The organism is Myxococcales bacterium, from assembly GCA_023898405.1.
GTDB lineage: Bacteria > Myxococcota > UBA727 > UBA727 > JABDBI01.
Genome location: CP060221.1, coordinates 1,317,501 through 1,432,843, shown reverse-complemented (window position 1 = coordinate 1,432,843; position 115,343 = coordinate 1,317,501). Strand labels below are relative to the sequence as shown.

Here is a 115,343-nt window from a genome sequence, read left to right as displayed (position 1 = left end):
AGATTTCTTCTGATCCTTACGCCAAACGATCATTGAAGCCAAAAGCTTCTACGGATCTTTGCGGCATTGTTTATGTAGAAGGAAAAACAAAATACATCACCAAAACTTATAAAAACTCTGAAGATCTTGATAAAGATCACGCTTATCTTACCCACCTTGGTAAATGCGGTACCTGCTCATCATTGCAGGATCTAGCCAGCTATATGACGCTGAAAGATATGACCACCCCATCAAGAAGATGTGCATTTCTCTCTTTCAGTGAAGTCTTAGGTGTTGATTGCTTTTTGAACTTTGGTTTTAGTCTTCCATGCGCAAAGACTTGGTATTACAACTCAAAAAATACGGCAAAAAAATGCCTTGGGGTTTGTCTACGAAGTCTGTTTAAAAGTGAGAACTACAACTTAAGCAATGGAAAACTTAATCCTTGTCTAGAATGTGACGAAAAAATATCGGGCCCTATTTTTAAAGAAATTGCAGGCCGAACTCGGAGAAACTCTGGCCTTGTATCAGCTATAGGTAGATCTCCTTGGGAAATCGCAAAAATACGTCACGACTATTATTAGAAAATTTCAATTCAATAATTCACAATAACCAGCTCTAAAGCTATGGATCTATCGTGCTTGTTTTATTGATGGAGATAAAAATACTGTTTTAAGATTTGACCAAAGAGTGGCTTCAATAACCAAAAAAATTAAAAACAACTCTGATTATCAATGATTTTCTACTATAAATTTTAAATTTATTTTTAACCAATTGCTAAGCCATATCGCTATTTTTCCCTACCGAGGGAAAATATGCGAAAAGTTTTTTTTATCTTTTATTTTTTTATTTTTGGTACAGCTTTTGCTCATGCCCAAAATGAATCTGATTTTGTACGTATTCAGTTAATAGGCATAAATGATTTTCACGGAAACCTTGAACCTCCCACCGGAAGTTTGGGTACTATTAACGGAATATCTGCAGGAGGTATCGAATACCTTGCAACTCATATTAAAAATCTCAAAGAGAATCAAAGGCATTCTTTAATCCTTTCAGCCGGAGACCTGTTCGGTGCCAGTCCACTTCTTTCAGCATTATTCGATGATAAACCAACAATAGAAGCGATGAATCTGCTTGGTCTTGATATCAATGCAATCGGAAATCACGAATTTGATAAGGGTTGGGAGAAGATGCAAAAATTAATTTTGGGTGAATGTAGTGGAAAAATGTGTGGGGAAAAAGACAAATTTGGCGGCGCTCAATTTGAAATGCTGGCATCAAATGTGATTATCGATAAAACAGGTAAAACACTGTTTCCCTCATACAGCGTTCGTCAATTTGGAGCTGTCAAAATTGCCATTGTCGGAGTTGTTTTAAAAGATGCTCCTAACGTTATAGCAAAGGATTCAATCGAGGGACTTACATTTAAAGATGAAGCGCAAACAGTTAATGCTTTAATTCCTGAGCTCAAGTCTCAAGGAGTAAGCACAATAATTCTTTTGATTCACGAAGGTGGATTTAATGCTGGAGATTATAATGGATGTAAAGGAATTTCTGGTCCAATCGTGAATATCGTTCAAAAGCTAGATGACGAAGTAGGAGTTGTTCTTAGTGGCCACACACATCAAGCCTATAATTGTAATATCAATGATAAAATTGTCACCAGCGCGGCATCTTACGGACGCCTTGTCACTGAAATTTTTATTGATGTCGATGTTGAAAGTGGACAATTAATACGCTCTGCAGCAGACAATATAGTTGTAACACGTACCGTCAAAAAAGATATTGAACAGTCAGCGCTGATTAAAAAATATCAATCGATGGCTGCTCCTATTACTCAAAAAATCGTCGGCACAATTCAAGAAAGCTTCACCAAACAAGTAAACAGAGCAGGTGAATCGACACTAGGAAAAATGATTGCCGATGCGCAACTCGAAACTACCAATAAATTATCAAAGCAAGAATCAAGCGTTGCCTTCGTAAATCCAGGAGGAATTCGTACCGATATCGTCTATGCTAGCAGCAGTAATAATGAAGGTGACGGAAAAGTAAACTTTGGTGAAGTCTATGCTGTTCAGCCTTTCGGAAATTCAATTATTAGCATGATGCTTAGTGGGCAGCAAATAGTCGATATTTTAGAACAACAATTTGTTGGCTGTGGCGCAAGCAAAAAACGTGTTCTACAAGTTTCAAAAGGATTTAGCTATCAATACGATGAACGAGGCCCTGCATGTCATAAGGTTATTCCTTCAAGTATTTTCATCAACCAAAAAGCGCTTGTTCTCGAAGAAAATTATAGAGTTTGTGCCAACAGTTTTCTTGCTGATGGTGGTGATGGATTCAGCGGATTCAATAAGGGATGGGATAAAACTATCGGTGTACTCGATATCGATGCATTAGCTAACTACCTTGAGTCTCATCCAAATTTATCGACGCAACAACAAGGATCAAGAGTTAGCGTTGTTGAACATTAAATAAGAGTTAACCTAAAGAATAGTTTAGACCGAATTTTAACTTGACAATCGGTCTAAATAAAATTTTTTAAATCAGCACCAAAAGTATTGCACTGAATTCTTTTCGCTATTCTCTAGACATGTGGCAATAAGATAATTTTCAAAGCTATGAAAAACAACTTTATGAGAATAATCTTTTATTCCAATAAGAAACTCCTTTGCCTGATTATCAACTTTTATTTTCTTCATTGACACCATCAATCCATTGCCATTTATTTTTACAAAAGATTCTCTAGCCGTCCATGAGCGATAAAAATCCATCAGACTCACTATGGGCTCAATAAAATATTTATCGCTGATCCGTTTAATAAATTCTCGTTCTTTGACAAACTCAACATCTACCCCAATAGGCTCTGCAAAGCTCAAGGCAACAACTAAAACATCATATGAGTGAGATATGCTAATATAGAGTTCTCTATCGTGACTGCTTTTTATATAGGGTTTACCATTTGTTTTTTTTTCTAAACTGAAATCATAACTCGTCAAATATTTTTTTATTATAGAAAGTATTTTTTTATTTTTATTTACTGATTTTTCACTGCAATTAATTATCCAAACGTGAATTTGCTTAGTATTGATAAATTGATTTTTAATTTCATCGGTTAACGACAAAGATATTTTTTTCATTTAAATTATTTTAACTTTCAGATAACTTTGGTCTTTTGATAATGATTTCAATATGCTTTTTAAATCTACATTATCTATTTTTATTTTCGTTAATTCTTCTAAAGATAAGGGATGTATTTGTTTTTCAATTCGACTTTGTAACTTTTCAGACCACCAGGGTTTTGTAATGGTTTTTATTTCTTCATTTAAATTTACCTCTATCGAAGTTGAGATATTTTTTTGAGTAAAAAATAGATTAGCCGATTTTTTTTTGGGGAAAAATTTATCGGCTTTTGTTCTAGGAGCAAAAAAATTTTTTTTTGTTGCTGGCGACAACACACTTGTATTAAAAATATGTGTTTGCGTATTAGTCTTCACTCTTACCTCTTACAGATATTAGTATGTTTTATTTTTTTATCCTTACTATATCGCCATGAGTTATTTGTTCTTGGTCATCAAATTTTATCCAATAAATAAAATTAATTTCATTTTTAGTTGATCGGGAAGAAAACAATTGAGCATGGAAATATTTTAGCCCCACTTCAATACCAGGTTTACTTTGCCACGATTTATTTTTTAGGCGATTAGCACAGAAAAGATAGCCCTTATCGACGATCATTTTTTTTCCAGCCTGAGTAGGGATAATAAATTGTTTGGCTGGATTTTCTTTAAAGTGAGTGAAAATGTAATTATGAAGATCTCTTGCGCTCAAATTTTGGTCAGGGAAAATACTAATAATTTTATTATCAATCTGATCGCTCTGAGTTGCGTCAAAGCTCAGCATACATTTTTGGTAGGTCGGATCCAGCAAACTAGAGTGAGCCTTCTTATCTGGCGTCACAGCTTTCAACTGCCAGCTATCATTTTTATGTAGAGCAACTCTTACATTGGGGTTGGCAACATCTGCGGCAAGTTTAAAAAAATTTCTCGATTCAATAAGAGCACAATCCTTTTTTAAAGTTCTTCTTACACGGCTGCCGGATTCTTTTAGAGATTTTGACATCGCCTCTTCCCACAAAAGCTGAAGTATTCAAGCCTTGAAACCAGCCAAAGACAAGTAATCATCCATTGGCATCTCAAATTGGGAAAAAAATTTTCAAGCCGTGTATAAAAAATTTTGCCCTACAACCTCTAATTTATGTTTTTTTAGCTCTTTAAAAAACTAATCCAATGTAGGTTTGCAGGGTTTGAGCAACCTTAGCCTCACCGAAAATTTTCATATCTTTTGGTGTAATTTCTGCTGAATTTTTATGATTGAGCCCCTTGAGGGGGAACAATATTCCATAGGCTAAAGAAAAGTAAAAACCACTTTCTGTTCTAATAAAAGCTGACGTATCAGACTCGATTCCTAAAAAATGCGAATCTCCACTGGTATTGGCCTTGTTATAAGCGAATGAGCTAATGATATCGCTACGAATGCCAAAGTTACGATTAAAAAAGTATGCCAAATGAGGTTTCACATAAAAAGTTCCTGAAACTGTACCAAGAACTTCACGATACAAGAGTAAATCTAGGGTATAGCCTGGATTAAAAGTAAAATCGGTTTTGAAGTCAGTTGATGTATGCGGTTTTTTTCCTCTCACACCAAAACCTAAACCAGGACCTGATGAAGCCCAACCGGCATCAAGACCCAACTGAAGTCGATCACTGATAAAACCATACTTCGATTCAATGGCTGCTCCTCCGCTCAACATCCATACATCCGATTTGCTAACGTTATTTCCCGCGCTATCCTTTGCCAGTAAATCAGTATCTTTTTCTCCAATTTGGTACTTACCCCAAACACCTGCAAACTCCATTTCCAAATGAAAGGTTCCAACTGACAAGGCTGACCATAAGGATAAAAGTCCAACATTTGCATCACGTTCAACTACAAGCGATTGAGCATTATTGCCATCAACTTTTGGATTCTGATATTGAGAGTCAAGTTTTTGCTTGCGGTAAGATGCAAAAATTCCATAGTTAAAAATAGTGCTGCCCTCTTCAAGCTTTTGATGGACAACAAAATCGGAGTGTCTCTTTAAAAGACTCAGACTAAAAACATGAGTTGTACTATTGGACTCAAGAGGATAACGAGCTCCAAGCTCTGGCATCAAGAAATAATTGGGATGATTTAAAGCCGTCTGTCCTAATCCACCACCACGCGCATTAGGGCCTGTATATGCAAAGAAATATCCAGGGCTTAGGTAATGATCAAAAACTTTGGTGCTAAATAAAAATCCATCCACCTGATCGCCGTAGTCAGAATCAATACCATTACCACCGTGGTACAAAAGTCCTAAACCCCAATGAAAAGGCATACGCCCAAAACGAAACTCCCCTATAGGAAAGCTTGCCTCTCCCCACACACGCTTAACTCTTATGGCATCATCGAGAGTATTGACTCCTAGCATAGGAGTGCTTTGCGACATAGACATCATGGCGATAGGATTGCTTGGATTAAAAGACATGCCAGCCATATAAGAAGGCGTTGAACCCATGACCATATTATCTAAAATATCCAATGTAGCCTTAACTCTGATTGTTTCTGAAATATTAATAGTTGGAACAAGTCGCAGTCTCATATTGGCGCTAAAATTATTTTGAGCAGGATTTGCCTCTGAATCGCTTGAGGAATCGTAGCCCCTTAGATTTGGCAAAAACATTGAAGTTCCTCTGCCAAGACTAGTGATATAAGTGCCTAAATGAGGATTTCTAAAATAATTAAGCCTGGTTCTTAAATAGCCAGATAATTCAAGAGCGTTTAAAAATCGAGAAAAACCCCTGTTGGCTGCTGTATCACTAAAAAAATCTGCCCTGATATTTTGATTTTCAAAATTAATAACCTTTGAAGGTTCCTCATTAACTTTAGACTCTTCATAAGCTTGCTCTTCAGGTGGCAATTCGGGCACAGGAATATTTTCATCAGAATATAAAGAGACATTCACAAAACTTAGGAAAAAAAATAATTTTAGAATGTGTGCGCGAAAAAAAGCCATGTTGAGTCCTTACCGCAAATTTACTGTCGCGTTTTTCCTCCTATCCGCAAAACACTCACCCGTAAAGAATTAATTGAGATAAATTTATGAAAAAGAGTATGCCTAAAAGCTATTAGCAACAACTTTTGATGCTTAAAGTCGAACAGTAATTCAACGAATAAACACTGCAAATTTACTCCAAAGGATTAGATAAATATGATCAACAATCCACAATTGCTAGCTTCATATAAAAAAGGTGAAAAATCGGCATTTCTTATTCTATATAAAAACCACTCCTCTCCCTTAAAAAAATTTCTTCATGGAGGTTTTAGTTTTTCCTCCCAGGGGCGTTTGTACCGTTTTCGTGGCGTTGATCCATCAATGGATATTGATGCTATTGTGCAAGAAACTTTTACCCGGGCTTTTATGCCATCTACACGGATCAATTATGATGGTATCCGCCCATTTCAAACCTATCTTTTCTCCATCGCAAAAAATTTAGTATTGCGTGAGTGCCACCATAGAGATCGACTGATCAATGTTGAAAGAGTTGAAGATACCCCTGAACCTGTAGGGAACTACCCATTTTGTTCCCGAGAAAATTATGGTGAAAGCCCTGAAACACACATGCAAAATTTGCAACTTAAGGAATTGACCGACAGATTTATCGGCCGTCTCAACAGTGAGGAAAAGCAATTTTTCTCCTTGCGTTTTTCTCAAGGAAACACCCAAGAGGGGAGTGCAAAATTAATGAATACCACCAGAGCGCGAATTAAATTGCTTGAGAAAAATCTGCGTAAGCAATTTTTGGATCTACTTAAAAAAAATGGCTATCTGGTAGATCACAAATTAAATCCGCGCTGGAAAAGAAAACTCAACGAACAAAGCAAAGCAGCCTAAGCATTTAGACTGTTTTGAAGGTATTTTTAAGATTTTTTTTGGGTGATGAACAAAAAATTTGCAGTTCATATCCTGCATATTGGCAAAAATTTCGTTGCTCATCTGGGATAAATAAACTAAAAAGTTTACTTAATTACTTTTAAAACAGTCGCTTAGATCGTTTAAAACTTTCAGCCATTCAGGAAATACCTGAGCTACGTCTTGAGCGATATCTCTGGGAACCACGGCATGAGTTAAACCATGGTTTGACATGTAGGCAATAACCCCTAAAACGCCATTTTTTATTTGTTCGACTACTTCTTTCTTTAGTGTAAGCCAGGTTATTTGACCATCTTTAGCTGGAATAAAAAATTTTTCACAATCAAGAGAAATATCACTGGCTCGGTCACAGCGATTTAAATCTACCCACTTTCTAATAATCGCATACTGCTGGTTTTTATCAGATGATTTTAGCTGCATTAGGGTTTTTCTGCGCTCTTTTTCATCAAAATCTACTTCAGCAACATTTTTATTCTCTTTGCCATGATTTTTTTTTGGTTTCTCTTGGTCAATTTTTTGTATTTGTTCTTTAGTGACCAAACCTTTTTCAAGTAGTTTAGCTTTTAAATCAAACATAACTCATTCTTTACATTTAGGTTTTAGCTCTATTTAACGGTTTAAAATTTGATGTCAACGGCACTACAGCCTACTATTACATAGTTCATATCAGCAAAGATTTTAATAAGAATATTGTTTCCCAATTGACCTAAGCCCTTTATATAATCATCTAATAGTATGTAGATGGGACAAATCCTTGCTATAACGTCTTTACCAGTAACCAAGTAAAAATATGACCACAGTAAAAAAATCACTCTATCTGCCTTTTCTTGCCTTGGCCGCCTTATCGATAATGCTTACTCATTATTTTTTGAAAAATAGATTTAATGAGACTAAAGCTGAAACTCAAGAACTGATCTTAGCAACCACCATTTATCCGCTTTTCGATATGACACGCAGTGTCGCTGGATCTAATGCCCAGGTTATCAATATCTTACCTCCTGGATCTTCGCCTCATCTTTTTGAATTTTCTCCAAGCAAAATAAAGGAGATGCAAAACGTAAAATTAATCTTTGCTTTGGGGCATGGACTCGATACATGGGCTTCTCGGATATCACAAACGATCGGTAACATTGATGTAGTGCTCGTGGACAAAGATGTTGATTTACGAAAATATCCTAATGGAGCAGTGGACCCACATTATTGGCTAAGCATGCAGGCTGCCCAAAAAATGGTTGATAACATCGCTCATACCTTGGCGCAAAGAGATCCTGAACATGCTGATGGCTATATAGAAAATGCTCACCTGTACAAAATAAAGCTTGAAAAAGCTCAAGAGAGATTTGTTGTATCATTAAAAGATGTTAAAGATGCGGCATTTTTAACCCTACACGATGCATGGTTTTACTTTGCCCGTGATTTACACCTTTCATTGGCGGGGAGCTTTGAAACAGCTGGAGGAGAGGAGCCTACCATACGCTACTTAAATGATCTGGGAAAAAAAATTCATGACCAACGCATTCACGTTATTTTCACAGAGCCACAACTATCTTTAGCTGCGCTCAAGAGTTTTGCAAAAGATCATCATTTAACAATAGCTGAGCTTGACCCTATCGGAGGAAGTGTTGGTCGAATGACCTACCTAGATCTTATGGAATACAATGTACTCACTTTAAAAAACACCTTGTTGAATACTAAACATGAATAAAATAGACGCAGTTTGTGCCAAAAATTTATGGGTGTCATTTGGCAGCAACGATGTCCTCCATGATTTAAGTTTTTCCATTAATCAGGGTGATATTGCAGCCATCATTGGGCCAAATGGTTCAGGAAAGACCACACTTCTAAAGGCTATTTTAGGCTTAATCCCTATAAAAAAAGGCTCCATAAAAATTTTGGGAAAAGCAATTAAAGATGCTCGTAAAGAAATCGCTTACGTGCCCCAACGTTTTAATTTTGATCGTAGCTTCCCGCTCACAGTCCTAGAGTTTTTGCAACTCTCTCATCCCAACTGCTCGAAAGAAAAAATTATTCGTTACCTCGATCATCTCGGCAGCGCCAATACTATTCACAAAAAACTAGGGGACCTCTCAGGAGGACAACTTCAACGTGTACTGATCGAAAGAGCGATGCTCTCTGACCCAAAAATTCTTTTTTTAGATGAGCCATCCGCGGGTATTGATGTTGGCGGCGAGCATAGTTTTTATGAGCTTATTCTTCATCTTCATAAAGAGCACAAGAGTACTGTCATCATGGTCTCTCATGAGCTGGATGTAGTGGCTAGTTTTGCTAACTTTGTTTTATGTCTGAAGGGTAATCTTATTTGCACAGGAAAACCGCAGCATGTTCTCACTGAGCAGACCATTAAAAGTCTTTTCGGAAAAGAGACTGTACTCTACCATCACCGGAATCAGTAACTATGGAATTACTAGCTATTTTTGAACTTCCCTTCATGCAAAGAGCATTAATGGCTGGAGTAGCATTGGGATTTATTTTGCCCTTCTTTGGTGTTTTTGTCACGCTGAGACGAATGTCCTTTTTTGGTGATGGCATCGCCCATGCGACTCTTTCAGGTGTTGCTATCGCGGTGGTTTTAGAGCTCAGTCCATTTCCAGTGGCACTTATTATCGGGGCTCTGTTCGGCATACTCATCTACGTGCTTGAAAAAAAAACCAATATCTCCTCGGATGCACTGGTAGGAGTACTTTTTACTGGGGCTTTAGCCTTTGGCATTGCCTTAATGAGTCGCCAACAAGGCTATCAACCAGAACTTATCAGTTTTATGTTTGGCAGCATACTTTCCATTCAAAGCACAGACTTAACTATCATTCTTGTCTTTTCACTGATCATTGTTGCAAGCCTGATTATTCTTTACCGGGGGCTTACGCTCATTTCCATCGATAAAGAAAGCGCATGGGTTTTGGGAGTTCCCACTGAAGTTTTTGATTTTCTTTTTTATGTTTTGCTCAGCGTCACTATTGTGCTTGGAGTAAAACTTCTCGGCATTATTTTAGTAAGCGCTCTTTTGATTATCCCTCCCACTTTATCCAAAATGCTCGCGTCTTCATTCAAGTCGCTGATCGTTCTAAGCATTATCGCTGGTGAATTCTTTGTAGTATCAGGCCTCTTTCTTTCTTATTTCTTTGATCTTCCTTCTGGAGCAACTATCATCTTAGTCGGAGTCATGAGTTTCTTAATAACTGCACTATGGCGTATGTTTGTTAAATAATTTTAGACAATAGAAAGCAAAATTATTTAAATTGAAAATACATCTTAAAAAAACAGGAAAACGTCATGATCAAAGTTTTAGAAAGTCCTTCTCCAGATATTCTGGCATTTGAAGGTGTGGGAAAAATAACCAAAGATGATTACCAGCAAGTGATTAATCCTGCCATAGAAAAAGCCTATCAAGAAGGAAAAAAAATACGTTTTCTTTATTATCTTGGGGAAGATTTCGAAGAATTTTCTCTGGCTGGTGCTTGGGAAGATTTTAAAATTGGCGCTCGTTATTTAAGCCTCTTTGAGCGTTGTGCGATCGTGAGTGATAAATCTTGGATTCGAAATGTCAGCAAATTTGTGGGATCGTTTTTTTCATGCGAAGTAAAAGTATTTAAAAGCAAAGAACTTAACTCTGCCATGGCATGGCTCAACTCTGGAGCAATAGCGCTAGAACATCATTTGGATTACAATAAAAAAATTCTTTTGGTAAGTATTTCAGGCCCGTTACGCGCCGATAGTTTTGATATATTGTCCCAGACTGTAGACCCCTGGCTACAAGAAGGTAACCAACTTAATGGAATTGTAATTCACGCTCACAAATTTCCTGGGTGGGAGAACTTAGGAGCACTTTTTCGCCACATCAAATTTATCAAAAATCATCACAAAAAAGTTCATCGCATTGCCATCTGTGCTGACGGAGCTATGTCTTCTCTAGTGCCCAACATCGCCAAACATTTTGTCAAAGCACAAGTAAAACATTTTGAATCAAAGGAGCTCGAGCAAGCTAAAAAATGGGCTGCACAACTGACATGAAACTGCCTTTATTTAAATTATTTTGCTTTCATGAGTGCTTTTTCTAAACCCGCCTTATCTAAAGGACGGTAAAAATAAAAACCCTGGGCGAGACTCAGCCCTAAATTTAAAACTTCGAGCCATTCTTGTTCGGTCTCGACATTTTCTACCACAGCCTGAATTGCAAATGATTGAGCAAGAGCATGAACATTTTTGATAATCTTTTGCTTAATCTCACTGTTTTGCGCTCCTTTAATGAAGCGACCAGATATTTTTAAAATATCTGGCTTGGTAATTTCCAAAAGACTCAGGTTCGAAATACCAGAACCAAAATCATCAAGCGCTATTTTAACGCCCATATTTTTAAGTATTTGACATTGCTGCTCAATTTCGTATTCAGAAATTGTGCAATGCTGTTCGGTTATTTCCACAACTACGCGATTGGGATCTAGGTTATTCTTTTTCAACTCTTCTTTGAGCCACGGATAAAAATTAGTGCTCGTAAGAGTCTGCGGACGAACATTGACAAATATCAAAAGACTATCGATTTTAGGAGCAAGGCTTAAGGCTTGGGATAGACAAATTCGATCGTATTTTGTCAACTCTTGCTTTTCTTGAGCGTAGTTAAATAAAAAATCTGGCGCAAATTGATGATTGTTAAAACGAACACGCGTCAAACACTCGTAGCCGATAATTTTATGATCTTTTTGAGTGCCCATTACGATAGGCTGAAAAAAATTCTGTAGCTCCCCATTCTTGAACATGGTTTTGAGCAAAGGAAAGTAGTGATGTGAGCTTGAGCGTGTGCCCATCAAGAGCTCTGGCTTAACTATTTCAAACTTGATGTGAGGGTGCATCTCACTTATGAGTTTTTGATATTTTGGAGCAAAAGAGCGAGTATCAGCGACAACACTGTGATCTAAGAACACGATATCAAGTGAATCTCCTAACAAAAAAGCGTAGAGCGCTTCGATTTCATGAAACCAATAAATAGCAGCGCCATTAAACTTTTTTGGGCTAGGAAGCTCCTTAGTGACATAAGCTATTTTGCAGTCCACCGGTTTTTCTCCCTTGAGCTTTTATTATCCACTATGCGCAGTTATCAGCGAAAAGAAAGACTTATAAAGCAATTTATAACCCAAGTGGACTTTTTAATTACTTTTTAAGCTCAACTTAATTGGGACATTTTTTTACGCTCCCCTACTTCCATAAAGCTCAAGAAGCATATCCATCAGTAATATTTTTTATCGATCATGAAAAATAATTACCGTCATTTGAGAAAAATCATAGCGAGAAAAGTTTCGAGATTCTTTTTCGAGTAAGTCATGAGAATTAAAAATTAATTTTGTAAACTGCATTGAGAAAAAGGAATCAGACTATAAAATGGCCCGGTAACTTATTTATCATTATAAATCAGCAATGAAACATATTTCCCTAAAATCAACTTATGAAAATTTTTATACGAGCCAAAAAAAAATCTCTGATCAACTGCCCAGTGTACTCAAAAAATACCAAGTAAATTCTTTCTTAAAGCCAATCCCCTTGCATCAACAAGCTCCCTTGGCTCTTATTAAATCCTTTATCGCCAAAAAAAATCGCCCGCTTATCCTTGATTCTTGCTGTGGTACAGGGCTGAGTACAAAAAATCTTGCTCACCTTTACTCCGACCACATTGTTATCGGCATTGATAAATCTCAAGCCCGCTTAAGCAGGGCACCTTCTCTTCCCAGTAACTGCCTGCTTGTACGAGCAGATATAGTCGATATGTGGCGTCTTTTGCTTGCTGAAAGAATTATTTTTGATAAGCATTTTATGTTTTATCCTAATCCCTGGCCCAAAAGCGGGCATCTCAAACGAAGGTTTTATGCTCATCCAAGCTTTTTGCACATGCTTAAACTGGCACCTTATTTTGAGCTGCGCAGCAATTGGAAAATTTTTATCGATGAAGCTAAACTTGCCTTTGAATTCCATGGCTTGAAAGTTTGTGAACAAGAGTATGAAATTAGCACTCCCATCAGCCTTTTCGAAAAAAAATATCAAGAATCTCAATGTTGCGTCTATCAGCTGAAGGCTCAGAATCCCTTACAACAAAAAAATTAGGCAAAGCGCTTTGTTGTACGAGCTTGATTTAAAGATCAAAAACTTCTCCAAGCTTGGGCATTTCTAAGGTGGTGGAATTCAATTTTAGCGCCAACTCTTTCATTGCATCTTCGTCACCGTGAACCAAAAAAGTTTTTTTGGCCGAAGTGCTCCTATGCCAGTTGATAAGTTCTTCTTGATCAGCATGGGCAGAAAACCCGCTGATTGTATGAATTTGGGCCTCAATACTAAGCTCATCACCAAATAATTTTACCGACTTGTGACCATCAATAATATAACGAGCGAGTGTTCCTATGGCTGCATATCCCACAAATAAAATGCTGCATTCTTTTCGTGCGATATTATTTCTCAAGTGGTGTCGTATACGACCTCCAGTGCACATGCCCGATCCTGCCATAATTATGGCGCCATTTTTAATTTCATTGATGGCAATAGAGTCTGCTGTTTCTCTCGTAAAATTAAGATCTGGAAGCAAAAACGGATCGATTCCTTGATGAAATAATTGTTTTATTTTTTGATTAAAACACTCCGGATGATGTTCAAAAATCTGTGTTGCAGAAATAGCCATAGGAGAGTCAAGAAACACTTTTGGATGAACCGCCAATTTCTTCGTTTCTAATCCTTCTCTAAGAAAATAAAGAAGCTCTTGTGCGCGTTCTAGAGCAAAAGTGGGAATGATAACATTACCACCTCTTTTAAAGGTATCGCTCACGATCTTGTACAAGTCATCTATTGAGTCGTCTAAGCACTTATGATTTCTGTTGCCATATGTGCTTTCCATCACAACAATATCCACTTGAGCGGTCTGGGGATTTTTTAGTAAAGGTCTATCTTTGTTACCAATGTCACCAGAAAATAGTATGCGGCGTTTTTTTTCTTTTTCTTTGAGCTCTAACAAAATGCTGGCAGCACCCAAAATATGTCCTGCATCCAAAAAGAAAGCTTTGATTCCATCGGCCAAAGCAAGAGCTTCGTTAAAGTGTGCATGTCGCCCAAAATATTCAAGTGAATTCAACGCATCAAGAGTAGTGTAAAGAGGAACTGCATCGGCTGACTCACCACGGGAGTTGGCTTTTTTATTTCTGTAATATGCGTCTTCTTCATGAAGATGTGCAGCATCAAGTAACACAATGCGAGCGAGTTCCTTAGATGCCCACGTGGCAATAATCTCTCCCTTAAAACCTTGTTTTACAAGCAGAGGAATACGGCCACAATGATCCAAGTGAGCATGGGTCAGCAGTAAAAAATCTATTGTAGCGGGATCAAAGCCCAAAGGTGTTGAATTTTCTTGATCGAGTTCTTTGCTTCCTTGATAAAGTCCACAATCTATCAGTATGCGCTTACTACCACATTCAATAAGATGACAAGATCCAGTAACACTTCTATCTGCACCGTGAAAAGAAAGCTTCATTAATCTTCCTCGCTCGTGTTTCTTTTATTGAGGAATTGGAAACCGTGTCCCATATTTTTTGAAACAAAATTAATCTCTCAATAGTAGATATATTAACAAGCTGTGTCGCAAGTAAAAATTTTTGACTTCATTAGTTTAAATTGAGTGCTGACCTATACTAGTGAAGTCAAAGATTCTTACGGCAAGCTAAGGAGATACAACCATTGCACAATTAACTGCATATATTTTACAGCGTGTTCTTCATGTACAAATGCGCTTAAAAAATCTGGCATTCTATTTAGCCAGACGTCCCGTTTTGCAAGTTGTTCCCTATTGGCTTGCTGCTACCTTGGTCGGGCTCTTGGCTGTTTTATACGCAAATGTATTTGATCTTTGTTGCTCAATTGTTTTAGAAATTTTTTCGAGCAATCAATATCTGCTGCTTGCCTTATCACCAGTGTGTTTTTTTCTGGCTTGGTTTTTGGTTAAAAAATTTGCTCCTCATGCTGCAGGAAGCGGAATTCCACAGGTGATGGCTGCCATAGAATGCGGCTCTACGCATCAAAACCGTTTTGTAAAAAAAGTTTTAGGCCTGAAAACTGCTCTCATAAAAATTGCAAGTTCTCTTCTTTGTATCTTAGGAGGCGGTGCCATTGGTCGAGAAGGACCAACAATTCAGATATCGGCTACAATTTTTTATTTTTTAGGTACAAAGGCCAATAAGATATGGCCAGGACTCAGCCATCGTCCTTTCATAGTAGCTGGAGGTGCTGCAGGGGTAGCTGCAGCATTCAATACTCCGCTTGGCGGAATTATTTTTGCTATCGAAGAGCTCATGACCGCTCACTTTCACAATATTAAAACAGTGTTGATTTTTGCCGTTCTTGTGGCAGGACTCATAGCCCAATGGATTATGGGTCCTTATTTATATTTTGGTTTTCCAAGCGTGGCACCAGTGACTTTTTCTGCTGTACCTTTAGCGCTTTTGGTCGGCGCTCTCGGCGGATTTTTTGGAGCACTGTTTGGACATTTGCTTTTAGTTATCACACATAAAAAATCACAAAAATTAAAAAAGAGTTCTTCTGCGGCGCTTTTCGCTCTGGCATCTGGGGTGGTCATTGCTATTATCGCTATCGTTTTTGGATCTACATGCATTGGTCCTGGCAAGCAAATCATCACTGGTTTTCTTTTTCATGAACAAACAGCCACGTGGGGAATGATAATCGGACGTTTTATTTCGAGTATTGTGTCCTACATTTCAGGTTGTGCTGGTGGAATTTTTGCGCCTTCCCTCGCTATAGGTGGAGCTCTTGGCTCCAAACTTGCCCAGCTTGCGCATTCACCCGACACCAATCTGATGGTGCTTCTCGGCATGATCGCTTTTTTAACAGGCGTCACTCGAGCACCTTTTACAGCTTTTGTACTGGTTCTAGAGATGACCGACCGTCACTCAGCTATCACGCTCATGATGCTCTCTGCAGTGTGCGCTTATGGATCTTCGCGAATATTTGGAGCGCACTCATTTTATGATCACGCTAAAGCTTGGCTCTTGGAAGAAACTTCAGAAAGAGGACCAAAACTTCTCCCTCAAAAGGATCAAAAAAGCCCAGCCATGCTCATCAAAAAAAATTCCTAGACTAGCTTTTATTTAAGAGATTGAAACGAGCGGTTAAGAGGGACTTCACTGAGCCTGCTAAGCATCTTAGCAAAAATTTTTATTTTTTTCTCATCGCTTAAATCAGAGTCAACTTTTACTTCAAAACAAAAAATATCTAAGACATCAAGTTGATTTTCAAATCCACCAAATTTTTTCAATCATATTTTCCACATAAAATTATTAAATATAAAAAACAAAATACACTCTTTTTTTAATTTTAAAACAAACCATAAAACAATTTATTTCCAAACAATAATCTTAGAGAATTTTTAAAAAGAATATAAAGTTTCAAAAAATAAGTAACACTCACTCAACAACTGGAATAATAATCATTTTTCATACGCTTAGAGTTTCATTGCAAGCAAAAATTCTTTTGTGGAAGGGATAAGTATCACTTTCAAAATAATCTATGGATGGTTATGAAAAAAAAATTTTTCATCACAACGCTTGGGCTGTTGCTTGGTTTTTTACTCATCTATGCTTATAAAAATTCTTCTCCCAATAAAAAAGAAAGCATAGTCCTGGCCGGTCAAACATGGGCAGGCTCAATCGTGATCGAAGAAATCATGAAACAAAGCGTAGAGAATCATCTAAAAATTCCTGTGGAAATTAAGCAGGTAAGTTCGGGTGCATTGTGGCCTGCTCTAGAAAAAGGCTCTGCCCATGTATTGGCCGATTTATGGATGCCCAATCAAAAACAGCGTTTTGATAAATATGTAAACAAAAGAAAAACCGTCTCTGCATCGATCTCTTATGATCACGCTCCCCAAGGTTTTTATCTGCCCACAGCAATCGCAAAAGAATTTTCCATTAAAAGCATTCAAGATATCAAAGGCAAAGAATACTTATTTGACAGCGATGGTGATGGTAAAGGAGAAATTTGGATTGGGCCATTCAGTTGGACAGCATCCGAAATAAATACTTCTAAAATAAAGCAATATGGCCTTGATTTAGAAGCGATTACTATCGAACAACCATTTTTTCTTACCACCTTAAAAAAAGCCATGAAGCTAAAAAAACCAATTTTGTTTTATTATTGGGAGCCAGAATGGCCAACAGCAAAATATGATCTCACAAGAATTGAGGAGCCTCCATGCAAAGAGGGACACTGGCTCTATGTACCTGATCACCCGGAAAAAAACCGAGTAGACTGTGCTTATCCTGACGCCACAGTCTATGTGGGAGTTTCAAATAAACTCAAAGAAATATATCCTCAAGCATTTAATTTCTTCATGAATTTTAGCATTCCCATAGAAGATGTAAGTTCGCTTATTATTCAGCTAGAAGATTTACCAGGCAATCCACCAAAAACTCCACAAGAGGTCGCTCGCGCTTGGATAGAAAATAATCCACAGCACATTCAGAAGTGGCTTTCTAAAGCAAAAGCTTAAAAGCTCTAAAAATTAAGAAAAAATCAGATTGATGATTAAAATCGATTCAGATGTTAGAGATCTTTTACGCCACAAATTTTTGTTTTTGTACCAGTGCACGCAAGAGCCGATCCAATAAAATTGCAATAGCTAAAACGCAAAGACCTGCCTTGGCGCCTAAGCCCACATCTACACGCTGAATAGCGATCAAAACAGGTTTTCCCAAACCATCAGCTCCGATCATAGAAGCTGTCACCACCATCGATAATGTCATCATCACCGTCTGAGTGATGGCAGTAATAAATGTAGGTAGTGCAACAGGCAACTCTACTTTTAAAAGAATTTGCCATGGGCTCGCTCCAAAGGCTTGAGCTGCTTCAACGACCGGTTTGGGAACTTGTCTGATGGCCAAATTGCTCAGACGAATCATGGTGGGCATGGCAAATACGACAGTCGCCATTATTCCTGGGACATTTCCTATTCCAAAAAACATAACGGCAGGGATCAAATAAACAAAAGTTGGTATAGTTTGCATAGCATCGAGTATGGGTCTCAAAATTTTATCAAAGCCATCGCTTTTTGCTGCAAAAATTCCCAAAGGTAAACCAAACATAATCGATATACTGACCGCTATGATGATCATGGAAAGAGTAGCAATTCCTTCCAGCCAAAAATTGAGTGTTTGAACAAACACAAGCATTAATCCGCTCACAATAGCGAGCTGCACTCCTTTCAAAAAGTAGGCACATAGAGCAACCAAAGCGACAACGCCATACCAAGGAACCACAAGCAATATGCCATTTACGGTCTCAAAAATACTATCGGTGAGACTAGTAATAGAATTAAAAAAACTCGAAAGATTTCTAGTCAGCCAAAAAATACCTGCCTCAATGGCACTTTCAAATGTAAGTTGTTCCATAAAAGTTCCTATTTATCGATTCAATTAAGAGCTCAATACTTTTTCCTTAGGCAGCAGTTCGGACAACCATTTATTTTCCAAGGTTTGCACAAAGGATGAGACATAATCGTCTGCAGGCTTATGCAAGATATCCTTAGGGCTTCCACTTTGGACTATTTCTCCACCTTTCATAATTGCTAATCTATCGCTTAGCCTAAGCGCTTCCAAAAGATCGTGGGTGATGAAAACAATAGTCTTGTTGAGCTCTTTTTGAATATTGATCAGCTCATCTTGTAACTGTTTACGAATAATTGGATCGAGAGCGCTGAAAGGTTCGTCCATCAGCAAAACCTCAGGCTCTACCGCCAAAGCACGAGCTATTCCCACTCGCTGCTTCATTCCTCCACTCAATTGATGTGGGTAGAGATTAAAATAAGGAGCAAGCCCCATAATATCTAAATATTCTTTGGCTATTTTTATTCTTTTATCTTTGCTAACTTTTTTTATTTCTAGGCCAAATGCTGCGTTATCAAGAATTGTTCTATGGGGGAGCAAAGCAAAATGCTGAAATACCATGGCAATTTTTTTCCCTAAAATTTCTTGCATCTGGGCGGGCTTAAGTTGAGCAAGATCTAATCCTTGAAAATATATACGGCCAAAAGTTGGTTGATAAAGTGCGTTTAAACAGCGAAGCAGAGTTGACTTTCCGCTGCCAGATAATCCGATAACAACAAAAAATTCACCAGAGTTGATTGAAAGATTTATATTTTTTAAAGCTATCACCGATTTTTTTCTAGCAATAAAATCTACACCTTCTTTTTGCCAAGGGGGACTCTTTGGTGATGGACCAAAAATTTTCCAAACCTTCTGCAAAGCCAGTTTTGGTTGAGACATGAAATTTTTTTCCTATATTTATAGGCCAACAAAGAGCAAAAACGACTATCAATCAACAAATTAAATTTTTCTAAACTTCCACAAATTGTCTAAGGATAATTTATTCTTGAAATGTCTTGGCTGCTTATTGGATATGGATATGAACTATATTGAAACAAATGGAACAATAATTGCTGTAAGAAACGGAGTGGTAGATGTTCATTTTGAAAACAACTTGCCTCCCGTTTATTCCTTGCTTAGTTCCGGTAGCAAAGACCAAGTTTTAATTGAAGTTCTTTCACAACAAAATGAACATTATGTTCGCGGTATTTCTCTTACCTCCACAGCTGGACTAGCTCGAGGAATGAAGGTCAAGAATATAAATACGACCTTAACTGTTCCGGTTGGTCCCCAAGTTCTTTCCCGTATGTTTGATGTCTTTGGAAATACTATCGATAAAAAAGAAAAGCTAAACCAACTAAAAAGGCGTTCAGTTCATAGAGCTCCACCAGATTTAATTCAACGTTCTACACATTCCGAAGTTTTTCAAACCGGCATTAAAATTATAGACGTGCTGATGCCATTAGAACGAGGAGGAAAAGCTGGGCTATTTGGCGGGGCGGGCGTTGGGAAAACTGTGCTTCTTACTGAAATGATTCACAATATGATCAGCCATCAGAACGGTATAAGCATATTTTGTGGAATCGGTGAGCGATGTCGAGAAGGAGCAGAGCTCTACCAAGATATGAAAACCGCTGGTGTTTTAGACAAGATGGTGATGTTTTTTGGGCAAATGAATGAGCCCCCGGGAAATCGCTTTCGCATTGGACATGCAGCACTAACCATGGCTGAATATTTCCGTGACGATGAACACCAAGATGTACTCTTACTTATCGATAATATTTTTCGATTTATTCAGGCTGGCATGGAAGTTTCTGGATTGATGGGACAAATGCCTTCACGCTTGGGATACCAACCTACCATGAACACGGAATTATCTCAGCTTGAAGAACGAATTGCCAACACATCAACAGGAGCAATCACATCTATTCAGGCTGTTTATGTGCCCGCCGATGACTTTACCGATCCTGCTGCAGTGCATACTTTTTCTCATCTTTCTGCATCGATCGTGCTGTCAAGAAAAAGAGCTGGTGAAGGTTTCTATCCTGCTATTGATCCACTACGTTCGAGTTCAAAAATGTGCACGGCTGCCATTGTGGGCGATCGTCATTATCAACTCGCTCAAAAAATTCGCCACACGCTCGCTGAATACCAGGATCTAAAGGACATAATCGCCATGCTCGGCCTTGAACAATTATCCAATGAAGAACGAAAAATAGTGGACCGCGCTCGAAAACTTGAACGTTTTTTTACCCAACCATTTTTTGTTAGCGAAGCATTCAACGGAATCAAAGGGAAATTGGTCAGCCTAAACGATGCTCTCGATGGGTGCGAAAGAATTTTAAATGACGAATATAAAGATTACCCAGAAAGTGCTCTTTATATGATCGGAACTATAAGTGAAGCCCCAAATCCACACGAATCAAACAAGGAAAATAACAACCATGCTTGATTCTTCGTTAATCACACTTTCAATACTCTTGCCTTTCGGAGTTTTTCTAAAAAAAAACGAAGTACTATGCATTACTGCTGTATCTCAGCAAGGGTCACTTGGAATTTTACCTCACAGACTTGATTGTACTACAGCGTTGGTACCGAGTATTATCACTTTTCAAGCAAAAAATGAAAAAGAAAGCTTTGTTGCAATTGATGAGGGCATTTTCATTAAGACCGGATCAAATGTGCTCATCTGCGTGAGAAATGCCATAGTCGGAGCAAGTCTTAGTCAACTAAAAGATACAATAGAAAAAGAATTTTTAAGCCTGAACGAAAACGAAAGACAGTTACGTTCAGTAATATCAAAAATGGAGTCGAGCCTCATACATCGATTCACAGAGCTAAGACATGAATAAATTATCCGACAAAGACAACAAAGGAGAGAGTGAATTTAGCAAAAAAATACAGGCTTCTTCCAAGCGCAAATTGCGTGCAAAAAAGCATTCCAAAAATGTCGTATGGTTTGGTCTCGGTATGATGGGAATAATAGGATGGTCTATAGCCATTCCAACTTTAATCGGGGCTTTCATCGGAATCTGGCTCGATAATAAATATCCGACAAAGCATTCATGGACACTGACTCTTTTGGTCGTAGGCCTGGTCTTTGGATGCTTTAATGCGTGGCACTGGGTAAAAAGAGAGGAAAAAGAAATCACCAAGGAAGAAAAAGATGATGAAGATTGAAATCAGCTCATTAATTTTGAGCTTAAGCGCAGGTTTCTTTATCGGAGTATTTTTTTTTGGGGGATTATGGTGGACTCTCAAAAAAATAATTTCATCTAAGCGTGCTTTTTTTTGGCATTTGGGAAGCTCTCTTTTACGCTTGGGTTTGGCTTTAACTGGGTTTTACTTTGTTGGTCAGGGGAATTGGATCAATCTGATTCTATGTCTAATAGGATTTATAGGCGCGCGCTTTGCTGTAACGCAGTGTCTCAAGGAGAGCATCAATGCGCATTAGCCCTGATCAGTGGACAGTGTGTCAGTATGAGTTTATAAAAATTAATTCCACTATTATTTTTTCATGGTTAATAATGTTTTTTTTAACCATCGGATCTATAGCAATAACTCGCAAGCTTTCTACTTCGTTACATCGTTCTCGTTGGCAAAATTTGCTAGAAATAATTGTTCTTGCCATGAAAAAACAGATTTATGAGGTGGGACTATCTCCTTCGCTCAACTACTTAAGCTTTATCGGAACATTATTTTTATTTATCGTAACTTCAGCTCTTTTGACTATTTTCCCGGGCTACGAACCTCCCACAGCTTCTCTTTCCACCACAGCAGCGCTCGCTTTATGCGTGTTTATCGCTGTTCCATTTTTCGGCATCAGAGAGCAAGGTCTCTTTGGCTACCTAAAATCTTACCTAAAACCAACCTTCCTGATGATGCCTTTCAATATCATCAGTGAATTTTCTCGCACTTTAGCTTTGGCCGTACGTCTATTCGGAAATATGATGAGCGGAACAGTAATAATTGCTATTTTACTTTCAATAACACCATTATTCTTTCCCATAATTATGGAGCTACTAGGACTTCTTACCGGCATGGTTCAGGCATATATTTTTAGCATTTTGGCTACTGTCTACATTGCAGCAGCAGTTCGTTCAAAAAATTCTAACGAGGATATTTAAAGGAGAAAAAATGGATAGCACAACAGTTATTGCGATTGTATCCATTACCATAGCAGGACTCACAACAAGCTTCGGGGCAATTGGACCTGCATTAGCTGAGGGAAAAGCTGTGTACGCTGCTCTTACCTCACTAGCCCAACAACCAGATGCATCGAGTACGATCACTCGTACATTATTTGTTGGATTAGCCATGATTGAGTCTACAGCTATCTATTGTTTTGTGATTTCAATGATTCTTATTTTTGCTAATCCATTTTGGAATCATATACTTTCACAAGCTTCAGGAAATTAAGCTATGCTCATCGACTGGTTTACGGTGACTGCCCAAATATTTAATTTCTTGTTTTTAGTGTGGCTTTTAAAACACTTTCTCTATAAGCCCATACTTTCAGCTATTGATCAAAGAGAGAAAAAAATTTCTGAAACAATTTCCGATGCACAGAATAAAAAAATTGCCGCACAAAAAGAAATTGATAATTATCAGAACAAAAATAAAGCTCTCAATCAAAGGAGCAAGGAACTCCTTCAACAAGCTTCAGATGATGCCCAAGAAAAAGCTACCAAAATAATCGATGCAGCTCACCAAAAAGCACATGAGTTGGAACAAAAACAGGAAGAAAAACTAAGAAATATTGTCTTAAGTTTTAATTCGGAAATGTATCGAAAAACTACAGAAGAAATATTTTTGACCACACAAAAAGTTTTACACGACATGTCAAGCATTACAATGGAACATGCCATGCTTGATGCTTTCCTAACATTTACAAAAAAAATGAAACCAAGCGATAAGAATGAATTTAAAAGCACATTAAATACATCCAAAGCTACTCTTCGCAGTGCTTTACCAATGTCTGATCAGAAAATTTCTGAACTTAAAAAAGTATTAGAAGAAATTTTCGCTATAAAATTTGAAATGCTCTACGAAGTTAAACCAGAACTCATATGCGGCATAGAATTACTTAGCAATGGACAAAAAATTTCATGGAATATTTCTGATTATCTTTCATCAATGGAACAAAACTTGAATACAATTGTGCAAAAAAATATAGAGGACAGCACATCTCCTGTCATCATACCCCAGATACAAAGTTGACACATATGCTACCCATTAATCTATCTTCCCTTTTAAAAAATGTACTCGACGATTTAAATGAAGTCCGCAAAGAGACAGTTCCTCAGCTCAAATTGAACGAGATTGGTATTGTTACGAGCACAGCCTTTGGAATAGCAAAAGTTTCAGGACTTTTGGGAATCGGAGTGGATGAACTCATTCAATTCCCAGGTGGCCTTTTGGGAATAGCTTTCGATATAACAAGCCAAGAGATCGGAGTGGTTTTACTGGGAGACTATGAACACATCCAGGCTGGATCAGAGGTTTTTCGAACTGGAAGAGTGATGGATATTGGCGTTGGTGATGAACTTTTGGGACGTATTATTAATCCCATCGGTCAAGCTATTGATGGAAAGGGTAAAATAAAAGTTAATAAACGCTCCCCCATTGAACGCTCTGCTCCTTCGATCATGGATCGAGCTGCAGTTTCTGAGCCGTTGCAGACAGGTATAAAAGTAATCGATGCGCTGATTCCTATTGGCAGAGGACAGCGTGAGCTCATCTTGGGTGATAGACAAACAGGAAAAACAGCAATCGCCATTGATACCATCATTAATCAGCGTGATCAAAACGTCATCTGTATTTACTGCGCCATCGGACAAAGAGCTTCAGCAGTCGCAAAATCTATTCATGCCTTAAAAGAAAACAATGCTATGAAGTATACTGTTGTCATGGTTGCAGAAGGCAATGAAGCTCCAGGTCTTTCATACATCGCTCCCTATGCAGCAACTAGTATTGCTGAGTTTTTCATGGAAAAAGGTGAAGACGTATTAATTATCTATGATGATTTAACCCATCATGCTCGTGCCTATCGAGAAATTTCTTTACTTCTTCGCAGGCCCCCTGGAAGAGAAGCTTTCCCAGGGGATATTTTTTATATTCATTCACGTTTGCTTGAGCGCGCTACTCATTTATCAGAAAAGCTAGGAGGTGGTTCTCTTTCAGCTATTCCTATTATTGAAACCGAAGCTCAGAATATTTCCGCGTATATTCCCACCAACTTAATCTCAATCACCGATGGTCAAATCTATCTCTCGCCACAATTATTTGACTTAGGAGTTTTGCCCGCCGTTGATGTAGAAAAATCCGTTTCCCGCGTTGGAGGAAAATCTCAGCGAGCTTCTTACCGTTCAGTTGTAGGGGATCTCAAACTCTCCTATGCCCAATTTGAAGAACTCGAAACATTTTCTCGTTTGGGTTCTCGTATGGATGATTACACTAAAGGAGTCATTGAGCATGGTAAACGAATTCGCTCTTGCCTGATACAAGCCCAATACAGCCCAGTTTCAGTACCAGTTCAAATTATTACACTGCTATCATTGCGCGAACGACTTTTGGATGATGTCCCTTTAGAGAGCATGCTCATGGCTCAAAATTCGCTTGCTACTGCAGCACTTAGTATTCCTGATGAGATTAAAGAACAATTCTCTTCCAGGGAAAAATTAAGCGATGAACAGCAAAATGTAATTATAAAAATAGCCAACAGCGCACTTAAGCCCTTTTGCAAGGACAAAACATGAGCATTAGTCTGAGCAGCTTGAGAAATAAAATTAGCAAAGCTCATGAGCTACAATCAGTTGTGCGGGCCATGAAAACCATAGCAGCGGCTCATATCACTCAATATGAAAAATCAACTCAGGCTCTAAGCGACTATTACCGAAGCATCGAACTCAGCCTTGGATTGTTGATGAGAAAGAACATCAAATATCATGCCAAAAAGTCATCTCTAAAAAATAAAAAAGCAGGTGCTGGAGTTATAATTTTTGGCTCAGATCAGGGACTTGTTGGTTCATTCAATGAAGTCATCAGCAATTTTACGATAGAAAATATAAATAATTTCAAAAGCAATGCAAAAATTTGGGTGGTCGGTGAGCATGTGCAAACTCATCTAAAGGACATGAGCATAGCTATTGTAAAATCCTTTGCCCTACCTTCTTCTATCCAATTTATCACATCGCTTGTGGCAAATATTATCGATGAAACGCGTAGATATCTTGATCAAGGTGAAATCGATGAACTCTTTTTATTTAATAATTGGGCCGATTCGGATACCACTTTTACTCCCAAGAAGCTGAGACTTTTTCCTTTTGACTCTAAATGGTTATCCGAAAGAAAAAAAATTGCTTGGCCAACTAAAAATTATGCAGAAATAGTTGGCAATACGGATGAGTTTTTTAAGGCATTGCTAAGAGAATATCTTTTTGTCTCAATATTTAAAGCCTGCGTTGAATCACTCCACAGCGAAAATAGAAATCGTATCATCGCTATGCAACGTGCAGATAAAAATATCGATGATATGCTCAAAAATCTTAAGAATGATTTTAACCACCTAAGACAAAGCAGCATTGATGAAGAACTTTTCGATGTTATCGCTGGCTTCGAAGCTCAAAGAAAATTATAAACTCAATTATTTTTGCGAATGATCACAAGCTGTTACTTAATACCAATAAATATATCCAAAACCGTCTTTTGAGGGTCGCAGCTTCGCTCATCATAGATTTCAAAATCAGCATAATAAGATCTTTCTCCTCCCAAAGCTTTGCTATCCATCTGCCATATTTTCATCCACATATCGATCACAACTTCAGGCATTTGCCCTGTATCTGAAGTAAATTTAATATAATCCTGTGCTTCGATGATCAATTTTTCAAATTCGAGTGGAATATCATCGAATGAGTCTACTTCTACACCAACAAAATACGTGTAGTCACCGTGCTCATCACTTTCATAATCGGTATAGACACAAAACATTTTTGAGCTTTTTTGGGAAGCAATGCCTAAAACAGATTTTTGCGACAGAAATTTCTCGATAGTTTTTCCAATCTGAGCAGTCTTTGGATCCATTTCGGAGGTGTTGTTGGTACGAACTTTGATGCCCACCAAATTGAGAGCACCCAAATGGGTTTTGAGAGATTTCATGGTTCACCTATAAAGATGTCTCTTTAGTACTTACATATGCCAGGCAAGTAAAGAAGGCTGCTTAATTCTTGGAGACCATTTAAAAAGCTCATGTTTATATTAGAAGTTCTCAAAAAATCTAAGGAAACATGATGAAGCATATTACTTTTCGATATTATTGGGGCTTATAAGTTTTAATCTTTTCTCCAGTGATAATGAGGTTTTTGAACAGCTTATTAAACTAAAAACACTGCTTAATGTGGTTAATAAAACCCTGGTCGCTGAACTTAACTATTTTAATGCCTATAACATCACCCAATCACTTGGAAAAGAAACTGCAAGCGTTGCGTTCTTTGGGGTTACACTTTGGCTTACTGCTCAAGGCATGGGATTTTTCGTGCAAGTGATACAACCTCTAACTTGCCAAAATGAAAGTTGTACCAATACCAATGATTTTTATGAAGAATTTTGTGGTGTGTGCCACCCTTCTCAATTGGATAGCGAGTGCGCTAATTTTTATTACAAAAACACCCAACTTAAGCAATGAACAGCTTGCTCCAAGACTAAATCTTTTTCAAAAAAAATTATATGAAATCAAAAATAGAAGCTGGTGGGAATCTTTTAAATTAAGATTTGGTTGGGATTCTGAAAACATAACTGAAACAGAAGAAGATGTGGATTCTGACGGTGACTCAGAATCTGATACAAATATAGAACTTTCTATCTAGACACCCTATTTCAAGAGAAAAAAATGATTGATTCACCTCTTTATTGCCCTCCAAGTTTTGATCTGTGGCAAGGAAGAAAAGACAGCCACGATTCCTATCAGTATCTCTATCAAATAGTTAAAATGCTCGATCTTACCCAAAAGATTGAATCTACCCCAAAGTCCGTAGCACTTTTGGGTTTTGCTTGTGATGAGGGAGTTGTACGAAATCAAGGACGCCCTGGAGCCAAATATGGGCCCTCGGCTATCAAAAGAATTCTTGCACGCTTAGCTAATCACAGCAGCAGGAACATCTACGATGCTGGTGAAATTAAAGTTGATGGTGATCTGCTGGCTGCTCAAAAATTACTGGCAAAAGCTACAGAAATTTTATTAAACCTAGGCATGTTTCCCATTATCCTAGGTGGTGGCCACGAAACCGCATGGGGCCATTACTTAGGGATAGAAAAATATCTTAAAAAATCTCCTTTGGATATTATTAATTTTGATGCTCACTTTGATCTGCGCGAAATAGCTTCTGATAAACTCGGCTCCTCTGGCACACCGTTTAGGCAAATAGCCCAACAACGAATGCAAAATAAACTCCAATTTGATTACCACTGTGTGGGAATACAGAAATTTTCAAATACACAGGTCTTATTTGATAGCGCTAAAAATCTCGGTGTGAATTATATACTCGCATCTGAAATTCACTTACATGGATCAAGCGTTGTTGAACAATTTATTAATGAAGTTATTAAAAAAAACACTCCCATTTATCTATCGATTTGTCTTGATGCTCTAAGCAGTTGTTATTGCCCCGGTGTAAGCGCTCCCCAAGTATTTGGCCTTACACCCATGCAAATTCTTCCCGTGCTGCTAAAACTCGCAGCTTGTCCAAATTTGGTGAGCGTAGATATTGTGGAACTTAATCCCAATTTTGATGTCGATAATCGCACCGCTCAACTGGCTGTTCAAATTTTGGCTTTATTTTTATAAAATAATAAAACACCATCTAAATTTGATTACAGAGTAATATATTGACAACTCGCACTCATTAATTATTTTATTTTTAACATATATAGGAAACCAAAAATGCGTAATATTTTATTTTTTTCTGTGTTGATTTTATCATCAGTATCAAGCATCGCTATGAATTATAAGCTCAACTCCGCTGAAGCTCAAAGAGCTTCTTCTTCAGTGAAAGTACTTGTCTACTCCACCCAGTCTAGAAACAGTTATGGCGATATTAATAGTTTTAACTTTGAAGTTGATTCAAATACCAAAGTAAAAAATCTATATGAGAGACTAGAGTCTGAATTCGGATACTTGGGGCCCATAGTTATTGATGGAGTAGAGCCAATAACTTTAGGTCGTTTAGAAAAAAATGATGAAAAAACGCTCAAAGATCGTAGAATTAAAAATATTATCATACTTAAAGTGAGCAGTATGCCTCGATATTAACCAGGCTGAGTACTAGCCTAAAGTCCAACATATAATCGCGCATTTCGAAAAATAACGAGAAAGATTTTTTGTAAAATCGCCAAGCTAAGAAAAGCAACCATTCGTTGTTTGTTGGACATTAAAATATATTTTAACTAGTAAACGTCGTCTAATATATGGTCTACAGTTCTGGTTATCAGCTTCACTGCTTTAAAAGAACAAAAATAACTTAAGGATGCGCCCCATAGTGTTTGTTGTGCGCATGTCAGGTCGCCAAAAACTTCTTTTTTCGCTTGCCCAGGCACCAGATTGTTTTCAGGTGCTTGGAATGCATCAAAGGCTTCTTTAGCTGGATCACCATCAATTTTAAAAGAAATTGAGTTCATACCGCACTCATAGCTTATTTCGTCTTGCTGTTGTTTTTTAAGACAATAAAAATAGCCCTGATTTTTTTTGCTGCTGTGATGTTCTTTGTCAAAATCAATTTCTACAGCTAAGCCTTGATAGAACGACTCCGCACTTGAGCCTTCTAATTCTAGAATATTACCGATGTTGCTTGCCATTAAAAACAACAGCAAAGAATTCATAAAAACTCCAAAATCGATTTTTATTTGAACCACTTCAACATAAAAATATTCCTTTGAGCTATTTAATTACTCGACTAATAGAGTCTCAAGTTTGATCATTTTTCAAGTAAATTGCCCAATAACTCTAAAGATCATCCCATTTTAATCTAAAACTGTTAGTCGGCCGACAGAAAACAAGTAGAAATAGAATACAGAATGACCATCCTGCGCGTTGTGAAAATAATTAAAAGACCGTTCTATTATTAGTGCCAATCCTAATTTAACCGATAATTAGGCACACTCCTCTGTTCAATACCGTTTAAAAGCCTGAAATTTTAAAAATTTTTGCTGCAAATCCCAACGCTCAAAGCAACAATGGTGACACCCCTGCCCAACCCATAAAGTTGGAAATAATGCAGGCCAGACGGTTTTTGATTTCACTCAATAAAATTAGTAAATACAACTAAAGCTATTCATCCGCCGAACAGCCCCCTTCTGCTAGGTTTAAATCTGATATTCATCAAAGTCCAATCGGTTATGTAAATTCTATCTGTTAGCTTTTAGCATTATCGCTTTTATAGCTTTCAAGCTTGAAGTATGGTCTTCCAAAAATTCCTCTTATCGAAAAACCTACTTTTCCGTCTCCCTGCTGCGCGGTACGCAGCTCTGGAATCAAATCGAACAACATCTTAAAGGTTTCATTGGATGCAACAAATTCTTTTTTCAGGCTAAACCAACCACTTCCATCTAAGCGAGATAATTGCGGAACACGACCAAGCTCCACGGCCAGTTTCATTTCGCCTTCCAAGTCACCACCTTTAAGAGAAAACACTTTAGAATCTAGCTTTCCTTTGGCTAAGTTCATTTCAATATTGAGTTTTCCTAAATTGATGAGCGGTACAGACAGATTACTGACGAAACCACCCATGGGAACATTTAAACTTCCTGGACCGTATGCCGCATTGTCAAGAATCAATTTAATCAACCCTGTACCATCTTTGCTTAACTGGGATTGCGATTCTACATCTACTTGGATGTCAAGTACTCCTCTTAGTTGACTTCCCAAAGCCGCTTCTAATAAATCAATTTTTGCGAGATTAAGCTTGGTAAGTGAAAGTTCTACACCCAAAAGGGTATTTGGTTGACGGATTTTAAAGTGTGAATCAAGCTTTCCGCCATAAAACTGCCCCAAGATAGATATTTTTTTTGTACTAGAGAGCAAGGAACTTAGAGCTACACGACCTTTCAAAGAATCAATTTGTACATTGATGGGATTCATCTTATTTGGTGTAGGCCACGATAATTTTAACCCAGAAACACTAACCCCTGAACCACGCCATAAAGATGCTTTTTCCATTTTTACGTCGGGAAATCCATGATTTTTTGGCCCTACCGCCATAGCAGCATTGAATATTGTGTAATCCACAAACCTACGAACTACTTCTTCAGGAAAGGTACAATAAGAAGCAAATAAAAATACAAAAATTATTACACTTGGATAAAAAAACCATCTGAGTTTGCGTAAAATTTCCATTTAAAACTTCCCTATGCGGACTTCCAAGTGGAAACCGTCATTTGCACATCGAGTAGATCTGGCTCGTCAAATCGAGTATTAATTTTAAGGCGCGTAACCTTAACAATGCCTTGATTTTCATCTTCAATTTGTTCGATCAAAGCTGATACTTTGTCCATCGATAGCTTTGTTAAATTAACTTTAACAGAAACCTCAACGTTATCTGTCTTACCCAAAGGACGTCTTTGTTCAGTCAATTCTTTAACCGTAAGACCTAAACGCGAAGCTACTTTAGGAATCATGCTCAGCAAGGAAATGTCATTACTTCTGATGCTCTCTACCATGCTTTCATTTTTCTCTTTGGCACTACGATACTCACCTTCAAGCGCTATGATTTGAGCAAGCTGGGACTGATTTTTCACTAAATTTGCTTTTTTGTCGGAAATTTTGCTGGTAGCGATATAAAGCGTCAAAAAGATTAGCAGCACTATGAATGCAGAAAATAATAAAGCAAGTAATTTTTTTTCGCGAGCACTCAAGGTCTCAAACCATGAAGACCACCTATCACTGATCTGTTCAAATATTTTCGCCATGTTTTTTTATCCTGCCTTGGTTGGGGAGCTCGAAGAGCAGTCTAAGTCAAACGATATATTGTATTTTACGCCTTTCTCTGTTTTTTCAGTTCTTCCTGTTTCTAATTTTATAAAACATGGAGCCTTACGCAAAACCGAAGTGACTTTATCTATGTCTTCATAGGAAGGTGATTGGGCTGACAATCTTACTCGTTTTTCCAAAATATCCATTTCATTTATCACGATTTTAACTTCCGGCGAAAGAGATTCCGCAAGCTTAATATAAACATCAGAAGCAGAAAATTCAGGAATACCAAAATCAACGTGAGAAGAAATTTGTTCCTTCATCGCTGAAAGGCACTGCTTTGAATTCACATTTGGTTTGCCCAAAATAGCAGAGCATGTTTGTTTTAATTTGTTTGTAAGCGTCTTGTTTTCTTTATCAAGAACAAGAGACATAGCTGACCACATGATGGTCAACAAACATATGATCGACAGGCCCCATAGAGTCAGTGGTACTGATTTTGTGCGTAAAAAATCAAGCTCACCACGCCATACAAATTCATCTTTACGAAAATTAAATCGACTATCTTTTACAGAAGGACTCAACAAACTTAATGAATAAGCAAAAGCTAAAATCATTGTGTTTGGTTCAACTTTGCTAGGAAAAAACGCAGAAAGACGGGCAATTGTTATTCCAGACTCAACCAAAGACTTACACAGATTTTCTAGGCCTGGACATTTTGCACCACCACCAGCAAAGGCTAATGCCTTAACTGCAGCCGTTCCACTCGATTGGTGGGTAATTATTACTCGCTGGATTTGACTAAAGAGCTCACGATAGTGAAGCGCAGCTATATCATTAACTTTTTTTGCTATGGCATCATCACTATCTTTTGAAAAATCTAATTTTTCATGTTTGAGCAATTCCGCCTCTGCAAAAGAAATTTCCATTGCCTTAGCAATATCTTGGGTTAATTTTTTTCCGCCTCGGTAAAAAGTATGTATGGCAGAAATTCCTTGGTGATCAAATATACAAAGATTAGTTGCACGATGACCAAAATCAACGATTGCACCACAGTCGCTCGGCAACTCTTCAGCTTGACTTGGAACAATTGAGTGTATACCAAACTCGCGAATGATTTCATAAGGAGCAACTGAAGAAAGATGAATTTGTCTCGGATCAATATTATTGCTCTGAAGTAATTGTAAACTCGTTGCAATACTTGACTTTTTGCAAACTCCTAAGCGAATTTTATTCTCGCCTGGCTGTTTTTTTTCTTGAGAGGCAGATTCGATACGATGCCAGGAAATAATCATTTCGCTTATATCAAAAGGAACCTCTGACTCCAAAATCCCCGGTAAAACAGCTTCTATTTTTCTTGCTTCAGCAAAAGGAACACCAAGCCAACGAATTTGACCATCAATAGAATTTATACCACTCGCATAAGCTTCAGCCTCTAATATACCGGCATTATGTAATTTTAATAATGCTTCTTTCTGTCGCTCCATCAGCCCTGGGCCGTCTTCTTCTTCGGGAATTAAAACCTCTTCCGCAACATTGATAATTTCATACTTTGCAGACTGTTTCCCTGTTTCCATACGCAACAGTTTGACGCTGTAAGCACCGAGGTCTAATCCAATTATTCGCCTAGCCATTATCCGCTCCTGTTTTTAACGGCTCTTGGTAAATACACTCACTCACCCATAACAATTATTAATAAATGGATTTATCCAACTTAAATAATACATCATTAAAAATATCCTACAAATACTGATACTGATAAATGCTGGTAATTCCTCCAGCAGATCGAAGCCTCATTAAAATAGTTTTTGTTACATTGCCTACAGTAGCAGTACTTCTGACTGTAAATGTCTTTGACTCAGTGCCAATATTCTCTTCACATTCTTTTTTGTCTACTTCAACTCCATTTCTTTCCAAAAAAGCTATAACTCCATCTGCACTAATCTCTAGTTTTCCTTCATCTCTATCTCTATGCCACTGAGTAAGCAAATTTTCAGTAAAACCAGGTTGAACTAATGGGCCAGTATTTTTGTTTTTAGAACATAAATAAAAAACAGTATCGAGAATAGAATCAGAAGCAGATAGGATGTTTATTTTATCACTTTCGCCATAGATAGTTATATGTTTTGACAACACCTGATATATGGCATCTGTCACCCCAGGAATTAAACGCAATTCGGCGGGTGAATCGAGAGATGCTCTTTTCGGCACAATTCCTGGACTGTTCACATAGATAGTTTTTTTGTCACCAGACAGGATCCTTCCCCAATCAGAAGCCTGAGCATTTACATCGACCGCTAACTCATCTTCAGATATGTAATCATAAATATTGCCTATCAACTGAGCAGGCGTAAGATTACGGTTATTATCCAGTGTTCCGTCAAATAATACAGAATACTCTGCTTTATTTAATACTCGAGCAATTTGATCGGCTATTATTCTTCTTCGTGGAGGAGCTAACTTTGCCCACCTTCTTATTGAAATTTTTCTTTCTTCATCTTCAATTTCGCTGGAAAATCTTCCTTTGAAGCCCCCATAACCACCTTCTGGAATTACATAGGGACCAGCAAGAGGCACTGATTTAGCAGTTGTCTCATTTTCTGGTTGACGTTTTGGTGACTCCTCTTTTTTAGCACCTAGACCAAAATCTGGCAGAAAATCCCCGCTCACAATACCTTTAAGCAAATCACTATCTATAGGCATCAACTCCCATACTGTGAAAGCTGGCAATTGTATTCCAAGCTTTGCAAGATTAGCCAACATTCCTTGCAGTGGTTCTTGTACAGCCAAAATTATTTTAGAAAAATTTGCACCACTTTGTGCTAAGGCCTCTGCTTGCAGTGCATCGCGTTCATTAATGGCAAGCTTGTAACGAATTATTTCTTTATTACTCAGCTCGCTTACAATAGCCAGCATGAGAGCTAAAAACACTAAAACAGTGAGAATTGCGATTCCGCGAGAGGAGCGATTTTTGAATCTAAGCTTCACAAATTCCTCCCTTAATCGAGCTCTAAAGGATCTTGAACAGGTATCTCAGTCTGCATTATCCATTTTATTAAATTACCCTCACTCATCTCCACCGTCATAGATATCTTAACAAAGGCAGGAAGTTGCCAAGGCTTCAGGCTATCATTTTGTTCATTGCTGTTCTGTTTCGTACCGCTATTCTGCCCTAGAAGTAACATAGAAGATGGATCTGAAACCCAAGAATCCTGCCATTTTTTAAATCGACTGTCGTAATAAGAAAATTCAAGTTCGCTAACATTGGGACATAATATTTGGGAGCGCCCCCCCCTGGTGACATCTAAATTAAGATGCGAGTTGTTTCTGCGCATGAGAGACTTTTTTCCATTTTTATCTGTAGCGAGATAAAAGCCCAAGACCTGCTGGTCACTTTCCTTAGCATCTTTTTGCGTAACTACGTGACCAAATGCACTAAAAAATAATTTATTTTTTTCACCCTTAAATTGAGTCAAATATGCAGGCTCTGTTAAATTAATATTCTTACTCAAATATGCTGCCGAAATCTCATGAGACATTCGCGATAAAGCTTGACGAACTTCCTGATACCTCTGAGAAATATGCTCCACATTATCTTTTGCCTGTACGGATGTATTGAGAGACGTCATTAGCAATAATCCCATCATAGCCATAAGAACAGTTGCCACCATGATTTCAATCAGTGTGAAACCCGAAAAATATTTTTTTTGGTGTGTATTAGGGAGCATTTGGAGCACCTCCCCTAAACCTGGGCGGGAAAGAAGGCTGACCAGCCGGCTGCTGTTGAGTGTTTACTGTGTTCGAATTGTTAGGACCACTACTAAAATTACCAGTGGTTTGTTTAAGCATATTCGCCAAGGCACCCATGGCATTAAGATCTACAACGTGTGTAACCACCCGAACTTCATCATCAATGCCATTATTCTTCCATCTGATTACGACAACTAACTCACGAACAGAATTTCCGAGTGACTCGGTAATCAGAGATATCATTGGAGACATGGCTGATGATGTTGTACTCATTTCATCTTTGAGGCCTTTGGGGGCATTTGCTTTAGCTCGACTTTCAACCTGACTTGCAGAAGGAGGCCTCATATTAAAGCGCGGTGCATGACACTCCCATTTGTATTCATCAAACCCCTGTTCCTGATAATCACCTTCCTGCTTAAAATCGGAAGCCGATGAAATAATTTTTTCAACTTCTCTCTTGCACTCCATCAATTGAAAACGAGCAAGCTGCGTTGCGGTAGAAATGTAGCGTGACTGCACAGCAAGATTAGTTGCCCTGCTTTGAACCAGCACAAGGGAAGTAAACGAAAGAGCCAATAAAGCGAGGGCGACCATCACTTCCATTAAACTAAAGCCATTTTTGGATCTTTTACCCCTCATCGAATCCTACTGCTTTTTTTTCTTCATCAAGAAGTTGCTTGGGCTCAGGTTCACCATAATTAATTTCAACTGCACCGGTCAAAGGACTTAGAGCGACATACATAGCGTTATCTACATCATCATCTTTTCGGGCAATGGATACGAAAGCTGACTGGGTATATCCCCCTGAAAAGAAATAAATTGATACAGTTCCTTGTCGAATTACCTGTTCGCTTTGTTCTGCCTGTTCTGTCCAAGCACCATAGATAATAAAATCTTTTATTTTATATTTTTCCCCCAAATTATCCTCGACGGCTTTAAAATTTGGAAGAAAAGTCCCGATCTTTTCTTTTTCTTCATCAGAAAGCAGCATTTTTTGCCTTTCTTTCATTATCTCTTCATAGCCTAAAACAGGAGTAATAGTTCCAGCTTCCCCTTCTTTTTTCTCAACCCAATATGTTTGGGTATCTAAATCGAATACAATTCTATGTGTTGTGCCTGATATAGCAGCACGTCCGTAGACTTCACTAAAAAGACCTGAAATACGCATTATCTCATTTTTGAGGTCGGTATTACTCAAAGAATTAATAGTGGGAATTGCAATGGCAATGAGAAAACCAAGCAATACAATCACTACCATCAGTTCAAGCAGGGTAAAACCCAACTTGACATTACGATACTGACAGAACTTGGTTTTTTTCATAAATATTAAAGATCACTCTGGCTGCCAGTTTCCTATTCCTAACTCTGCATTTTCTGCGTTGCCCTCTGGACCATCCGACCAAACGTCGAAAGATCTAGGGTTATGAGTTCCCGGAATAGCATAATTGTAAGGATTTCCCCATGGATCCATAGGTACTTTTTCCATCAAAGGCTGGCCACGTGGAGGATTAGCTAGTACATCTAAACCTTCACTAGCATTTGGATATGATCCTGTCTGCAGTTTATATAAATCCAAAGCCTTAGCTATTTCGTATGCTTGTGTACGCGCAGTGGTAATTTTGCCCTCAGCCAAACGGCCCATAACATAAACCGTTCCGATACCAACCAAAATGGCCATAAGAGTAACTACAACCATGAGCTCTATAAGCGAAAATCCTCGCCCAGCATTTTTTATGGCATTTTTTTTAAAAAATAAATTTTGATTCTTCATTAACACTCTAGACTCCTACTTTACTAAAGATGACATTTGCATAATCGGCACCATTACAGCACCTACAATCCCACCAATAGTAACACCCATAAACAATATCATTAATGGCTCAAGCAAGCTTGTTAGCATAGAAACTCTGGTTTCAACTCGAGCTTCGTAAGCGGTGGCGACTCGCGAGAGCATGGTTTCCAATTGCCCAGATTTCTCCCCCACAGCAATCATATGAGTTACCATAGGTGGAAATTGACCACTTCTTCGTAGCGGTCCTGCAATATCCTCTCCTTCTCGAACAGCTTCGCGCACACTGTCAATAGCTTTTTCCAAAGCGTCATTCGATACTACATTACGAACTATCTGCAAGGTGTTAAGCAGCGGAACGCCACCAGAAAGTAAAGTAGAAAGAGTTCGTGAAAATCGGGCTATAGACACCATCTGCATAATCGATCCAAAAATTGGCATTTTTAGTTTTGCTCTATCCCAATATGCTCTTCCTTTGGGGGTTTTTACCAGCTTCATCAATCCATATGCCAAAGCAACTACTACGATCAGAAGCAGCCACCAATATGAACTAATAATAGAGCTCGTTGCTATCAGAGCACGAGTCATTAAGGGTAGTTGCACTTTTGCGCTCGCAAACATCGCCGTAATTTTTGGAACAACTGTCGTCATAAGAATAATAACAACCAAAATTGCTACTACCATCATGACAATAGGATAAGTTAATGCCCCCATTACTTTCGACTGTAACTTTGACTGTCCCTCGGTAAAATCAGCCAAACGCTCAAGAACAAGCTCCAACGCTCCTGAACTTTCACCAGCTCTCACCATGTTGACGTAAACTGATGAAAAACATTTATGCTTAGCCATAGCATCAGCAAGGGAAAAACCCTCATTCACGTCTGCGCGAACTTGTGAAAGAACGCGCTTAAGGGTCTGATTATCTACTTGCTCTATGAGTGCTTTCAATGATTCAAGCATAGGTACACCCGACTGAAGCAGGGTAGCCAATTGCCTCGTTGCTAATGCAAGCGTCTCAACATTTACTCTTTCAAAAAATTTTTTGAAGTTTACTTCACTTTGAAGATTGATTCGGGATGAGCCGCTGGAATTTACATCATTCGACTCTTTTATTTTTGTTACAAAAACTCCCTGCGCTTTAAGGGAAATTCTTAAAGCTCTGACACTATCAGCCTCTTTTGCGCCCTTTACGCTTTTTCCCGTTTTATCAATACCTGCATATTCATAAATTGCCATTAATTTAACCTATGCAGCGCTTATCGCGTCCATCGAAGTCTCATCCTCTCTCGTAACTCGTGTTACCTCGGCAACAGTCGTCAGACCCGCGATAACCTTAAGTGCCCCATCCTCACGCAAAGTTTTCATTCCATGCTCTCGAGCAATTGTTTTGATGGTTGATGCATCATTATTATTCATAATAGCCGCTCTAACATCATCATTAATTTCCATCAATTCAAAGATACCTAAGCGACCACGATATCCAGTATGCTGGCATAACTGGCAACCTTTGCCCCTGTAAAGTGTTTTCACATCATTTAGGCTAAGCCCAATCTCATTTAACTCTTCTTCATTAGCAGCATAAGGTTCTCTACAATTGGAACAAATAGTTCGAACAAGTCGCTGAGCCAACACAGCAAGCAGGGAACTGGCTACCAAAAAAGGTTCCACTTGCATATCAACCAAGCGTGTTACAGCGCCCGGCGCATCATTGGTATGAATCGTAGAAAATACTAAGTGACCTGTAAGAGAAGCCTGAATAGCTATTTCAGCTGTTTCTCGATCGCGAATTTCTCCCACCATAATAACGTCCGGATCCTGCCTTAAAAATGAGCGCAAACCAGATGCAAAACTAAGGTCAATTTTTGAATTGACCTGGACCTGTCCAATACCTTTAAGTTGGTATTCCACAGGATCCTCTATAGTTAAAATATTTAAATCAGGTCGGTTAATTTTGGCCAAACAGGCATAAAGGGTGGAGGTTTTTCCTGACCCTGTTGGTCCGGTTACCAGTAAAATACCGTGGGCAGCCCGTATCAAAGCATCCATCTTCTTCAGGTTGTAATCAGAAAAACCAATTTGAGCGAGATCTCGCATCACGGATGAACGATCAAGCAATCGCATCACAATACGCTCACCATGCGTAGTAGGCACACTCGATACGCGAATATCAAAATCTCGGCCAGCTACTTTTAATCTTATGCGTCCATCCTGAGGCAAGCGCTTTTCCGCGATATTGAGACCGCCCATAATTTTTACACGGCTGATAATGGAATTTTGAAAGCGTTTAGGAGGGCGGATAATTTCGTGCAGAACCCCATCTACTCTAAAACGAACCAGCAGTTCCCTCTCATAGGGTTCTATATGAATATCACTCGCTCCATCCTTCACCGCTTGACTCATCAATGAGTTTACCAATCGAATAATGGGTGCTTCATCGTCACTTTCTAAATCGAGAAGATCTACTACCTCGTCTTCAAGTCCGCCCTTAAGATCTCCTCCATCTTCGCCTTCTAACTCAGCAACAGCAGTTTCAGCCTGACGCATGGAACGGTCATAGGCACTATTAATAGCAGTCAAAACACCTTCAAATGAAGATACTACCCATTTAATGTCGCGCTCAAATGTAATACGAAGTTCTTCCTCTACTTCAAGGACTAAGGGGTTGCAGCACACCACAATAACTTGTTCATTTTCGGTAATAGCTATAGGTAGTAAACGATTATGCTTTGCAAATGCTATGGGAATAGCACCTAAAAGCTCGTCAGGAATTTCATCAACTTCTATAGCATCGATAACATCAAGTCCTAAATGAGATGCTAGAAGTTGGGCAACTTGTGTGCTCGTCAAAATTCTTTTCTCAACAAGCACTTCTGCTATACTCGACAATTTTTCTTTTGCTTCACTAATCGCGTCTGAAACTAGACTTGCAGGCACTTGAAAAAGTTCGCTTGCAATTTGTGGCAGCGGTACCCCTATTAAGTCAGCACGCATTCTTACAAGTGCTTTTATTTTGTTATTGTCAGACATCTGATGGCTTAGTCCTCAAAAAATATTTGCGCAGTTATTCAACTACCAAAGAGCTATTATCAGTTACTAGCACATGCTGCTCATCGCTTATCGATGCCGAGTTATGGTCAAATTTAGTGTCATTTTTTTGCCCGTCAGCTTGCTCGTCATCTACAGCTTCTTGCTCAATGATAATATCTGGGCCACCACCACTGCTAGAAGTCGTACCAGAAGAAGGCGAAACAATTTTCTCATGCCCATCACCGGCACCGCCATTTTCAGTCTTTCTCATTTCAGCATCTAGCGCCAAAATCATACTTGATAACGGCCCTGATTTTTTATCATAGTCGATAGTCTTGTTATAATTTTGTATCTTACCACCGTAATAAAGATTAGCGAATTCTTCACGTTCCTTAAGCTTACGCTCCACAATTTTCTCATAGTCATAATCCGACCTGATAATGTAAGGAGTGAGAATCAAGGTTAAACTCTTACGCTCGGTTTCACTGCTTCGATTTTTGAAAAGCCAACCTAAAATCGGGATATCCCCCAAAAATGGTGTTTTATTATCAATAGTAGTTGAGCGATTATGAATTAACCCCCCAATTACTCCAGTCTGCTGGTCTTTCAAAACGATAGTTGTCTTTGCTGATTTGGTACTGATTCGGTATTGATCAGCATTCAGCAACTTTTCTTTTTGTCCCAATTCATTAACTTCTTGCTCTATATCAAGCCTAACATTGTTATCAGCTCCAACATGAGGAGTAACTTTGAAGGTGAGTTTAACGTCTTCGTAATTGATAGTCTGCAAAGGAACGCCGCCTAAACCTGCATTTCCTCCAACAGAAGAGGCTCCCTTAATAACGGGTACTTTTTGCCCAACCGACATTACAGCTTCTTGGTTATCTGTTGTAAGCAAATACGGTGTAGAAAGAACATCGATATTTGAATTCGTTGCTATTGCCTGCAATACTGCTCCAAAACTTGGAATAGCCGTATTGCCTACACTAGGGCCAATAATACCTGCGACACCACCTGAAAGAAAATTACCCAAAACAGCCAAAGCGCCAATGCTCTGTTTTCCTAAGCCACCTACTTCGCTTGCAGCCTTTCCAGCTGTAGTCAAAGCTGTGCTAATACCTGAGGCAATGCCTTGACCACCAGGGTTGGCAAGAATACCAACCGAGCCACCCAGGCCAGGAATTATGCCTTGATCAACCCCGTTAAAGAGACTCACGCCAAATTTATTAGTATCACTAACGTTGATATCCATTATCACCGCTTCTACATAAACTTGTTCCTTTCGAATATCGAGTTTTTCAATTGTCGAAAGTAAAGAGCGATAGTCATTCGAAGAGGCGACCGTAACCAAAGTATTCGTATCTTCATGCGCTGTAATTTTTACCTCGCCCTCAAATAATTCATTGGTATTCTCTTCTCTCCGGCCAAATCTACTTCGAAGGCTTTTATTTTGCTGAAGCACAGAATTAAGTGTATCAGCTATCTTTTTTGCATCAGCGTATCGAAGCCTCTTCACATGAATAGTACCTTTATTGGTATTTACATCTTTGGTATCCAATAAATTAATGACCTGCTGAACTTTATCAAAACTTTCCTTGTCGCCTACTAAAATCAGGCTATTGGTACGGTCATCAGCGATAATTTTATCCAAATTTGCTGTAATCTTATTAGCACTATCTACCTTAGACCTTCGTCTGGTTCTGGTAGAAGCTGGTGAGACATCAAATAACTCACGCAATTGTTTTTCAACAACTTTTGCATCAGCGTTCATCAACTTAACTACGTGAATTCTATTTTGAGCATCTTCTAAGTCGACCTGAGAAAAAATATAACCCAATCGACGAATGTTGCTATTGCTGTCAATTACTATGACAAATTGATCACCAACAGTTTCGACCATTCCATCTTTAGAAATAAGCATTCTACCGATGTTTTTTAAGGTGTCTTGTGATGTGTGTACCGCTTTATAAAACAGGGTGCCAATTTCCTCATTATTCTTAGCATCGCGCCCCTTTGTATAAAAAGGTGTCGAATAATTTTTTGAATCCGCCCTTCTTACCACAGTCCAAGTGTGTCTTTCTCCTTGCTGTACCAGGGCAAGACCTTTCTGAGCCAAAGCAGCCACCAAAACATCCCAAGCATCCTTGGCCGTCAGCAAAGATTTTCCAATAATCGTCATTTTCATTGACGGGCTGATAGAATCATGAATTACAAATGAACGACACAGAAGATCGCTTACCTGTTTAAGCACTTTTAGAAGATCTTCATTTTCAAAATTCCATGCAAACTGGCCCTTTGCTGGAACGCAGGCCTGAGGAGCCACACTGCGAATTCCAGAATCAGCTGCAGACATTTGCATCTTGGGACGAGCCATAGCTGACTGATTTTTTGGAGCCCCAGGAGGAGCCGCCATCCCTTTATTTGATGGTTGTATAACATCCACTTTCGCAAGCAATGAAGTCGCGAATAGCATAGCTATGCTACCTAAAAACAAATTGGCAACAAGGCCACCTTTTTTAATATCTAAAAATCGCATGGTGATTTTTCACCTTAGTCTCTCGGTTTATCTAACCACGGAGTAATCGAGCGTTATAGATCGACCACCCCTCTTTAAATCAATCGTAAACTTACTGGCTGACCTGAGCTTACTAAACAATTGCAAAGCTTTTTCTGGGGTATTGAGCTCAAAACCATTGATTCTGGTCAACACGTCCATTTTCTCAATTCCTATTTTTTCGAACAAAGACCCTTCTTTTAGGTACACAAGTTTAAAGCCGGTATTTGCACCACCTGCATCAAGCTCCGGTACAGCACGAGCTTCAGTCATAAGCCGGGCAACATTTGATAGGGCCGTGTCAAATTCTTTTTGGTCAATTTCATAAGAAGTCGGACCGACTTTCCTTATTCCCTTACCCTCTTCTTCAGTGACCATTCCTAATCGGGGTCTTCGTATAATCCCTTTATCACCCTCTAATAAAGAAAGATACTCGTACTTCCCATTATTCAGTATATAGACGCGATCTTCTTCAATTCGAACAAGCTCCGCCCTCCCAAAAATAGAATTACAAGGGCGCGTAAGCTCCCAGTCCTTGCTAGGAAGAACCGTTTCTATTTCAGGATTATTTTTCTTGACATAAGCTTCACACTCATTGATCCCAAAAACCTCAGCGTTACCAGAGGAAAGATCCATTATCACAGCTCGTGAGTCCAAAGGATCAAAAAATACCATCGTACTTATTAACTTAAACGGCAAAGTAGAAGGACCTGCATCCTGCCAGTTGCCAGAAAATACTTCTTCTTCCTCACTTTCATCAGGGAGCAAAACCTGCTCTCTACGTGCTTCAAAAAGATTTCTTTCGTTAGCTATAGCAAAATTTTTTGCTTCGACAGCTTCAGAATTAAATCTCGCAAATTCGAAAGAAGGCTTTTCTGGGATTGACTTCGATACCCAGTATCCCATCAAAGTAGTGAAAGTTTTGGCTACAATAGCAGACATGATGCCCAAAAACACCAAATGTACAATCCAAAAATGTCGGCGAAAAAGCCAATTCACCGTACGACTCCCTGCAGTAGTGTAACCCTAAACAAACCAATGGGTACGATTCAATCTTTCCAAAAAAATCATAACTGTTATTTAAACAATTTGCCTCAAAATTGAAATGCTTTCAGCTAAAACCTAAAATTAAAATGAGGGTTTTGCCAAAAAGTTAACCTTAATTTATTTAATTTAATTAAAAAAAGCCCGGCATCACTCAATTTCAAGTTTTTGAGTTTTTATTTTTGCTCGGGCAGATTTAAGGAAATTTCAAAGCGAATTAATAAAGCTCTGCTATTTCTCTGTGATATTTTTGATTAATAAATTTTCTTTTTACCTTTAATGTAGGTGTATATTCCCCAGAATCGATACTAAATTCATGAGGCAATAATTTATATTTTTTTATTTGCTCTACAGAGGCTAATTTTTGATTAATGCCCAGCAAAGCACTGTTGATTTCTGAATAAATCGAATCTAGATTTTCAGCGGACATAAAATCATCTATACTTAGCCCTTTTTCAGAAGCCATTTTTTTTATATGTTCAAAATCTGGTGATAATAAGGCTGTAAGATATTTTTTATTATCACCAATAACAACTGCAGACTGGACATAAGGAAGATGCTTAAGCATTGATTCTATATTTTGCGGTGAAATATTTTTTCCACCAGCAGTTATTAAAATATCTTTCTTCCGATCTGTAATGGTCAAAAAACCATCTTTGTCTAAACTGCCAACATCTCCAGTATACAGCCACCCTTCTTTAACTACTTCCGCTGTTGCTGCAGGATCTTTATAGTAGCCCAAGAAAATATGCGGACCCTTTAAAAGAATTTCTCCATCAGATGCAATTTTCACCTCTGCCCCCGGCATAACCTTGCCGACCGATCCAATTTTTGTACTATTGGGAAGACTTAAAGTAGTTGGGCCACAGTTTTCAGACTGCCCATAGAGCTCATAGATAGGGATATCTATGCTAGAAAAAAAATTAAGTATGTCTTTTGATATTGGCGCGGCACCTACCGCACAGATTCTCACTTTACCCAAACCAATTTGTTCTTTTATTTTTGGAAATATTTTTTGGCGCGCAAGCAAATATCGCAGACTTGTCCATAGAGAAGGCATTTTTCCTTCATAGCGGGCGCTAAAATATTCGGATGCAGACTCTCTAAAGTACATCAATACTTTTTGACTCAAGGCATCTTTTTCGCTGATGGCACCTTTAATACCTTCGTAAATCTTTTCATAAACGCGGGGTACCCCAAAAAACACAGTTGGTTCTACCTCTTTTAAATTACTCTTAAACTTTTCCGGTGACTCCACAAAATAACAACTTATTCCACAGTCTATCGGAGCATAAATGGTAAGCATTTGCTCGGCTATATGCGCAAGCGGAAGATAAGAAATTTCTTTATCCTTTGCACTACATCCCCACACTTGAACCATTGTCTGAACCGTCCAGGCTATAGAAGCATGGGACAACATGACCGATTTGGGATTGCCCGTGGTTCCTGAGGTATAGATCATGGTGGCAATACTATTTGGATCCACTGCCGAAAATTTTTCATCCACTACCGAAGCTTTTATTGTTTTTCCTGCTTGTAGAAATTCGCTCCACTTTAAGACATTTTCGTCTTCTGTTTTTTCTTCCGACATTAAAACAATGAGCTTAATTTTTTTGAATTGATCAACTTTTGGTTTTATCTGTTTTCTGTATCGTTCCAAATTTTCAACAATCAATACTTCTGCATCGGAATGATCAACAACATAAAATACTTCATCAGCTGAGCTTGAAGTATAAACTCCAACAGAAGTAGCGCCTATGTATTGAGATCCAACAGCAGCTATGAGCCACTCCAGACGATTGAAACCCAGAATAGCGATTTTTCCACCGCTATCGACTCCAGCATTAATAAGAGATTTGGCAAAGCTAACAACCCGATCGTGATAAACTTCCCAGTTAACTCCCTGCCATGAATTCTTTTGTTTAAAAAAGTAAGCTGCTTCATCTTTATGATGAAGGGCACGCTTCTTCAGACGATCGATACAGATGTCTCTTTGCATTGCTCTAACCTTTGTCCGTGGTTATCAGAAGGTATATGAGACAACTGTTAATATTGGTTATTTATTTAATTATTTTTAAAAAACATTGCCCACCACTAAATAAAAACGAGGGGTAAAATTTTCTGCAGGACTCATCGCAAGATCTGCCCGAATCACAAATGTTTTATTCCAATGTATGCGCAAACCTGTTCCAAATCCAAAGTGTATATCACTCAAATCTTTTGCTAAATTTTTATAATCCAAAGCTGTCACACCAATATCACCCAAAGCAACGCCAGTTAAATCAAAATCTTGCTTAAATAAGTTGAATGACAAAAAAGTATAACGAAACTCAATTTGCTCTATAGCCTTAAGGCGACCTACATAGAGTTGCTCACGAATACCTCGCCCAAGATACTGACCTCCTATAGCATTATAATCACTGATGGATTGACTACCTCCGACTCGGGACAATGCTTCAAAGGGAAGTGTTCCATAAAAGATGGAATCAAAAATTGTTTGTGATGCAAAAACAAAGCGGCGCTCATCATCAAATGGAAAATAAAATCTCGCAGATAGATTGGCAGCTACATAATCCCAATCGCTCCCAATAAATGACGCTCCTCCTCTAATACTTGACTCAAGCCAATACCCTGAGGTTGGGGCTGGCTCATTATCACGGCTATCCAACATAAGTCCAAGCTCAAGCGTGCTGAGGTAACCGTCTATTTTTTTATTTTTAAAATCTCTATCGAAAAGCGAATTGGGATAAGGACCTTTTTCACTAAAATCTCTATTGAGAAAATAGTTTCCGCGGTAACTTGTCATCAGCTCAAGCTTTGCATCACCTTGCCACAGTATCCACCGAGAAAATATTTCGCCAAAAAAAGACATGAAGCGATTTTCATAATATCGTCTGATGAATTCTTCTTTCTTTTCCTCTGAAAGAGATAGTTTATTGGCTTCTATCTTTGCTCGTTCTTCATCACAATTGGCCTGATTTCCAAGTCCGCAATAATTTTGAGCAGGTGTAGAATAAAACCCTAATCTTCCAGTTAAACGCCATGGCAAACCAAAAGCCTTTAGTCTGTCAAAAGTGAGAGCATGTGAATTTACCCATTTTGTAGTTAAATAAATTTTTAAGCCAATACTGGTTTGATAAGGCTTGTACCCCTCTTCATCGATGTACATATTACCAATGACACCGCTCCCCAAACCTGTATCCGCTCCAAAACCAAAGGCAGGAATTCCAGAAAACCTGATTTTCTTTTCATTTTCTTGAGCAAAAGCAGTGGTCGTTACTAAAATACTAACCATCAGACATAACGCTTGAATAAATAATTTTTTTTTCATTTCTATCACCACCTTGTCAGCCCACAATTTGTTCGATTATTTTTTGATAGTTACTCAATTCCGATTGAAGTGACAATTTTTGATCCTCAAGTTCAATTTTATTCACATCAAAATTCATCAGTTCTAAATAAAATTTTATTTTTGGTTCCGTTCCACTAGGACGAATTATCAATCTGCCTAAATTTGTTATTTCAAAAATTATTATATCAGCAATAACTTTCTCATAAGGGCCTTTATTTTGAGGTTGGGAAAGGTCATGCTTTACCCAGCAATTTCCGTGATATGGTATAATTTCGTTTTCGGACAGCAGACGTAATTTTTTCATAACTCTATTCATTTCATCGTGAGCATGAATTCCCTTAAAACGCTTCGACCACTGAACATTTAAATGAAGTCCAAATTGAAGATAGAGTTGATTCAAAAAATTCCATACCGAAATTTTTTCTTTGGATAAGTATGCCGCTATTTCCATAAAATGTACCGCTGCATTAATTCCATCTTTATCCAAAACAATTTTTCCCACTAAAAAGCCAATTGCTTCTTCATAAGCAAAGACAAATTTTGCATTTGTTTTTTTCTCTTGCTCAATAGCCGCATGAGCAATATTACTAAAGCCAGTGAGACCATCTACATAAAATGCTCCCAAAGACTTTGCTATGTTTTTTAGCATTCTCGAAGAGACAATACTGCTGGCTACCAAAGGGTTTACGCCTTCTTTAATGCCTTTATCAAGACTGAAATAACCTAATAGACAGCCCATCTCATTTCCAGAAAGCTTCTTAAATTTTCCATCATCATCACGACAGGCCACTTGCAGTCGATCTGCATCAGGGTCATTGGCAAACACCCATGAAATTTTTGACTCATCAGCCTTAACATAAGCCAAATCCAAAGCATTCTTTTCTTCTGGATTGGGAAAATCAAGAGTTGGAAAATCGCCATCTGGTTCCGACTGTTTTTTTACAATTTCAATCTGATAAAACCCGCTTTCATTAAGGGCACGCAAAAAATATTTTTTTCCCACTCCATGAAATGCTGTATAGACAATAGCTAATGATTTATCGAGATCATCTTCATCAAAAAATCTACTGCTTTTTATTTTCCGGAAATATTCATCGATCACACTTTGATCAATTGATTTTGATAATGTGGGAACTTTCTCGTGCGAATTTAAAAAATCATTTCTCATAGGTGCAGTTATCATATTATTTTCGATGCGCTTTAGGCTTTCACCATAGAGTTGACGGCTTTTTGAATCATAAAGCTTAATGCCATTATCACTTCCAGGATTATGGCTAGCAGTGATCATCACTCCGAAAGTTGCATTTAAATTTCTAGTTGCAAAAGCACATAGAGGAGTTGGTACACACTCAGAAAACATAAGTGATGGGATGTTGCATCTATCGAGCACACTCACAACTTCGCAAGCAAATTTATAGCTGTTATGTCGAGCATCATAGCCAACTACAACAAGCGCTGTTCGATGATTTTGTGCCTTTACTTCTAAAGATAGGGCATAAGCTAAGCGATACACGGAAACAAGATTCATACGCTTGTAACCTGCTTCCATTTTTGCCCGTAACCCTGCAGTTCCAAATTTCAAAAAACTACTCAGCCTATCCTCGAGTTCAGCATGTTTTTCTTTTTTTCCTTTGAGCGCAATCAATTCATCTTTATTTTTTTTTTCTGGATCCTCTAAGAGATAATCACTCAATTTTTTTTGCAGAAATTCATTCATCAATGTCATCCATTAGGCCCGATAAAAGTGATGGTCACGATTGCATGTTAGACATTATCAGAGAAGGAGTAAACCAAGCATGACACTAATAGCAATATCTCTAAACAGCTAAATTTGGTGAAGGAATTTTTTATTTGAAACATCGTACAGCTGCCAAAGGTTTAGTTAAGACCATTTAAAAAAAAGCGATCATAAAACCATGAACTGTTCACACGAAAAAATAAAATCACTAGCAAAACCATTTTTTTTTCAAAATGAATCACTATTCAGTCAACGACTAAACAGCACACCACTTTTTTGTTTACATGGTCGAGTACTAGAATTTACTTCACTGGTTATTCGCGCTTCGGTTCCCTTAGTAAGTGTGGGTGAAATGGTTCACATCACTCGTTCAAATTCAAAAAGCTTACTTCCAGCTCAGGTGGTTGGTTTTAGAGAAAATGATGTTTTTCTCATGCCTTTGGATGACACTACAGGATTAAGTCCTAACTCACAAGTAATCCCGAGCACAAAACCATTCATGCTAAAAGTTGGTTATCAACTTTTGGGTCGAGTACTCAATGGCTTAGGAAATCCCATCGATAATAAAGGAAATGTACAAGACATTTCTTTACTGCAAGATTGGCCTCTCAATCGTCAGGCTCCAGATCCCTATACAAGAAAACCTATTTGCGAACCTCTTTCCTTGGGAGTTCGTGCCATCGATAGTTTACTTACGATAGGCAAAGGACAGCGAGTAGGTTTGTTTGCTGGATCAGGAGTAGGAAAATCATCACTCATGGGACAAATTGTTCGGAATACCGAAGCAAAAATAGTGATTGTCTGTTTAGTTGGTGAACGTGGAAGAGAAGTGATGGAATTTATCAATGATACATTAAAGGATTCACTCAATAAATGTATCGTCATTGTTGCAACTTCAGATCAACCAAGTTTGGTTCGCTACCTTAGTTGCTATGTCGCAACTGCCATCGCTGAATGGTTTCGTGATCAAGGTGAAGATGTTTTATTTCTTATGGATAGCGCAACACGTTTTGCCAGAGCACAAAGGGAAATAGGGTTAGCCCTTGGAGAGCCTCCAGCACGACAAGGTTATCCTCCGAGTGTATTTGCTGAAATTCCAAAGCTCATGGAACGAACGGGCACCAATCATATTGGATCTATCACTGCACTTTACACCGTTTTGGTTCAGGGAAGCGATTTTGATGAACCCATTGCTGACGAAGTAAGAGGGATACTCGATGGTCATATTATTTTAAATCGCTCTTTAGCCGAACGAGGTCATTGGCCAGCAATTGATGTTTTGCCTTCGTTGAGTCGAGTTATGAATTCAATTGTCGATGATAGACAAAAAAATGCTGCATCTCGTTTACGATCTTTGCTATCTGTTTACGAAAAAAATAAAGATTTAATTTTATTGGGTGCATATAAATCTGGATCGGATTCGGAGGTTGATATGGCGATAAGAAAACTTCCTCAAATAAACTCATTCCTAAAACAGCCAATCAGTGATTTCACTGACTATCACCAAACAAGAAACGAACTTCTAAGACTCGTGTGAAACTATGAAGTATTCGCTCGTTACGCTCCTTAAAGTGAGAGAGCACAATAAAAATTGTGCCGAAAAAAAGCTATCACAAGCTCATTTTGAACTTCAATCCGAGCAAAAAAAGCTAACACAGATTAAAAGAAATCTCGTACAAACCATCAACGGACGCTCAGCATTACAAGAGAATTTTTTTGTACGCGCGCAAAATGGTCCAATCAACAAGAGCCAAACCATGCTTATGGCATCAATTTTACAGAAAAATTTGTCATCTGAGCAAAGCATTAAAAAATCTCTTGACCAGCAGGAAGAAGCAGTTAAACAAGCATACGAGCGAAAAAACTCGGCTATGACGGATGCGGTCGAAGCACAGCGTGAACTAAAAATTATCAATAAGCATCACAGCCTTTGGCAACTTAATCATAAAAAATACGAAAATTTAAAAGCTGAATATGAAAATGATGATCAAAACGGAATGCGTTTTTGGTCGAGGCGCCAACGTGTCTAAAAATTTAAGAGCTGAACAAATATGCAAATCAAAAAAAGCTGTTCCAGCGAAAAAAATTTTTATCACACATGGCAAGAAAAGTAATTTCTGTAATCAGCTTCTCCATAAAATATCAAATAAAAAAATTTCAGAAAAAATTCACTCACATCATAAAAATAAAAACCTATTCGACAATGAAATAAACATCGATCAATCTAATAGTCCAATAAATGATTTTTCACTCAATGAATTTCATCATATTAAAAGTGAAAATCTATCTATCCATTCAATTAAAAATTCGGAAAATTTTCATATTGAAAAAACTACTGTTCCAAATCTAACTCTCATCGAACTGCACAATTTAATTAAAAAAATAAGTCTAAGTTTCAACGAAAATAAAATGAACAGTAGTTTTTATGTTTCCCAAGGTTTATTTAAAAATGCTCATTTCAGTCTTTGTTGCAATAAAAATGATTTGGATATTGTTCTGCTCAATGCTCGCCCAGAGGCTGTAGATGTTCTCAAACAACATCAAAATTATCTGAGCAAAAAATTGGCGGCTAAAGAAATAAATTTGCAAAATCTCGTGTTTAAGTAGGAGGGATTTTTTTCAACCTCAGCGGAGATTGCGCGAGCAATGGCTTTTGAGAATTCACAGGTAATTGGCCAAGTTGCTGAAATGATTGATGAACGTAAGGCTCGCTTAATAAATTTTAGCTTAAAGCATTCAACTCTAGCGAACTTTCTTTCTCCTGTCATTGATTGCATTGCGCATAGCATAGAGACCTTTTACCGAAGTCCTACCACAATCGAATTTGGTAGCACAACCTTCCTACCTCACAATGGCGTCGAAGATACTAACCAATTTGACGATCTTTTTGTTAAATTACTACATGTGAAAAGCGGCCATATATTTTATGTAGCACTCGATTCAAATTTGAGCAGAACATTTCTAGCTCGACTGCTGGCTTCTTCATTAATAGACGAGAAACCCGGTCTTTTATTTTCATCAACGGAAAAGGGTTTATTTTCATTTATTGTTGCTCGTCTTATCATTGAGCTTTCTAAATCCTTAGGCGATAAAATGCCACTTTTAAAAATACTTGGAGTATTTCACACCAACGAAGATAAAATTAAAAATAATTTTGATGACGACTTTTTGATCCATAATTTTATTCTCAATTCAATGGAAAACAAATACATCTTAAATTTATTTATTCCTCTCTCCATGAGTAACTTAGTCCCTCAAAACAATGTGAATATTAATCGAGCACTGGAAAGATGCAGACATATTAACCGAAATTTTTCGATTATTGCTCATCGTTTTTTAGTTGATTTAAATACAGTTAAAAATATGTCGTGTGGCGATATGATAATTTTTAATGATTCAACATTGTCTTGGTCTCAAAAAATACTGCAAGGATCAATCAACGCCCAATGGGACCAACTATTTTTCAAGGGCTTTATCTTTGTAAAAGATTCTTGTTATTTTTTTCGTTTTGATCACTTACAGGAAGAAGAAAGAATGCCAGTGAAAGCTATCGAAATTTCTAATGAAAACGCATTTGGAGCAAGTGCTCATGAAAAAAAACAAAATGTTAGCGAGCTTGTACAAAACATGCGCGTTGCTATGAGTATAGAGGTTTCTAGACTTCCCATGACACTCAAAGAAATTGGGCAACTGCAATCCGGACAAATTATCGACCTACAGCAAAAGATCGGTGACCCTTTAGAAATGGTTATAGAAAACAAAGTCATCGGCTATTGTACTCCTATTCAGATCAACGGCCGATTAGGTATTAAGATTCTCGATCTCAATGATGATAGTGAGTGATTGTGGAATCGTTTTTATTGATTAAAATTTTGATCGGCATAAGTACCTTTTTGGCTGCCATCTACTTGATAGTCATTCTCATTAAAAGACGATTTTTATCATCACATGGAAGCCCTCCTAATTCTATTAAAATAATTTCATATCGTCGTATTGATCAAAAAACTGCGCTTAGTTTAGTGGAAATTGAAGGCAGGAAATTTTTGCTCGCATCAAACGGCACAGCATTAGCTCTTGAACAAATAAAAAATACCCGAATAAAGCTGAGTGATTCAGACGTTTAAGCAGGCTATGCTACGTAAAAAATTTTCCACTCCCTATTTATCTGCAACGAATTTTTTTATCGTTTCTGCTCTTTGCGTGCTCGTATTCCCTCTGTGGGCTCACGAAAAATATATTGGATCCGATACAGGATTTTTGAGCGATCCATTTTATTTATTATTTTTTCTTATCGGCATAAGCTTACTTCCATTTATCGCCATCATGGTGACAAGCTTTGCTAAAATTATTGTCGTTTTATCCATTACCAGACAGGCTTTAGGAACTGCGCAAGCTCCGCCCAACATCGTGATCGTCAGCCTTAGTATGATTTTAACAATTTTTTCTATGTATCCTGTGTTGAGCAGTATCTACCAGGAGCTTGAAGCAAAAAATTTTTTCCAAAAGCCTCAAAAAGAATCTCTTGAATTATTGATAGAAACAGCCAAAGAGCCCTTTAGAGCATTCATGAATGAACGAACAAAAGATAAGGACAAGGAATTATTTTTATCTATCTTGAAAAAAAACGATGTTCACAGCGAAGTGAATGAAAGCGATTTTATTATTTTAGCACCAGCATATTTGATCAGTGAGTTGAGCCACGCGTTTCAAATCGGTTTTTTGGTTTATCTGCCCTTTTTGGTAGTTGACATGACCATAGCAAATCTGCTTATGGCTTTAGGAATGCAGATGCTTTCTCCCACCACTATAAGTTTGCCGTTTAAAATTCTTTTGTTTGTTTTGGTTGATGGTTGGCATCTCCTCGCTCAAGGATTGTTGAAGGTCTAAAATGGAACAGCTAATTGCACTTAGCAAAGAAGCAATATTTGTCATTATCATCGCGTCGATGCCGGCCATAGCGGCAAGCCTTATCGTTGGAATTTTGGTAGCTCTTTTTAGTGCTACAACCCAAATTCAAGAGCAAACCTTAAGTTTTGCCCCAAAGATGATCGCTGTATACCTGGCCCTCATCGCTTTTGCAGCGCCTTTAGGAAAGATGATTCTTGAGTTTAGCAGATCGTGCTTTCTAAATTTTACGTTGCTTCCATGAATGTAGATCATTTTTCTCATTTTCTTGATGATCCAAAACTTCATCACTATCTGCTTATTTTTTTACTTATATTCACACGCTGGCTTTCCTTAAGCTTGATTACTCCTATTTTTGGAGCAGCTCTATTACCTGCAATTGTTCGTATTGGTCTCGCTTTCTCCATGAGTACCCTAAGTTTTTTGACTATCTATAATGAAAACCTTGTGTTCGAAAAAAACATAATTTTTATCTCTGCCTTATTTATAAAAGAAGGGTTAATAGGATTTATCTTAGGTTTTTTTATTAGCCTGATATTTTTTGCCTATGAAATGGCTGGCCAGTTTATCGATAATGCTCGAGCAGCAAGTATGGCAAAAATGCTCGTCCCTGAATTACGTGTGCATTCATCACCTATGGGAACCATGTTTTTTCAATTATCTTTGGCGCTCTTTGTGGTGCTTGGACTTCACCGAAGCATTATATTGACAGCCTATAAAAGTTTTGAAGAGTTCCAGGTCACAAGCCTTAATATCAATGTAAGCTACGAATATATTTTAGCCTTATCACTCAAGTTATTGAGCTCGCTTTTTGTTTTTGCCACTAAACTTGCTTTACCAGTGATAATTATTTGCTTTTTGATCGATTGCGCCTTTGGCCTTATGAATCGCGTGGCCCCACAGATCAATGCATACTTTTTATCGCTCCCTGCTAAAATTGTATCAGGACTTATAATGCTATTTCTTTGTTTAACATTTCTATTGGATGATTTTTTACAGCATTATCAGCTCTTTAAAATCTTTAGCGAAGGCCTTTTCTCATTCCCATAAAAAAAAGCCCTCGGCTTTAATGCAAAGGGCTTTTTTGTCTGCCTTACTTTTTTAGAAGGCACCTTTCTATCTGATAGAACATCTATCTCAATAGAAAAATTTTCTATTATTCGACGAGCTCTTCGGATTCACTACCACTGGTAACAAGGTTCTTAATTTTCTCTGCTCCACTGGCAACTTTCCCTGCAATAGCTCCAACCAATCCTTTAAGAGCATCGGTCACTGCACCATACTCTACGCTTGTATCATTAAGATCCAAGCTATTTTCCATGGATTCCTCTTCTCCCTTGTTACCGCGCAAAAGCCCAGCAAATTTTTCTGCTCCACTGGCAACTTTATCCTTGATAGCACCAACTAAGTTTTTAGCGGCATCGCTGATAGCACCATAGTGAGCATTTGCATCGCTCAGGCTTAACTGATCATCCATAAAATTGGCTGCTGGTTGTTCAGATGTGCTCTTTGAGCCGCCACCGAAGATCGAGCTTACAACATTCTTGATGGTATCAAGAAGAAAGTACTGTCCTTGGGCAGTATCAAGATTGATTTCATCATCCATAGAATTAGCTGCTGGTGCTATACCCATATCGGCAGGACCAAATGAAACCCTTGCCTTTGGCCTATCCCCTGACGCATCCTTCATCTCCATGCCTTGTGCTCTAGCTTCTTCTTTACCTTTGCTCAAACCTAGCAGCTTTGTCACCGAATCTAACAGAAACTGGTCGGTATTAGAACCACTCAGGCTCAGCCCCTGCTCATCCAGATTGGATAGCGTCATTGCTGTAACGTCATTTATCAATGCATTTTCGCTTGGGCTCAAATTATTCTCTGCTCGAACACCAAAACTCACCATCAGAGCTAAAGCTCCAAAAAGTGAAATAATCTTACCTGTCATAATATTCTCCATTTTGCATTCAATAATGGGTTGGTTTGATGGCATTGCTAAAACCGCCCCATGCATAGATATAACGATCAGCCGCAATTATTCACGAGAGGATCTGGCCCAAAAAATATTACTCAAATAATCCAGCCAATTAAACCAGAAAAAACCTAAAAAAAATGCGATCCTCATGGCAATAAACTCACCAAAAAAGATCACCAATCTCAATTTTGAACAAATCTATTTTTTATCGTAAACGGCGCCACTCAAGCAAAATTCTTTGAGCAATTTTATCCTTTGATAAAGCGTGTTTTTCGTAGAGACTCTCTGGAGTTCCAGACTCACCAAATTCATCATCAATACCAATCCTTAGCAGTGATGGCACCAAACCATGGGCTGTCGCTGCCTCAGCAATGGCTCCTCCCAAACCTCCTATAATGCTATGATCCTCGATAGTCACTAAAAGTTTCGAATGTTTAACTGCACAGGCAATGTTCTCTTCATCTACCGGTTTAAGTGAGCTTGCATTGTAAACCGCCACATCGATTCCCTGAGCTTTGAGTTCTTGCGCAGCACTTAGAGCATTAAAAACTGTACCGCCTGTTGCAAATACACTGATATCTTTGCCGTTTTTTAAAAGTGGGAATTTACCTGCTACAAATTGGTAAGTATCATCATGAACACGTACCAAATCTTGGCGAGTCAATCGCAAATATGCGGGATTTTTTGAAACGATCAAATAATCCATAATGGATGCAGTTTCTACATCATCAGCTGGTTGAAAGACTTCCATGCTCGGCAATGAGCGCATCAAAGCAATATCCTCGAGCCCTTGCTGTGAATAGCCATCTTCTCCAATGCCAACTCCGGCGTGGGTCCCAACTATTCTTACAGCAGCTCCAGAGTAGGCCACACTCATTTTAATCTGATCAAATCTCCCTGTAATAAAACAGGCAAAGGAGCAAGCAAAGGGAATATATCCACTTAATGCTAATCCTGATGCAACGCCGATCATGTTAGCTTCAGCGATACCCATTTGAAAAAATCGCTTTGGGTATTTTTGACTAAAAGCAAAACTGTTGGTGCTCTTGGAAAGATCAGCATCCAGCGCTACAATTTTTGGGTTTTCACCAAGTTTCACAAGACTATCGCCAAATGCTTTTCTACTAGCCACTTTTATTTGCATGTTGAAGCTCCTAATTCGTTGATGGCTTTTTCAAGTTCTTCTTTAGATAAAGCTTTGCCATGCCAAGCAACGGTGTCAGCCTCCAAAAAAGAAACCCCTTTTCCCTTTATGGTATTGGCAATGATCATAGTGGGATGCTCACGCTCTCGATGGGCATCTTTAATTGCTTGATGAATTTGTGAATAGTCATGTCCATCAATAGTGAGTACATGCCAGCCAAAACTTCTAAAACGCTCTGCTAATGGTTCAATATTCATGACATTGTTTACAAGACCATCGATCTGTCCCTGATTGCGGTCAACTATGGCGGTAAGATTACTCACTTTGTAATGGGATGCGCACATGAGTGCTTCCCAAACTTGTCCCTCTTGCAGTTCACCATCTCCCAAGAGAGCATAGACACGATAATGATCTTTTTCTTGCTCCACTCGAGCAGCCAAAGCCATACCGAGCGCTACAGATAAGCCTTGTCCCAATGATCCCGTTGAGGCTTCAATACAATCGAGCAGACGATTTGCTGGGTGGCCCTGTAAAGGTGAGCCTAATTCCCTCAGATGAAAAAGTTTGTCATGTGAAAAATATCCACAATGAGACAACACGGCATAGAGCGCAGGGACCCCATGACCTTTTGATAAAACAAAACGATCACGACTAGGATCTTTAGGATTTTTTGCATCGTGATGCATTTCATTCATATAAAGCTCAAGAATTATATCAAGCGCGCTGAGCGATCCTCCTGGGTGGCCATTGCCTGCCTTGCTAATCATTTTGAGAATATCAATGCGCAATCTCTGAGCTATTTCGTAAAGTTCACCGGCTGATGTTCGCATATTAAATCCACTTTTAAGATTCTTTTTGCTCTAAGTGTGGCGGTCAAGATCGCGATGTTCAACCCGTATGGAATCAATTTTATCTTTCATCTGCTCATACAATGCCTCGATTATGGAAACCGAGCGATGGCGTCCACCTGTACAACCAACCGCAATTGTGAGATTTGCTTTTCCTTCCTTATGATAGAGAGGATAAAGAAAATCAATCATATCAGTTAATTTCTGTAGAAACGATTTGGCTTCATCAAAATTAAAAACATAATCAAAAACTTCTTTTTCCAGTCCAGATTTAGAGCGCAGTTGTGCTTGATAAAAGGGATTATGTAAAAATCTTACATCAAAACAAAGATCAAGCTCATTGGGAACACCATACTTAAAACCAAAACTCATTAAAGTAAGATTAAGATAACTAGTTTCTTCGCTGAACTCAGTTTGTAAAAAACTTCTCAATGCATGAGCAGTGAGATTGTCTGTAAAAATAATTTTGTTTGCTAATTTTTTGATCGGCAGTAAAAGTTTATTTTCTCTATCGAGAGCAGCTCTTACTCCTATGCCGTTATTAAGAGGGTGGCGTCTTTTAGTTTCTTGATAGCGATGGATAATTTTTTCATCTGAAGCATCGAGAAAAATTAATAACTTATCATAATCATTTTGATTGATAGACTGCCATTTTTCGGGAAGCGTCCGCAGAAATTCGATTTCTCTTACATCAGCGATAATAGCAATTTTCTTCATTCTTTCTTGAGAATTTTTGACCAATAACAAAAGGTCATCGAGCAGTTGCGGTGGCAGATTGTCCACCACAAAATACCCTAAATCTTCGAAAGCATGAGCAGCTGTCGTTTTGCCAGCCCCCGAGCGCCCCGAAATAATAATCAAGCGACTCATGTGCTAATCGCCATTGTTACTCGTTTCAATGAGCCCATACTTATTGCCTTTCTTGCGGTACAACACATTAATATGGTCTGTTTTAGCGTTTAGAAAAACTAAAATATCATTGTGCAGCAAATCCATTTGCATTACTGCTTCATCGAGCATCATTGGTCGCGCTTGAAACTCTTTCGTTTCCACAATGGTTGGTGGAATATCAGAAGGGGCTTCTTGATCAAGCTCACCACTTGCTTCAAGCAGTTTAAATTGCATTTTAAGTTTTGAACCATTCTTTGGGCGGTCCTTGCTAAGCCTTTCTCGGTAGCGCTTTACCTGCTTTTCAATTTTTTCTACCGCACGATCAATTGAATTATACATATCGCTCGATACTTCTTTACTGCAGATAATCAAACCGTGAGCATTAATATTCACTTCTGCTTTGAATAAATAACGCTCCGTACTTAATACAATATGAGCATCTGCATTATCTCCCAACCACTTTGCAAGACGACTTATCTTATCTATGCCATGGTCTTTGAGAGCATCACTTGCGGTCATATGGCGAAAAGTAACTGATGTTTGCATTGAATTCTCCACGTAGCGGCATCGTTAGCCTACACCACCACTTTAGCAATCTATTATTCAGATATCCAACATCCATCCTATGTGTACAATAGTCTCAAGAATCAGAGAAGACATCCCCCTGTTGAGGTGAAAAATGAAAAATTTAGGTCAGCACTGGCACCAACGAATGCTCAAACATTTAAATAATCACAGAAGAAATTTTAATGAAGCAAGTCAGTGGTTTTCTCATATGCGCTTAAGATATTTTGCTGGCCATGAAATTTATCAAGAGCAGCTTAGCACACCTATACGGGTGGCCCACTTAAGCGATCAACATATAGGACGCGTTACACCTCATAAAGTGCAAAGAGAAGCTATCGACTTAGCTTTAAAAAAAAATCCAGACATTGTGGTACTCACCGGTGATTTTGTTTGTCACAGTGAACTTTATCTTGATGACCTTAGTGAAATAATTGGAAAAATTAATAAACCTTGTTTTGCTGTTTTGGGAAATCACGATCATTGGACCAATGCGCAGGCTGTAAGAAAAGCTCTGAAAAAAAGTGGCGTAGAGGTATTGGACAACGCCAACACTATTATCAACATCGGTACAGATAGACTTCAGATTGTCGGACTAGATGATGCCTACACCAAACATGCAGACATTAAAAAAGCCGTTTTTGGGATGAAAAAAAATATTGCAACCTTAGGTTTGAGCCACATTGCCGAACAAGCAGATCTTTTATGGCCTCATCATGTTCCCTTAGTTCTTTCAGGACATACGCACGCAGGACAAATAACTGTAGCAGGAATTCATGAACTTATTTTAAAAAAAGTAGTAGGCCATCGTTATATTCACGGTTTTTATGGGCACCTAGATCAAGCTCATCCTCATGGCGCTGTGTATGTCTCTGCAGGTATTGGAGCCGCCGTTATGCCCATACGCTTAGGTGAAAAAGGCAAAAGAGAAGTAGCGCTCTTCGACCTTGGTGCTACCAAAGATAGCCTTGATCATGATTTTTACAAAAAATAATTTATGAAATCATTGAGCCCCCCGAAAAGTGTACTTCGGGATCATAAGGATTGTTAGTAAAATAAGTTGCGGACATGATAGTCTCACCTGATTCAGAATCAAATTCACTTTTAATTTCTACTGAGCTGCCATCTTCATTTTCACAGACAAGTGAAAGATGTTGAGGAGCAGTGCTATCAAATTCTCCTACGCAATTTTCAAAATAAGCTGCTTGTGTATCTCCCAGCGCTGTAATATTCACTGAGTAGCTTGCCTTCTCGTCCTGATCCATATCTCTTTGCACAAACATGTCATAGACTACCATTTCTTGAAATATATTTACTGATGGATCAAAAAGGAACATGCCGAGCTCTTGTCCGTGCTCCCAGGCGGCATATATGAACTCGTCACCTTCATTCCCAAATATCTCCACCTTTTGAGTTTCATCTTCGGATAAGAATGCTCGAACTCCTTCAGTTTCTTCATCCAAAGCTTGTGAAAATTGGGCGATAAGACTACCATCTATGGATTCTACAATAAAATCGCTTTTCCCTTCACTACCGGTTATAAGCCTTGCCTGAATTTCTTTTTTTTGTACCAGATAAGCAATATTTTCTGCGTACAGCTGATTGATAAAGAGTGCTAACAGCATAAGACAACTTTTCTTCATAGCTCATCCTTCTGTATTTACCCCAGTATTTTCGGATAAAGCGAAAAAAAGTTGTTCCTGGCATCCAAAATCATTGTTTAAGAACAAGAACTAATATGAAAGTATTTTTCTTAGTCAGCTTTTGCTTTTGCGTTACTTCTTGGTCTGAAACAAAACACATCTCCAACAATGAAATTGGAGAATATTTAGAGTATGATTTGGAGCGAAACAAAGCTGCAATCTTAAAACGCGAGGCTAAATATCATGGGGCAAAAATTATTAAGGCTCCGCTCATAGCCACAAGAAAAATTAATAAAAAAGTAGCCAATAAAATTAGCCAGACAAAAAATTCAATAAAACTATTTTTTAGCAGCTCAAGAAGTGTAAGTGGCAACCGCAGCGCCATACCTCACGCACTTGAAAATTGGCAAAGCACTTTCTATTACAATGATTATCGCAATCTCGAACGCAGAGACCAGCCTGTTTCTTTGATGAGCATTGCTGGTGACAGTTGGTATTTGTTAAAGCGCTCTCTCTATACAGCTGGCGTGGTATTACCGAGAGAAAGTTGGCGTACCTTAAAATCTCTCGTCTACGGTGCATTTAATATTTTTATCGATTAAGGAGGACCTGAAAAGCCTCTCTGCATTTTGAGAAATTATTTTAAGAAGCGTCCATTTTGTCTTGCACGTTCAAGGGTGAGCGGTATCCGCACACCATCAACTATTACACCCAAAATATTATCTTCGTACTCAAGTCCAAAAAGATTAAATGCTCTTAATATCTGGATATTATCATGCATGTCTTGGTATTTTTTTTGAGTACGTATTGGTTCGTTTGGCCAAAATCTACCAGCCCATCTTTAGCTGAAACCACTGTGCCCACACGGATATCGAGTTTATGAAATGTCTCATTTTCATCAACTTGAGCCAGACGCTTGCTTGTTAGCGGGATAGGATCAAAGTTATGTTCCATGGAAAGGCTTACCTGAGAAATAGTTATAGTAGATAGCAATAATAGGACGTAGTGGCTAAAAAAAATATCATTATAATCTAACTCCTTAAGAAATAGCTGAACACTATTTAAAATGAAGCCTATAGCAATCAAGAAAATTATTTTCGAAATATTTTTCTTTGCCCAAAGCAATGTGTTGAATAAGACTTTAGTTATACCAATCCCAGAAATTAACTGGTCCTTTATTTTCTTCCCAGCTCTCGCTTTGCTGCGGGCATTCAACAATTAAAAGTTGGTTAATTTATGAGATTGCTATTATTACCTAAGCAAATAATTTCCTCTGTATTCAAACTCAATGGCTGTTTTTCCATCAAGATCCGTTGAACGGATATCGGCATCACTCTTAGACAGAGCTAAAACTGCATGCGCTGCAGCATCGGAAAGTTCATCGAGTGATTTGAGGGCCAAGGAATACTCTGGCAGTTCTCCTGTGTGAGCAAAATCATCGCAACTTTTGTGGTAGCAAGGATCATAAGGTGCATACGCAATGCCACCATAGATTTCCGCCAAACGCGCACTCTTTCTTCCCTCTGCGCCAGAAAATAATCCTCCAGCAGGAATTCCTGCTTGAATAAAAGGTCCGTAATCAGATCGCCCATCAAAAGAAGTTGGGTGAGAAACTAAGCCCATATCCTTAAAATAATCCAAAAAGATTTGCTCAATAAATCCTGACCCTTCGGAGGCACGGCTGCCGTTGTATACAAAGCGAGCATAGTTGGAAGAGTTGAGCATATCAAAGTTAAGCATGGCCAAGATATGTTTTTTTTCATTAGCTGAAAGCGAGCTTACATAATGTTCAGATCCCAAAAGCCCAAGCTCTTCAGCAGCAAACCAAATAAAACGAATTTTATTTTTGGGTTCAATTGAAAGCTGTGCATATTTTTGTGCAATGGAGAGTATCGTAGCGCTACCACTGCCATTATCATTTATACCTGGTCCATGAATGACGCTATCAAGATGAGAACCTACTACCAATACTCTCGTTTCATCACCTTTTGCTGTTTCTGCAATAAGATTTTGAACCATATGTCTTTTTTCAATCACGTCAATTTTTATGTGACCAAAATTTTCGGTCGCACCATGAGATTTGGAAGAGCTCAATTTCTGCCCAACCGCAAAGCTTGCCCCCAAAACTGGGTATTGAGCAAGAGGACCTCGAATACTACTGGAGATAACATCAAGGCGACCAGGATTTCCTTCATTAAAAATAATGACACCCACTGCACCTGCTGCATGTGCATTGTTCACTTTTGTTTGAAAAGTACAACTACCACGCTGAATCAGAGCGATATTTCCTTTGGTAAAATTACTAAAATCGCTCACCTCGCATCCAGATGTTGAACTGTTTGCTTTTGGGCTTGGTATTGTTAAATCGACCGCTTCTATTTGGGCTGTAAACTCTAAAGTTGCTTTTTGGCTCATAATCGAAAAATCTTCATCGAGTTTAAAAGGATATTTTTCTGGCTTGCTTTGCTCAAACTGAGGTTCACTATTATTCTCACTAAAATAAAGAGGAAAACTTTGGCGGCTTAACTGATAGCCACTAATTTTTAATTGATTTTCAACATAATCCAGCGATTGTTTATATCCTTCGCCTTTAACAAATCGATTTCCGTTATTGTTCAATGCAATTTTTTCTAATTCTTTTTGGTGATGCCTAATTCCTTCTACCGTTAGACTTTCACGCAACAATGAACTTTCTTCTAAGTTAAAAGTATCTGAGCTTGCTGTACCAGACACAATCATTAAAAATATGCAACAAAGACCACTATAATGATTCACTTTTATTTTCATCTATTGGACTCCAATTTTTACCATAAAAACAATTTACACAATTTCGCTATTTACTTCCCAAAACATTCAAGCAAATAAAATACAGCAAATTAATCACACACACAGATAATAAAAATATTTTTTCACATAAAAAATACAGAAAAATTATGACAAATAATCTCTTTTGTTTTAATTAATTTTTAGAACTTAAAAATGTTTCAGTTTTTTGGTCTTTGAACAAAGCTGACCCAACTAAACGACTAAAAAAGCAACATCATAACTTTCTAGGAGTTGTCATGAGGTTAATTCAATTTTTTGGTTTACTTCTTGCCATGGCTACCACTTTGCACGCGCACATCTTACAGAGGACTCCAACTGCGAAGGCATGGCCATATTGTCAAGAATCGGTAGAAACTTACGAATGGAGTGAGCAAACACCTTTAGGCTTCAGCGGAGGCGATCTGTTCGCTGTCACCGGTCAGAAACGTGACGTAAAGTTTATCTATGGTTATAAAACAGGCGAAAGCATGGGATATGTGGAACTTAAGCAACGTTCACCAATCGTCAGATATATTCACTCAGAACCAATTTATACTTCCGATAATACTTTTGATATCGGTATCGTATGTCCAAGTGCTCGAGTAGAAGTTGACGTTGACTTTAAGATCTATTCTGAAGATAAAGCGTTCGATGATAATTTTGCTACGACGCTTTCTTCGGGAACACTTGATTGGTGCTTCGAAGGAGATTGCCCCAATGCTGGTTCGTACGCTGACATCTACTTTAGTCTTGATCTTGATAAGCTCAATGGCAACTTTCACAAAGATATTCCTGCACCAGTAAATCAAATGCGTTGGTGGGGACGCTTTTATGAAGATGAAATGACCGCAAATATTTCATACTCAAATTGCGAATGCGATGAGAGTGGATGTGTTTCATTTCAGGTAAATGGAGCTAGCATCGAGTCTTACAATCCATAATTTCAACAACATTTAAATTTTCGTGAGCCGGTATTGTTGTACCGGCTTTTTTAATTAGAGCTTAAGTAAAATTTTATCCAGCTTGAGCTCGGGAGAAAATTGTGAGCATTAATATTGCAGTGCTTGGTACTGCTTCTGATGTAGGAAAAAGCCTCTGCGCTACGGCACTTTGTCGCATCTTCCACGATATGGGATTAAATGTCGCTCCCTTTAAAGCCCAAAATATGTCTAACAATTCATTTGTTTCCTTAGATCAGGGGGAGCTTGCTCGAGCACAAGCTGTGCAAGCTCATGCTGCATGTATTGAACCCAGCGTTCATATGAATCCAATTTTGCTTAAGCCACTGAATAACACTACATCTCAAATTATTGTTCATGGAAAAGTATTAGAAAATAAATCGGCGCGCGATTATTTTGTTGATACAAAATTTTTTAAAGAAAAAGCATTTTCTAGTCTTGATTATTTAAATTCTCATTTCGATATGGTGATTCTTGAAGGAGCAGGCTCATGCGCTGAAATAAATTTGCGTGCTTGTGATTTCACAAATTTTGAAGCTGCTCATCACGCTAATGCTCATGTTATTTTGGTTGCTGACATTGATCGAGGTGGAGTATTTGCTCAAGTTTGCGGCACCTTAGATTTGCTGGGAAAAAAAGATCTCTCTCGTGTAAAAGGCATTATCATAAATCGATTTCGTGGAGATATTGAACTTTTTAAAGATGGTGTTGATTTTATCGAAAAAAAAACCAACTTGCCTGTGTTAGGGGTCATTCCATTTTTTTCTGACATTCATATTGACTCCGAAGATGGTCTCCCGCTCGATGCAGTTGTCGATCCACAAAAAGCGCTCGAAAAAAAATTGATCAACATCGCTGTATTATTACTCCCGCATATTTCCAATTTCACCGATTTTTTTCCTCTCAACATTTCACAACTTTCCTGCCTGCACTTTCTCAGAAAACCTCGCAATCTTTCGGGTTATGATCTGCTCCTTATTCCCGGCAGCAAAAATGTTCGTTCAGACCTTAACTGGCTCCACCACTCAGGATGGAGCGCTGAAATACTGAGATTTAGAAAAAAAGGTGGTAGTATTGGGGGTATTTGTGGTGGTTATCAGATGCTGGGAGAAAAAATTCACGATCCCAATGCTATTGAGTCAAGTGCTGGCGAGACATTAGGATTATCACTCCTGCCAATTGAAACGACTCTAGATAAAAATAAACAATTACATCGCATTGAGGGAGAATGTCTTAACACAAGACAAATCATCCAAGGTTATGAAATTCACCACGGAATTACTAAAAAAACAAAAAAGTGCCACTCTTTTATAAAGATAATTTCTCAAAATAGCATCGTCATTAATCGAGAAGATGGGGCTATGAGCGATGACAACAAAGTCTGGGGTTGTTATGTGCACGGCTTATTTGATTTACCGCATTTTAGATTTTCATTTTTACAATCGCTTACCAATAAAAAAATCAACTGGTCTGAAATTACATCTCAACCAAACCAGAGCAGTGAGCGCGATAACTATCACAAGCTTGCTCATCATTTCCGCTCACATTTAGACATGAGAAAATTAAAAAATATTGCCGGGATAAGCTCATAATACCAACCTCTGAAATTAACCGAGCTTTTTATTGGCACAACGCTTTTTTAAAAAATATTTTTTAGCACTCAAGTGCCATATAAGCCGATATCAATTACGAGAGCAAAATTTACTGAGAGTAAGATTCTATCTGGGGTTCTCGACCATTCTCATCCTAAAAATAATTCTATTTTGAGGAGATAAGATGAATTCCCAACCATTATCATTCATTTTATGTCTAATCTTTTTGTTTTTAAATTTTTACAGCGCAACTATTACCGGCCAACACAACTCAGAACCGAAGCGCAATATCTCATCTTCAGCCGACAACAAAGAGGACGAAAAATTCTTAAAGAGTTTTTCTTCCATAATGAATGGTTTAGAGAAACAACATGTAAATTATGAAATAAAGCGAGTAAAAAAATTATTCGGGCAGATGGATAATCTTTTTTCTCATATGCAAATCAAATATCAATTTATTGATGAAGAAAATAATCTTGGCCAAGAATATTTTACTACGCTCTATCATTTTTTAAGCGGTCCTTTTGAATTGGATGAGATCATATCGATATTAAAAAATGAATTATTTATAGATTTTACGAACACCATCAAAAAAAAATTCCATGATGAATTATCTTTGGCTAATGTTTTAAGATTTTTGTGGAAGAAAAATAAAATTTCGGTTGAAAAATCCCAAGCTATTCTAGCACAAAATGCTCAGCTCACATCTAGGGAGGTAATCAAACTTGTTGAAAACGGAGCTGTCAGATCAACAAGAGGCATGCTGGTAAAATTGAGTACGGGTGAAACCTACGGAGACCCTCTGACACTTTTTAATCGCATAGAGATGGTCTTAAATAATTACAAAACTTATAGTAAATCAAATGAGCTTGATACTATTGATTTTCCGTTAGATAAACATCTTGTACGTGAATTTGAAAAACTAGAAATGAATGCCAACAAGGCTATTTTAGATGGAAAAATAATTCATCAGCTACGAAAACATTTTTTATTCATAAATAATTTAGGGCTTTTTGTTAGATTCAGATCTCAAACTGCTGCTTTTAATTATAGTCTTTCCGGAGGCATGGCGGCAGTTAACCCACTTAATTCATTTTCTTCCACCGTAACCCCTCAGAGTTTATCAGCTATGTTGGTGGGAAATCACTATTTTGCAGCATACAATTCATCTATCACTAACTCACTCTTTGTTAACCCAATGGGCTTAAGTTTTTCTGGATCCTATAACTGGATGAACAATCTTCTTTCAGGTCGCAGTCTTGATTGGTGGGTCTACTACACAGATAGTTATCTTGGTTTTGGAGCTAACTACACCATGAATTTTGAACAAGGAACTTTTTGGTCCAACGGACAAGTGTCTTTTCTATCTTTTGGTGGTGTTATTGCTGGATGGAAAAATTATCTACAGGCGGGAATCGCTCTACAAACTCTGCTGGCCAATAGCATTGGAGCAGGTGGTAACGTTATTTTTAACATATCAAGAGAACACTCAGTGGCTTATCTTGGCCGATACCCTATTGATGGAAAGTTTTCTTCTCTGCGCGATAAACATAAGATCGAAGTAAAAGACAACCGAAGCATCGGAATTTCAGCAAGTGCCGCTTTTAATTTTTGGGCTACCAACGTACCAATTTCTATTGCCTTTCGTGCAGGTACTGAACACACAATTGAAAATTTATTTCGTACTCATGTTGATTTGGAACAAGCACAAAACATGCTCTCAGAATCCGACATTGCTGGCCTTTTGCTCATCCTTGGTAAAAAAATATCTCATAGCAAATTTCCTGGCTTTGAAAATCCTGACGAACTTCAAGAAGGAGATGAACTGGTACAAAAAAAAATAGGTAAACTTTTTGGCGCGTTCGTTACCGGCATAGAAGCATTTGTACCAATAGCTCCTTTTCGTATCGGAGGTAACATCGAATTAGCTGCTGAATTCGAAATGGGACTTAATCGTTTACCAAACAACAAGTTTCAAGTAAGCGTTGAGCCAACACGAGTCTTTGAAATCGGGTTATTTAATTCTGTCATGAATGTTATTGCCAACGGAGCTGTACATGGAATCTCTTTGGCACGAAAACAAATTTTTTTATTTGATTTTAATAACCCCGAAGCCAAAGAAGCTTACTTCAACATGGTACATAACGGAGAGCTTCCTAATCGTTATGAAATGGAAATCAGCAGTGAAGAGCGTGGAGCAGAAAATTTATTAATGGATTTTAGAGCACAAAATAATGCATTGAAAACAAAAGGCATTGAACTTACTTATTTAGAACAAACTCACATCAGCTCTAACAGCGTTCAGGTTGGATTTTATGCACCAATAGTGCCCGCCATAATTTCGATAATCAATAAAGCCGACAAAATTACCCGCCCCAATAAAGACCGAATAAATATTAGTTTTGAAGGCGTGGATCGCGAAGTGATGCGAGCCGATGGAACAAGTATAGCCACCAACGGATTAATTGCTGTAAGAAGAAGCAGTTACGGAGGAAGAGTAAGTGAAGGTCAAGGATTTAGCGGACGCTTCAATAAAGATCTCTACATTACACACCGAAGAATATATTCCATTGATGAGCACATGGATAATGCCTCTATATCCAATTTTGACAGCCTCTTAATACATGCTCAACTGGAAGATACAAAAATCACCGGCAATGAAGAAAACCGCATAGTAGAACACATCAATAAATTATTTAGTACTCAGATAGACAGTTTCGTTGAAAAAAATTCAAAATTTCCTCGATTGATTAATATTGAAAGGGAACTCAGTAGGAGAGATTTATTTATTCTATCCAGCATGAGTGAGGTAGAAAAAATTGATGAACTGATCCAAAAAGCTCATCGAGCCAGCGGAATCGACAAATACCGTTTAGAGACGCTACTTAAAGAGCTAAAAAACAAACATCCCGATAAGCAAGGTCTTATCATAAAACAATTTATTGAAACTGCTGATGGCTATAGTGGTTTTTCAGCTATACATCATCTATTAGGAGCTCAACCTGAAGACTTATTTGTTCATACAGAAAGCGGTTATATGGAAATAGTAAACCAGGTCAGAACCTTTATCGCCAATTTTTCCTCTCATGAAAGTAACTCTCAGCTTGATAAAGTTATTTTTAACGCTGAAAATAACAAAAAAAATAGAAAACTTATAAAAGAATTTTACAAGCAAACTCGTATTCACCTGCGTCACATAGACAGGCAGTTAAGACTTTTACAAAGCGATAAATATTTACTCGATGAAAGCAGTCCGCTTGCGAAAAAAATAGGTCTTTTACGATATAGAGGAATTATCGAAAACGGTATTCGACAGGATAAAAGTTTATACGGTACTGCTTTGGTTTCAGCGAGAAATGACCTCTTAAGGCTTTTGGATTTAAAACAGCAGGGATTTAGCGACATTGAGCGTCAAAATATTTATACCATTGCTAAAAAGAAGCGTCTTAGAATAGAGGATGATGCAGATAATTTGTTTATAAAATATCATTCACATCAAATTAATTTTCAAATGTCGAAAGATGAAATTATTGAAAGGGTTTCTGAGTACTATGACTTACTAGAATTGCTCAACACTAGAATAACTGCCCTTCAGCAAGATGAAGTAATGAAACAAATGGATCCAGAATATGTCAAAAATTATATAGAACGGCTGGAGCATTATAAAAATATTTTAAATGAAGTAAATTCATTGCAGGATAAAAGCATTCCGATACTGCAAGAAAAATTTAAATCGAGACCACACGCGTTAAACCGTTTATTTCGCAGTAAAAAAAGGCAAACCAAATATCGTATTCAGGGCACACTCGATGCACTCAACCATCAAGAGCAAACACGCCAATCAATCGTGCACCAGGATGACAAGAAAAACTTGGCTCACGATAGAAGAACTCAGTCTTTGCTTCATATCGGTAGATTGAATTAAAAAGGGATAAACCGCTTAAAAAGTTGTAGATCTTTTCAATTGGAAAGTAACTTTGATTCAATTTTTTTGTCACGTAATAAGTAATGATTAACCATAAGAAAATCTATATTATTTTTTTCTTCATTTAATTTTCCTATGATTCCGTAATCAAAGATATTGATAGCTCCATTATTAGCGGAACCATTCGAACAAAACTGCACACAAAACTCATGGCTTCCTATCATATTGATATAACAAGTTCGAACATCGTGATATTTTTTTGATTGGATACCTGCCCTATCTAATACTGCGGAAAAACGGTGCCTATTTTGGGGGTTGACTCTGCCAATTGCTGCAAAAATTTCTGAAGCTAATCCATGCTCTCCCATACCAGAAAATGCAATTTCTATATTGTAATTGGTATTTTTATATTGAAGATTTGAATACGAAAGACCTTTTACAATTGACCGAAGCAGCAAATCGTACACAAGTTGATGGATACAAAAACGGCGTATATTATATGGCTAAACAGGATCCAACAATTCACTGCAATAAACTTTTGGATTTGTATTACGATGCTTATGCATCCTATCCAAGTCGTGTGATTTGTGTTGATGATACTCAAGAAATTCTAGAAACGATGTTGAGCTCTGTGCAAAACCTTAATCAAAGAAAAAATATTCGAATTGATAATGTTGCTATACATTATGTAGGAGCAGAACCTATAAAAGATAAATTCTTTGATGCATTACTTAGTGGCAGGGTGACATTAAAGAATATCTAGCTCTTTATCCATACAAAAGATCCATATTGCAGTTTTTTCTCGCTCTGTTCTAATAAAAATACTTAGTTGAGGAGTTTTTATGAGGCAATGCAGTGAATGTTCTAGTTTTATTGTGAGAGAAAATTGCTCTTATTGCTCTTTAAGTTTTACCCCCAGCAAAAAGTCGCTTAAACCTAAAAGTTCAGCATCTATCAATCTTGCAAAAGCTGTTGGAGCAAGCGCTTTGTCAGTTACCCTGATGGCCTGTTACGGAGCCCCTCCCGAATATCTCATGAAAGATGAGCATAGAACGTGTGAAAGAGATCAAGACTGTATGCAAGATGAAAAGTGCATCGATAATACGTGCCAACTGATAAAAGCAGAATAAGCAAAAGCTTTTTGCCACCCGCTTTATAAAGAAGTAAAAATATGTCTGCCAGAAGGCTCAACGTCTTAAGCGAACAATTTTTCCCGGCCTACGTAGTTTGGGAGCTAACATTAAAATGTGACCAAAAATGTGTTCATTGCGGATCACGAGCGAGTAAGCCGCGCAAAAATGAGTTGAACAGTCATGATGCTTTAAAAATAGTTCAGCAATTATCCGAACAAGGTACAAGAGAAGTTGTGCTGATAGGAGGGGAAGCTTATCTTCATCAAGATTTTTTATCGATTGTACAAGCCTTGGTGGATAGCGGAATTAATGTCGGTATGACCTCTGGTGGAAAAGGAATCGATGAAGATTGTGCGATGTCGATGAAGAATGCAGGTTTATCCTTTGTATCTATTAGTATCGATGGCCTAAAAAAAACTCACGATACAATTCGTGCAAATAAAGGCAGCTTTGATTCAGCTCTTCAAGCTCTTAAGCACCTCAAAGAAAATAATATTAGAATCTCTGTCAATACCAATATCAATCGAATCAATATGATTGAGCTCGAAGAAATGTATGAATTATTTTTTGCTCTTAAAATTTCTTCATGGCAGGTTCAGATCACAGCTCCTTTGGGTAGAGCTGCTGATAGGCCCCATATGCTGCTTCAGCCCTATGATCTGCTCAATATTGTTCCCAGAATAGCAAAAATGAAAGAGCGTGCTTTTAAAGACGGTTTTTTGATTATGCCCGGAAATAATCTAGGCTATTTTGGCCCTGAGGAATCTTTGCTGAGATCCATGAGACCGGAAGATAGCGATCATTGGTTATCCTGTCAGGCTGGTAAATTTATTATGGGTATAGAATCAGACGGAGGATTGAAGGGATGTCCTTCTTTGCAAAGTGAACATTATTTAGCGGGCAATTTGAGAAAAAATTCTTTGAGAGATCTGTGGGAAAATTCAGTAACCATCAAGAAGCATAGAATCAGAGGGGTAAAAGACCTGTGGGGATTTTGTGCGCGATGTGATTTCAAAGAAATTTGTCTTGGAGGGTGTACCTTTACATCTCACAGTGTTTTCGATCGCCCTGGAAATAATCCTTACTGCCACTATCGCGCTTTGAAATTCAAAAGTGAGGGCAAACGGGAAAGACTGATTAAAATAAAAAATGCACCAAACAAAGCATTTGATAACGGAAAGTGGGAATTAATTGAAGAGCCCTTTGATAGCAAAGAGCCAGAGCTCATCAATGATAATCTCATCAAGATATGCAAAAAGCTTCGATAAAAAATTTTAAGACCAGCACCAGTCTCTTAATTTTTATCATTTTCCTTTTCGACTACTGTAACAGTAATGGTGGCAGCCATCTCTTTACCATAGGACAGATGAGCTCCATCAGCAAATTGCATACTCAGCGTGTGAGTTCCAACGGGAAGATCGATAGTGGCGCTGGTTTGTCCTTTGCCGTAATGAATATGATTTTTGTCGACAGGAACCGGCATACCTTTTTCAATAAAACCCTTTGGGCTATCGATCAAAATATGATGATGCCCAGAAGTCTTGTCATTCACATCTTCCATTGCGGGTCTTACACTCATGCCCTTCACTCCAAATATAATTTCGATAGGGGAGCTTAAGGTATCTCCATCTTTAGGGGCTATAAAATAAACCAAAGGCCCATCATCTTTGGATGATTTTTGCGAACACGAGTTTTGGCATGATAAATAAAAAAGAGAGAACAAGCACAGAGATAAGAAAAATTTCCAGCGCATAGTATTCCTTTTTGCTAAGGAGTGCGGGCAATTGCCACGCACCGGCATTCACCAAAAACAGGCTTAAGTGTTTTTTTTGATTCTTCAAAGGTGGAACCAGTTGTTAGAATGTCGTCAACTATAATAATTCGCTGATAAAAAATTTTTGATTGAATTAATTCCATTGATCCCATCACAGCGTTTTTTCTTTGAGATTTTTTGGATATTTTTTTTAAGGAAGAGGAGAAATTTTTTTTCCTAAGTAGTTTTTTTACTGGCACATTTAATTTTTTGCCCAAAATCTCGGCATAAAGAGATGGGAGATCCGTGCCCCTTAGAGCTCGCCTTAGAGGATGGGTCGGGATGTAGACTATGGCATTAGCTTGGAATTTTTTTAAAGTTTGAAGAAGATGGGAGCCTATCAGAGCCTCATGTATTCTTTCGATAAGTGCATAGCTATGATCGATATTTCGATAAAATTTGATACCTTTTATTAACTCGCTGATAGAAAATTCATAATAAAACAAAGCTCCATAGTGGTTCTCCAGAGCGCTAAATGCATGTTGAGGATAAGGGGAACAAAGCGATCTGCAGGCTGGGCACAATTTTTTATGATTGCTATCATGATTACAAAGGCTGCATCGAGCAGCAAATAACGTTTTCAGTAAACTTTTAAAAACTGTTTTTACCATCTTTTTTAATACTCCTGATCAAAGTTTGATAAAAAATAAAGCAAAACTTATTTTTTTGTTATTGAATTAAGATGACTAGTTGGTGTTAAACTATGCACAACTTACTTCTTCTAGCTTTTTAAGGCCCAAAAAAGGAATCTTATGCGCAAAACTTCCCTGTATCTTTTGCTGGTACCAACGATATTTTCATCTTTTTTGCTTTGTGCCTCGCATCAAGTTCAGATAAAAACGATTGTAAAAATCAATAATGAAACCTCTCAGGTTTATTTTAACGATGGCGATACCTTCAAAGTTCTCGATGGCAAATATAAAAATGAACGAGTGCGTATTATTGGTTTTAATACTTTGGAAAGCTATGGACCCATCCATCAGTGGGAAAACAGTGCTCCTGAAGAACTGTATGATGTAGCGGTTCAAGCGACGCAAATGGCAAGGAACGGTAGCTGGAGTTGTAAACTCGAGAAAAACTCAGATATCTATGGACGGCTTCTTGCTCAATGCGATGATTTGGCCAAAAGCCTTATTGAAAGTGGTCTCGCCCATGCTTATTCCGCAAAGAAAAAATCTGCTAATAAAGAATATTTAGCCTGGCAAAAAAAAGCCCAAGAAAATCGATTGGGTATGTGGAAAAAGGGCATACCAAAATTTATTATCACTTCGCTTCATTCAGTAGATGAAAATATAAAAAACCAAAAAACATCAACTTTGCAAATCACGAGGCGCGAGAATTATAATCGACTTATCTCTACAGAGGATGGGCATACTGAGAAAATGTTTCACAGCGAGAAATACTCTTCTTGTCAGAAGATTTGCCTAGAAGAAAATTCTTGCATGATCTATGTTCACTACAGACAACGATATGGTAAAAATCGTCCTGATTGCCTTTTGGCAGAGCAAAAGTAAAAAGTTTCAGGAGCTAATATGGGAAGCCTATTGAGCCAACAAAAACGTATAGAACGTAATAAACGCTATTTATTCTTAGGGGTAGAAGCTGCCGGTGTGCTTATGACATTTATATCGCCAGTCTTGGGAATTCCCATCATTGCAGGTGGCGTGTACCTTGGTTGGCAATGGTTTCAATTCCGAGTAAAAAACGGAATGAGATTTTGATTGATAAATGCCATGCTATGCGTGGCATTTTTTAGATTCAATCATTTTAACTTCATCATCAAAAAATTTACGACATCAATTTTTAAGTTATAACTAAGCAATCTGTCAAAAACAGACGATACATGGCTCATTTGTTTAACAAGACTACTAATTGATAATTTGATGACCTCGCTATTTAAATCTGATTACCTAAGGGCATATCAAAAAGTTTAAGTTTTATACTACTTCTAGGAAATCACGCGCAGGCGGAGATCCAGGCAAAACGGTTAACTATCTAGTTGAAATGAATAATATCAATCATTCCCTGTAAGAGCTTGTTCGCTTGCCGTAAATCCTACGGGACGAGTCATAGCTACGCCCGACACAGAGCGCGCCGTTTTTTTAACATAAAGAGGCCTAAGAGCGCTCTATTTGGATCCCCGCCTGCGCGGGGATGACATGTGGTGGTGTTTAAAACGGGGATGACACATAATGGTGGTCAAAACGTGAATGACACGAGATCGTGGACAAAAATGTTTTCTCAGCTTAGAGAAAAATTATTTTCAAAACCGTTTCTTAGACGTTATTTTGTTTGTCGCTCAATAACAGATTAAGAGCCAAAGCTGTTTTGCCATCCGCAACGCACACATAAGCTTGCCTGATTGCTTTTGCGACTTCAGGAGCATTGGTAGATTTAAATCCTGCAAGCAAAACATCACCGAGCGTTTCATTATTGAAGCCATCGCGCATTTGAGCGATAGCGATAGCCGCAGCGATACGCATTGAATCATTAGAGGTCATCAAAATATTCTGCAGAAATGGCAGCAGTGGACGATTTTTAGGAAAGCCCAACATTATAATGGAAATAATTTTTTCTTGAATAGAAGTTTCTTCACTGCTAATAGCAGCCATGTGGCGTTCATTTGAACTTTGATCTTGCAAAATAGGTGCTAAGGTCTTTGCTAATTTGATATTTTTTTCGAAATTAGCTCTCACATTTTTCAGTGAACCTTCCATTCTTGTAAATAATGCTCTGGGAACAAAAGGAGGTTTTTTATCTTGTTTAATACCTATATTTACAATATTCATTATTTCACCATAGCAACAATACTCGCAATCACTATACTAAATAATAATAATGCTTCAATACCCTCAACTATCTTTGTATTAAATTATTTTCCTGTTGATATGCATTCATGAGAGCTTGTTCTTTGATTTGATTATTATTCAATGAGTTAGAAAAATTTGTATCCACCATACTGTGAACTGAATCAATATTTGCCCGAGCCAAATGAGCCTCTCTCAACGACTTAAGCTCATTTTTTTCTCTCTCAACACATTGCCTGGTAGTTTCTAACTCTGAAATAAGTCCTTCATAGACGGCGCCATAGTTTTCTCCAAGGGCAATTCCCGCCGTAATAAAGCCACCCAAAAACCCGCCAAGCAAAGCAAGAATAATACTGAAGCATACAGCAAGAGAAAAGTTTGATTGTCGAGGACGACTTTTAATTATTAATCCCTTTTTTTTTCGCCAACTTTTTGTAACTTCTTCGGATGCAAATGCCATAATAAAACTCTTAGTGAATAATACATTTAAAAAACGTGACAGAATAAGCTTTATTCCAATGATCTATATTTTTTCAACAAATTTATTTATTAATTCAATAATTTGCTGTTCATGTTCAAAAATCAAACGATGACTGCCCTTAACTAAATGTAACTGAGATTGAGAGTGGGCTAATTTTAATCCATGGATGTTTTGCTGTTCTTTTTCTGGAGCGATCCACATAATGGGCACATCCAACTTATTAATTTCAGGAATTAAAAATTCTTGATTAGCTAAAGAAAAATAGCGCATAGCAAGCGAAAGACTATTTCTGTCAAAGTTTGACTCTAAGCGTTTAGGTACTGGACTTCCCTTTAAAGCAGGAACATTATTCCACTCATTCATCAGCTCATCCCACTCAAGAGAGAAAAATTTTCTACTCCAAGTATAATCCTGATAACGGCGCAAATACCTTATTTCTTTTTCTCTAAACCCAGGATGAGCAGCAATAATGATCGCTGCTTTAAAACGAAAACTATCTTGAAGCAGACAATGCAAGGCAAGCCGCCCACCCATAGAGTAGCCCAGCAAAATGGGCCTATGGGAAATGCTGCTATTAAATCGCCTTGCCCACTGTTTAAGTGGCCCCAGCTGAGTCAAAAAAATATATGGGGCATAAATATTAAGATCTTTATAATTTCCAAAATCTCGCGGATGCCCTAAAAAGCCGTGTAAGGCTATTATTTTTTTTCCCGACATAATGCGATTTGGCCTCTATCAATTTTTTTAATTACTTGGTTATTAGGCCTGATATCAAAGTCAAAAATAGAGGTCGGTATGGCGAGAGTGGTGCAAGCATTAGGAATATCAACAATTCCGCTTATGCGTCCTTCGATGGGAGCGGTGCTCAATATCATGTAAGCTTGCTCCCCCGTAAAACCAAACTTTTTCAAATATTCTATAGCGTTGAGGGCAGCCATCCGATAGGCCACATGAGGATCGAGATAGTGTTGACGACCTTTCTCATCAACTGAAATTCCCTCAAACACTAAATAGTCTTGATAACTTGGGCCCATAATTCCAGTTTGAAAAATAGGATTGAGCATGCCATACTTTCTGACTCCATCGGGAATTATATCCACACCCAAATGAATCCATCCAGCAATTTCAATGGCACCACAAAAAGTAATTTCACCATCTCCCTGCGAAAAATGTAAATCGCCAACTGATAAATTGGCACCATCAACATAAACCGGTAAAAATAAACGTGATCCTTTTCCTAAATTTTTAATATCGCAATTTCCGCCATGCTCACGCCCAGGAACAGTTCTTGCACCTTCTGCTTTAATCTTTTGAGCTTGATCATTGGTGGCTTTACCAGCCACAGCCCCAAATGAATCTGGTGGACATGCCAAAGCAGGAACTCGATTCGGATCCGTAGCAATTAAATCCCGCTCTCTCTTGTTCCATTTATTCAACAAATCTTGTGATGGGGCGCATGCGATTAAACCCGGATGAATAATTCCTGCAAACTGCACTCCGGGTACATGGCGAGAGCTTGCATAGATCCCTCGAATATCCCATATAGCTTTCCCTGCAGCGGGATAATGCTCAGTCAAAAAACCACCGCCATTCTCTTTCGCAAAAATCCCAGTAAACCCCCACGGAGAGTGATCAAAAGTGCCGATATCAAGAATATCAACCACTAAAACATCTCCTGGTTTTGCCCCCTCAACTCGGATAGGGCCACTCAAGTAATGAACTTTTCTTAGCTCCACATCGCGCACGTCATCGGCACAATCATCATTTTTAATCTGACCTCCAGTCCAATCTATACACTCAATTCTAAAGTGGTCGTTTGGCTTGACCTCAACCACTGCTGGTACATCAGGATGCCAACGATTATGTAATGGAACAGGCTGTTCATCGCCTTTTTTATTTAAATCGATATTGATCAAAGTTTGTATCATCGAGCTCAATCCTAAAGTTTTTAATTTTTTATTTAATAATTTTATATTTTCAATAAAACTAAATCTAATTTAAAAACACTATATTTACCCAAAAATTTGCTCAATAAAGCAAACAATTAACTTTAAATAATTTTAAAAACTAATATTTTTTAATATTGAAAAATTAATTTTAGGATCTTTTTTTATAGACGATATTTCCCCCAACTACTGTTATAAACGGGCGAACATCAAGAAATTCATTTTTACTTGGGTGTAGAATGTCTTCCTTGTAGACAACAAAATCTGCTAAAAAACCTCGCGCTATCTTCCCTTTTTGATGTTCACTAAATTCAGCAAAAGCAGCGCCACTATGATATCCATTTAATGCTTCTTTCAGTGTCAGCTGTTGGTCAGGGTAAAATGAAATTGAATGAGGTTGTTTACTTCTTGTAACAGCAGCAAATAAGCCTTCGATAGGATTCACTGATTCAACAGGAGCATCTGAACCAAAAGCCAAGGGCGCTCCTTTTTCGATTAAAGAGCGCCATGGGTAAGCTCTCTGAGCCAAACGATCAAATCCCAAACGATCCGCAACCCATTCCATATCAGAAGTGCAATGGCTTGGTTGCATAGAAGCGATAACGCCAAGTTTTTTAAAGCGGTGATGATCCATTGGATCTATTAATTGAGCATGCTCAATGCGAAGACGGGCATCAAAAGATGGATGCTGGGCCAATGCCTTTTCATATGCATTTAACACCACACGATTTGCTTGATCTCCAATTGCATGCGTCGCTACCTGAAAGCCTTTTTTGAGCGCTGCTAAGGTTTTATCGTGCAATTCTTTTTCACTGATAAGCGCTAGTCCTTGATAATCCGCTTGATCAGAATAATCTTTGAGCAACAATGCTCCTCTGGAACCAAGAGCACCATCAGCAAAATACTTGATAGCCCTAATCGAAAGATAGTCATTAATTTTTTGTGGACCCTTTTTTAAATATTCTTCTACAAACTTCTCATCTTCACCATCAAGCATGGTGTAAATCCTGAGCTCAAGCTGATTTTGTTGCGCTTTCTTTAATAAAACGCTTAAGGATTTTTTATCTATACCGGCATCGTGAAAAGAAGTAATTCCAAAAGATAAAACATGTCTAACAGCCTTATCAAAAAATTGAGCTATCTCCTCATCACTAAAAATCTCTGCAAATTTATTTACTATAGATAATGCATTATCAACCAATACTCCGGTTGGAAGGCCGTTTTTATCTTTTATGATTAGCCCTCCATCAGGTGATAATGTGTTTTTATCGAGCCCAATTACTTTCATGGCATAGTCATTCATCCACCCTGCGTGACCATCAACTCGGCGCAAATAAACAGGATTCTTGTCAGCTACCCCCTTGAGCATATGAGCATGAGGAAATTGTTTTTCGGGCCAAAGATTATGGTCCCACCCGCGCCCCCTTATCCAGGTTCCAGGTTTTTGCTTGCGCGCTTGTTTGGCTAATGCTTGTGCTACCTGCTTGGGGTTCATATTGCGAATATCAAGTTCTAAAATGCTTCTCCCAATGCCGAGCAAATGAGCGTGAGATTCAATAAAACCAGGCAAAACTCGAGCATTGTTGAGATCTATAATTTCATCGTTTTTACTTATGTTTTTTTCAATTTCTTTGCGCTTTGCTATTTTTGTAAAACGTTCATTTTCAACTATGAAGGAATCTTCAGATAAAAAATTTTCCCCATCATAAATTTGAGCATTAATAAAAACTTTTTTGGCTTGCCCCGAATATGCACATGTTACCATTATCAATCCCCATAAGATTAAAAATATTCTCACTGTATTGTCTCTCGATTACATCTTTTTTGGCTAAAACATCGCGCCACTGATTTTAAATCGAATTGTTTTTATTTTCATGAAACAAGGATCTTTGCGAAGAGCTCTTAATATTTCTAGTTTGCGATAGGTCAGAGCATGCATATGAGCACTGCTGGGAACCTCAACAATAACAATTTCGCTTTTTTGATCAAGAAATCCCAAAGGCCTGCACAAAAAAAACAATTCATCGCCGAGTAGGCTATGAAGATTTATTACCGAAAAAGATTGAGCTTTTTTGAGGATATTAAAAAGCTGCGTGCCACCCTTGTTATTCGATTTCTTGGCCAAATTAAATAAATGATTGCGTATATCTTCTTTAGCAATTTTTTGATTGCCAGCCAAAAGATTGAGTGTTGTACCCAAAGGATGCTGCTCGATCAATTTTGAACGAGCAATTAAGCGGCGCTGCTCAACTTTTTCTAATAAGAGGCTGTGAGCTACCCTGTTGACAGCCGAACCTTGAGAGCAACCTGAATCAAGTGCCAGACTTAATTTTTTTTGTATCTTTTTTTCAATATTTTTTGTCTGAGTTTTTTGGGAAGACGGAGTCCGACTAAGCACTTCTCTTTGCTGAGCAAAAACAATGCACTCATGAGCAAAAGCTCTCAAGGAAGTTGGTGTAATATTATTTTTCAAACGATGCGCCAAAAAAGAAAACTTTTTTTCAAAACAATCAAGAGTTCTACTGGCCACTCTTTGCACATGATTAAGAGCAATTTTTTCCGCCTGCATCCATTTATTTTCATTGTCGATCGTGCGAAAAAAATCCAACAAATTAGCAGTCAGATAATCTTCGTGACGTTGAATACTCAGTGATGGCGCAGTGAATTGATCTGACAAAATAAATTCCTATTAAAACGGAATGGATTAAAAGCTTATTATCTTTAGTTTGCCAAGAGGTAAGTATGCACTTAGGTATGAGCAAAGATATGAATTTATCGGTGGCACCATGTTACTCAAAGACGGGCTATTTCAAATCTTTAGATGGCACCGCTTTGTTTTATCGGCACCATTTAGCTGACAAGCCTAAGGCCTCCATTCTTATCGTCCATGGTTTTGGAGAACACAGCGGCCGCTACTCTCATCTTATTGATCGCTTGTTAGTTGATAACTTTGAAGTATTTAGTTTTGATTTAAGAGGACATGGAAATTCACAGGGAAGCCGCGGCGATGTCGTTAAGTTCAGCAACTATGTAGAGGATGCCCAAGCAGCACTAGAGTTTGCTCAATCCTTACAAAACCATCAGGGGAAATTATTTATCCTCGCTCACAGTATGGGGGCCCTTGTTACACTCAAACTCATGACAAAGATTTCTCCAAACATTGGTGGACTTGTGCTAAGCAGCCCACTCTTTGCACTAAGCCTTGCTGTACCTTGGTACAAAAAACATTTGGGAACAGTAGCCACCTGCCTTTTTCCTAAACTCCCCCTCAAGTCTACCATCCGAGGATGCCACCTCTCTTCTGATCAATCATTTTCTGCCGCCTACGATAATGATCCACTCATACTAAAAAGCGTTTCTATCAGAGCATTTAGACAAATCTTGCTTGCCTTGACTCAGACTTCAAAACTCGCATCAAATATTCACACTCCCTTTCTCATGCAAATTGCTGGTAAGGATTTAGTGGTAGACAGCAACGCTGCTCTTACTTGGTTCAAAAATGTCAAAGACAATGCACCCGATCGCTCATTGAAAATATATCCTCATTTTCTGCATGAAATTTTTAACGAAAAAAACAGAGACGAACCTATCAACGATGCTATTGAATGGTTTAATAAACGGGTTTAATCTCACTTTCTAAAAGCCTTTCAAGCCGCTTATGATCATATTTGATAAGCAGAACCTTAGCATGAGAGATTGCAACTTTTCCGGGACTCATACCTTTGAGTTTTTTAACCCATTTTACCCTGGTATAACTCACCTCAATATTACTATCTTTTGATTTCGAAAAATGCGCCGCTAGGGTAGCTGCATCGAGCAAGTTTTCCAAGGTTATGGAATCGCTTGAATCTTTGATAATAACGTGTGAGCCAGGAATTTCTTTAGCATGGAGCCACCATTCATTACCTCTGGCATGAAACTTTAACACTTCGTCATTATCTTTGGCCGACCTTCCCACCCACAAAGGCAAAGCATCAAGCGAGCTAAATATACGATAGGCAAGCCGCTTTGCTCCCTTTTTCTTTGGCCGCAAAATCGGCTGAGTAATGCTTTGCAAATCTATATTTTCAGCTCCTTCTTGAATAAATGATTCAAGCTCTTGCTTTAAATTTTCAATTTCCTGCTCAACTTTTTTTATGCGTGGCTCAATATGCTGAATTCCTCTTTTGGCCCTCTTAACCAAATTAAAAAGATGATTGATATTTTCTTGCGGGCTTAGCTTAGGATCTAATTTTATCAGGCGATCTAGTGGAGGATCGCTAAAAAAATCTGTTGCCACTACGTGCTCAAGCCCTTTTTTAAGCTTAAAAAAATTATTTTTTAATGTTTCCGCATCATTTAATAATTCAATGTTCTCTATGCATTTTTTATAATCTTGTTTTAGATTCCTATACAGTCTTTCTTTTTTATGTATTTCTTTATAAATTTTTTTAATTTGTTTTTGAAATATTTGCTCTTGAATTTCTATCAATGATAGTTGTTCTTTACTTTTTTTATTTTCAATATCTTCTGAAGACATCTTTTACCTAATAACGAGTAAATATTTTGTCTCTTTTAGAAAAAGACCAGTGTGTGTCTAAATGCCTCGCAGTGAATAGAGATATAAAAGCAAACAATAAAGTGAGTTCTGAGATAAAAAGATGATTATTACCAAATGGATAAAAAATTTGTTGGTGATAAGCAATTACCGACACCAGCTGAATCAATAAACCAAAACCATAACTAAAGGTTTTATACATTCCAAACAAAATCATTAAACTCAGTGTAAGCTCGAGAGAGCCGATTATCATAACCATCGACGAACTAAGCTCAATGGAATAATTTTGCAAAAACAACTCAACCGACATGAGTGGGCTCACAATTTTATCGAGAGCCCAAAGAAGTAAAAAAGTTCCTAAACCAATACGTAGCCACCACAAGCTCCACATCAACGCTTTATTAGAACGAGCCATGTTACTGCTACTCCTTGTAAAATTGATTATGTTTTCAATAATAAGAGTCTGACTAAATAAGGTCAAAAATGAACTGACATTTTTTTAGCTAAACTCAATCACGTTTTATATATTATCTTTGTTTAATTTTATTTCGGTGCTGTCTCAAAATATAAAACATTATCAGCACTATAGTGGAAAGCAGACTTTCTGTTTCGGTCTGCTGAGCTTTATTCATGGAGCAACCAGATGAACTGTTTTTGTTTTTTCTGCCTAATTGCTGCTCACGTTCTTTGGTGTTTTTTTCTTTATAACTATTTTGATAATTTGTTTCATGATCGGCTTGTTGTTCATTATTATTTTCAAAATCGAATTTAGGATTTTTAGAAACGTTCTCATCTATAGGAGAGGGGACTACCGGAGGTGGCGGCGCAATATAATATTCTTTATTGATCGGTGGATCATCAAAATCGCAGGCATCTCCTTTGCCGTCATCATCGCTGTCAAGTTGATCGGGATTGGGTTCAAAGGTACAGTTATCAACTGGACAACTATTGCGAGGATAACCAGGATCGCCCAATCCATCACCATCAAAATCTGTGCACGGATCACATTCATTGCCTATTCCATCATCATCCCGGTCTCCTTGCTTAGGATTAAAAATGCTTCGGCAATTATCCCAATCATCAGGAATTTTATCTCCATCAATATCAGCAAAACTCAAACATTGATTTTGCGGATCCTCCTTACAGATATCGATAGAATTACAAATTCCATCTCCATCAATATCTGATTCATCATTTTCACTATTTAAATAATCTGCATCTGCAGGACATTTATCGCACAGGTCACCTATTGAATCATTATCTATATCGGATTGATCAGGATTGGCATCAAAAGGACAATTATCTACTGCACTATTTTCGCAGTTATCATTAGGAGTGTTTGGATCTCTTATTCCATCACTATCTGAATCGGTACAATCATCACAGGCATCTCCTATTCCATCTCCATCACGATCTGCTTGATAAAAATTAGACAATGAAGGGCAATTATCCCAATTATTTGGAATACCATCTCCATCTGTATCGCTTAAGGCCGCTGTACAGGTGTTGCTCGCATCGCCCAAACAAAAATCACAGGCATCAGCAATTCCGTCTCCATCTTCGTCTAAATCATTATCGCCGGCAGGACAAATATCACAGGCATCTCCAATACCATCGCCATCAGTGTCTTTTTGATCGGGATTGTTTTGAAATGGACAATTATCGATAACTTCCAACCTTATACACTCTAAGGAATCTGGATTATCAGCGCATATCTCATTAAAAAGTGATACAGGACAAGATGGGTTGAAAAAACCTGGATCACCTACACCATCATTGTCTATATCATTACAAAGGTCACAGGCATCACCGATACTATCGCTGTCATAGTCTGCCTGGGTTCCATTATCTACAGAAGGACAGTTATCCCATTCATCTGGAACACCGTCACTATCGACATCACCCAACAATTCAGTACACACATTGCTCGCATCACCTAAACAATAGTCACAAGCATCTGCTATACCATCACCATCTTCATCTATATCGTTATCACCAGCAGGACAAATATCGCAGGCATCACCCATGCCATCCATATCCATATCTGTCTGAGTTGGATTAAACTTAAAGGGGCAATTGTCTGGGCCGTTTCCTACTGAACAGGTGGTATTGGTAAAACCAGCATCACCTACGCCATCACCATCGATATCCGTACACGTATCGCAGGCATCGCCAATGCCATCACCATCGTAATCTGATTGGCTAGCGTTAGCATCAGATGGGCAGTTATCCCAATTATCTGGGACGGCATCGCCATCTGTATCACTCAAGGCTGCTGTACAATCATTACTAACACTACCAGGGCAAATATCACAGGCATCACCCATACTATCTAAGTCGCTATCACTTTGGCTTGGGTTAGCCTTAAATGGGCAATTGTCTGGGCCGTTTCCTACTGAACAGGTGGTATTGGTGAAGCCTGCATCACCTACGCCATCACCATCAATATCGGTACACGTATCGCAGGCATCACCAATGCCATCACCATCGTAATCTGATTGGCTAGCGTTAGCATCAGATGGGCAGTTATCCCAATTATCTGGGACGGCATCACCATCTGTATCATCCAAGGCTGCAGTACAATCGTTGCTAGCATTGCCGGGGCAATAATCACATCCATCAGGGATGCCATCGCTGTCTTCATCGGCACTGTTATCACCTGCAGGGCAAATATCACAGGCATCACCCATACTATCTAAGTCGCTATCACTTTGGCTTGGGTTAGCCTTAAATGGGCAGTTATCTGGGCCGTTTCCTACTGAACAGGTGGTATTGGTGAAGCCTGCATCACCTACGCCATCACCATCGATATCCGTACACGTATCGCAGGCATCGCCAATGCCATCACCATCGTAATCTGATTGGCTAGCGTTAGCATCAGATGGGCAGTTATCCCAATTATCTGGGATGGCATCGCCATCTGCATCATCCAAGGCTGCTGTACAATCGTTGCTGGCGTTAGCAGGGCAATAATCACATCCATCAGGTATACCATCGCTGTCTTCATCGGCACTGTTGTCACCAGCCGGACAGATATCGCAGGCATCGCCCATACTATCTAAGTCGGTATCTGTTTGGCTTGGGTTAGCCTTAAAGGGGCAATTGTCTGGGCCGTTTCCTACTGAACAGGTGGTATTGGTAAAACCAGCATCACCTACGCCATCACCATCGATATCCGTACACGTATCGCAGGCATCGCCAATGCCATCACCATCGTAATCTGATTGGCTAGCGTTAGCATCAGATGGGCAGTTATCCCAATTATCTGGGATGGCATCGCCATCTGCATCATCCAAGGCTGCTGTACAATCGTTACTGGCATTAGCAGGGCAATAATCACATCCATCAGGTATACCATCGCTGTCTTCATCGGCACTGTTGTCACCAGCCGGACAGATATCGCAGGCATCACCCATGCCATCACCATCGGTATCATTTTGATCAGGATTATATTTGTAAGGACAGTTGTCCTCTTCACACGTATTGTTTGGTGAGCCTGGATCCCCAAAACCATCTTGATCGCTGTCCGTACACGTATCGCATTGATCCCCTACTCCATCAGCATCTTTATCATTTTGATCTGAATTTGAGACTTGTGAGCAATTATCGCACGCATCACCAACCCTATCTTCATCACTGTCAACTTGATCTAAATTATGGACTAGAGGGCAATTATCACAATAATTTGCTATTCCATCGCCATCCGAATCAAGATTATCATCTCCACCGGGACAAAGATCTAATTCATCACATACCCCATCGCCATCAGCATCAGGATCGACCAAAAAGAATTTTTCAACACCATGTATTACACCACTATTATATATGTTTTTTTCAACACTATTAATCAAGCAATTACTTACACCATTTTCAGCCACCAAGTAAAAAGAAAAAAACAGTGTAAACATATAATTCACAACAAACCACCATTTTATAATATCCACTATAAATTATAACCAATCGATCAATCTTTTTTAAAATTAAATACAAAAAAAACCACAATTGTGGTTTTTTAAAAAAACATAATTTTTTATTTTAAGGAAAACATCCTCTATATCTTGGATTAAAACTAATTCCTGATAAATTTTCTGGAGCAGTTACCACTGGAGCGGTTAAAAAAGATACTACACCGCTCTTATTTACAATGCTTAAATAATTTTCTGGTGTGGCATTTTGTCCTTGAGCTTTATCATTTAAAGACCCATAGATAAGGCCCGTGCTTGGTCTTAAGTCCATAGCGTGAACTCTCGGGTTGGTGTCAGCTGGAAAACTAAATTGCAAAGGAGCAAAAACCAAAGCCAGACCAGAGCTTTGATCTATCGTGCTTAAATTTAATTTTCCTGCATGAAATAAAACATCGGACGAATCGAAGCTCAAACCATTTCCGCTATCGTTTACCAAAGTATCTCCCACGTAGGTATAAGCGCCGCTAAGAAGATCGATAGTTCCGACCTGGTCGCTTGAAGCTCCTTGACCAGCATCTACATGGGCCCACAATATACTGTGTGAGTCAAAACTGATATCGGTTACGACTTGTCCTGGAGAGATATTTGTTGGTCCAATAATTGTTGCGAGCCCTGTTCTACATTGTATTCTAATAAGCACACTATTATCGTTGGCATCTTCACCCACGCCATAGAGTCTTCCCCATTTATCAAAATCTATTCCTGTCACTCTTTGGATCCCACTCCCAAAAATAGTGGCAATAAGATTTCCCTCTCCTGTATCAGGATTCAATCCTAAAAGATCGCTTGGTCCATCTGGCCCATTAGTGGTAGTTCCGTAGAGTTCATAAGGGCAAAAAAATCCCGATGAAGAATCATCTTCATTATCTGTTGCCAAAACAGGATATGTAAAAAAACCAAATAAGAGCAATAAAGATGTTTTTTTCACAAAATTCCCCAATATTATAGAAATCAATTAATCATCAAATAAACATTTAAAATAATCCAATTATTTACATCATTGACACCGCAAGACAAACCATGAAAAACCACCATTAACTGCATAAATCTTCAACGCATCAAGATGTGTTTTTTATATTTTAACATCAGATATTTGTTGCGTATTTTTATTTTACCAGGACTTATTTTCTCTTGCTCAATGTTGATAATCTGTTGACCCAAAATATTCCTGAGGCTGCACAATGCATCAGTTTGAACCATTAGTGCTAACAGAAGGCAAAGAGATTTTTGCTGCCCTAAAAAATGAAAAAGAAAGTTTATTTGATAAAAATTATTGGACTGGGCGAATGATGGATTGGGTTATGAAAGATCCCAATTTCAAAATTGATTTATTTCGCTTTGTTGATGTGCTCCCAGTTCTCACAGACAAGGATCAGGTAAGCAAACATATTGAAGAGTATCTACTGCAAAAAAATCGTGAAATTCCATTATTGATGGGCACTGCTTTCAAAGCAGCGTCATTTTCTTTTGCACGCGGCATGGCATCTTCGATCATTAAAAAAAATGTCTGTGAAATGGCTCAAAAATTTATTATCGGTGAAAATTTAGCCAGCGCCTCCAAGCAGCTGAGCAAGCTTGCCAAACAAGGTTTTAGCTTTACCATCGATCTATTAGGCGAAAAAACCTTGAGCAATGAAGAAGCAAATTTCTATCTTGATCACTATACAAATCTCATCAAGGAACTTCCTAAAGTACTCGATTGCACCAGCAAGGAGCCCCCCAATATTTCCATCAAGGTCTCCGCTCTTTGTCCCAATCTCAAAGAAGAAGCTCCGCATTTTTTTGTTGAACAGCTCAAATCAAAAGTAATTCCTCTTCTTAAGCTCGCTCACTCAAACAATGTCTTCATTAATTTTGATGTGGAAAGCTATCAAAGCCACGAAATAATCTCACTCTTGTTCCACCAAATTGCTCTTGAAGATGAATTCTCCTGTTGGCCTCATTTGGGAATTGTCGTTCAAGCCTATCTGAAAAATTCCAAGCGCCATCTTTCAGAGCTTATAGATATCGCCAAACAACGCAAAACTCCATTCAGTATTCGCTTGGTAAAAGGAGCTTATTGGGATTACGAGGTAGTAAAAGCTCAGCAGTTTGGTCATGAATGCCCGGTGTTTTTAGACAAATTTAAAACTGATCAAAATTATGAATTTTTGTCAAAAATTCTTTTGGATAACAGTGAGTTTGTGCGCCCTTGCTTCGCTAGTCACAACATTCGTTCGCTGGCCCACGCTATAGCCTACGCAAAAAATAAAAACATACCCATCAACCATTATGAAATTCAAATGCTCTACGGTATGGCTGAATCTGAACGCAAAGTATTTCAACAAAGAGGCCACCATGTACGTCTTTATATGCCGATCGGTGAAATGCTTCCAGGTATGTCATATTTGGTTCGGCGTCTTTTAGAAAATACTTCACAAATGAGTTTTGTGAAAAAAAAGCAGCATGATCATGAAAACGAAGAATATCTTTTGCAAGCTCCTAACGGCGAAGAGTTACCACAAAATGAAAAACAAAATAAATTTCAAAACGAGCACATGCTTGATTTTACTCAAACAAGTGTACGAAAAAATTTCTCCCAGGCCCTTCAAGATATAAAAAAACAATTTCCCATTAAAATCCCTATCATCATTAATGGTGATAAACATGTATCAAATCAAAACTTATCCACTCGATGCCCAAGCGATACCACCATCGATATTGCTCAGATAGATTTGGCCACTCAAGAGCATGCTAGCAATGCCGTAGCACAAAGTGTGAAAAGTTTTTCTCGACTGAGCACTCTTGATATCAAAGAGCGCTTGCGGCACCTCAATAATTTGGCAATTATTTTGGAGCGTGACCGCTTCAAACTGGCAGCACTTATTTGCTACGAGGTTGGTAAAACTTGGGCTGAGGCCGACGCAGATGTAGCTGAAGCTATCGATTTTTGTTGTTATTATGCTCTTTGTGCCGATACTGAACTAAACCCACCTCTAATTGGTCAGGTTGGTGGCGAAGAAAACAACCTGGTTTATCAGGCCAGAGGCCCTGCACTTATTATCGCACCTTGGAATTTTCCACTCGCCATTCTGTGCGGAATGAGCGTGGCAGCCTACGTTTGCGGTAATCCCATTATCATGAAACCAGCAGAACAATCATGCTCAACCGCCTATTTTCTTTATCAGAGCATGATCGAAGCTGGTTTTTTGAGTGATTCTGTACAATTTTTACCAAGCAAAGGCGAAGAGATTGGCCCTTATCTGGTAGCTCATCCTGAAATCGCCAACATCTGTTTTACCGGTAGCATGGAAGTAGGTCATCAAATCGAACGCTTGGCCCACAATGTTTCCCATGAGCAAGTTCAAATGAAAAGAGTGATTGCTGAGATGGGTGGCAAAAATGCCATTATTATTGATGATGATGCTGATTTAGATGAAGCAGTATTTGGGGTTCTAAAAAGCGCCTTTTCTTATGCTGGGCAAAAATGTTCGGCCGCCTCAAAAGTTATTGTTCTTAACTCTATCGCAGACCAATTTATTGATCGCATCAAAGCTGCAACTCAAAGCATCATCGTCGACAGTGCGCTTTTACCAATGACTTTCATGGGTCCTGTTATTGATGAAGAAGCTCAGATGCGACTAAAAGAAAAAATTAAAATGTTGCGGGAAGATGAAAAAATTAAAAGCATCTACATTGGTGAAAATAAAAATTTAGGTTTTTTTGTCCCACCTGCTATTTTTTTGGTTGAAGACCAAAACCATTGGCTTATGCAAGAGGAACTTTTTGGACCCATTTTAGCACTCTATAAAGCAAAAGATCTCGAACATGCGCTCATGGTAGCTAACAATACTCGCTTTGCACTTACAGGGGCTTTGTTTTCTCGAAGCCCACAAAATATTGCCAAAGCTAAATCCCTATTCAGAGTAGGTAATCTGTATATTAATCAAAAGTGCACAGGGGCTATGGTCAACCGCCAGCCCTTTGGAGGCTTTAAGATGAGCGGAACGGGCATCAAGGCTGGAGGACCTCATTATCTGCTCAATTTTGTTGATGCTAAGGTCATCAGCGAAAACACCATGAGGCGTGGTTTTACTCCCCAGATATCTGTTTGATGCCTTGTCAGTAAACTTGGCATTTGCTAGACAGTAGGGCTTAGGGAACAAAGAAATCCCTGAGCTTATGGATAAATGATTATGATAGTTGTTGCGGCTCTTTATAAATTTGCAGATCTTCCTGACTTTGTTTACTTGCGCACAAGACTGATGGAGCTTTGTGAATCGCACCAGATAAAAGGATCGCTTTTACTGGCTCGCGAAGGAATAAATGGAACCGTGGCGGGAAGCCGTAATGCCATCGATGCACTTAAGAGTTTTATCGATGATGATAAAAGATTTTTAGGTATTGAATATAAAGAATCATTTGCAAGCTCAAATCCGTTTCCCCGTATGAAAGTAAAACTCAAAAAAGAAATTGTTACTTTAGGAAGAGTAGAGGCCAATCCCAATGAAATCGTTGGCACCTATGTCGATCCCAAACAATGGAATAAAATTATCTCTCAGGATGATGTGGTAGTCATAGATACCCGTAACAACTATGAAGTTGAGCTTGGAAGCTTCAAAAACGCACTCAACCCCAAAACCGAGACTTTTCGTGAATTTCCAGACTTTGTCACAAAAAATCTGGATCCCAAAAAACATAAAAAAATTGCTATGATGTGCACCGGCGGGATCCGCTGTGAAAAGGCTAGCTCGTTGATGAAAAAAATGGGTTTTGAAGAGGTTTATCACTTAAAGGGTGGCATCTTAAAATATCTTGAAGAAACCCCAAAAAGTGAAAGCCTTTGGCTGGGTGAGTGCTTTGTTTTTGATAATCGAGTCACTGTTGATCACGACATGAAACCAGGAAATTATTTTTTGTGTCATGGCTGCAGAAATCCCATCACCAAAAAGGATATGGAATCAGAGCTCTATGTAAAAGGTGTTTCATGCCCCAAATGCCACAACAAAAGAAGTGCTCAACAGATTGCCAGCTCTAAAGCTCGACAAAGACAGATTGAGCTTGCTCGGGCCCAGGGAAAATGTCACATGGTAGGCGTAAACTAGAGCACGTTCAACTTCAAATATTTTTTAATAAGCGCTGAGCGATAATATCCGGCATATTCGCAGGTAGGACAACTTGAAAATCGCTTTAGCTTTTAACGACTGCTAGTATTCGTTTTTTGACAGAAAATTGAGCTGGCAGTTGAGCAAATAACTCCCCATCTGTTTCTATGTAAACAGGTGTGTTTCCCAAAGAACGTACATAGCATGAACTTACTTTACTAACATTGACATTATCAAGCTCAAGATGAGTTCCCTGATAAACACGGTAGCCATTCATAAGAAAAAACCCAACACTCAAGTCCTTGATGGCAATCACATCAAACAGACCATCGTCCAACTTTGCCATGGGGGCTATTTTCATGCCGCTGCCATAAAATTTTCCATTAGCAAAACTGACTAAACTACAGTTGGGAATCATGTTCTCTACCCCATGCTCATCGCTTATAACAATAGTTTGTGGCTCAAGCGCCTTAATAGCTTTTACGGTAGACATAAAATATGCAGCTGTGGGGCCAAATTTCCTTGTGGTAGTTCGCATGAAACCAGCCACAAGTCCCGACAGACCAATGCTTGATACATTGATAAAATAGCGACTTATGTTTTTGCTGTTAGCATCTTTTGCTTCTATAAAGCCCACATCGCACAAACTTTCTTGTCCGTTAATAGCAAAGTCTACCGCCTCACTTAAGTTTTCTTTTTGTGGAAGATTGCGCACAAAGTCAGATCCAGATCCGCTCGGTATAATAGCTAATGATGCATTTTTATTGATAAGTTCGCCATTTTGATCAAAGAAACCATTCACAACTTCATTAAGAGTTCCATCGCCCCCCACTACTACAATACGCTCACTGCCGTTTTTTAATGCTTCTTTGGTGAGCGAAATGGCATGCAGCGGATGATAGGTTTCAAAGATTTCAGCATCGCTTCGCTGTTCTTTGACTTCTTTAAGAATTGCCTTAATTTTTTTCTTTGTCTTTCCAAAGGCGGAGGCAGGATTAATAATAAAAGCTAGCGATTTTTTCATTGTCACTCCATTTTACAATAAATATTAAGCACTCAAAGGCCTGACACTATTTCAGCCTAAGGGCCGATTGTGTAGGGCTTGACTTGAATAATTGCACTGCTAGTCTCCCAACCTATGAAGTGCTTACTTTTCAGAAATATTAAACCAGCTCATCCCATGATGATGCGCCCTGCGCGCATATTATCCTAAAAATTTTCTTATTATACTGTGATCTTTTGTCGTGTCCCTACACGCTTATCTGTATATTTTTATCATGGGGAATATTTTTATGAATCAAACTGAGCCTGATAAACCAAAACTCGGCGGACTTTCTCTGCTCCCGCTTTTCACATTTTTGCTTATTTATATGAGCGCGGGTATTTGGTTTAGTTATCATGGTCACCAAATGGCGTTCTACCAATTTCCAGCACCCAGCTGTGCTTTTTTTGGCTTCTTCGTTGCGCTCATCATTGGCTACAAAAATCTTCACTACCACATCAATAACTTTATCGATGGCATTGGCAACAACACTGTAATTTTAATGTGCTTGATTTTTTTATTGGCGGGAGCTTTTTCCTCGCTCACCCAAGCAACAGGATCGGTAGATTCAACTGTAAACTTAGGTCTTTATCTTTTGCCCGATAATCTTTTGCTCCCTGGTCTCTTTCTTATTTCATGCTTTATTTCTTTTTCCATGGGAACTTCCATGGGAACCATCTCTACCATAATTCCCATAGCCCTAGGCTTATCCCAAAGCCTCAATCTTCATCTGCCCTTGGTTGCGGCAACCGTTATCGGCGGAGCCATGTTTGGCGATAATCTTTCCGTAATCTCTGATACAACCATCGCAGCCACTGGCACACAGGGCTGTCAAATGAAAGAAAAAATGGCGGTCAACGTCAGGATTGCCTTTCCCGCAGCGGTTTTGGTTTTTGCGTTGCTCTTTTTTGCTGGAGGCGGTGAAAGTCAGGCCCATGTCGGCGATTTTTCTTTAATAAAAATTTTGCCCTATGCTTTAGTGCTGGCCCTCGCTGTTTTTGGCGTGCACGTGGTCATCATTTTAAGTGCAGGAATAGTAGCTGCTATATTCATTGGTTTAGTCTGTGAAAATTTTCAAATCATTGAGGTCGGCAAAATTATCTATGATGGTTTTATTTCAATGACCGACGTCTTCTTAGTGACATTTTTGATAGCAGGTCTCGCAGCTATTGCTTCAAAAGAGGGTGGAATCGAATTTCTCTTAAAAAAACTTTCACCCTTAGCCATTGGCAAGAAAAGTGCTCAAGCGGTAATCGCCGTGTGCGTTGCTATCACGGATATTTGCATCGCCAACAACACAGTGGCAATTTTATTTAGTGGGCCTATCGCCAAAAAATTGGCAGACAAGTTTGCTATCCAACCAGGAAAAACAGCCAGTATTTTGGATGTTTTCAGCTGCGTGTTGCAAGGTGTGATTCCTCATGGTGCGCAAATATTATTAGCAGGAGGGCTTTGCCAAATATCTGGCTTTGATATTTTGCCCTACTCTTACTATCCAGCTTTGCTGGCTTTATTCGCCATAGTGGATATTATTTTTATGAGCAATAAAAAATATGCAGACTAAACTTATTGTTTTACAGCAAGGGCCTCATCATGTTGCGGTTTTCAAGCCGCACAATATTGCTGTGGTAGGAGGCCCTGGCGTTGTACGCCCCACTCTGCTCGATCTTGTACGCGATCGTTTTGGAAAAAGCATTTATGCTGTTCATAGACTCGATCGAGTGACCTCAGGTATCACACTTTTTGCGCGCTCTATTTTTGCTAAACATGCCCTCGAAAATGCTTTTAAAAAAAGGTTGGTCCATAAAACTTATTGGGCAATTGTTGAGGGAAAACCAGAGTTTAAAAAAATTACAGTTGATAAAAAACTCAAACGATTTGATGCCAAAGGAAAAAAAACTCGACCAATGGCTTTTCAAACTATCAGCGATGAGGGTGAAAGCGCCCTCACCCATTTCAATGTTCTTAAACAAATCAATGAAAAATTTTGCTTGATCGAGGCTCAACCAATCACTGGTCGCACGCATCAGATACGTGTTCATCTGCAATACTTGGGCCACCCTATTGTGGGTGATAAACTCTACGGTGCAACTTCTCTATGCGCCCCTCACACCATAGCCTTGTGCGCGGTGGGTTTGGATTTTCCCCTTCCCAAAGGAAAAAAAGAATCCATCGATGCTCGTAAGCTCTTTGAAATCAAAAACTATATTGAATATTAGTGTTTTTCAATTTGAATATTTGTTGCACGGCTTTTTTTACAGATATTTTGATAAACGCTCAATCACATGAGCTTGGTGCACTTGATCACCGATATAATCGAGATTATCGTTTTTGATGGTGATAACTTCACAAAAATTAATCCGCTTTACCCAATCATCGTAGCGCCGCTGTAAAAGTCTTAAGTGGGCATCTGGTACTGATTTTTCTTCTTTGCGCCCTCGTTTCGCGATGCGCTCCTTTAATGTGCTTATGTCGCATTTCAAATAAACCAATACATCAGGCGGACGAAGACTTGTGCACATGGCATCAAATAAACTCCAATAAAGTTCAAACTCACTCTTGGTCATCTTTTGCGCTTTATACAAACCACGAGCAAAAATTTCTGCATCTTCGTAGATGGATCGATCCACCACAATCAAACCGGATTTTTTTTCTACCTGCTGATGAATACGAAATTTATGGGTCAAAAAATAAATTTGAGAATGAAAGGACCAGCGTTTCATGTCCCTAAAAAAACGAGCAAAATACGGATTGGTATCAACCGGCTCATAAAAAGGCTCACCTCCAAACTGAGCCGTTAAAAATTGCACGAGAGTGCTTTTGCCTACTCCCATATTGCCGGCAACCGCAATATATTTTCTCTCTTTGCTCACGTAGTAATCCTCTCATATTTTCACAAGAGATTACTCTATGTCCTCGAGGATAAAAGCGGCCTTTGATCATAAAAATTACGATTGGGAAAATAATTATCTCGCAGGTAGTGAACAAATCTTAGAGTGCGAAGGGCATCAAAATAATCGTGAAAAGACTTTAAGCGGTCATGCTCATTTTTGCGTTGTTTGAGATTTTTTTTGATTTTTGAAGCGCCAACATGCTCAAAAGCAAGTTCGATCTCTTTAGAAAAAACTTTGTTCAGCTCTAAATCTCCATCTAACAATGCTCGCTCCACTTCTTTTAAAAATTGACCAAGCAACTCAAACACTCTCTCATCATAAAAAAGTGGAGCACTTTTTGGATCGCTTTTAAGAATTTTAGCCATTGCAGGACCGGTGCCAAAAGCCACCCTATCTGATACGCGAGCAGATAAAATGATAGGATCGCCATTCAAATTACGAACATGTCCTGTTTTTTTTAATTTATTCAAAATATAAAAATCTTCTCCAGCTGCTATTGGCGGAAAACCGCGAACCATGGCGTAGTGCTCAGCGCTGATAGCAATGGTGCTCCCAATGCTGTGAAATGCGTAGGGAGATTTGGCCAAACTAAGACCTGCCACATATGCGTCTAGTCGCTGCTCATAGAGTTCAATGGCAAGCGCATGCTGTTGACACTCAGGTCTGTGATGAAAAAAATTATAGACATAGGCAGAGTTTTCCTTACAAAAACTTTTTTTGGCTCGCTCAAAGTAATCTCTTGGGAGAAGTGCATCCGCATCGCTACAAAAAATTATGGGAGTGGCAATAATTTTTTCCTCTATGAGCCTCAATGCAAAATCTGCACCGATCTTTCGTGCCAAACCAACCCCTTTTGAACGAGCAAGCTCATAGGGCCCTAAGATAACAACCTCGAATGTCGAAGTTTTTTCAAGCTCTTGGCAGCTTTTTAAGGCAGACAAACAATTTTGATTAATAACGCGCTCATCTTCACTGCAATCATCAGGCTGATTGAACACCACAACAAGCAAAATTGAACCTCTAATACACTGTTTTATATGAATTAAATTTTTTATAAATTCATCAGATTCTTTAAAAGCAGGAATAACCAAAACAAAATCTTTTTTTGCAATATTTTTTTGTATTGAAAAAATTCTTATATCTGCATATATATTAAGATATTTTTTCATTTTTAATCTATGCCTCTTTTAACAATGCTATGCTATAAAATGTAAATTGTTTTTTGATTTGCAAATACTGGTGAAACATGGGAACTGTTCTTAAAAATAGCTTTACTTTTTTTTTGTTTGCTTTTTTAATTTTCTCTTGTAGCCACCAGATAAGCGATTCTACTATTCTCAAAAAAGAACACCCACAAAAGCATCAAGACAACATTCCCCAGCCTGATCACCATGAAGGTCCAGCCCCCAATCGCTACGAAGAACGCCAAGGGGAACAATTAATTTTACGCAGAGCATTGTCATCGCTCCCAGCTTTCTATGGCGATGGGCAAGTTCGTTTTACAGATACCATTAATGGTTCAGTATTTTTATTCTCTGATTCACTGATCATGACCAATGCTCATGTCGTTACCAGCGATCACGACCTCACCGTTAAAAAAAACAATTTTGAATACATTGTTTTCCCCTATATAGTTTTTTATAAAAAAAATATGTTTGATAGCGTCAAGGCGTACGAGGAGAAACGTTATCAAAGAATGTTGAGCGATCAACAAGAAGCCATTAGAATCTTAAGCAAACGTATCGTTGACCTAGAAAAAAAACCAAAAAAATCTGCTTTTGTAAACGCCACATTAAAATCCTACCAAAGCGATCTGGAGGCCTTAACTCTGCACCCTCCAATCCCTGTTCAAGACAAAGAATTTCTAGCCCTGGAAGACAGCATTGATGGCTCGCTCATTCACGGGCAAATATCTCCAGATATAGCATTTATTGTTTTAAAAAAACCTCTTCGCCAAATGCTAAAAAAACAATCAGTAAAAGAAAAAATCACCAACGATATTTTTGCAGCTCACACTCTCTATAATAAAAGCGTCCACGGCAGGCTCTTTAATGGAACCCCTCTCTATATTGCTGGTTATGGTAGAGAAGGATTTGCTGGTAACTCTGTAGATAAAAATAAAAGCATCAAGGTGTTAAACTCTCTGCAATCACTTAATTCATATGCGCTTGACAATATTTATTATTACTACAAAAATTTTTCCGCTTTTTTTCCTTATTTTGAAAAAGATTTTTATTATTATGAACAACATATCAACCCTGGGGACAGCGGGGCAAAAATCTGGACTTATCTCGATAAAAACAACAAGCCTTCTCTCAACCCCTCACCTCTTTCAAATAAAAGGATTTCTGTTGGCATAAACAATGCTGACGGTGGCGGCGAAGCTCTTTCAGAGCGCAACCTTCAACCATTGCTCACCAAGCTTCAGGCCGAACACCCAAACATATACCGTACAGAAATAGCTCCTCTTAAATTATCCACTTGGCCTTCAACAAAGCATGCTCAAACAGGACTCTATCTTTTAAATCTGAGCGACGGCACTGGTGATGATTTATATTTGAGTCTTTATCAACACTTTTTGTGGAGCTATTTAAATGAGCAGCTTTTCGAAGGAAATCAGGAAAAAGCTTTTCTATGGTACAACCTGCTACGCATTATTCAAAAAGTTTCGCCGCTCTTGGATAAAATGAAACCTAAACAAGCTTTTGAAGCATACGGAAAATTCTTTGCTGAAAAACTGCAAAAGGCTTACACGCAGGGTTTAGGTGACCGCTCCCCTTCAGATCTAAGCAAAGATCAGATCATAGCTTTATTGTTGAAATATGGCGATCTGAATAAAGAACAAGAAGTTCTGCTCAAAAAAATGGCTTCTGGGCAAGTGTTTGATCAATTTAAAAATGGTTTTAGCGTCACACTAAAAAATCTACCAAGACCAATTCCGCTAGAAAATTATCTTGCATCTTTTTCGCAGTGGGTAGAGCGCAACGCTTTTAAAAGCCAGCACTATATAAAGTACTTTTTCAAAGACATAGTGGATGACAACAGAAAATTTAAAACGCTCACCGAAATCATTGAGCTTGATGATTAGCAGCATTAATGAACCGCTGCTCGCAAAGGCAGAGATTCCACAATGACAGCCTCTTGATCAAGCAAATAGTCATAGCGCTCTTCTACTACGTCAGCGGGAAAATATTTTTTGGCAAACCTCAAAAATAATCCTGCATGACGGGCTTCGGCGCGCCAGAATTCCATATAAAATTCTTTGAGACGAGGATCGCTTAAGCCTTGGGCTACCAATTGAAACCTCTCAGTACCGCGACACTCAATAATGCTTGCAATCAGCAGACGATCCAAAAAATACTCATCAGAAGATTTTCTTATAAAACGGCGCAAACGATTGACATAGTCATCTTTTTCATCTGCACCCAGAAAAAGATCTCTTTCAACAATTAAGGCAAACACCTGTTTAAAATGATCAAGCTCTTCAATGGCAAGGTCAATCATGGCTGAAACAAGATCTTTTTTATCGGGATAGTGGGCCACCAATGACATGGCCAGCGCAGAGGCCTTACGCTCACACAAGGCATGATCGACTAAAAAGCGATCAAAATCACCTAATACCGTTTCAAGCCATTCAGGGCTTGTCTTTGAGCGCAGGCGCATAGTTTTTACCAGCTTGACTTGGTTACACCAGGCAACAAACCAGCCAATGCCATATTTCTGAAAGAAATACGGTTGAGTTCAAACTTACGGTATACTGAACGAGAGGTTCCAGTGGCCGCACAACGACGACTATAGCGTGATGGCGAAGAATCTCTAGGCAAAGCGTTGAGCTTCAAACTTGCCTCCATGCGTTCTTCATCGCTCAAACTAGGATCTACTTGCTTAGATCTCAGCTCATCCCGACGTGTTTGAAATCTGTCAATCAATTTTTTTCTTTTTATTTCTCTCGCCAAATGCCTTTTACTCATAACTCACACTCCTAATTGCATAGTTATTTATCGGATACGGCTTAAAACCGATATATCTTAATAAAGCTCAGGGCTGATATAGCCTAGTTTTTCCTACTTGCAAAGCTTTTGATTGATAAATTCTGAGCGCGCCTACCTCAGACTCTCTATTACATTTTGGGTGAATTCTTTTGTCCCCAGTTCACCCCCCAAATCCTTGGTTTTTAAGTGTTTTTGCTTTAAAACACCCAAAAGAGCGCTCTCTATTTTTAAAGCGGCTTCCTGCTCGCCAAGATATCTGAGCATCATTACTGCGCTTTGGATCATAGCACAGGGGTTGGCGATATTTTTACCAGCAATATCTGGTGCTGAACCATGAACAGCTTCAAATACCGCACATTCATCTCCGATGTTGGCTCCAGGTACCAAACCAAGCCCCCCAATCAAACCCGCGCAAAGATCAGAAACAATATCGCCAAACATATTTTCTAAAAGCAACACATCAAATTTTTCTGGTTCAATTACAAGCCGCATACAAAGGGCATCAATAATTGCTTGCTCATAAATTACGTGAGGGTTTTCCTGGGCTACTCGCTCAGCGCATTGCAAAAATAATCCATCGCTTTGTTTAAGAATATTTGCCTTATGAACGCAGGTGATTTTTGATCTACCATAAGTTTTGGAAAACTTAAAAGCGCTTTGAGCAATTCGCATGCTGGCTTTTTTTGTTGTCGTGCGCAGGGAAATAATGCACCCTGGCTGTATTTCTAACTCTTGACCAACATAAAGTCCTTCTGTGTTTTCTCGCACCACCACAATATCGACATCTCTAAAACGAGAGGCCACCCCCTCTATAGATTTTACAGGCCGTATACATGCGTAAAGATCGAGTTCTTTTCTCAAAGCCACATTGGCACTTCTGTGCCCTCCTCCAAGCGGAGTGGTTGTTGGCCCTTTGAGAGCTACCTTGTTTTTTATGATCGAATCAAAGCTTTCTTTTGGGGTGGCGTTTCCCTTTTTTTCTAAGGCGCACACACCAAGATCTTGAATATCCCAGTCGACTTTTACTCCAACAGCTTCAATAATATCCACCGCTGCTCCAACGACTTCAGGACCAATTCCATCTCCACGAATAAGTGTTATTGAGTGGCTCATGTTTTCTCTCGTGCTTTTTTATCAGGTGATTACCCAAAAATGATGAAGAAAAAATATAGATAAGAAAAGAGGATCTCGTTTAACCGAGAAACAGGTGTAATTATGGGTTACATACTTGCAATTGATCAAGGAACAACCACAACAACCGCTTTACTTATAAATAAAAAAGGAAAAATTGTTGGCTCTGGCTCTAAAAATTATCCACAACACTACCCGCAAGCAGGGTACGTAGAACACCATTCAGCAGATATAAAACAGTCGGTGAAACAAAGTGTCTCTCAAGCTATTGAAAGCAGCGGCATTAATCCTCACCAAATTGTTGCTCTTGGTATCACCAACCAACGGGAAACTACATGCATTTTTGATAATAATAGCGATGGAGTTTATCCTTTTATCGTTTGGCAATGCAAAAGAAGTCTTCCTATTTGTCAAAGACTAAAACAGCAGAAGCTTGATGAGCGTATTCACCAAAAAACAGGACTTCGCGTTGACCCATATTTTTCAGCCAGCAAACTTACATGGCTTATTGAAAATATCGATGGGCTCAAAGAAAAACTGACAAATAAGTCCTTAAAATTTGGCACAATCGATTCCTTTTTAGCTCACTGGTTTTCAGGAGGAGAACTTCATATTAGCGATGTTAGCAACGCATCAAGAACCATGCTTATGGATATTCGTTCTTGTCAGTGGAACGATGAGTGTGTTGAAATTTTTGATGTTCCCAAAAATTGCCTTCCTCGCATTGTGCCAAGTGCTGGAATTTATGGAAAAACAAAAGGTTTATCCTTTTTACCTGACGGCATTCCCATCGCTGCCTTAGCAGGTGATCAACAAGCATCACTCTTTGGTCAAACGTGTTTTGAAAAAGGTGACACCAAGGCAACTTTCGGAACCGGTTGTTTTATTCTCATGAACACAGGAAATGAAATTATTTTTTCTAAACATGGATTGATAACGACAATTGCCTATCAAATCGGTGATAATCCAACCTATTGTTTAGAAGGATCTGCATTTATTGCCGGTGCAGCGATCCAATTCTTGAAAGATACTTTTTCGCTTATAAAAAATGAGGAAGAAATTGAGTCGCTAGCGGAAACCGTCTTAGATAGTGATGGTGTTATTTTTGTTCCAGCCCTTTGTGGACTTGGTGCTCCTTATTGGTTGCCTGATGCTCGCGGAGTTTTGAGTGGACTTTCACGGGGCACAACTAAGGGGCACATCGCCCGAGCAGTACTCGAGGGCATCGCTTTACAAAACACTGAAATCATGTTGGCTATGACTGATGACGCTTTCAGGCCCACTGTTCTCAAAGTTGACGGAGGCGCCTCTCAAAATAATTTATTAATGCAAATCCAAGCTGAATTATTAGGAATTAACTGTATTCGCTCCGAAAGTGCTCAAAAGACCGCTCAAGGCATAGCTTATATGGCTGGCCTCGCAACAGGTTTCTTCGGTAGCTTAGAAGAGCTCAAAACATTCAATATCACCACAAAAGAATTTTCACCTAAAAAAGATGTTGTGTGGGCAAAAGACAAAATTAAAGGTTATAAAAGAGCTCTTATGAAAGTATAAAAAAATTTATGCGGAAAAACTGTTATGCCAGATCAGCTGCTAAAAGTTATTACACTTATAAACGATCTTCCCTCGTATATTCGCGCAGTATTTTTAGCTCTTTCAGTTATGCTTGAATATATTTTTCCTATCTTTCCAGGAGACACGGTTGTTATTGCTTGTGGTTTTTTTGCTCTTTATGGAACTTTTTCTGTGGGTGAAATAATTTTTTCCATATCGCTTGGAACCATCACTGGAATTACGCTGGCGTTTGGTTTTGGAAAACTCATTAGCAAAAATAAATTTCCCAAAAAATATTTGAAATATTTTTCCCAAAGAAAAGTAGAGCAAATTAAATTATGGTACCAAAAATGGGGTTACGGCCTCCTGCTTATCAATCGTTTTTTTCCCGGCATTCGTACTTTATTTTTTGTGACAGCCGGCATGAGCGGATTGTCTTACTTTTGGGTATTGCTTTGCGGTTTTTTTTCGGCGTTTATTTTTAATTCTCTTTTGTTCTTTTTGGGCAACTCTCTCGCCCAAAACCTAGATATCATCACCAGTACTGTTCAAAATTATTTAAATTTTTTCTATTTATTATCCGTTGTTGTTGTTACAATTCTTTTACTAAAATTTTTCAGCAAGAAAACTAAATAGCGAATAATATATTTAAAAATTATTAAGCAGGTGTCTCATGAGAAAACACGCCACGGTATTGGCTCTCTTGTTTTGTCTTATTTCCAATGGCAACATGAGAGAGAGCTCTCCATCATCACTCACTATTGTTGAAGCAACCCAAAAAACTCAGGATGTCGAAACAGCTGGAGATGCTGCCGATGACATCGCCATCTATGTACACCCTAAAAAACCCTCCCAAAGCCTCATTATCGGAACCGATAAACACTATGGTCTCAATATATACAGTCTTTCAGGGGAAAAAAAACAAGGATTTCCTGATGGAGAAATAAATAATGTCGATTTGCGTTATGGGTTTCGATTTAAAGGGAAAACTATAACCCTTATCGGAGCTGGCAACCGAACCACAAACACTATGGATTTTTATTCAATAGATAAAGATTCCGATGCAGTGCAACGTCTTTCAATAAAATCCCTCGACGCTGGTCTTAATATCTACGGTTCTTGTTTCTACCAAAGTCCCATTTCAGATAAATTCTATTTCTTTGTCAATAGCAAAAAAGGCGAAGTAATTCAGTGGGAGATATTTGAAGAAAAGCAAAGTTTGAGTGCGAAAAAGACTAGAAGTTTTAATGTTGGATCACAAACCGAAGGCTGTGTTTCCGATGATGATCTTAAGCGATTTTATGTTGCGGAAGAAAACGTCGGAATATGGAGTTATGGCGCAGAGCCAAGCGAGGGAGAAAAAAGAAAACTTATTGATAAAACAGGAAAAAATGGCCACTTGATGGCTGATGTTGAAGGGCTTGCTCTTTATAAAATCGGAAAAAACGAAGGTTATTTATTGGCTTCCAGTCAAGGGGAAAACGCTTTTAATATCTATAAAAGAAGCGATAATGGCTACTTAGGTAAATTTTTCATAAGCTATCAAGATAAGTTAGTTATGAACTGCGATGGCATCGAAGCCACCGCTCACTACTTAAACTTGAGCTACCCAACAGGAATGATGGTTGTGCAAGATGGCAACCCAAACAATGAGCGACAAAGTTTTAAACTGGTCCCCTGGCACAAAATTGCGCTCGGGTTTTACCCGCCCCTTTTAATGGTGCCTCTCAATTCATAAACTAAAAAGCATGTTTTAGCACATTGCATCTCCGAACGGGTTCTGTCAGTATGAACCAAATTTTATGAAGGAGTTTTGGAGATGCTTCGATTTTTTTTTGCTTCATTCCTGATAACATGCTCTTTCGCCTGCACTAAAAAAAATAATCATACTCAGAGCAGTCAGACTTCGTTCGAGCATAATTATTCGATCGAACACAACATCAAAGAAGACACCTTGCTGGTAACAGTAAAATTAAACAAAGGGTTTCACGCCTATGGCCCCGGTGAGAAAATCGGCAAAGCTGTTGATCTCAGAATAGCATCAGACAACGGTTGGAGCGCTCTTGGTTCACCGGAAATTCCTAAGCCACAAAGCAAAAATCTGAAGGAATTTGGCACTGCCCAAATATTTGAAAATCAATTTGTTGTAAAACAAAAACTTAAACATGGAATCGGAATCGGAAAGGCCCTCTTAAGCTTACAAATTTGTACCAATGAAAGCTGTGATCGCCCAAAAGTTCACGAACTTCTTCTTGAGTAATATTTTTTTAGGGAAACTTATGAATAATCGCATCAAAAAATCTTTTGAATTGCACGCAGACTATAAGCCCTCGGGTGATCAACCAAACGCCATATCTTCTCTCGCCAAAGGAATTAAAGATGGTAAACGGGAGCAGGTTTTATTAGGTGTGACAGGCTCAGGAAAAACCTTTACCATGGCTAACGTTATCCAGAGCGTCAACAAACCAACGCTTGTATTAGCCCACAATAAAACCTTGGTTGGTCAGCTCTATGAAGAACTTCGTGCTTTTTTCCCTAATAATGCCGTTGAATATTTTGTAAGCTATTATGATTATTACCAACCTGAAGCATATGTTCCCTCGACAGACACTTATATTGAAAAAGACAGCCAAATCAACGAAACAATAGATCGAATGCGGCACAGAGCAACCACTTCTCTTTTAACAAGGGATGACGTCATCATTGTTGCTTCAGTAAGCTGCATCTATGGTATCGGAAGCACTGATAGTTACCAAAATATGACCGTATTCATCGAAAAGGATCGCTCTTTCCGCCGAGAATCCCTCATGAGACAACTAATCGAAAGTCAGTATCTAAGAAATGATATTGATTTTTCTCGAGGAACATTTCGGGCAAAAGGTGATATTATCGATATTTTTCCTCCAAGCGAAGAAAACCTTGCGGTGAGAATTAATTTTTTCGGAGATAATGTTGAAAGAATCACAATGGTTGATCCTTTAAAAGGAAAAACTGTTCGAGAGTTATCCTATGTCACTATTTTTCCCGCCAGCCATTACGCAACCACAAAAGAAAAAATGTCTCTCGCTTTAAAATCAATCCGAGACGAATTGCTTAACGAATTAATCTCTTTAAAAAAACAAAACAAACTCCTTGAGGCACAGCGCCTTGAGCAGCGAACATTGTTTGACCTTGAAATGCTTGAAACTGTCGGAGTTTGCAAGGGAATCGAGAACTATTCTCGTCATCTTTCTGGTCGTCTCTGTGGTGAACCTCCCCCCACTTTGATTGATTATTTTCCGAAGGATTTTTTACTTTTTGTCGATGAATCACATCAAACAATTCCTCAAATACGAGGAATGTACCGAGGAGACCGCGCTAGAAAAGAAACTTTAACTTCCCACGGGTTCAGGCTTCCGTCGGCATTAGACAACAGACCTTTGAGATTTGATGAATTCGATTCTATTTTTAATCAAGCGGTATACGTCTCTGCAACCCCAGGCAATTTTGAAATTGAAAGAGCTCAAGGTGAAATAGTTGAACAAATAATACGGCCTACTGGTCTACTAGATCCGCAGGTAAAGATTAGACCCGTGTCCACTCAGATCGACGATGTTGTACACGAAGCAAAAACAAAAGCCCAAAACAACGAAAGAGTGTTAATAACAACGCTAACAAAGCGCATGGCTGAAGATTTGACAGACTATTTAATCGATGTCGGAGTTAAGACTCGTTATTTACATTCAGATATAGATACAATCGAAAGGGCGGAAATAATTCGCGCTCTTCGTCTTGGAGAGTTTGATGTTTTGGTCGGCATCAATCTGTTGCGAGAAGGTTTAGATCTTCCAGAAGTAAGTCTGGTGGCAATTCTCGACGCAGATAAAGAAGGATTTCTTAGATCGGAAACAGGACTAATTCAAACAATCGGTAGAGCAGCGCGAAACATCAACGGTATGGCTATACTTTATGCCGATACAATAACTGACTCTGTACGCTCAGCCGTCTCAGAGACAAACAGAAGAAGAAAGCTTCAAAAACAATACAATGAAAAACACGGTATCACCCCCAAGAGCACCTCAAGAGAAATTTCAAGACTCCATGATGGCTATATAGAGCAGGAACAAAAAACAGCGCCCCCCAAAGAACGGTTATCGGTTCGAGAAATTGAGAAAAAAATTAACAGCTTGAAAGGAAAAATGCGTATTAAGGCGCAAAAAATGGATTTTGAAGGAGCCGCCACTATACGTGACGAGATCAGTGAGTTGCGCAAGCTCTTGTTAAGCGTTGAAACAGGTACGCTTAAGGATTAAGTTCGCATTTTTCTAGGCAATCTGTGAGCTCAACAGCTTGAGCTCGTAGGTTTAATCGGTTATTTATCTTCAACATAAAGAAGCTAATTTTATTGGAGCAGCAATGGATTCAACAAACAAAGTACACAAAGTAGTTATCATTGGCTCTGGGCCCGCAGGCTATACCGCTGCGCTTTATGCCTCGCGAGCGACACTTAAACCCTTACTGTTCAAAGGCTCGGCCCCTAATCTTCCTGGTGGACAACTGATGATGACTTCCGAAGTTGAGAATTTTCCAGGTTTCCCGAAGGGCTTGTTAGGGCCTGAGCTCATGGAAAAATTTGAACAACAAGCTCAACGATTCGGCGCACAATGTATTGAAAAAAATATCATTGAGGTTGATTTTTCAAAACGCCCCTACCGGCTAATCGCCGAAGATGGCGAGGAACTCCTTGCTCACACAGTCATTATTGCTACCGGCGCCAATGCACGCTTACTGGGAATTCCTCTTGAAAAAGAGCTCATCTCGCAAGGAGCAGGGGTCTCCGCGTGTGCGACCTGTGACGGCGCTTTTTATAAAGATGTCGATGTGGCGGTTGTCGGGGGAGGAGATAGCGCAATGGAAGAAGCCTTGTTTCTCACTCGTTATGCTCGCTCTGTTACTCTTATTCATCGGAGCGAAAACTTCCGAGCAAGCAAGATCATGGTAGAAAGATGTCAAAGCAACTCAAAAATAAAATGGGCGCTCAACAAAAATGTTGTCGAACTTGTTACAACGAAAAAAAACCCTCTCGGGAAAGAGGTTTTGTGCTCCCTAAAGGTTCAAGACGCTGTAACCAAAGAAACGACACTTGTTGAAGCTGAAGGGTTATTCGTCGCCATTGGGCACAAACCGAACACAGGCTTATTTAGTAAATACCTCGCGTTAGATGCTAAGGGATACATTATCACACGAGATAAAACATCAAAAACCGAGGTGCCGGGCGTTTTTGCGTGCGGCGATGTCCAAGACAGCGTTTACCGTCAAGCAATAACTGCTGCGGGCTCCGGCTGCATGGCAGCAATAGACGCTGAGCGTTTTTTGGAAACACATGGCCTCTAAACAATAAAAACTGTACATCGGCAGAGTTTGAGCTCCCAACAAACTTTGTCGCCGTCAGCGTTTTTTTCTCAAAAACTCAAATGGTGAACAATCTATTTGTTTTCTCTTATTACTTTGTCTAAATAATCCATATCATCTCTAGAATATGGACTTTCTTCTGTCTTGTTTAAACTGCCTGTATCAATAGGTTCTTCGGAGGGGCCCTCTTCACCTTCAACTGGTTTGTAACTTCTCCTTGCATCCGAATCCTGTCTACCAAGATCATTCGTCACTATGTTGCTCAAGGTGTTACTGATCCGTTCTCTGGCCCAATAAAGCACAACCAACGCGGTCATCATTAAAAAAAGAGACAAAAGCATTCCTCGGGGAGACTTGGTGTTTTTCCTTCTAGGCTTGGTTCTCTTAATTCTTTTCTTTGGCCTTGCGGCAAACATAATACTCCTCGTTATTTTTTACATACGCATAGGCATAATGACACACTGATGACCATCGTCGTTCATGCCGGTAATTAATGTTGGGGATAAAGGATCAGTAAATTTAACCATAACGCTGCTGTCACTAATAGCTGACAAGGCATCAATAATATATTTAGCATTAAAACCGATCTCGATATCTGGGCCGTTATATTCAACAGCAACATCATCTGTTACTTCACCGGCCTCTGGATTTACGCATGAAACAGTAAGCTCTCCGCCTTTTGTTTTCATTTTAATGCTTTGATTTTTTTCGCTTGCAAGAACAGACACTCGCTTTAAGCCAAGCAAAAAATCATTTCTTGAGGCACGCATTATTTTATCGGCAAGTTTTGGGATAACTTGATGATAATCAGGAAACTTGCCATCAATAAGTCGCATAGAAAAATAGGCTTCCCTGAGCATCACTATTGCATGTTGCTCAGAAACTCCCAACTTAAAGCTGGCTTCATTTTCGCAGCTGTAAGCGTCCAATAGTCTCACAAGTTCGGCCAACCCTTTTTTAGGAAGCGTTATTGGCTGAAAATCACTAAAATTACTATCAGCAAAGTTTTCCTTGATTCTGCTTAAGCGGTGCCCGTCTGTCGAAACCATGACAACGCTATTGCTGGAATCTGCTTGCGGCTCAAAATACACCCCGGTCAAATTATACCTACTATCATCTGAGCTGGCCGAAAAAAGCGTTTTATGAACCATCGACAAAAACAGGTCTGAGTTCAACTCCTGAAAAGATAAGCCCTCGCTTTTAGGTAAAACCGGAAACTCAGAAGCAGGCAGCGCCAAGAGCCTAGCAGTGGTTCTCCCGCTTTTAATGCTCAAATGTTGGTTATCTAGAGTTTTTAAAGTAACCTCTGGCCCGGGGAGCATCTTAACTATATCCAACAAAGAACGCGCTGATACGGTACAATCTCCCGTCGATAATACCTCGCACCTTTTGGTGAGCTGCATAGCCACATCAAGATCTGTGGCGCTCAAAAGGAGCTGATTGTTTTCTCTGGTGTTTATCAAAACGTTCGAAAGAATGGGCATCGTATTTTTTCTCTGCACAACCCCTTGTAACATTGTCAGTGCTTTTGATAGGTCACTTACCGCAATTTTAATTTCCATATTCACCTCGAAGGCAGTTCTTTCGCTCTATGCTTATTTTTGAATAGGCATATTGATACATGTTATGCGCTAAGCATCAAGGCGGACCTGTAATCCTTAAAAAATCAATCCTTTGAAGTTTTCCAGAAGGTTAAAGAAATTTTATAAATTTAATTATTGTTCTTATTAATGATGTTGGAAATGTGGAAATTATTTTCTTGATTAGGTTTTTCTTTGTTATCTCTCCCGTAAAACACTGGAAATCCTGTGGGGTATTATGTGGGGATAATGTGAGGTATTTGCAGATGTTGGTTAAGCGCAACAAAAAGAAACATTTCCCACAGGAGACTGTGGGAAGCAGGGGGCGGGAAAGGGGGCGTATATTTAATTTTACCAAAGAGGTGTGGTTAAGCTGTTGAAAAGTCCCCCGCGAAAAACGGGCACAGAACTTGTTTGAACATATTTTCCACAGGCGGTACGGTTAAATAGTTTGCTTTTTTTCACGTGTTTGTATTCATGTTTAGTCAAAACCCCACAGGGCAAGAAGGGGGAAATTGTTTCCTGTGGAAAACAACTGTCTTTACAGAATTTTTATTTTTTTTATTATGAGTTGTCGCCTCAGATTCAGGTTAGAATTTAGAGGTTTTGTTGGGCAGGATACTGTGGAATTTAATATAGAAAAAAAACTTAAATTTTTGTTTATAAGATATAAAAAAAACGCTCAACATGATTTTGTTAAGTTGAGCTTTATTGAGAAAGCAATGGTTAAATATTGTGATTTAGTCGAGGCTTGGAGTAGGACCCATAATATTATATCTTCTAAACTCTCAAGAGCAGGCATAGAAAATGCTGTTGTGGATTCTGTTGTGGGAGGAACTTTCTTAAGGTTTTCTGGTGAAATCTTTGATGCTGGTTCTGGAGGAGGTTTGCCTGGTATTCCGATGGCGCTAGTTAACTCAGATGTGAAATTTAATTTAATAGAAGCTGATCGGAAAAAATGTTCCTTTCTTAGGGTTGCGAAATCGGAACTTAATTTATCTAATGTGAATATAATCAATGAGCGAATAGAGAATTTACACCATCTTCCGTATATTGTTTCAAAAGCAGCATTTTCACCCAACAATATGTTCTATCTCAAAAATTCTCTTAAAGCGTCTGGCACAATGGCTTTATGGGCAACACCAAAAACGGTTGTTGAATATAAAATTCAAGCCGAAAAAATCGGTCTAATGTTTTGCGAAGAATTTCCTTATGAGCTTGGGAACGGAAAAGAGCGCAGCATAGTGATTTTTCAAAGACTTTAGGTTAAGGTTCCACGTGGAACAATCTTAAGGCTGTAAAAGCTCTTTTTTGTATCAAGTCTATTGTTAATATGTCGCGTAATGAAGCGATATTATTTGTTACCCAGGTGTTTGTATGGCTGTTGGTGATCGGGCGCAAAAAACGCAAATTAAGAATTCGCATAAGAGCTATAAAGTGGTTTTGCTTGAAACAGCCACACTTAAACCCTCAAAGGGTCAACCTAGAGAAATCTTTGATGATTTAAAGCTGCAAGAATTAGCGCTTAGTATAAAGCAGTATGGCGTTTTGCAGCCAATATTGGTAAGAAAATCTGGCAGTGGCTTATACGAAATCATTGCAGGTGAACGCAGGTGGCGCGCCTCAAAACTTGCTCTAAAAAAGAAAATTCCTTGTATAGTTAGCAATTTGATCAATGAAGAAGCATATGCTGTGGCGCTTGTAGAAAACATTCAACGAGAAGACTTAAGCCCTATAGAAGAAGCCAACGCCTACAGGCGGCTTGTTGATATGCTTGGGATGAGCCAGGAGCAGATAGCTGAGCGTGTCGGAAAGGATAGGGCTACCATCGCAAACACTTTGAGGCTTTTGCGGCTACCTAAAGAAATACAAAATATGTTGGGCGCCTGTGAGATCTCTATGGGGCACGCAAGAGCGCTTTTATCTTTGGATGACAAAGATTTGATGTTGATGACCGCAAAAAAGATAATAAGGGAAGGTTTAAGCGTGCGGAGAGTGGAGTCCTTAATTAGATCATTAAAAAGTGGGATAAAATTAAGTGAATCACCCAAAAATCTGCTCGGCGCATCGGATGGTATAGATGCTCTCACCAGAGAGATACAAAAAAAATTTGAGTATGAGTTCGGCCTGAGAGTGCTGTTGAAAAAAGAAAGCGGCGGCAATTATGTGTTGGCAATCAATTTTCAGACGGTAAGCGAGCTAAACAATATTTTAGAACGCTTTAAAATAGAAATATAATTTTCCCCACGCAAACAAATTATTCGTGCCGAAAAGCAGGTTAAACAAAGCTTGATCTGTTGGATGTGTTTGATCACACTTTTAGGCCGGTCGGGGCGCTGTACTCTTTACTTGCCATAAAAGACATATTTAAAAGCATTTAGGGTGTTTCACATGATTAGCCAACATGCAGATATTCTGCATGTTTTTTGTTCGTCGCCAACCCCAATAATTATTTTTTGTTCAGATGTTGCAACATAAGCTGTTGAGCTTTATCTGGAGCGATTTTTCCTTTGGCAAGCTTCATTGTTTGTCCCATCAGAAAACCTAAAATTTTGGTTTTACCTGCTCTAAATTTATCGACTTCAACCGGGTTTTCTTTGAGTACCCTTAGAACAAAGCTTTCAATCTCGCGATCATCCAACACCACTTGCCAGTTGTTTTCTTCAACGATCTGGGGGGGAGATTTGCTTGTATCTTGGGCAAGAATTGAAAATACTTTTTTCGCAATGGTGTTAGAAATAATTTTATCGTCGACCATTTTAACAAGCTCACCAATAGATCGAGGAGAAATAGAGGTTTTAAATTCGCTTACCTCACCCTCAACGTCTTGGGTTTCTTTGGTGCTCCTGAGGACCTCGTTTATTATCCAATTGGCAATGCTTTTAGGGTTGTTGTGAAGCGAAATTGCTGATTCAAAAAAATCAGACAATGCTTTTTCGCTTGTTAATATTTCTGCATCATAAAAACTTAGGCCATAATCTTTTTGATATCTCTGCAGTTTTGTGAGAGGGAGCTCTGGAATGTTTTTGGCTATATTTTGAACAGTGTTTTCATCGACAAACAAGGGAGGCAGGTCGGGATCAGGGAAGTAACGGTAGTCATGGGCTTCTTCTTTTGAGCGCATAGAGCGAGACTCTTTTAGTGCTGGATCCCACAACCTGGTCTCTTGGTTTATTTTTCTTCCCGACTCAATTTCGATTATTTGTCGACGTGCTTCGAAAGCAATAGCTTGTCCTAAAAATTTAAATGAGTTTAGGTTTTTAGTTTCTGTTCTTGTTCCAAGTTTGATCTCCCCCTTTTTTCTTACCGAGACGTTGATATCTGCCCTAAGCGATCCTTCCTGCATGTTGCCATCGCATATGTTGAGAAATGTAACCATTTGCCTTAGCGCCTTGAATGCCTCCATGGCATCCTTGGCCGATCGCAGATCTGGCTCACTTACAACCTCTAAAAGAGGGGTTCCTGCGCGGTTGTAATCGACAAAACTTGCATTCATACCCTCAGCGTGAGTATTTTTCCCTGCATCTTCCTCAATATGTATTCTTTGAATCCGTACGCTTTTTGGTTGGCCGTCAACCATAAAATGCAGCACACCATTTTCACAGATTGGTTTATCAAATTGACTGATCTGATACCCTTTAGGTAAATCTGGATAGAAATAATGCTTTCGAGAGAAAACACTTTCTTTTCTGATGCAGCAGGACAGAGCGGCGCCCAGCTTTACTGCATCATTTACGGCAGATTTGTTGATAACGGGGAGAACTCCCGGCAATCCTGCGTCGACAATATCAAGCAAAGAGTTGGGTGATGCACCAAACACGTTGGCACCCTTAGAAAACAATTTTGATTTTGTATTAAGCTGCACATGGCACTCAAATCCAATAACAATTTCATAAGCTTCAAAAGGAAAATTCACAAAGCCTCCTTAGGCTGCTTTTTTGGGCGAGCTCGCTCTAAAAAAGCGATAATTCTTTTCTGGTGTTGCGCGGGCCCATGTGCTCAAAAGATCTGTTTCGAGTTCAGCAAATGAGACAACACTGGAAGAGTTGCGTGCAATGATCACGACAGATTGTTTTAGAAATAATTCTTGATGATGACGAAATATGTGACGAATGCGACGTTTAATTTTGTTGCGAACGTGAGAGGGGCCAACTTTTTTGGGAACAGTGATTCCTAGTTTTCCTTGTTTGGATGAAAAAAGCGGAAGAAAAACGATAACCGTAAAGCGTCCAAAAATTCTGTTTCCCCTGTTTTGGATACGCAAAAAGTCACGCCGTTTACGAATGCGTTTTTCTTTAGCAAGCGTTAACGACGTATCCATTTTGGTGCTACCCAGTATGCGATGAACAGCTTATTTTTGATAAGCGATAGGAGCAAGAACTTTGCGTCCTTTAGCTCTTCTGCGATTAATTACTTTACGACCATCTTTTGTGGCCATGCGACTCAAAAATCCGTGCACACGGAGTCGTTTTAATTTTCCAGGTTGAAAAGTGCGTTTCATAGTTTATTTACTCCCCAAATACTGTTAGAAGGCTTATGTCTTACATCAAAACTGTCAAGAGAGCAGCAGATGTGATGTTTGAACAGTTAAGAAAAATACATTAATATGAAATAGTATCATTTTAACAAAACAGATAACATTTGAATATTAGATAATATTAAAAACGAAAAGGTTGGTATTTATGGTATTCACTACTGCCGATCGGTTGCGGCCACAGTTTCATACCCGTAAAAAAAAAGGTTTGCGCTTAGGGGTGTATCTTCTTTTTCTGTGTTCTGCGGGAATGGTCGGGCTCGCGTTTTGGCAGGTGAAAAAAACAGTCGACACTCCGGTAAGCTCTTTTATTGGGGACGCAGAATCTGGTTATGAAGGGGAAAATTTTGGAATTTTTGAAGAGCCACATTTCATAAGTTCTAAAATCTATGACGAAGTGAGAGCGGGAGAAAGTCTCTATGGCTCCTTGAGAAGGTTGAGGGTTCCCTCAAAAGAAGCGGAGATTTTTGTTAACTCGCTTTCAAAAAAAATTAATCTGCGCCAACTTCCTGTTGGGACCGTTATCGTAATAGAAAGTGCCCCAGAAAAGGTTTTCTTGGATCATTTTAGGATTAGTGATTCCGATCAACTTTTTGTGCGGGGGCTCGAGCTGTACGCACGTCATGAAAGCGGAGTAGCTTTTAGTGTTAAAGCGAGTTTAAAAGAAGGAGAATCGGTTGAGCTCGCCAAACAGGAACCAGAAATGTTTAAAGAGCATGGGCTGTTTAGTGGGGTCATTGAAAACAGCGTCTATGGCTCAATTCTTAACAATAATGGCGATGCTCTGTTGGTAAATAATTTTTCTGACATTTTTGCTTGGCAGATAGATTTCTCCAGGGAAGCCCGCGCGGGAGATAGTTATCAAATGGTGGTAGAAAAGCATGTGTCGGGCGGACGCTTCGTTGGGTTTGGCAGGATACTTGCCGCTGAGTATATCAGCAAAAAACAAGCACTACGAGCTTTCTATTTTGAATCATCGGATGGCAGGGTGTCTGGTTTTTTTGATGACAATGGACGTTCTTTGCGCAATGCTTTTTTGAAGGCCCCATTAAAACTGGCAAGCATCTCATCGAAATTTGGTATGAGGTTTCACCCCGTGCAAAAAAGAATGAAACCACACAATGGGGTTGATTATCCGGCCAACAGAGGAACTCCTTTCATGGCAGTTGCAGGAGGAACAGTGATCAATGCGGGGTATTCACGTTTTAATGGGAACTGGGTAAGAATTCGTCACAAAAATGGTTATCAAACAGAGTACCTGCATGCGACAAAGCTTGCCAAAGGGGTCCATGTGGGGGCCCACATAAAACAAGGACAAGTGATCGGTTATGTAGGAAAAACAGGTCTCGCGCTAGGATATCATTTGCATTTTGGTATGAAAAAAAATGATAGCTATGTTGATCCTACCAAGCAAGTTTTCGCAAGAAGTGCAGGAATTCCCTCACCTTATCTAAAAGAATTTAAAAACAATATTGCACCAATGGTTATCGCTCTTAACAGAAAACCAAAGGGTGCAGATTTAGCCCGGTTGGAAAACAAAAGTACCCATGAAAACGATAACCCTATGTGATCTCAACACTCTGATTTG

The 115,343-nt window shown here is 38.7% G+C and carries 115 protein-coding genes (2 of these 115 cut by a window edge); 56 read left to right on the top strand and 59 right to left on the bottom strand.

The window, feature by feature from the left end:
- Together H6731_06485 and H6731_06480 are read left to right on the top strand one after the other, a co-directional pair.
- A protein-coding gene (locus H6731_06485; protein ID USN49924.1) for a hypothetical protein crosses the window boundary here: on the top strand, positions 1 to 563 show its 3' portion. Its footprint begins 166 nt before the window's first position; only the last 563 of its 729 coding nucleotides appear in the window; the start codon falls outside the window, past its left edge; its stop codon occupies positions 561 to 563.
- A 231-nt stretch (positions 564 to 794) separates the two neighbouring features.
- Complete coding sequence (locus tag H6731_06480; protein ID USN49923.1) at positions 795 to 2,453, top strand: bifunctional metallophosphatase/5'-nucleotidase; 1,659 nt, start codon at positions 795 to 797, stop codon at positions 2,451 to 2,453.
- Between the two features lie 72 nt (positions 2,454 to 2,525).
- Here H6731_06480 and H6731_06475 read toward each other — a convergent pair whose 3' ends face one another.
- The 4 genes from H6731_06475 to H6731_06460 all read right to left on the bottom strand — a co-directional run bounded on the left by H6731_06475 (position 2,526) and on the right by H6731_06460 (position 6,076).
- Positions 2,526 to 3,119 carry a 4'-phosphopantetheinyl transferase superfamily protein gene (locus tag H6731_06475; GenBank protein USN49922.1) on the bottom strand — a complete coding sequence of 198 codons (594 nt, stop codon included), beginning with the start codon at positions 3,117 to 3,119 and terminating at the stop codon, positions 2,526 to 2,528.
- Complete coding sequence (locus H6731_06470) at positions 3,120 to 3,476, bottom strand: hypothetical protein (protein USN49921.1); 357 nt, start codon at positions 3,474 to 3,476, stop codon at positions 3,120 to 3,122.
- A gap of 28 nt (positions 3,477 to 3,504) precedes the next feature.
- Positions 3,505 to 4,101 (bottom strand): hypothetical protein, encoded by a 597-nt coding sequence (locus tag H6731_06465; protein USN49920.1) that lies wholly within the window; start codon positions 4,099 to 4,101, stop codon positions 3,505 to 3,507.
- Between the two features lie 151 nt (positions 4,102 to 4,252).
- Complete coding sequence (locus tag H6731_06460; protein ID USN49919.1) at positions 4,253 to 6,076, bottom strand: TIGR04551 family protein; 1,824 nt, start codon at positions 6,074 to 6,076, stop codon at positions 4,253 to 4,255.
- A gap of 195 nt (positions 6,077 to 6,271) precedes the next feature.
- Here H6731_06460 and H6731_06455 point away from each other — a divergent pair, with 195 nt between their 5' ends.
- Positions 6,272 to 6,955, top strand: coding sequence for a sigma-70 family RNA polymerase sigma factor (locus tag H6731_06455; GenBank protein USN49918.1), 684 nt, complete (start codon positions 6,272 to 6,274; stop codon positions 6,953 to 6,955).
- 129 nt (positions 6,956 to 7,084) lie between these two features.
- Here H6731_06455 and H6731_06450 read toward each other — a convergent pair whose 3' ends face one another.
- Positions 7,085 to 7,570, bottom strand: coding sequence for a DUF2058 family protein (locus H6731_06450; GenBank protein ID USN49917.1), 486 nt, complete (start codon positions 7,568 to 7,570; stop codon positions 7,085 to 7,087).
- Positions 7,571 to 7,784: 214 nt separating this feature from the next.
- Between H6731_06450 and H6731_06445 the strand changes: the two genes are divergently transcribed.
- The 4 genes from H6731_06445 to H6731_06430 all read left to right on the top strand — a co-directional run bounded on the left by H6731_06445 (position 7,785) and on the right by H6731_06430 (position 11,023).
- On the top strand, positions 7,785 to 8,699 hold the full coding sequence (locus H6731_06445) for a zinc ABC transporter substrate-binding protein (protein USN49916.1): 915 nt from the start codon (positions 7,785 to 7,787) through the stop codon (positions 8,697 to 8,699).
- Positions 8,692 to 9,408 (top strand): metal ABC transporter ATP-binding protein, encoded by a 717-nt coding sequence (locus H6731_06440; protein USN49915.1) that lies wholly within the window; start codon positions 8,692 to 8,694, stop codon positions 9,406 to 9,408. Before H6731_06445 ends, H6731_06440 begins: the two co-directional genes overlap by 8 nt.
- 2 nt (positions 9,409 to 9,410) lie before the next feature.
- Positions 9,411 to 10,220 (top strand): metal ABC transporter permease, encoded by an 810-nt coding sequence (locus tag H6731_06435; protein ID USN49914.1) that lies wholly within the window; start codon positions 9,411 to 9,413, stop codon positions 10,218 to 10,220.
- Positions 10,221 to 10,285: 65 nt separating this feature from the next.
- Positions 10,286 to 11,023, top strand: coding sequence for an STAS/SEC14 domain-containing protein (locus H6731_06430; protein ID USN49913.1), 738 nt, complete (start codon positions 10,286 to 10,288; stop codon positions 11,021 to 11,023).
- A gap of 17 nt (positions 11,024 to 11,040) precedes the next feature.
- Here the strand turns inward: H6731_06430 and H6731_06425 are convergent, their stop codons facing one another.
- Positions 11,041 to 12,060: an EAL domain-containing protein gene (locus H6731_06425; GenBank protein ID USN49912.1), complete on the bottom strand. Its 1,020-nt coding sequence runs from the start codon at positions 12,058 to 12,060 to the stop codon at positions 11,041 to 11,043.
- 361 nt (positions 12,061 to 12,421) lie between these two features.
- On the opposite strand from H6731_06425, the gene H6731_06420 reads away from it, so the two are divergent.
- Positions 12,422 to 13,102 (top strand): SAM-dependent methyltransferase, encoded by a 681-nt coding sequence (locus H6731_06420; GenBank protein ID USN49911.1) that lies wholly within the window; start codon positions 12,422 to 12,424, stop codon positions 13,100 to 13,102.
- 28 nt (positions 13,103 to 13,130) lie between these two features.
- Here the strand turns inward: H6731_06420 and H6731_06415 are convergent, their stop codons facing one another.
- A complete protein-coding gene (locus H6731_06415; protein ID USN49910.1) occupies positions 13,131 to 14,513 on the bottom strand; it encodes an MBL fold metallo-hydrolase in 1,383 nt (460 codons plus the stop codon).
- Between the two features lie 250 nt (positions 14,514 to 14,763).
- On the opposite strand from H6731_06415, the gene H6731_06410 reads away from it, so the two are divergent.
- Entirely contained in the window at positions 14,764 to 16,128 is a 1,365-nt protein-coding gene (locus H6731_06410; GenBank protein USN49909.1) for a chloride channel protein, read from the top strand.
- A gap of 8 nt (positions 16,129 to 16,136) precedes the next feature.
- Here the strand turns inward: H6731_06410 and H6731_06405 are convergent, their stop codons facing one another.
- Positions 16,137 to 16,307, bottom strand: coding sequence for a hypothetical protein (locus H6731_06405; protein USN49908.1), 171 nt, complete (start codon positions 16,305 to 16,307; stop codon positions 16,137 to 16,139).
- Between the two features lie 261 nt (positions 16,308 to 16,568).
- Here H6731_06405 and H6731_06400 point away from each other — a divergent pair, with 261 nt between their 5' ends.
- Complete coding sequence (locus H6731_06400; protein ID USN49907.1) at positions 16,569 to 17,540, top strand: hypothetical protein; 972 nt, start codon at positions 16,569 to 16,571, stop codon at positions 17,538 to 17,540.
- Between the two features lie 64 nt (positions 17,541 to 17,604).
- Here H6731_06400 and H6731_06395 read toward each other — a convergent pair whose 3' ends face one another.
- Positions 17,605 to 18,438, bottom strand: a complete 834-nt coding sequence (locus tag H6731_06395) for an ABC transporter permease subunit (protein USN49906.1) — start codon at positions 18,436 to 18,438, stop codon at positions 17,605 to 17,607.
- 24 nt (positions 18,439 to 18,462) lie between these two features.
- Complete coding sequence (locus tag H6731_06390) at positions 18,463 to 19,311, bottom strand: betaine/proline/choline family ABC transporter ATP-binding protein (GenBank protein USN49905.1); 849 nt, start codon at positions 19,309 to 19,311, stop codon at positions 18,463 to 18,465.
- A gap of 139 nt (positions 19,312 to 19,450) precedes the next feature.
- Here H6731_06390 and H6731_06385 point away from each other — a divergent pair, with 139 nt between their 5' ends.
- From H6731_06385 to H6731_06345, 9 genes are read left to right on the top strand one after another with little or no spacing between them, the layout of a single operon-like run.
- Positions 19,451 to 20,863, top strand: a complete 1,413-nt coding sequence (locus tag H6731_06385) for a F0F1 ATP synthase subunit beta (GenBank protein USN49904.1) — start codon at positions 19,451 to 19,453, stop codon at positions 20,861 to 20,863.
- A complete protein-coding gene (locus tag H6731_06380) occupies positions 20,856 to 21,263 on the top strand; it encodes a F0F1 ATP synthase subunit epsilon (GenBank protein ID USN49903.1) in 408 nt (135 codons plus the stop codon). The genes H6731_06385 and H6731_06380 overlap by 8 nt, the downstream gene beginning before the upstream one ends.
- The gene (locus tag H6731_06375; protein ID USN49902.1) at positions 21,256 to 21,591 is read left to right on the top strand and encodes an AtpZ/AtpI family protein; all 336 of its coding nucleotides are present in this window, start codon (positions 21,256 to 21,258) and stop codon (positions 21,589 to 21,591) included. Before H6731_06380 ends, H6731_06375 begins: the two co-directional genes overlap by 8 nt.
- Positions 21,578 to 21,865 carry an ATP synthase subunit I gene (locus H6731_06370; GenBank protein ID USN49901.1) on the top strand — a complete coding sequence of 96 codons (288 nt, stop codon included), beginning with the start codon at positions 21,578 to 21,580 and terminating at the stop codon, positions 21,863 to 21,865. The genes H6731_06375 and H6731_06370 overlap by 14 nt, the downstream gene beginning before the upstream one ends.
- Positions 21,855 to 22,538, top strand: coding sequence for a F0F1 ATP synthase subunit A (locus H6731_06365; GenBank protein USN49900.1), 684 nt, complete (start codon positions 21,855 to 21,857; stop codon positions 22,536 to 22,538). Before H6731_06370 ends, H6731_06365 begins: the two co-directional genes overlap by 11 nt.
- Before the next feature lie 10 nt (positions 22,539 to 22,548).
- Positions 22,549 to 22,830 (top strand): F0F1 ATP synthase subunit C, encoded by a 282-nt coding sequence (locus H6731_06360; protein USN49899.1) that lies wholly within the window; start codon positions 22,549 to 22,551, stop codon positions 22,828 to 22,830.
- Positions 22,831 to 22,833: 3 nt separating this feature from the next.
- Complete coding sequence (locus H6731_06355) at positions 22,834 to 23,631, top strand: F0F1 ATP synthase subunit delta (protein ID USN49898.1); 798 nt, start codon at positions 22,834 to 22,836, stop codon at positions 23,629 to 23,631.
- Between the two features lie 5 nt (positions 23,632 to 23,636).
- The gene (locus H6731_06350; protein ID USN51950.1) at positions 23,637 to 25,169 is read left to right on the top strand and encodes an alternate F1F0 ATPase, F1 subunit alpha; all 1,533 of its coding nucleotides are present in this window, start codon (positions 23,637 to 23,639) and stop codon (positions 25,167 to 25,169) included.
- Positions 25,166 to 26,050 (top strand): F0F1 ATP synthase subunit gamma, encoded by an 885-nt coding sequence (locus H6731_06345; protein USN49897.1) that lies wholly within the window; start codon positions 25,166 to 25,168, stop codon positions 26,048 to 26,050. Before H6731_06350 ends, H6731_06345 begins: the two co-directional genes overlap by 4 nt.
- A gap of 32 nt (positions 26,051 to 26,082) precedes the next feature.
- Here H6731_06345 and H6731_06340 read toward each other — a convergent pair whose 3' ends face one another.
- On the bottom strand, positions 26,083 to 26,568 hold the full coding sequence (locus tag H6731_06340; protein ID USN49896.1) for a GyrI-like domain-containing protein: 486 nt from the start codon (positions 26,566 to 26,568) through the stop codon (positions 26,083 to 26,085).
- Between the two features lie 407 nt (positions 26,569 to 26,975).
- On the opposite strand from H6731_06340, the gene H6731_06335 reads away from it, so the two are divergent.
- The 3 genes from H6731_06335 (at position 26,976) to H6731_06325 (ending at position 28,717) form a co-directional block, all read left to right on the top strand.
- A complete protein-coding gene (locus tag H6731_06335) occupies positions 26,976 to 27,275 on the top strand; it encodes a hypothetical protein (protein ID USN49895.1) in 300 nt (99 codons plus the stop codon).
- 23 nt (positions 27,276 to 27,298) lie between these two features.
- Positions 27,299 to 28,252, top strand: coding sequence for a formimidoylglutamase (hutG, locus tag H6731_06330; GenBank protein USN49894.1), 954 nt, complete (start codon positions 27,299 to 27,301; stop codon positions 28,250 to 28,252).
- 96 nt (positions 28,253 to 28,348) lie between these two features.
- Positions 28,349 to 28,717 carry a hypothetical protein gene (locus H6731_06325; GenBank protein ID USN49893.1) on the top strand — a complete coding sequence of 123 codons (369 nt, stop codon included), beginning with the start codon at positions 28,349 to 28,351 and terminating at the stop codon, positions 28,715 to 28,717.
- A gap of 134 nt (positions 28,718 to 28,851) precedes the next feature.
- Here H6731_06325 and H6731_06320 read toward each other — a convergent pair whose 3' ends face one another.
- The 16 genes from H6731_06320 to H6731_06245 form a co-directional block, all read right to left on the bottom strand.
- The gene (locus H6731_06320) at positions 28,852 to 29,283 is read right to left on the bottom strand and encodes a hypothetical protein (protein ID USN49892.1); all 432 of its coding nucleotides are present in this window, start codon (positions 29,281 to 29,283) and stop codon (positions 28,852 to 28,854) included.
- A 532-nt stretch (positions 29,284 to 29,815) separates the two neighbouring features.
- On the bottom strand, positions 29,816 to 30,796 hold the full coding sequence (gene gspN, locus H6731_06315) for a type II secretion system protein GspN (GenBank protein ID USN49891.1): 981 nt from the start codon (positions 30,794 to 30,796) through the stop codon (positions 29,816 to 29,818).
- Positions 30,797 to 30,807: 11 nt separating this feature from the next.
- A complete protein-coding gene (locus H6731_06310; protein USN49890.1) occupies positions 30,808 to 31,368 on the bottom strand; it encodes a type II secretion system protein M in 561 nt (186 codons plus the stop codon).
- Between the two features lie 6 nt (positions 31,369 to 31,374).
- A complete protein-coding gene (pilM, locus tag H6731_06305; GenBank protein ID USN49889.1) occupies positions 31,375 to 33,006 on the bottom strand; it encodes a pilus assembly protein PilM in 1,632 nt (543 codons plus the stop codon).
- Positions 33,007 to 33,112: 106 nt separating this feature from the next.
- Complete coding sequence (locus tag H6731_06300) at positions 33,113 to 34,360, bottom strand: general secretion pathway protein GspK (GenBank protein ID USN49888.1); 1,248 nt, start codon at positions 34,358 to 34,360, stop codon at positions 33,113 to 33,115.
- A gap of 11 nt (positions 34,361 to 34,371) precedes the next feature.
- Positions 34,372 to 35,100: a prepilin-type N-terminal cleavage/methylation domain-containing protein gene (locus H6731_06295; GenBank protein ID USN49887.1), complete on the bottom strand. Its 729-nt coding sequence runs from the start codon at positions 35,098 to 35,100 to the stop codon at positions 34,372 to 34,374.
- Positions 35,090 to 35,761, bottom strand: a complete 672-nt coding sequence (locus tag H6731_06290; GenBank protein USN49886.1) for a prepilin-type N-terminal cleavage/methylation domain-containing protein — start codon at positions 35,759 to 35,761, stop codon at positions 35,090 to 35,092. The genes H6731_06295 and H6731_06290 overlap by 11 nt, the downstream gene beginning before the upstream one ends.
- Positions 35,751 to 36,443 (bottom strand): type II secretion system protein, encoded by a 693-nt coding sequence (locus H6731_06285; GenBank protein USN49885.1) that lies wholly within the window; start codon positions 36,441 to 36,443, stop codon positions 35,751 to 35,753. Before H6731_06285 ends, H6731_06290 begins: the two co-directional genes overlap by 11 nt.
- Before the next feature lie 12 nt (positions 36,444 to 36,455).
- Positions 36,456 to 36,893: a type II secretion system major pseudopilin GspG gene (gspG, locus tag H6731_06280; protein ID USN49884.1), complete on the bottom strand. Its 438-nt coding sequence runs from the start codon at positions 36,891 to 36,893 to the stop codon at positions 36,456 to 36,458.
- 15 nt (positions 36,894 to 36,908) lie between these two features.
- Complete coding sequence (gene gspF, locus H6731_06275; GenBank protein ID USN49883.1) at positions 36,909 to 38,147, bottom strand: type II secretion system inner membrane protein GspF; 1,239 nt, start codon at positions 38,145 to 38,147, stop codon at positions 36,909 to 36,911.
- 9 nt (positions 38,148 to 38,156) lie between these two features.
- On the bottom strand, positions 38,157 to 39,938 hold the full coding sequence (gspE, locus tag H6731_06270) for a type II secretion system ATPase GspE (protein USN49882.1): 1,782 nt from the start codon (positions 39,936 to 39,938) through the stop codon (positions 38,157 to 38,159).
- Positions 39,939 to 39,972: 34 nt separating this feature from the next.
- Positions 39,973 to 42,474 carry a type II secretion system secretin GspD gene (gene gspD / locus H6731_06265; protein ID USN49881.1) on the bottom strand — a complete coding sequence of 834 codons (2,502 nt, stop codon included), beginning with the start codon at positions 42,472 to 42,474 and terminating at the stop codon, positions 39,973 to 39,975.
- A gap of 27 nt (positions 42,475 to 42,501) precedes the next feature.
- Positions 42,502 to 43,491, bottom strand: a complete 990-nt coding sequence (locus H6731_06260; GenBank protein USN49880.1) for a hypothetical protein — start codon at positions 43,489 to 43,491, stop codon at positions 42,502 to 42,504.
- Between the two features lie 262 nt (positions 43,492 to 43,753).
- Positions 43,754 to 45,535, bottom strand: coding sequence for a long-chain fatty acid--CoA ligase (locus H6731_06255; GenBank protein ID USN49879.1), 1,782 nt, complete (start codon positions 45,533 to 45,535; stop codon positions 43,754 to 43,756).
- A 75-nt stretch (positions 45,536 to 45,610) separates the two neighbouring features.
- Positions 45,611 to 46,867, bottom strand: coding sequence for a BamA/TamA family outer membrane protein (locus H6731_06250; protein ID USN49878.1), 1,257 nt, complete (start codon positions 46,865 to 46,867; stop codon positions 45,611 to 45,613).
- 16 nt (positions 46,868 to 46,883) lie between these two features.
- Positions 46,884 to 48,605, bottom strand: a complete 1,722-nt coding sequence (locus H6731_06245) for a phospho-sugar mutase (GenBank protein ID USN49877.1) — start codon at positions 48,603 to 48,605, stop codon at positions 46,884 to 46,886.
- Between the two features lie 199 nt (positions 48,606 to 48,804).
- Here H6731_06245 and H6731_06240 point away from each other — a divergent pair, with 199 nt between their 5' ends.
- From H6731_06240 to H6731_06205, 8 genes are read left to right on the top strand one after another with little or no spacing between them, the layout of a single operon-like run.
- Entirely contained in the window at positions 48,805 to 50,163 is a 1,359-nt protein-coding gene (locus H6731_06240) for a FliI/YscN family ATPase (GenBank protein ID USN49876.1), read from the top strand.
- Between the two features lie 4 nt (positions 50,164 to 50,167).
- Positions 50,168 to 50,656 carry a hypothetical protein gene (locus tag H6731_06235; GenBank protein USN49875.1) on the top strand — a complete coding sequence of 163 codons (489 nt, stop codon included), beginning with the start codon at positions 50,168 to 50,170 and terminating at the stop codon, positions 50,654 to 50,656.
- The gene (locus H6731_06230) at positions 50,649 to 51,233 is read left to right on the top strand and encodes a hypothetical protein (protein USN49874.1); all 585 of its coding nucleotides are present in this window, start codon (positions 50,649 to 50,651) and stop codon (positions 51,231 to 51,233) included. Before H6731_06235 ends, H6731_06230 begins: the two co-directional genes overlap by 8 nt.
- 39 nt (positions 51,234 to 51,272) lie before the next feature.
- Positions 51,273 to 52,469, top strand: coding sequence for a FliM/FliN family flagellar motor switch protein (locus H6731_06225; protein USN49873.1), 1,197 nt, complete (start codon positions 51,273 to 51,275; stop codon positions 52,467 to 52,469).
- A gap of 2 nt (positions 52,470 to 52,471) precedes the next feature.
- On the top strand, positions 52,472 to 52,750 hold the full coding sequence (locus H6731_06220) for a flagellar biosynthetic protein FliO (protein ID USN49872.1): 279 nt from the start codon (positions 52,472 to 52,474) through the stop codon (positions 52,748 to 52,750).
- A 7-nt stretch (positions 52,751 to 52,757) separates the two neighbouring features.
- Complete coding sequence (gene sctR / locus H6731_06215) at positions 52,758 to 53,513, top strand: type III secretion system export apparatus subunit SctR (protein ID USN49871.1); 756 nt, start codon at positions 52,758 to 52,760, stop codon at positions 53,511 to 53,513.
- A gap of 1 nt (position 53,514) precedes the next feature.
- Positions 53,515 to 53,775: a flagellar biosynthetic protein FliQ gene (locus tag H6731_06210; GenBank protein USN49870.1), complete on the top strand. Its 261-nt coding sequence runs from the start codon at positions 53,515 to 53,517 to the stop codon at positions 53,773 to 53,775.
- A complete protein-coding gene (locus H6731_06205) occupies positions 53,772 to 54,581 on the top strand; it encodes a flagellar biosynthetic protein FliR (GenBank protein ID USN49869.1) in 810 nt (269 codons plus the stop codon). Before H6731_06210 ends, H6731_06205 begins: the two co-directional genes overlap by 4 nt.
- Positions 54,582 to 54,687: 106 nt before the next feature.
- Here the strand turns inward: H6731_06205 and H6731_06200 are convergent, their stop codons facing one another.
- From H6731_06200 to raiA, 5 genes are all read right to left on the bottom strand, one after another.
- A complete protein-coding gene (locus tag H6731_06200) occupies positions 54,688 to 55,473 on the bottom strand; it encodes a hypothetical protein (GenBank protein ID USN49868.1) in 786 nt (261 codons plus the stop codon).
- Between the two features lie 232 nt (positions 55,474 to 55,705).
- A complete protein-coding gene (locus tag H6731_06195; GenBank protein USN49867.1) occupies positions 55,706 to 56,644 on the bottom strand; it encodes a transketolase family protein in 939 nt (312 codons plus the stop codon).
- Complete coding sequence (locus H6731_06190; GenBank protein USN49866.1) at positions 56,635 to 57,474, bottom strand: transketolase; 840 nt, start codon at positions 57,472 to 57,474, stop codon at positions 56,635 to 56,637. Before H6731_06190 ends, H6731_06195 begins: the two co-directional genes overlap by 10 nt.
- 30 nt (positions 57,475 to 57,504) lie before the next feature.
- Positions 57,505 to 58,362 (bottom strand): RNase adapter RapZ, encoded by an 858-nt coding sequence (gene rapZ / locus H6731_06185; GenBank protein ID USN49865.1) that lies wholly within the window; start codon positions 58,360 to 58,362, stop codon positions 57,505 to 57,507.
- 3 nt (positions 58,363 to 58,365) lie between these two features.
- Positions 58,366 to 58,929 (bottom strand): ribosome-associated translation inhibitor RaiA, encoded by a 564-nt coding sequence (raiA, locus tag H6731_06180; protein USN49864.1) that lies wholly within the window; start codon positions 58,927 to 58,929, stop codon positions 58,366 to 58,368.
- A gap of 229 nt (positions 58,930 to 59,158) precedes the next feature.
- Between raiA and H6731_06175 the strand changes: the two genes are divergently transcribed.
- Entirely contained in the window at positions 59,159 to 59,941 is a 783-nt protein-coding gene (locus H6731_06175) for a metallophosphoesterase (protein ID USN51949.1), read from the top strand.
- A gap of 1 nt (position 59,942) precedes the next feature.
- On the opposite strand, the gene H6731_06170 is transcribed toward H6731_06175, so the two are convergent.
- A complete protein-coding gene (locus tag H6731_06170) occupies positions 59,943 to 60,590 on the bottom strand; it encodes a hypothetical protein (GenBank protein ID USN49863.1) in 648 nt (215 codons plus the stop codon).
- A gap of 95 nt (positions 60,591 to 60,685) precedes the next feature.
- On the opposite strand from H6731_06170, the gene H6731_06165 reads away from it, so the two are divergent.
- Positions 60,686 to 61,192, top strand: a complete 507-nt coding sequence (locus H6731_06165; protein ID USN49862.1) for a hypothetical protein — start codon at positions 60,686 to 60,688, stop codon at positions 61,190 to 61,192.
- Between the two features lie 35 nt (positions 61,193 to 61,227).
- Here H6731_06165 and H6731_06160 read toward each other — a convergent pair whose 3' ends face one another.
- Positions 61,228 to 61,371, bottom strand: coding sequence for a hypothetical protein (locus H6731_06160; GenBank protein USN49861.1), 144 nt, complete (start codon positions 61,369 to 61,371; stop codon positions 61,228 to 61,230).
- Positions 61,372 to 61,841: 470 nt separating this feature from the next.
- The gene (locus H6731_06155) at positions 61,842 to 63,377 is read right to left on the bottom strand and encodes a M20/M25/M40 family metallo-hydrolase (GenBank protein ID USN49860.1); all 1,536 of its coding nucleotides are present in this window, start codon (positions 63,375 to 63,377) and stop codon (positions 61,842 to 61,844) included.
- A gap of 275 nt (positions 63,378 to 63,652) precedes the next feature.
- Here H6731_06155 and H6731_06150 point away from each other — a divergent pair, with 275 nt between their 5' ends.
- The 3 genes from H6731_06150 (at position 63,653) to H6731_06140 (ending at position 69,871) form a co-directional block, all read left to right on the top strand.
- A complete protein-coding gene (locus tag H6731_06150) occupies positions 63,653 to 64,336 on the top strand; it encodes a hypothetical protein (GenBank protein USN49859.1) in 684 nt (227 codons plus the stop codon).
- Between the two features lie 101 nt (positions 64,337 to 64,437).
- Positions 64,438 to 65,946 carry a cobyric acid synthase gene (locus tag H6731_06145; GenBank protein USN49858.1) on the top strand — a complete coding sequence of 503 codons (1,509 nt, stop codon included), beginning with the start codon at positions 64,438 to 64,440 and terminating at the stop codon, positions 65,944 to 65,946.
- Between the two features lie 184 nt (positions 65,947 to 66,130).
- Positions 66,131 to 69,871 carry a hypothetical protein gene (locus tag H6731_06140; GenBank protein ID USN49857.1) on the top strand — a complete coding sequence of 1,247 codons (3,741 nt, stop codon included), beginning with the start codon at positions 66,131 to 66,133 and terminating at the stop codon, positions 69,869 to 69,871.
- A gap of 35 nt (positions 69,872 to 69,906) precedes the next feature.
- Here H6731_06140 and H6731_06135 read toward each other — a convergent pair whose 3' ends face one another.
- Positions 69,907 to 70,338: a hypothetical protein gene (locus H6731_06135; protein ID USN49856.1), complete on the bottom strand. Its 432-nt coding sequence runs from the start codon at positions 70,336 to 70,338 to the stop codon at positions 69,907 to 69,909.
- A 32-nt stretch (positions 70,339 to 70,370) separates the two neighbouring features.
- On the opposite strand from H6731_06135, the gene H6731_06130 reads away from it, so the two are divergent.
- From H6731_06130 to H6731_06120, 3 genes are all read left to right on the top strand, one after another.
- Positions 70,371 to 70,634: a hypothetical protein gene (locus H6731_06130; GenBank protein USN49855.1), complete on the top strand. Its 264-nt coding sequence runs from the start codon at positions 70,371 to 70,373 to the stop codon at positions 70,632 to 70,634.
- Positions 70,635 to 70,713: 79 nt separating this feature from the next.
- Positions 70,714 to 71,001, top strand: coding sequence for a hypothetical protein (locus tag H6731_06125; protein USN49854.1), 288 nt, complete (start codon positions 70,714 to 70,716; stop codon positions 70,999 to 71,001).
- Between the two features lie 41 nt (positions 71,002 to 71,042).
- Positions 71,043 to 72,272 (top strand): radical SAM protein, encoded by a 1,230-nt coding sequence (locus tag H6731_06120; GenBank protein ID USN49853.1) that lies wholly within the window; start codon positions 71,043 to 71,045, stop codon positions 72,270 to 72,272.
- Between the two features lie 26 nt (positions 72,273 to 72,298).
- Here the strand turns inward: H6731_06120 and H6731_06115 are convergent, their stop codons facing one another.
- Positions 72,299 to 72,757, bottom strand: a complete 459-nt coding sequence (locus tag H6731_06115) for a DUF4399 domain-containing protein (protein USN49852.1) — start codon at positions 72,755 to 72,757, stop codon at positions 72,299 to 72,301.
- 14 nt (positions 72,758 to 72,771) lie between these two features.
- On the bottom strand, positions 72,772 to 73,428 hold the full coding sequence (locus H6731_06110; GenBank protein USN49851.1) for a ComF family protein: 657 nt from the start codon (positions 73,426 to 73,428) through the stop codon (positions 72,772 to 72,774).
- Between the two features lie 141 nt (positions 73,429 to 73,569).
- Here H6731_06110 and H6731_06105 point away from each other — a divergent pair, with 141 nt between their 5' ends.
- Both H6731_06105 and H6731_06100 read left to right on the top strand, forming a co-directional pair.
- A complete protein-coding gene (locus H6731_06105; protein ID USN49850.1) occupies positions 73,570 to 74,331 on the top strand; it encodes a thermonuclease family protein in 762 nt (253 codons plus the stop codon).
- Positions 74,332 to 74,349: 18 nt separating this feature from the next.
- Positions 74,350 to 74,538: a hypothetical protein gene (locus H6731_06100; protein USN49849.1), complete on the top strand. Its 189-nt coding sequence runs from the start codon at positions 74,350 to 74,352 to the stop codon at positions 74,536 to 74,538.
- Between the two features lie 555 nt (positions 74,539 to 75,093).
- Here H6731_06100 and H6731_06095 read toward each other — a convergent pair.
- The 6 genes from H6731_06095 to H6731_06070 all read right to left on the bottom strand — a co-directional run bounded on the left by H6731_06095 (position 75,094) and on the right by H6731_06070 (position 80,728).
- Positions 75,094 to 75,606 (bottom strand): hypothetical protein, encoded by a 513-nt coding sequence (locus H6731_06095; protein USN49848.1) that lies wholly within the window; start codon positions 75,604 to 75,606, stop codon positions 75,094 to 75,096.
- 67 nt (positions 75,607 to 75,673) lie between these two features.
- Positions 75,674 to 76,084 carry a hypothetical protein gene (locus H6731_06090; protein ID USN49847.1) on the bottom strand — a complete coding sequence of 137 codons (411 nt, stop codon included), beginning with the start codon at positions 76,082 to 76,084 and terminating at the stop codon, positions 75,674 to 75,676.
- 63 nt (positions 76,085 to 76,147) lie between these two features.
- On the bottom strand, positions 76,148 to 76,822 hold the full coding sequence (locus H6731_06085; GenBank protein ID USN49846.1) for a hypothetical protein: 675 nt from the start codon (positions 76,820 to 76,822) through the stop codon (positions 76,148 to 76,150).
- Positions 76,804 to 78,033: an acetamidase/formamidase family protein gene (locus H6731_06080; protein ID USN49845.1), complete on the bottom strand. Its 1,230-nt coding sequence runs from the start codon at positions 78,031 to 78,033 to the stop codon at positions 76,804 to 76,806. Before H6731_06080 ends, H6731_06085 begins: the two co-directional genes overlap by 19 nt.
- Positions 78,034 to 78,202: 169 nt before the next feature.
- Positions 78,203 to 79,816 (bottom strand): amidohydrolase, encoded by a 1,614-nt coding sequence (locus tag H6731_06075; protein ID USN49844.1) that lies wholly within the window; start codon positions 79,814 to 79,816, stop codon positions 78,203 to 78,205.
- A gap of 63 nt (positions 79,817 to 79,879) precedes the next feature.
- Positions 79,880 to 80,728: a DUF721 domain-containing protein gene (locus H6731_06070; GenBank protein ID USN49843.1), complete on the bottom strand. Its 849-nt coding sequence runs from the start codon at positions 80,726 to 80,728 to the stop codon at positions 79,880 to 79,882.
- A 65-nt stretch (positions 80,729 to 80,793) separates the two neighbouring features.
- Here H6731_06070 and H6731_06065 point away from each other — a divergent pair, with 65 nt between their 5' ends.
- On the top strand, positions 80,794 to 81,678 hold the full coding sequence (locus tag H6731_06065; protein USN49842.1) for a lysophospholipase: 885 nt from the start codon (positions 80,794 to 80,796) through the stop codon (positions 81,676 to 81,678).
- Here H6731_06065 and H6731_06060 read toward each other — a convergent pair.
- The 4 genes from H6731_06060 to H6731_06045 form a co-directional block, all read right to left on the bottom strand.
- Entirely contained in the window at positions 81,662 to 82,570 is a 909-nt protein-coding gene (locus H6731_06060) for a DUF814 domain-containing protein (protein ID USN49841.1), read from the bottom strand. The genes H6731_06065 and H6731_06060 overlap by 17 nt on opposite strands.
- A gap of 7 nt (positions 82,571 to 82,577) precedes the next feature.
- Positions 82,578 to 83,003 carry a hypothetical protein gene (locus tag H6731_06055; GenBank protein ID USN49840.1) on the bottom strand — a complete coding sequence of 142 codons (426 nt, stop codon included), beginning with the start codon at positions 83,001 to 83,003 and terminating at the stop codon, positions 82,578 to 82,580.
- A gap of 112 nt (positions 83,004 to 83,115) precedes the next feature.
- Positions 83,116 to 86,505, bottom strand: coding sequence for a thrombospondin type 3 repeat-containing protein (locus H6731_06050; protein ID USN49839.1), 3,390 nt, complete (start codon positions 86,503 to 86,505; stop codon positions 83,116 to 83,118).
- A 118-nt stretch (positions 86,506 to 86,623) separates the two neighbouring features.
- Positions 86,624 to 87,481: a hypothetical protein gene (locus H6731_06045; protein USN49838.1), complete on the bottom strand. Its 858-nt coding sequence runs from the start codon at positions 87,479 to 87,481 to the stop codon at positions 86,624 to 86,626.
- Positions 87,482 to 87,734: 253 nt separating this feature from the next.
- Between H6731_06045 and H6731_06040 the strand changes: the two genes are divergently transcribed.
- Both H6731_06040 and H6731_06035 read left to right on the top strand, forming a co-directional pair.
- Complete coding sequence (locus H6731_06040; GenBank protein USN49837.1) at positions 87,735 to 90,647, top strand: bifunctional proline dehydrogenase/L-glutamate gamma-semialdehyde dehydrogenase; 2,913 nt, start codon at positions 87,735 to 87,737, stop codon at positions 90,645 to 90,647.
- Positions 90,648 to 90,722: 75 nt separating this feature from the next.
- The gene (locus H6731_06035) at positions 90,723 to 91,637 is read left to right on the top strand and encodes a rhodanese-related sulfurtransferase (GenBank protein USN49836.1); all 915 of its coding nucleotides are present in this window, start codon (positions 90,723 to 90,725) and stop codon (positions 91,635 to 91,637) included.
- 85 nt (positions 91,638 to 91,722) lie between these two features.
- Here H6731_06035 and H6731_06030 read toward each other — a convergent pair whose 3' ends face one another.
- Complete coding sequence (locus tag H6731_06030) at positions 91,723 to 92,661, bottom strand: YegS/Rv2252/BmrU family lipid kinase (protein USN49835.1); 939 nt, start codon at positions 92,659 to 92,661, stop codon at positions 91,723 to 91,725.
- Positions 92,662 to 92,929: 268 nt separating this feature from the next.
- On the opposite strand from H6731_06030, the gene H6731_06025 reads away from it, so the two are divergent.
- Positions 92,930 to 94,243 (top strand): Na+/H+ antiporter NhaC family protein, encoded by a 1,314-nt coding sequence (locus H6731_06025; GenBank protein ID USN49834.1) that lies wholly within the window; start codon positions 92,930 to 92,932, stop codon positions 94,241 to 94,243.
- A complete protein-coding gene (locus tag H6731_06020) occupies positions 94,233 to 94,898 on the top strand; it encodes an RluA family pseudouridine synthase (protein ID USN49833.1) in 666 nt (221 codons plus the stop codon). The genes H6731_06025 and H6731_06020 overlap by 11 nt, the downstream gene beginning before the upstream one ends.
- Before the next feature lie 36 nt (positions 94,899 to 94,934).
- Here the strand turns inward: H6731_06020 and H6731_06015 are convergent, their stop codons facing one another.
- Positions 94,935 to 95,552, bottom strand: coding sequence for a deoxynucleoside kinase (locus H6731_06015; GenBank protein USN49832.1), 618 nt, complete (start codon positions 95,550 to 95,552; stop codon positions 94,935 to 94,937).
- Between the two features lie 35 nt (positions 95,553 to 95,587).
- Positions 95,588 to 96,742: a hypothetical protein gene (locus H6731_06010; protein USN49831.1), complete on the bottom strand. Its 1,155-nt coding sequence runs from the start codon at positions 96,740 to 96,742 to the stop codon at positions 95,588 to 95,590.
- A 77-nt stretch (positions 96,743 to 96,819) separates the two neighbouring features.
- On the opposite strand from H6731_06010, the gene H6731_06005 reads away from it, so the two are divergent.
- Positions 96,820 to 98,661, top strand: coding sequence for a hypothetical protein (locus tag H6731_06005; GenBank protein ID USN49830.1), 1,842 nt, complete (start codon positions 96,820 to 96,822; stop codon positions 98,659 to 98,661).
- 5 nt (positions 98,662 to 98,666) lie between these two features.
- On the opposite strand, the gene H6731_06000 is transcribed toward H6731_06005, so the two are convergent.
- The 3 genes from H6731_06000 to H6731_05990 form a co-directional block, all read right to left on the bottom strand.
- Positions 98,667 to 99,236: a tRNA-(ms[2]io[6]A)-hydroxylase gene (locus H6731_06000; GenBank protein USN49829.1), complete on the bottom strand. Its 570-nt coding sequence runs from the start codon at positions 99,234 to 99,236 to the stop codon at positions 98,667 to 98,669.
- Positions 99,237 to 99,241: 5 nt separating this feature from the next.
- Complete coding sequence (gene rpsN / locus H6731_05995; GenBank protein USN49828.1) at positions 99,242 to 99,544, bottom strand: 30S ribosomal protein S14; 303 nt, start codon at positions 99,542 to 99,544, stop codon at positions 99,242 to 99,244.
- Positions 99,545 to 99,676: 132 nt separating this feature from the next.
- The gene (locus H6731_05990) at positions 99,677 to 100,678 is read right to left on the bottom strand and encodes an isocitrate/isopropylmalate dehydrogenase family protein (protein ID USN49827.1); all 1,002 of its coding nucleotides are present in this window, start codon (positions 100,676 to 100,678) and stop codon (positions 99,677 to 99,679) included.
- Positions 100,679 to 100,780: 102 nt separating this feature from the next.
- On the opposite strand from H6731_05990, the gene H6731_05985 reads away from it, so the two are divergent.
- The 6 genes from H6731_05985 (at position 100,781) to trxB (ending at position 107,623) form a co-directional block, all read left to right on the top strand.
- Complete coding sequence (locus H6731_05985; protein ID USN49826.1) at positions 100,781 to 102,250, top strand: glycerol kinase; 1,470 nt, start codon at positions 100,781 to 100,783, stop codon at positions 102,248 to 102,250.
- A 24-nt stretch (positions 102,251 to 102,274) separates the two neighbouring features.
- Positions 102,275 to 102,886, top strand: a complete 612-nt coding sequence (locus tag H6731_05980) for a DedA family protein (GenBank protein USN49825.1) — start codon at positions 102,275 to 102,277, stop codon at positions 102,884 to 102,886.
- A gap of 37 nt (positions 102,887 to 102,923) precedes the next feature.
- Positions 102,924 to 103,988 (top strand): phytase, encoded by a 1,065-nt coding sequence (locus H6731_05975; protein ID USN49824.1) that lies wholly within the window; start codon positions 102,924 to 102,926, stop codon positions 103,986 to 103,988.
- 81 nt (positions 103,989 to 104,069) lie between these two features.
- On the top strand, positions 104,070 to 104,510 hold the full coding sequence (locus H6731_05970) for a hypothetical protein (protein ID USN49823.1): 441 nt from the start codon (positions 104,070 to 104,072) through the stop codon (positions 104,508 to 104,510).
- Positions 104,511 to 104,541: 31 nt separating this feature from the next.
- The gene (gene uvrB, locus H6731_05965; GenBank protein USN51948.1) at positions 104,542 to 106,542 is read left to right on the top strand and encodes an excinuclease ABC subunit UvrB; all 2,001 of its coding nucleotides are present in this window, start codon (positions 104,542 to 104,544) and stop codon (positions 106,540 to 106,542) included.
- Positions 106,543 to 106,645: 103 nt separating this feature from the next.
- Positions 106,646 to 107,623, top strand: a complete 978-nt coding sequence (trxB, locus tag H6731_05960) for a thioredoxin-disulfide reductase (GenBank protein ID USN49822.1) — start codon at positions 106,646 to 106,648, stop codon at positions 107,621 to 107,623.
- Between the two features lie 92 nt (positions 107,624 to 107,715).
- On the opposite strand, the gene H6731_05955 is transcribed toward trxB, so the two are convergent.
- Entirely contained in the window at positions 107,716 to 108,057 is a 342-nt protein-coding gene (locus H6731_05955; protein USN49821.1) for a hypothetical protein, read from the bottom strand.
- Between the two features lie 18 nt (positions 108,058 to 108,075).
- Positions 108,076 to 109,203: a DNA polymerase III subunit beta gene (dnaN, locus tag H6731_05950; GenBank protein ID USN49820.1), complete on the bottom strand. Its 1,128-nt coding sequence runs from the start codon at positions 109,201 to 109,203 to the stop codon at positions 108,076 to 108,078.
- Positions 109,204 to 109,844: 641 nt separating this feature from the next.
- Between dnaN and rsmG the strand changes: the two genes are divergently transcribed.
- Positions 109,845 to 110,486 (top strand): 16S rRNA (guanine(527)-N(7))-methyltransferase RsmG, encoded by a 642-nt coding sequence (gene rsmG, locus H6731_05945; protein ID USN49819.1) that lies wholly within the window; start codon positions 109,845 to 109,847, stop codon positions 110,484 to 110,486.
- Between the two features lie 112 nt (positions 110,487 to 110,598).
- A complete protein-coding gene (locus H6731_05940) occupies positions 110,599 to 111,459 on the top strand; it encodes a ParB/RepB/Spo0J family partition protein (protein ID USN49818.1) in 861 nt (286 codons plus the stop codon).
- Positions 111,460 to 111,670: 211 nt separating this feature from the next.
- Here the strand turns inward: H6731_05940 and gatB are convergent, their stop codons facing one another.
- The 3 genes from gatB to rpmH are packed head-to-tail and all read right to left on the bottom strand — an operon-like array spanning position 111,671 to position 113,722.
- Entirely contained in the window at positions 111,671 to 113,137 is a 1,467-nt protein-coding gene (gene gatB, locus H6731_05935; protein ID USN49817.1) for an Asp-tRNA(Asn)/Glu-tRNA(Gln) amidotransferase subunit GatB, read from the bottom strand.
- A 9-nt stretch (positions 113,138 to 113,146) separates the two neighbouring features.
- Positions 113,147 to 113,542: a ribonuclease P protein component gene (rnpA, locus tag H6731_05930; protein USN49816.1), complete on the bottom strand. Its 396-nt coding sequence runs from the start codon at positions 113,540 to 113,542 to the stop codon at positions 113,147 to 113,149.
- A gap of 30 nt (positions 113,543 to 113,572) precedes the next feature.
- Positions 113,573 to 113,722 (bottom strand): 50S ribosomal protein L34, encoded by a 150-nt coding sequence (gene rpmH / locus H6731_05925; GenBank protein ID USN49815.1) that lies wholly within the window; start codon positions 113,720 to 113,722, stop codon positions 113,573 to 113,575.
- A gap of 181 nt (positions 113,723 to 113,903) precedes the next feature.
- Between rpmH and H6731_05920 the strand changes: the two genes are divergently transcribed.
- On the top strand, positions 113,904 to 115,325 hold the full coding sequence (locus H6731_05920) for a M23 family metallopeptidase (protein ID USN49814.1): 1,422 nt from the start codon (positions 113,904 to 113,906) through the stop codon (positions 115,323 to 115,325).
- On the top strand, positions 115,303 to 115,343 hold the beginning of the coding sequence (locus tag H6731_05915; protein USN49813.1) for a hypothetical protein. Its footprint extends 949 nt past the window's final position; only the first 41 of its 990 coding nucleotides appear in the window; its start codon is at positions 115,303 to 115,305; its stop codon lies beyond the right edge, outside the window. The genes H6731_05920 and H6731_05915 overlap by 23 nt, the downstream gene beginning before the upstream one ends.

Coding starts and splice junctions, on each gene's coding strand:
- H6731_06125 (USN49854.1), top strand. CDS start 70,714: ATGAGGCAATGCAGTGAATGTTCTAGTTTTATTGTGAGAGAAAATTGC.
- H6731_06460 (USN49919.1), bottom strand. CDS start 6,076: ATGGCTTTTTTTCGCGCACACATTCTAAAATTATTTTTTTTCCTAAGT.
- H6731_06420 (USN49911.1), top strand. CDS start 12,422: ATGAAACATATTTCCCTAAAATCAACTTATGAAAATTTTTATACGAGC.
- trxB (USN49822.1), top strand. CDS start 106,646: ATGGATTCAACAAACAAAGTACACAAAGTAGTTATCATTGGCTCTGGG.
- rnpA (USN49816.1), bottom strand. CDS start 113,542: ATGGATACGTCGTTAACGCTTGCTAAAGAAAAACGCATTCGTAAACGG.
- H6731_06115 (USN49852.1), bottom strand. CDS start 72,757: ATGCGCTGGAAATTTTTCTTATCTCTGTGCTTGTTCTCTCTTTTTTAT.
- H6731_06475 (USN49922.1), bottom strand. CDS start 3,119: ATGAAAAAAATATCTTTGTCGTTAACCGATGAAATTAAAAATCAATTT.
- H6731_06100 (USN49849.1), top strand. CDS start 74,350: ATGGGAAGCCTATTGAGCCAACAAAAACGTATAGAACGTAATAAACGC.
- H6731_05985 (USN49826.1), top strand. CDS start 100,781: ATGGGTTACATACTTGCAATTGATCAAGGAACAACCACAACAACCGCT.
- hutG (USN49894.1), top strand. CDS start 27,299: ATGATTGATTCACCTCTTTATTGCCCTCCAAGTTTTGATCTGTGGCAA.
- H6731_06150 (USN49859.1), top strand. CDS start 63,653: ATGAGGTTAATTCAATTTTTTGGTTTACTTCTTGCCATGGCTACCACT.
- H6731_06140 (USN49857.1), top strand. CDS start 66,131: ATGAATTCCCAACCATTATCATTCATTTTATGTCTAATCTTTTTGTTT.
- H6731_06030 (USN49835.1), bottom strand. CDS start 92,661: ATGAAAAAATCGCTAGCTTTTATTATTAATCCTGCCTCCGCCTTTGGA.
- H6731_06375 (USN49902.1), top strand. CDS start 21,256: ATGAATAAATTATCCGACAAAGACAACAAAGGAGAGAGTGAATTTAGC.
- gspD (USN49881.1), bottom strand. CDS start 42,474: ATGCGATTTTTAGATATTAAAAAAGGTGGCCTTGTTGCCAATTTGTTT.
- H6731_06120 (USN49853.1), top strand. CDS start 71,043: ATGTCTGCCAGAAGGCTCAACGTCTTAAGCGAACAATTTTTCCCGGCC.
- H6731_06190 (USN49866.1), bottom strand. CDS start 57,474: ATGCGAACATCAGCCGGTGAACTTTACGAAATAGCTCAGAGATTGCGC.
- sctR (USN49871.1), top strand. CDS start 52,758: ATGCTACGTAAAAAATTTTCCACTCCCTATTTATCTGCAACGAATTTT.
- H6731_06175 (USN51949.1), top strand. CDS start 59,159: ATGCGCTTAAGATATTTTGCTGGCCATGAAATTTATCAAGAGCAGCTT.
- H6731_05920 (USN49814.1), top strand. CDS start 113,904: ATGGTATTCACTACTGCCGATCGGTTGCGGCCACAGTTTCATACCCGT.
- H6731_05955 (USN49821.1), bottom strand. CDS start 108,057: ATGTTTGCCGCAAGGCCAAAGAAAAGAATTAAGAGAACCAAGCCTAGA.
- H6731_05980 (USN49825.1), top strand. CDS start 102,275: ATGCCAGATCAGCTGCTAAAAGTTATTACACTTATAAACGATCTTCCC.
- H6731_06410 (USN49909.1), top strand. CDS start 14,764: ATGCGCTTAAAAAATCTGGCATTCTATTTAGCCAGACGTCCCGTTTTG.
- H6731_06080 (USN49845.1), bottom strand. CDS start 78,033: ATGATACAAACTTTGATCAATATCGATTTAAATAAAAAAGGCGATGAA.
- H6731_06455 (USN49918.1), top strand. CDS start 6,272: ATGATCAACAATCCACAATTGCTAGCTTCATATAAAAAAGGTGAAAAA.
- H6731_06055 (USN49840.1), bottom strand. CDS start 83,003: ATGGCTCGTTCTAATAAAGCGTTGATGTGGAGCTTGTGGTGGCTACGT.
- H6731_06295 (USN49887.1), bottom strand. CDS start 35,100: ATGCTCCCTAATACACACCAAAAAAAATATTTTTCGGGTTTCACACTG.
- H6731_06065 (USN49842.1), top strand. CDS start 80,794: ATGCACTTAGGTATGAGCAAAGATATGAATTTATCGGTGGCACCATGT.
- H6731_06355 (USN49898.1), top strand. CDS start 22,834: ATGCTCATCGACTGGTTTACGGTGACTGCCCAAATATTTAATTTCTTG.
- gspG (USN49884.1), bottom strand. CDS start 36,893: ATGAAGAATCAAAATTTATTTTTTAAAAAAAATGCCATAAAAAATGCT.
- H6731_06160 (USN49861.1), bottom strand. CDS start 61,371: ATGCATGATAATATCCAGATATTAAGAGCATTTAATCTTTTTGGACTT.
- H6731_06240 (USN49876.1), top strand. CDS start 48,805: ATGAACTGTTCACACGAAAAAATAAAATCACTAGCAAAACCATTTTTT.
- H6731_06385 (USN49904.1), top strand. CDS start 19,451: ATGAACTATATTGAAACAAATGGAACAATAATTGCTGTAAGAAACGGA.
- H6731_06035 (USN49836.1), top strand. CDS start 90,723: ATGATTATGATAGTTGTTGCGGCTCTTTATAAATTTGCAGATCTTCCT.
- pilM (USN49889.1), bottom strand. CDS start 33,006: ATGGCTAGGCGAATAATTGGATTAGACCTCGGTGCTTACAGCGTCAAA.
- rapZ (USN49865.1), bottom strand. CDS start 58,362: ATGAGTCGCTTGATTATTATTTCGGGGCGCTCGGGGGCTGGCAAAACG.
- H6731_06370 (USN49901.1), top strand. CDS start 21,578: ATGATGAAGATTGAAATCAGCTCATTAATTTTGAGCTTAAGCGCAGGT.
- H6731_06165 (USN49862.1), top strand. CDS start 60,686: ATGAAAGTATTTTTCTTAGTCAGCTTTTGCTTTTGCGTTACTTCTTGG.
- H6731_05970 (USN49823.1), top strand. CDS start 104,070: ATGCTTCGATTTTTTTTTGCTTCATTCCTGATAACATGCTCTTTCGCC.
- H6731_06010 (USN49831.1), bottom strand. CDS start 96,742: ATGAAAAAATATCTTAATATATATGCAGATATAAGAATTTTTTCAATA.
- H6731_06440 (USN49915.1), top strand. CDS start 8,692: ATGAATAAAATAGACGCAGTTTGTGCCAAAAATTTATGGGTGTCATTT.
- H6731_06170 (USN49863.1), bottom strand. CDS start 60,590: ATGAAGAAAAGTTGTCTTATGCTGTTAGCACTCTTTATCAATCAGCTG.
- H6731_06075 (USN49844.1), bottom strand. CDS start 79,816: ATGGTAACATGTGCATATTCGGGGCAAGCCAAAAAAGTTTTTATTAAT.
- H6731_06285 (USN49885.1), bottom strand. CDS start 36,443: ATGAAAAAAACCAAGTTCTGTCAGTATCGTAATGTCAAGTTGGGTTTT.
- H6731_06040 (USN49837.1), top strand. CDS start 87,735: ATGCATCAGTTTGAACCATTAGTGCTAACAGAAGGCAAAGAGATTTTT.
- H6731_06235 (USN49875.1), top strand. CDS start 50,168: ATGAAGTATTCGCTCGTTACGCTCCTTAAAGTGAGAGAGCACAATAAA.
- H6731_06400 (USN49907.1), top strand. CDS start 16,569: ATGAAAAAAAAATTTTTCATCACAACGCTTGGGCTGTTGCTTGGTTTT.
- H6731_06255 (USN49879.1), bottom strand. CDS start 45,535: ATGCAAAGAGACATCTGTATCGATCGTCTGAAGAAGCGTGCCCTTCAT.
- H6731_06210 (USN49870.1), top strand. CDS start 53,515: ATGGAACAGCTAATTGCACTTAGCAAAGAAGCAATATTTGTCATTATC.
- rpmH (USN49815.1), bottom strand. CDS start 113,722: ATGAAACGCACTTTTCAACCTGGAAAATTAAAACGACTCCGTGTGCAC.
- H6731_06390 (USN49905.1), bottom strand. CDS start 19,311: ATGTCTCAACCAAAACTGGCTTTGCAGAAGGTTTGGAAAATTTTTGGT.
- H6731_06090 (USN49847.1), bottom strand. CDS start 76,084: ATGGCATTTGCATCCGAAGAAGTTACAAAAAGTTGGCGAAAAAAAAAG.
- H6731_05990 (USN49827.1), bottom strand. CDS start 100,678: ATGAGCCACTCAATAACACTTATTCGTGGAGATGGAATTGGTCCTGAA.
- gspF (USN49883.1), bottom strand. CDS start 38,147: ATGGCAATTTATGAATATGCAGGTATTGATAAAACGGGAAAAAGCGTA.
- gspE (USN49882.1), bottom strand. CDS start 39,938: ATGTCTGACAATAACAAAATAAAAGCACTTGTAAGAATGCGTGCTGAC.
- H6731_06110 (USN49851.1), bottom strand. CDS start 73,428: ATGGTAAAAACAGTTTTTAAAAGTTTACTGAAAACGTTATTTGCTGCT.
- H6731_06195 (USN49867.1), bottom strand. CDS start 56,644: ATGCAAATAAAAGTGGCTAGTAGAAAAGCATTTGGCGATAGTCTTGTG.
- H6731_06365 (USN49900.1), top strand. CDS start 21,855: ATGCGCATTAGCCCTGATCAGTGGACAGTGTGTCAGTATGAGTTTATA.
- H6731_06245 (USN49877.1), bottom strand. CDS start 48,605: ATGAATGAATTTCTGCAAAAAAAATTGAGTGATTATCTCTTAGAGGAT.
- H6731_06290 (USN49886.1), bottom strand. CDS start 35,761: ATGAGGGGTAAAAGATCCAAAAATGGCTTTAGTTTAATGGAAGTGATG.
- H6731_06325 (USN49893.1), top strand. CDS start 28,349: ATGCGTAATATTTTATTTTTTTCTGTGTTGATTTTATCATCAGTATCA.
- H6731_06155 (USN49860.1), bottom strand. CDS start 63,377: ATGAAAATAAAAGTGAATCATTATAGTGGTCTTTGTTGCATATTTTTA.
- H6731_06360 (USN49899.1), top strand. CDS start 22,549: ATGGATAGCACAACAGTTATTGCGATTGTATCCATTACCATAGCAGGA.
- H6731_06060 (USN49841.1), bottom strand. CDS start 82,570: ATGTCTTCAGAAGATATTGAAAATAAAAAAAGTAAAGAACAACTATCA.
- H6731_06345 (USN49897.1), top strand. CDS start 25,166: ATGAGCATTAGTCTGAGCAGCTTGAGAAATAAAATTAGCAAAGCTCAT.
- H6731_06225 (USN49873.1), top strand. CDS start 51,273: ATGGCTTTTGAGAATTCACAGGTAATTGGCCAAGTTGCTGAAATGATT.
- H6731_06320 (USN49892.1), bottom strand. CDS start 29,283: ATGAATTCTTTGCTGTTGTTTTTAATGGCAAGCAACATCGGTAATATT.
- H6731_06445 (USN49916.1), top strand. CDS start 7,785: ATGACCACAGTAAAAAAATCACTCTATCTGCCTTTTCTTGCCTTGGCC.
- H6731_06395 (USN49906.1), bottom strand. CDS start 18,438: ATGGAACAACTTACATTTGAAAGTGCCATTGAGGCAGGTATTTTTTGG.
- H6731_06380 (USN49903.1), top strand. CDS start 20,856: ATGCTTGATTCTTCGTTAATCACACTTTCAATACTCTTGCCTTTCGGA.
- H6731_06095 (USN49848.1), bottom strand. CDS start 75,606: ATGAATATTGTAAATATAGGTATTAAACAAGATAAAAAACCTCCTTTT.
- H6731_06205 (USN49869.1), top strand. CDS start 53,772: ATGAATGTAGATCATTTTTCTCATTTTCTTGATGATCCAAAACTTCAT.
- gspN (USN49891.1), bottom strand. CDS start 30,796: ATGGAAATTTTACGCAAACTCAGATGGTTTTTTTATCCAAGTGTAATA.
- rpsN (USN49828.1), bottom strand. CDS start 99,544: ATGAGTAAAAGGCATTTGGCGAGAGAAATAAAAAGAAAAAAATTGATT.
- H6731_06350 (USN51950.1), top strand. CDS start 23,637: ATGCTACCCATTAATCTATCTTCCCTTTTAAAAAATGTACTCGACGAT.
- dnaN (USN49820.1), bottom strand. CDS start 109,203: ATGGAAATTAAAATTGCGGTAAGTGACCTATCAAAAGCACTGACAATG.
- H6731_06200 (USN49868.1), bottom strand. CDS start 55,473: ATGACAGGTAAGATTATTTCACTTTTTGGAGCTTTAGCTCTGATGGTG.
- H6731_06335 (USN49895.1), top strand. CDS start 26,976: ATGAAAGTTGTACCAATACCAATGATTTTTATGAAGAATTTTGTGGTG.
- H6731_06005 (USN49830.1), top strand. CDS start 96,820: ATGGGAACTGTTCTTAAAAATAGCTTTACTTTTTTTTTGTTTGCTTTT.
- H6731_06415 (USN49910.1), bottom strand. CDS start 14,513: ATGAAGCTTTCTTTTCACGGTGCAGATAGAAGTGTTACTGGATCTTGT.
- H6731_06105 (USN49850.1), top strand. CDS start 73,570: ATGCGCAAAACTTCCCTGTATCTTTTGCTGGTACCAACGATATTTTCA.
- H6731_06480 (USN49923.1), top strand. CDS start 795: ATGCGAAAAGTTTTTTTTATCTTTTATTTTTTTATTTTTGGTACAGCT.
- H6731_06310 (USN49890.1), bottom strand. CDS start 31,368: ATGGCGAAAATATTTGAACAGATCAGTGATAGGTGGTCTTCATGGTTT.
- H6731_06000 (USN49829.1), bottom strand. CDS start 99,236: ATGCGCCTGCGCTCAAAGACAAGCCCTGAATGGCTTGAAACGGTATTA.
- H6731_06130 (USN49855.1), top strand. CDS start 70,371: ATGGCTAAACAGGATCCAACAATTCACTGCAATAAACTTTTGGATTTG.
- H6731_06465 (USN49920.1), bottom strand. CDS start 4,101: ATGTCAAAATCTCTAAAAGAATCCGGCAGCCGTGTAAGAAGAACTTTA.
- H6731_06025 (USN49834.1), top strand. CDS start 92,930: ATGAATCAAACTGAGCCTGATAAACCAAAACTCGGCGGACTTTCTCTG.
- raiA (USN49864.1), bottom strand. CDS start 58,929: ATGCAAACATCAGTTACTTTTCGCCATATGACCGCAAGTGATGCTCTC.
- H6731_06435 (USN49914.1), top strand. CDS start 9,411: ATGGAATTACTAGCTATTTTTGAACTTCCCTTCATGCAAAGAGCATTA.
- H6731_06340 (USN49896.1), bottom strand. CDS start 26,568: ATGAAATCTCTCAAAACCCATTTGGGTGCTCTCAATTTGGTGGGCATC.
- H6731_05940 (USN49818.1), top strand. CDS start 110,599: ATGGCTGTTGGTGATCGGGCGCAAAAAACGCAAATTAAGAATTCGCAT.
- H6731_06450 (USN49917.1), bottom strand. CDS start 7,570: ATGTTTGATTTAAAAGCTAAACTACTTGAAAAAGGTTTGGTCACTAAA.
- H6731_05975 (USN49824.1), top strand. CDS start 102,924: ATGAGAAAACACGCCACGGTATTGGCTCTCTTGTTTTGTCTTATTTCC.
- H6731_06430 (USN49913.1), top strand. CDS start 10,286: ATGATCAAAGTTTTAGAAAGTCCTTCTCCAGATATTCTGGCATTTGAA.
- H6731_06020 (USN49833.1), top strand. CDS start 94,233: ATGCAGACTAAACTTATTGTTTTACAGCAAGGGCCTCATCATGTTGCG.
- H6731_06250 (USN49878.1), bottom strand. CDS start 46,867: ATGAAAAAAAAATTATTTATTCAAGCGTTATGTCTGATGGTTAGTATT.
- H6731_06085 (USN49846.1), bottom strand. CDS start 76,822: ATGTCGGGAAAAAAAATAATAGCCTTACACGGCTTTTTAGGGCATCCG.